This is a genomic window from Parabacteroides sp. AF48-14 (assembly GCF_003477465.1).
In the GTDB taxonomy this organism is placed as follows: domain Bacteria; phylum Bacteroidota; class Bacteroidia; order Bacteroidales; family Tannerellaceae; genus Parabacteroides; species Parabacteroides acidifaciens.
Map to the genome: position 1 here is coordinate 1 of NZ_QUDI01000004.1, position 115,343 is coordinate 115,343.

Annotated in this window: 74 protein-coding genes and 4 pseudogenes (1 of these 78 running past the window's edge); 12 read left to right on the top strand and 66 right to left on the bottom strand. The window is 44.7% G+C overall.

Features of this window, described 5'->3' with window-relative positions; all coding sequences use genetic code 11:
* The first annotated feature begins 92 nt into the window (after window positions 1–92).
* Both DW083_RS02895 and DW083_RS02900 read left to right on the top strand, forming a co-directional pair.
* Window positions 93–1,106, top strand: coding sequence for a hypothetical protein (locus DW083_RS02895; RefSeq protein WP_122331366.1), 1,014 nt, complete (start codon window positions 93–95; stop codon window positions 1,104–1,106).
* Window positions 1,091–1,540 (top strand): YqaA family protein, encoded by a 450-nt coding sequence (locus DW083_RS02900; RefSeq protein ID WP_115498555.1) that lies wholly within the window; start codon window positions 1,091–1,093, stop codon window positions 1,538–1,540. Before DW083_RS02895 ends, DW083_RS02900 begins: the two co-directional genes overlap by 16 nt.
* Here DW083_RS02900 and DW083_RS02905 read toward each other — a convergent pair whose 3' ends face one another.
* From DW083_RS02905 to DW083_RS02935, 7 genes are all read right to left on the bottom strand, one after another.
* Entirely contained in the window at window positions 1,541–2,257 is a 717-nt protein-coding gene (locus DW083_RS02905; RefSeq protein ID WP_122331424.1) for a DUF5036 family protein, read from the bottom strand.
* A gap of 115 nt (window positions 2,258–2,372) precedes the next feature.
* On the bottom strand, window positions 2,373–3,626 hold the full coding sequence (locus DW083_RS02910) for a S28 family serine protease (RefSeq protein WP_233551734.1): 1,254 nt from the start codon (window positions 3,624–3,626) through the stop codon (window positions 2,373–2,375).
* Between the two features lie 364 nt (window positions 3,627–3,990).
* Entirely contained in the window at window positions 3,991–4,293 is a 303-nt protein-coding gene (locus tag DW083_RS02915; protein ID WP_255419772.1) for a GIY-YIG nuclease family protein, read from the bottom strand.
* A gap of 76 nt (window positions 4,294–4,369) precedes the next feature.
* A complete protein-coding gene (locus tag DW083_RS02920) occupies window positions 4,370–4,981 on the bottom strand; it encodes a polysaccharide deacetylase family protein (protein ID WP_122331369.1) in 612 nt (203 codons plus the stop codon).
* A gap of 2 nt (window positions 4,982–4,983) precedes the next feature.
* Window positions 4,984–8,223, bottom strand: a complete 3,240-nt coding sequence (locus tag DW083_RS02925) for a DUF2723 domain-containing protein (protein WP_122331370.1) — start codon at window positions 8,221–8,223, stop codon at window positions 4,984–4,986.
* A 325-nt stretch (window positions 8,224–8,548) separates the two neighbouring features.
* On the bottom strand, window positions 8,549–9,460 hold the full coding sequence (locus DW083_RS02930) for an Rpn family recombination-promoting nuclease/putative transposase (RefSeq protein WP_122331371.1): 912 nt from the start codon (window positions 9,458–9,460) through the stop codon (window positions 8,549–8,551).
* An 88-nt stretch (window positions 9,461–9,548) separates the two neighbouring features.
* Window positions 9,549–9,950 (bottom strand): hypothetical protein, encoded by a 402-nt coding sequence (locus tag DW083_RS02935; RefSeq protein ID WP_122331372.1) that lies wholly within the window; start codon window positions 9,948–9,950, stop codon window positions 9,549–9,551.
* A gap of 1,788 nt (window positions 9,951–11,738) precedes the next feature.
* On the opposite strand from DW083_RS02935, the gene DW083_RS23475 reads away from it, so the two are divergent.
* The gene (locus DW083_RS23475; protein ID WP_147382080.1) at window positions 11,739–14,897 is read left to right on the top strand and encodes a DUF6383 domain-containing protein; all 3,159 of its coding nucleotides are present in this window, start codon (window positions 11,739–11,741) and stop codon (window positions 14,895–14,897) included.
* Between the two features lie 349 nt (window positions 14,898–15,246).
* Here the strand turns inward: DW083_RS23475 and DW083_RS22460 are convergent, their stop codons facing one another.
* From DW083_RS22460 to DW083_RS02990, 8 genes are all read right to left on the bottom strand, one after another.
* The gene (locus DW083_RS22460; RefSeq protein ID WP_233551716.1) at window positions 15,247–20,214 is read right to left on the bottom strand and encodes a family 78 glycoside hydrolase catalytic domain; all 4,968 of its coding nucleotides are present in this window, start codon (window positions 20,212–20,214) and stop codon (window positions 15,247–15,249) included.
* A 323-nt stretch (window positions 20,215–20,537) separates the two neighbouring features.
* Window positions 20,538–21,830 (bottom strand): tyrosine--tRNA ligase, encoded by a 1,293-nt coding sequence (tyrS, locus tag DW083_RS02960; RefSeq protein ID WP_122331374.1) that lies wholly within the window; start codon window positions 21,828–21,830, stop codon window positions 20,538–20,540.
* Window positions 21,831–21,927: 97 nt separating this feature from the next.
* Complete coding sequence (locus DW083_RS02965) at window positions 21,928–22,641, bottom strand: TatD family hydrolase (RefSeq protein WP_122331375.1); 714 nt, start codon at window positions 22,639–22,641, stop codon at window positions 21,928–21,930.
* Between the two features lie 3 nt (window positions 22,642–22,644).
* Window positions 22,645–22,866 (bottom strand): membrane protein insertion efficiency factor YidD, encoded by a 222-nt coding sequence (yidD, locus tag DW083_RS02970; RefSeq protein ID WP_208642453.1) that lies wholly within the window; start codon window positions 22,864–22,866, stop codon window positions 22,645–22,647.
* Window positions 22,866–23,252: a ribonuclease P protein component gene (rnpA, locus tag DW083_RS02975; protein ID WP_122331376.1), complete on the bottom strand. Its 387-nt coding sequence runs from the start codon at window positions 23,250–23,252 to the stop codon at window positions 22,866–22,868. Before rnpA ends, yidD begins: the two co-directional genes overlap by 1 nt.
* Entirely contained in the window at window positions 23,242–24,009 is a 768-nt protein-coding gene (locus DW083_RS02980) for a uroporphyrinogen-III synthase (RefSeq protein ID WP_187574917.1), read from the bottom strand. Before DW083_RS02980 ends, rnpA begins: the two co-directional genes overlap by 11 nt.
* Window positions 24,006–24,734 carry a DUF4271 domain-containing protein gene (locus DW083_RS02985; RefSeq protein WP_115498541.1) on the bottom strand — a complete coding sequence of 243 codons (729 nt, stop codon included), beginning with the start codon at window positions 24,732–24,734 and terminating at the stop codon, window positions 24,006–24,008. The genes DW083_RS02980 and DW083_RS02985 overlap by 4 nt, the downstream gene beginning before the upstream one ends.
* Window positions 24,735–24,887: 153 nt before the next feature.
* A complete protein-coding gene (locus DW083_RS02990; RefSeq protein WP_122331377.1) occupies window positions 24,888–26,324 on the bottom strand; it encodes a Gfo/Idh/MocA family oxidoreductase in 1,437 nt (478 codons plus the stop codon).
* Window positions 26,325–26,521: 197 nt separating this feature from the next.
* On the opposite strand from DW083_RS02990, the pseudogene DW083_RS02995 reads away from it, so the two are divergent.
* Window positions 26,522–29,337: pseudogene (locus DW083_RS02995) on the top strand (M16 family metallopeptidase).
* A 742-nt stretch (window positions 29,338–30,079) separates the two neighbouring features.
* Here DW083_RS02995 and DW083_RS03005 read toward each other — a convergent pair.
* The 17 genes from DW083_RS03005 to DW083_RS03085 all read right to left on the bottom strand — a co-directional run bounded on the left by DW083_RS03005 (window position 30,080) and on the right by DW083_RS03085 (window position 55,802).
* Window positions 30,080–30,976, bottom strand: coding sequence for a YitT family protein (locus DW083_RS03005; protein WP_115498537.1), 897 nt, complete (start codon window positions 30,974–30,976; stop codon window positions 30,080–30,082).
* A gap of 63 nt (window positions 30,977–31,039) precedes the next feature.
* Window positions 31,040–32,170, bottom strand: a complete 1,131-nt coding sequence (locus tag DW083_RS03010) for a glycoside hydrolase family 43 protein (RefSeq protein WP_115498588.1) — start codon at window positions 32,168–32,170, stop codon at window positions 31,040–31,042.
* Between the two features lie 10 nt (window positions 32,171–32,180).
* Window positions 32,181–33,065, bottom strand: a complete 885-nt coding sequence (locus tag DW083_RS03015) for a hydroxypyruvate isomerase family protein (RefSeq protein ID WP_115498536.1) — start codon at window positions 33,063–33,065, stop codon at window positions 32,181–32,183.
* Window positions 33,066–33,092: 27 nt separating this feature from the next.
* Window positions 33,093–34,868 carry a hypothetical protein gene (locus DW083_RS03020; RefSeq protein ID WP_122331426.1) on the bottom strand — a complete coding sequence of 592 codons (1,776 nt, stop codon included), beginning with the start codon at window positions 34,866–34,868 and terminating at the stop codon, window positions 33,093–33,095.
* Between the two features lie 12 nt (window positions 34,869–34,880).
* Window positions 34,881–35,693: an alpha/beta hydrolase gene (locus DW083_RS03025; RefSeq protein ID WP_122331378.1), complete on the bottom strand. Its 813-nt coding sequence runs from the start codon at window positions 35,691–35,693 to the stop codon at window positions 34,881–34,883.
* A gap of 179 nt (window positions 35,694–35,872) precedes the next feature.
* Entirely contained in the window at window positions 35,873–37,141 is a 1,269-nt protein-coding gene (locus DW083_RS03030; protein ID WP_233551718.1) for a polysaccharide pyruvyl transferase family protein, read from the bottom strand.
* 7 nt (window positions 37,142–37,148) lie between these two features.
* The gene (locus tag DW083_RS03035) at window positions 37,149–38,972 is read right to left on the bottom strand and encodes an FAD-dependent oxidoreductase (protein ID WP_122331379.1); all 1,824 of its coding nucleotides are present in this window, start codon (window positions 38,970–38,972) and stop codon (window positions 37,149–37,151) included.
* 70 nt (window positions 38,973–39,042) lie between these two features.
* On the bottom strand, window positions 39,043–40,728 hold the full coding sequence (locus tag DW083_RS03040) for a RagB/SusD family nutrient uptake outer membrane protein (protein ID WP_115498533.1): 1,686 nt from the start codon (window positions 40,726–40,728) through the stop codon (window positions 39,043–39,045).
* Between the two features lie 18 nt (window positions 40,729–40,746).
* Window positions 40,747–44,001, bottom strand: a complete 3,255-nt coding sequence (locus tag DW083_RS03045; RefSeq protein WP_122331380.1) for a TonB-dependent receptor — start codon at window positions 43,999–44,001, stop codon at window positions 40,747–40,749.
* A 183-nt stretch (window positions 44,002–44,184) separates the two neighbouring features.
* Entirely contained in the window at window positions 44,185–45,234 is a 1,050-nt protein-coding gene (locus DW083_RS03050; RefSeq protein ID WP_122331381.1) for a FecR family protein, read from the bottom strand.
* A 57-nt stretch (window positions 45,235–45,291) separates the two neighbouring features.
* Window positions 45,292–45,843: an RNA polymerase sigma-70 factor gene (locus DW083_RS03055; protein WP_122331382.1), complete on the bottom strand. Its 552-nt coding sequence runs from the start codon at window positions 45,841–45,843 to the stop codon at window positions 45,292–45,294.
* 311 nt (window positions 45,844–46,154) lie between these two features.
* Window positions 46,155–47,174, bottom strand: a complete 1,020-nt coding sequence (locus DW083_RS03060; RefSeq protein WP_233551719.1) for an MBL fold metallo-hydrolase — start codon at window positions 47,172–47,174, stop codon at window positions 46,155–46,157.
* Between the two features lie 134 nt (window positions 47,175–47,308).
* Window positions 47,309–48,442 (bottom strand): metallophosphoesterase, encoded by a 1,134-nt coding sequence (locus DW083_RS03065; protein WP_122331383.1) that lies wholly within the window; start codon window positions 48,440–48,442, stop codon window positions 47,309–47,311.
* A 100-nt stretch (window positions 48,443–48,542) separates the two neighbouring features.
* Window positions 48,543–50,435, bottom strand: a complete 1,893-nt coding sequence (locus DW083_RS03070) for a RagB/SusD family nutrient uptake outer membrane protein (protein ID WP_122331384.1) — start codon at window positions 50,433–50,435, stop codon at window positions 48,543–48,545.
* A gap of 31 nt (window positions 50,436–50,466) precedes the next feature.
* A complete protein-coding gene (locus tag DW083_RS03075) occupies window positions 50,467–53,883 on the bottom strand; it encodes a TonB-dependent receptor (protein WP_122331429.1) in 3,417 nt (1,138 codons plus the stop codon).
* A 285-nt stretch (window positions 53,884–54,168) separates the two neighbouring features.
* Window positions 54,169–55,032: a FecR family protein gene (locus DW083_RS03080; protein WP_233551720.1), complete on the bottom strand. Its 864-nt coding sequence runs from the start codon at window positions 55,030–55,032 to the stop codon at window positions 54,169–54,171.
* Window positions 55,033–55,217: 185 nt separating this feature from the next.
* A complete protein-coding gene (locus DW083_RS03085; RefSeq protein ID WP_122331430.1) occupies window positions 55,218–55,802 on the bottom strand; it encodes an RNA polymerase sigma-70 factor in 585 nt (194 codons plus the stop codon).
* Window positions 55,803–56,615: 813 nt separating this feature from the next.
* Between DW083_RS03085 and DW083_RS03090 the strand changes: the two genes are divergently transcribed.
* Window positions 56,616–57,203 (top strand): DUF417 family protein, encoded by a 588-nt coding sequence (locus DW083_RS03090; protein WP_122331386.1) that lies wholly within the window; start codon window positions 56,616–56,618, stop codon window positions 57,201–57,203.
* Window positions 57,204–57,258: 55 nt separating this feature from the next.
* Here the strand turns inward: DW083_RS03090 and DW083_RS03095 are convergent, their stop codons facing one another.
* From DW083_RS03095 to DW083_RS03185, 22 genes and pseudogenes are all read right to left on the bottom strand, one after another.
* Complete coding sequence (locus tag DW083_RS03095) at window positions 57,259–60,873, bottom strand: cell envelope integrity protein TolA (RefSeq protein WP_122331387.1); 3,615 nt, start codon at window positions 60,871–60,873, stop codon at window positions 57,259–57,261.
* 41 nt (window positions 60,874–60,914) lie between these two features.
* The gene (locus DW083_RS03100) at window positions 60,915–61,718 is read right to left on the bottom strand and encodes a metal ABC transporter permease (protein ID WP_115498863.1); all 804 of its coding nucleotides are present in this window, start codon (window positions 61,716–61,718) and stop codon (window positions 60,915–60,917) included.
* 88 nt (window positions 61,719–61,806) lie between these two features.
* Window positions 61,807–62,229, bottom strand: coding sequence for a phospholipase (locus DW083_RS03105; RefSeq protein ID WP_122331388.1), 423 nt, complete (start codon window positions 62,227–62,229; stop codon window positions 61,807–61,809).
* Between the two features lie 30 nt (window positions 62,230–62,259).
* A complete protein-coding gene (locus tag DW083_RS03110) occupies window positions 62,260–63,495 on the bottom strand; it encodes a 3-phosphoshikimate 1-carboxyvinyltransferase (protein ID WP_122331389.1) in 1,236 nt (411 codons plus the stop codon).
* Window positions 63,496–63,609: 114 nt separating this feature from the next.
* Entirely contained in the window at window positions 63,610–65,217 is a 1,608-nt protein-coding gene (locus DW083_RS03115) for a RagB/SusD family nutrient uptake outer membrane protein (RefSeq protein WP_122331390.1), read from the bottom strand.
* Between the two features lie 18 nt (window positions 65,218–65,235).
* On the bottom strand, window positions 65,236–66,387 hold the full coding sequence (locus DW083_RS23300; RefSeq protein WP_255419773.1) for a TonB-dependent receptor domain-containing protein: 1,152 nt from the start codon (window positions 66,385–66,387) through the stop codon (window positions 65,236–65,238).
* Window positions 66,384–67,193 (bottom strand): TonB-dependent receptor, encoded by an 810-nt coding sequence (locus DW083_RS23305; RefSeq protein WP_255419774.1) that lies wholly within the window; start codon window positions 67,191–67,193, stop codon window positions 66,384–66,386. The genes DW083_RS23300 and DW083_RS23305 overlap by 4 nt, the downstream gene beginning before the upstream one ends.
* Window positions 67,193–68,476 (bottom strand): SusC/RagA family TonB-linked outer membrane protein, encoded by a 1,284-nt coding sequence (locus DW083_RS22470; protein WP_233551721.1) that lies wholly within the window; start codon window positions 68,474–68,476, stop codon window positions 67,193–67,195. Before DW083_RS22470 ends, DW083_RS23305 begins: the two co-directional genes overlap by 1 nt.
* A gap of 198 nt (window positions 68,477–68,674) precedes the next feature.
* A complete protein-coding gene (locus tag DW083_RS03125) occupies window positions 68,675–69,658 on the bottom strand; it encodes a FecR family protein (protein ID WP_122331391.1) in 984 nt (327 codons plus the stop codon).
* A 63-nt stretch (window positions 69,659–69,721) separates the two neighbouring features.
* Entirely contained in the window at window positions 69,722–70,261 is a 540-nt protein-coding gene (locus DW083_RS03130; protein ID WP_122331392.1) for an RNA polymerase sigma factor, read from the bottom strand.
* A gap of 211 nt (window positions 70,262–70,472) precedes the next feature.
* A pseudogene (locus DW083_RS03135) lies at window positions 70,473–72,067 on the bottom strand (sulfatase).
* A gap of 23 nt (window positions 72,068–72,090) precedes the next feature.
* Complete coding sequence (locus DW083_RS23310; RefSeq protein WP_370038629.1) at window positions 72,091–73,056, bottom strand: sulfatase/phosphatase domain-containing protein; 966 nt, start codon at window positions 73,054–73,056, stop codon at window positions 72,091–72,093.
* Window positions 73,057–73,135: 79 nt separating this feature from the next.
* A complete protein-coding gene (locus DW083_RS23315; protein ID WP_255419776.1) occupies window positions 73,136–73,624 on the bottom strand; it encodes a sulfatase-like hydrolase/transferase in 489 nt (162 codons plus the stop codon).
* 34 nt (window positions 73,625–73,658) lie between these two features.
* Window positions 73,659–75,143 (bottom strand): RagB/SusD family nutrient uptake outer membrane protein, encoded by a 1,485-nt coding sequence (locus DW083_RS03145; RefSeq protein ID WP_122331431.1) that lies wholly within the window; start codon window positions 75,141–75,143, stop codon window positions 73,659–73,661.
* Window positions 75,144–75,161: 18 nt separating this feature from the next.
* Window positions 75,162–78,509, bottom strand: coding sequence for a TonB-dependent receptor (locus tag DW083_RS03150; protein WP_233551722.1), 3,348 nt, complete (start codon window positions 78,507–78,509; stop codon window positions 75,162–75,164).
* Between the two features lie 165 nt (window positions 78,510–78,674).
* Window positions 78,675–79,670 (bottom strand): FecR family protein, encoded by a 996-nt coding sequence (locus DW083_RS03155; protein ID WP_122331394.1) that lies wholly within the window; start codon window positions 79,668–79,670, stop codon window positions 78,675–78,677.
* Between the two features lie 333 nt (window positions 79,671–80,003).
* Window positions 80,004–80,558: an RNA polymerase sigma-70 factor gene (locus DW083_RS03160; protein WP_122331432.1), complete on the bottom strand. Its 555-nt coding sequence runs from the start codon at window positions 80,556–80,558 to the stop codon at window positions 80,004–80,006.
* Between the two features lie 182 nt (window positions 80,559–80,740).
* Window positions 80,741–81,715, bottom strand: a complete 975-nt coding sequence (locus DW083_RS03165) for a family 43 glycosylhydrolase (RefSeq protein WP_115499329.1) — start codon at window positions 81,713–81,715, stop codon at window positions 80,741–80,743.
* Window positions 81,716–81,737: 22 nt separating this feature from the next.
* The gene (locus DW083_RS03170; protein WP_370038645.1) at window positions 81,738–83,252 is read right to left on the bottom strand and encodes a RagB/SusD family nutrient uptake outer membrane protein; all 1,515 of its coding nucleotides are present in this window, start codon (window positions 83,250–83,252) and stop codon (window positions 81,738–81,740) included.
* Between the two features lie 238 nt (window positions 83,253–83,490).
* On the bottom strand, window positions 83,491–86,712 hold the full coding sequence (locus tag DW083_RS03175) for a TonB-dependent receptor (protein ID WP_122331395.1): 3,222 nt from the start codon (window positions 86,710–86,712) through the stop codon (window positions 83,491–83,493).
* Window positions 86,713–86,760: 48 nt separating this feature from the next.
* Window positions 86,761–87,759 (bottom strand): FecR family protein, encoded by a 999-nt coding sequence (locus DW083_RS03180; protein WP_122331396.1) that lies wholly within the window; start codon window positions 87,757–87,759, stop codon window positions 86,761–86,763.
* A 135-nt stretch (window positions 87,760–87,894) separates the two neighbouring features.
* Complete coding sequence (locus DW083_RS03185; protein ID WP_115499325.1) at window positions 87,895–88,509, bottom strand: RNA polymerase sigma-70 factor; 615 nt, start codon at window positions 88,507–88,509, stop codon at window positions 87,895–87,897.
* Window positions 88,510–88,648: 139 nt separating this feature from the next.
* Here DW083_RS03185 and DW083_RS03190 point away from each other — a divergent pair, with 139 nt between their 5' ends.
* Entirely contained in the window at window positions 88,649–89,443 is a 795-nt protein-coding gene (locus tag DW083_RS03190; protein ID WP_122331397.1) for a phosphatidylinositol-specific phospholipase C/glycerophosphodiester phosphodiesterase family protein, read from the top strand.
* Between the two features lie 213 nt (window positions 89,444–89,656).
* Here the strand turns inward: DW083_RS03190 and DW083_RS03195 are convergent, their stop codons facing one another.
* From DW083_RS03195 to DW083_RS03250, 12 genes and pseudogenes are all read right to left on the bottom strand, one after another.
* Window positions 89,657–90,133: a hypothetical protein gene (locus tag DW083_RS03195; protein WP_122331398.1), complete on the bottom strand. Its 477-nt coding sequence runs from the start codon at window positions 90,131–90,133 to the stop codon at window positions 89,657–89,659.
* Between the two features lie 29 nt (window positions 90,134–90,162).
* Window positions 90,163–91,635, bottom strand: a complete 1,473-nt coding sequence (locus tag DW083_RS03200; RefSeq protein WP_233551723.1) for a RagB/SusD family nutrient uptake outer membrane protein — start codon at window positions 91,633–91,635, stop codon at window positions 90,163–90,165.
* A complete protein-coding gene (locus tag DW083_RS22485) occupies window positions 91,629–92,117 on the bottom strand; it encodes a RagB/SusD family nutrient uptake outer membrane protein (protein WP_233551724.1) in 489 nt (162 codons plus the stop codon). Before DW083_RS22485 ends, DW083_RS03200 begins: the two co-directional genes overlap by 7 nt.
* Before the next feature lie 12 nt (window positions 92,118–92,129).
* Window positions 92,130–95,489 carry a TonB-dependent receptor gene (locus DW083_RS03205; protein WP_122331399.1) on the bottom strand — a complete coding sequence of 1,120 codons (3,360 nt, stop codon included), beginning with the start codon at window positions 95,487–95,489 and terminating at the stop codon, window positions 92,130–92,132.
* Window positions 95,490–95,715: 226 nt separating this feature from the next.
* Window positions 95,716–96,675, bottom strand: a complete 960-nt coding sequence (locus DW083_RS03210) for a FecR family protein (protein ID WP_233551725.1) — start codon at window positions 96,673–96,675, stop codon at window positions 95,716–95,718.
* A 56-nt stretch (window positions 96,676–96,731) separates the two neighbouring features.
* Complete coding sequence (locus DW083_RS03215) at window positions 96,732–97,289, bottom strand: RNA polymerase sigma-70 factor (RefSeq protein ID WP_115499318.1); 558 nt, start codon at window positions 97,287–97,289, stop codon at window positions 96,732–96,734.
* 352 nt (window positions 97,290–97,641) lie between these two features.
* Entirely contained in the window at window positions 97,642–99,237 is a 1,596-nt protein-coding gene (locus tag DW083_RS03220; protein WP_122331433.1) for a glycoside hydrolase family 31 protein, read from the bottom strand.
* A gap of 10 nt (window positions 99,238–99,247) precedes the next feature.
* Window positions 99,248–101,401 carry an alpha-N-acetylglucosaminidase gene (locus DW083_RS03225; RefSeq protein WP_122331400.1) on the bottom strand — a complete coding sequence of 718 codons (2,154 nt, stop codon included), beginning with the start codon at window positions 101,399–101,401 and terminating at the stop codon, window positions 99,248–99,250.
* Window positions 101,402–101,464: 63 nt separating this feature from the next.
* Window positions 101,465–102,376, bottom strand: coding sequence for a glutaminase (locus DW083_RS03230; RefSeq protein WP_122331401.1), 912 nt, complete (start codon window positions 102,374–102,376; stop codon window positions 101,465–101,467).
* A 308-nt stretch (window positions 102,377–102,684) separates the two neighbouring features.
* Window positions 102,685–104,178 carry a RagB/SusD family nutrient uptake outer membrane protein gene (locus DW083_RS03240; RefSeq protein ID WP_122331402.1) on the bottom strand — a complete coding sequence of 498 codons (1,494 nt, stop codon included), beginning with the start codon at window positions 104,176–104,178 and terminating at the stop codon, window positions 102,685–102,687.
* 23 nt (window positions 104,179–104,201) lie between these two features.
* Window positions 104,202–107,692, bottom strand: a pseudogene (locus DW083_RS03245) (TonB-dependent receptor).
* Window positions 107,693–107,862: 170 nt separating this feature from the next.
* The gene (locus tag DW083_RS03250; RefSeq protein ID WP_122331403.1) at window positions 107,863–108,843 is read right to left on the bottom strand and encodes a FecR family protein; all 981 of its coding nucleotides are present in this window, start codon (window positions 108,841–108,843) and stop codon (window positions 107,863–107,865) included.
* 383 nt (window positions 108,844–109,226) lie between these two features.
* Here DW083_RS03250 and DW083_RS03260 point away from each other — a divergent pair, with 383 nt between their 5' ends.
* The 6 genes and pseudogenes from DW083_RS03260 to DW083_RS03285 all read left to right on the top strand — a co-directional run.
* Window positions 109,227–109,844 carry an SIS domain-containing protein gene (locus DW083_RS03260; protein ID WP_115499306.1) on the top strand — a complete coding sequence of 206 codons (618 nt, stop codon included), beginning with the start codon at window positions 109,227–109,229 and terminating at the stop codon, window positions 109,842–109,844.
* A 4-nt stretch (window positions 109,845–109,848) separates the two neighbouring features.
* On the top strand, window positions 109,849–110,778 hold the full coding sequence (locus tag DW083_RS03265) for a carbohydrate kinase (RefSeq protein WP_115499305.1): 930 nt from the start codon (window positions 109,849–109,851) through the stop codon (window positions 110,776–110,778).
* A 68-nt stretch (window positions 110,779–110,846) separates the two neighbouring features.
* A complete protein-coding gene (locus DW083_RS03270; protein ID WP_115499334.1) occupies window positions 110,847–111,911 on the top strand; it encodes a tyrosine-protein phosphatase in 1,065 nt (354 codons plus the stop codon).
* A gap of 125 nt (window positions 111,912–112,036) precedes the next feature.
* Window positions 112,037–113,808 (top strand): annotated as a pseudogene (locus tag DW083_RS03275) (DEAD/DEAH box helicase).
* A gap of 374 nt (window positions 113,809–114,182) precedes the next feature.
* Complete coding sequence (locus DW083_RS03280; RefSeq protein WP_122331405.1) at window positions 114,183–114,716, top strand: hypothetical protein; 534 nt, start codon at window positions 114,183–114,185, stop codon at window positions 114,714–114,716.
* A 57-nt stretch (window positions 114,717–114,773) separates the two neighbouring features.
* A protein-coding gene (locus DW083_RS03285; protein ID WP_122331406.1) for a M28 family metallopeptidase crosses the window boundary here: on the top strand, window positions 114,774–115,343 show its 5' portion. Its footprint extends 345 nt past the window's final position; only the first 570 of its 915 coding nucleotides appear in the window; the start codon lies at window positions 114,774–114,776; the stop codon falls past the right edge of the window.

Sequence of the window (115,343 nt, forward strand, 5' to 3'; positions counted from 1 at the left end):
AGACAACGTCGCTATTTGGGCGGTTCGCGAACCGCCCCTACGAGGCCTCCGCGAGTCTCCGCTAAATCATCATCTATCTAATTTCAACTAACATGAGAGTAGCATACAATAAATTTACCCGCCGGTTTGATTTTTCCGCGCCGCAGACCTTTATTCCGGTTCTGCTGGCGTGTATGGTCTGCTGGGTGGTGAGTTATCTGTATTCCGTAGGCTATCCCGTCTATGGCGAGGTTTCGGCTACTCCTCTTTGGTACGCTATCTGCCAGGCATTGCCCGGCAAAGAATTTACCTATATCATCGGGATGGTACTGATGGCAGGAGGTGCTTTCCTGTTGCATCGCGCCAATTATGTCTTGGTATTGATCAGGGAAAAGACGATGTTGCCGTTCCTGTTTTATATCTTATTCATCAGTACGAACCCGGATTTCTTCCCGCTGAAATCTACGTCGGTCGGCGTTTTCTGCCTGATTCTGGCGATTTACCAGCTATTCACCTCCTACCACGATCCGGAAGCGAGGGAAAAAGCCTACAGTGCTGCCCTGTTGATCGGTATCGGAAGCCTGCTCTGGATTCACCTGCTCTGGTTCCTGCCCCTGTTTTGGCTCGGGATGTACAACTTCCGTTCGCTGACGCCACGTACATTTATGGCATCTCTGCTCGGTGTCGCCACCGTGTATTGGTTCCTGCTGGGCTGGTGCGTATGGCAACGGGATTTTACGCCGTTCACCATTCCTTTCCATACGCTTTTCAAGATGCACCTGTTGGCTACGGACGGCATTGTGCTGGTTGACTGGATCAGTATCATTGCAATCGCTTTCCTGACAATTGTCGCGTCTCTGAATATTGTCATGCACGATACGGAGGACTCACTGCGTTCACGCCAGTTTCTTGCGTTTCTGATTGCGATGTCGGTATGGGCTTTCAGCCTTTATTTCCTCTATGAGCAAGTCTCGGAAGAATTTCTGGAAACGGCTTGTGTACCTGCTTCCATCCTGATTGCCCACTTCTTTACGGTAACGCGAAGGCGGATTGTTTTCTGGTCGTTTTATGCAACTGTGGTATTACTGATTGCCACCTTATTCATTCGTTTATGGAATTTCTTATAGAATACGGATATATCGGCGTGTTTATCGCCTCATTCCTGGCCGCTACCATCCTGCCATTCAGCAGCGAGGTGGTTCTGACCGGCGTACTACTGGCAGGTTCGGCCTATTGGCCTTGTATGATTGCCGCGACATTAGGTAACTTCCTGGGAGGCATGAGTTGTTATTGGTTAGGTATGTTAGGGAAAGTCGAATGGATAGAGAAATATCTGAAGCTGGATGCCGTGAAACTCCAAAAGGTCCAGGACTGGATAAAAGGGAAAGGCTCTTGGATGGGCTTCTTTGTTTTCCTTCCCGGCATCGGTGATTTCATCGCCGTAGCGCTCGGTTTCCTCCGTGCCAATATCTGGATCGTCGCGATCTCGATGTTCCTCGGAAAGGCGATCCGATATTGGGTTTGGATGGAATTTGTTTACAAGGTACAGGGAATGTTCTGATTATTCCACTCTGACATATACTTTCGTATATACCTCGTTATGCCGGGCATAGATGACGTAGTTGCCCCTGAGATTATCGCCCCACGAGACCCACAGGCTCATCTTCAAAATACCGCCATTGGTCGAAATCTGGAAGATCTCTTCCAGACTGCTGTCGTAGTAAAACTCTGTGTTCTTGGGAAACTCATAGACGATTTCCTCTCCATAACCGTTGCGTACCGTCCCGATCATGCTGTCGTAGGCAGGCAAACCGTCCGCCTCGGGATTGATCAAGGCAAACCGCACGACAGCGCCTATTCTTTTTTCCTCTTTCATGATCTCCGAATCGACATAGAACTGATAGTAGTCTCCGGCCAGCGCTAACGCGAACTTCCCCGACGGGAACTGCATTACAGCTTCTTCCACGAAAGCCTGGTAGAGATGGCCCGGCGCTACGGCGACCTGAGAGACCAACCCGTCGCCGACCTTGGGAGGAACGACTTTTCCCAATCCTTTCGACGTACCGATTTCGGCAATCAGACATCTGTTTGTCTGGAAATTGTTTGCAGCATTGATGTAAATGTCTGAATTTCCCAAACGGGTCGTGCCGTTCTCCGCATCGAGCATGTTCAAAGTGGTCGCGTTATTGATTTCCAGTGTGGAATCGTCATCCGAACAAGAGAAAGCCGGAAGCAGGAACGCCACTAACAAGAACTGAAATAATAGATTCTTTTTCATCATTTTCTTTTTTTAATTAAAATCCGTTTTACAAGTGAGAAAAATAGGTTCACAAATGTATCCATATTATTCCGAAATCAAGCGGTTTCTAAGCAAAAAAGAATAAAGATATCTGTTATTCCGCCAACCACTTATTGATCTGTGTCAATATTTTTTCTTTCATCTCTTCCGGCATGTTGCTGATGCGGGAACGGTGGCTGCCTCCGGGCTGGATGTAGATTTGCTCGTTCACCTTGCCTTTGAAGGTGGGGACACGGGTCGCGCTCCAAGGGTCCACTTCACCGTAGATGAATATCATTTTCGGATCATTGTTTTTCAGGAAATCGTAGACTTTATGATAGAGCTCCGGACGGTATTCTACGCGGTCGACCAATTCACGGGGTAGCATGATACGGTTCAGGTAACCACGACTGCTGTCGATGGTCAGGTATTTCCGGAACGGCTTTGTGTCGTAGCCATAATAGCCCAATTCGCGGGCTGCCTGGACGAAAAAGGAGATGTTCGGCTGGTCCTCGGCAAAATAATCGGGGCCGCTGATGTCTGCTAAGTGGTAAAACAATGTTTTTGTGTCAGAAGAAAGGGGCGGAATAACGTTGGTCGGCGTTCCCCACTGCCAGAGGGCAAACGGGTATTCGAGCACACAATAGTCCAGCACTTCGGCCATCGGAATGCGAAACTCCAGCTTTTTATCGCGACAGAAAGTCTCCAACATCGGGACGATTTCGGCTTTACGCTTCAGGATTTCGGCTTGGAACGCTTCGATCTTCCGGCGGTCTTTCTTCGTACCGACTTTACGCAGGAACGGTTCGTGACGGCCGTCTTCAACACCCCGGTTCAAGGGAGCGACATAAGGGACGGAGAAATCGACATCGTCAGGGAAATAGGCGCGATACAGGCAAGTGGTCTGCCCACCTTTGCTGATGCCGGTGCTGACCCACTTGCTGGTGTAGAGCTGGCGGAAGGTCCGATTGACGTTATGGAGATCATAAGCTGAGTTCTCGGCTGTCAGGTAATCCCAGTTACAGGGTTCCGGGGTGGATTCCAGAAAATAACGGTATTCCACAAAGACCATATTGGCGTCGAGCAGCTTCGACAGCTCTTCCTGGTAGCGGGGATTGAGGGCGTAAGCAGCGCCATAGCCTTCGGTCACCAATATCGTGGGACGGTCGAAACCTACATGGGCGACGATCACGCGCTGGGTGAATGTCCCGGCAGCAGGGTTCTTATGATCGACCGGTTGGGTAATGCGGACGACATATTTCTCGGCGTAATAGTCCGATTCCAGTTTTTCGATGCCGCTGATACCTTTCAGGCCAGCCAGTTTTTCCTGTAATTCCTGTGCACTGCCGGCAAAGGCGATGCACAACATCAATAGGAATGTAATGCTTTTCAATAGACGTTTCATGGTATTTAATCTTTTAAAGTTATTTGTTACAATTATATCGAACTTACCTCAAGAACTGCACTCATAGCGTCTGTGTCCTGGAGAGTGTATCCAAATAAGTCCTAACGCTTTAGCGTGTCATTGCGGGCTTGACCCGCAATCTCATACTGGATTGATTACAATGATTAGTATGAGATGGCGGGTCAAGCCCGCCAGGACAGAGACACTATAAATGAAACTTTTGACATATCTTCATGACACGCTAAAGCGTTAGAACTTACTTTTGATATATCCACAATGACATGCTAAAGCGTTGATGATTACTCTTGACATACCACTATATACCAATTCATATATCCCAATCCAAAGATAAATCTTTCCATTCAGGATTCATACTTATTACAAGAACGTTTTTCCATTCTCTTTTCCAATTCTTCAATTGTTTCTCTCGAGCAATAGCTTCTTCTATTTTATTAAACTCTTCAAAATAAACAAGCTTTGAGCATTTATATTTACTGGTAAAGCCAGAGATTAATCCACTTCTGTGTTCTTGCATCCGACGTTCCAAATTATTGGTTACACCCGTATAGAGAACATTTCCGTGTACATTGGTGAGCATATATACCCAATACTGATGTATGTTTTTAACCATTATGTTAGTATGAGGTGGCGGGTCAAGCCCGCCATGACACAAGAGCAATCTTATTATCTGTATTTATGAGGATGTCCTATTCAAACAACTTGAACTCATATCCCTGCTCCTGCAACCACTCGATGGCGCGGGGCATGGCTTCGCGCATGTTGCTTTCGGCTTTCAGCGAATCGTGGAAGACGATGACGGAGCCGTTGCGCGTGTAGTTTTTGACGACGTTGAAGACTCCGTTCGGCGTCATGTGCGGACTGTAGTCGCGTGTCACGACGTCCCACATGATAATCCGGTAGTGCTTCCTGAGAAAGACCACCTGCGGAAAGCGCATATGGCCGTGGGGCGGACGGAAAAGGTTACTCTTGATGTACTCGGCAGCCTTCTCGACATTCGCCAGATAATTCTTTGTCCAGAACCGTATCCCCTGGATATGGTTGAACGTGTGGTTACCGACACGGTGTCCCCGGTCGAGCACCATCTGGTAGGTCTCCGGATACTTCCGGACGTTGTCTCCTACGCAGAAAAAGGTGGCTTTCACGCCATATTTATCGAGTATATCCAATACCCAAGGGGTAATCTCGGGGATAGGGCCATCGTCGAAGGTGAGATATACACACTTCTTCTTAGCCGGAATCCTCCAGATTACCCCTGGAAACAGGACCCTGTAGAACCAGGGCGGTTGTTCTATAAACATATCTATTCTTTGCGCACCGACTCGTAAGCCATACGGTAGTTGTCAAACTCTTCCTGGTATTTCTTACCGAATTCGGGGTTATAATGTTTGCTAATTAACAATACCTGATTAAGTGTATACAGACTGTAATACAGCTCTGATTCTATCGAAGCCATCTGCGCCGGACTCAAGCGATAGAACCAGTTGAGGTTGCGCATCGCATTATCGGCAATGGCAGTAAAGACTTCTTCTGCCTTCTCCTTCTGCCCCAACACATAATACAACTCTCCGGTTGAAATGGCCGAATAATCCAACGGGACATTTTCCGGCGGCAATACCTGCATGGACTTGTCCAGTACGGCCAGTGCCTTGTCGTTCTTGCCTTCTCTCACCAACGCTTCCGCCAGTTTGTTGAACAACATCGTACGGTAGCTTTTACACATACGCATGACGTTCTCGTCGATGTAAACGCCCGGTTTGTCTACGCCGCCCCATTTGAATTTGTTCATCACGTTGTCATACATCTTGTCGGTATTGACCGCTTTGTTGGCTTCCTTCGGAACGATCTGATAAGCCAGACCGGTCTGTTCGAAATAGCCGTCCAATTTGATGAACTGGTCGGAATTAACCGTGATGGCATAATAGATCGGACGTTCGAAGTTATTGGTCTGCAACATATCGAGGATCGTCAGTTCCTGTTTGCCCAAGGCGTTCTTGCCTCTCAGGTCGATCATCATCTGGCTGACCATTCCATCCGTATTACCACCCAACACTTTGGCTCCGGCAACCGAATCGACCTTATAATAAAGTCTGTCGGCCGGGATATAATCCAGTTCCTGGTTGATGCCCGGAATCTTCTTGAATTTCGGATCATCGCTACGGACAAAGTTCAACGCCACATTCAGGTCGATCGAGTCTTTTGTCAGCGGGAATACATAGGCTGCATCGCGCGTTCCCTGGATATACTGGTCGCGTGTCCAGGTGATCGGCAGCGGAGCGGACTCGTAAGCCTGTTTCTTCATCTGGTCGATATACCAGTCTGTTTGCAGGTAGCTGGTGTTACATACACGGACGTCGGTACGGACTCCTTCGACCTCCTGGGCATACCACAGCGGGAAGGTATCGTTATCGCCATTCGTAAAGATCACGGCGTTCGGCTCGCATGATTCCAGATAGTTTGACCCGAAATCACGGCAGACATAACGGCCTGAACGGTCGTGGTCGTCCCAAGTCTGACTGGCCATCTGGACAGGCACGAACAGACAGAGCACAGTCGCCACCGAGCCAGCAATTACCGGATTCAGCTTGCCGTAGCGTTCCAGCCCTTTTGCTAAGGCCGCGACACCAAACCCGATCCAGATACAGAAGGCATAGAACGAACCGGCATACGCATAGTCTCGTTCACGCGGCTGGTAGGGCGTCTGGTTCAGATAGAGCACAATGGCCAGACCTGTCATAAAGAACAGGAAGAATGTAACCCAGAAACTCTGGATACCCTTCTGTCCGGAATAAGCCTGGAACAACAGGCCCAGAATACCCAACAGCAGAGGCAGCATATAATAGACGTTATGTCCTTTGTTATTGATAATATCGTACGGCATATCCTCCTGCGGGCCGACCAATACCTCGTCGATAAACGGAATACCGGTGATCCAGTTACCGTTCAGCACTTCCCCATTTCCCTGGATGTCGTTCTGACGGCCGGAGAAGTTCCACATGAAGTAGCGCCAGTACATAAAATTCAGCTGGTAGGAGAAGAAGTAACGCAAGTTTTCCGCAAACGTCGGTTTCATCACGCTCTTGATCTCGCCGCAATAGTTATACTTCACCGGCTGGCCTTTCACCTGCGCCCATTCCTTATAGGCCTCGATATGGCGCGCATCGGTACTGAACATACGCGGGAAGAGCATATTCAGCTCGTCTACATATTTATAATCCTGATCGCGACGGGAAACGTAGTAACGGTCTTTCTCGTTCTTGTCTTTCTTGACTACACGGCTCCAGGTCGGTTCGCCTTCCGTCGTAACGGGGACGCAATTGCCTCCCTGGTTCTCACGTTGTACTTCGGAAACATATGTCTGTCCGTAGATAAGCGGTGTCTTACCGTATTGTTCACGTGCCAGATAAGTACGCAGCGTGAAGATGTCGCTCGGTGCGTTCTGGTTCATCGGCGTGTCGGCTGTCGCACGGATCAGTGTCAGTGCATACGAAGAATAACCGACAACGACTACCATCAGGCAAACCAGGATCGTATTCAACGTCTTGATATCAACCTTTTTGCTCCAGAACAGATAAAGGCTCAAGGCTGCCGTCAGAATAACAGCCAGCACATACCCGCTACCGATAAACGGAATACCGATCAGTACGATCGACAGGATAAAGGCAATCTTCATCCGTGTCGGATGAACCTCATCGCGCATCGTTTCCCAGATAGACCAGATCAAGACGCCGGCCACTATAATCACATAAGCGAATACTCCGGAATTATAAGGCATACCTAATACGTTGACGAACAACAGTTCGAAATAACCGCAAACCTCGACCAGTCCCTGCACCACCCCATACATCATCAGGGCAACGATAGCAAAGGAAACCAGCAGGGCGACAAGCGTCCCCTTCATGGTCGGATTCGGGAATTTCTTATAGTAATATACCAACACGATAGCCGGGATACACAGCAAGTTCAGCAAGTGGACGCCGATACTCAACCCCATCAGGTAAGCGATCAACACGATCCAGCGGTCTGCATGCGGTTTGTCGGCTACGGCCTCCCACTTCAAAATCAGCCAGAAAACGACTGCCGTGAAGAGGGACGAGTAGGCATAAACCTCTCCTTCCACAGCACTGAACCAGAAGGTATCGCTGAAAGTATAAGCCAATGCACCGACCAGACCGCTACCCATGATAGTGATCATCTGTCCCAAAGAGGCTTCTTCGCCGTCTTTCACCATGATCTTGCGGGCAAGATGGGTGATACTCCAGAAAAGGAACAGGATAGTCAGCCCGCTAAACAAAGCAGACATCGAATTTACCATCTTTGCAACTGTGGCAGAGTCGGATGCGAGTTGTGTAAACAGATTGGCCGTCAACATAAAGAACGGCGCTCCGGGCGGATGCCCTACTTCCAGCTTGTAGGCTGAAGAAATGAACTCACCACAATCCCAGAAGCTGGCAGTGGGTTCGATAGTCATCAAATAGACGGTTGAAGCGATTGCAAAAACAATCCAGCCCAACACGTTGTTGATCAATTTATACTTTCCCATACTTTGTATAAAGTGTAATAATTAATTGTCTTAATTCTGTATCCTCACACGGACAGTCGGCCGCAAAGGTAAGCATTTACGTTTAATACCAACGCCCTGATACGCTATAAATTGTGTGGAAGAGATTAGAAATATATTAAAGAATTGCCTGAATAACAGAATAAAATCTGAAGATTTGCCGACATTTGGATGACAGGATACTGACATGGCTGTCATAATTCGAATCCATATTGTGTTATTGTAATCATATTTAAGATATAAGAAAATCAGCCGGGTTATCAAACAAGCAGCAACCCGGCTGATTCAATTGGTTAGCATTGATAAATCACAATCCGTTAATTTCCTCTACCGACAAACCGGTACATTGCGCAATCGTTTCAATATTGATCCCCTGTTTTTTTAAATTGGTAGCAATAAAACGTTGTTCTTCGATTTTGCCTTCTGCTAAACCTTCCGCTTTGCCTTTTTCTATTCCTTTCTCCATCCCATCTTCAAAACTCGTGTCGAGTGCTGCAGAAAGGTCGCGCTCGACGGAGAGGCTCAATTCATATTCCAGGCGTTGGTCGGGGGTCATGCGCTCTACCTCCACAATGCTTTTAAGCTTGCGGAATATCTGATTGTTCAGTTCTTGGGGTAATCGTTCCATGATCTCGATGTTATTTAAAACGTATAACCACTTCTTATAAAGCGTGTCGCACTCATGCAAAGGTAATACAAATTTTGGCATTTCAAGATAGATTTCATTCAGTGTTTCGCTGAAAGGAATTTTCAGCTCCCGGTCCATGCGTACAATGTCCCAGCGGTATTTCTCCGGACGGGACGGATCCATGATATAATTCAAGACACAGACAACGTAGACTTTATTGATCTGATAGTTCCACCGCTTGCGGATATTTTCGTCCGGTTCTTTTTCTAACTTTTCCTTTACAATCATAGACTGTTGCTGAATGGCGAACGAAGCATAATACAACACCCTGTCGGAAAAATACTTCTGACGGCTTTTCTGCATCTCGCAAATGAAGACTTCCCCTTTTTCGTTTTCGCAGAAGATATCGAAAACGGCGCGTCGCTGATCCTGTTTCAAACCGAGCATCTCAACATTCCGGAATGTGATGTCGACAATCACTTCCTGTTGGATGACTTCATTTAAAAAGCTGATAATAAGATCTTTGCTTACTTCACTGCCGAAAATTTTCTTCCAGCCAAAATCCGAGAAGGGATTGATAAATTTGTCCATAATTAATTGTTTTAGTTATTACTATTAACACTTCTTTGGCAAAGGTAGACAAATATTGCATATAGAGTGAATAAAAATGAAATTATTTTTATTGGTGTTTCCATGCCCATCCATTCGAAATTCCATGCCCATGCAATCCGATTTGCTTCAAATCTGTCAAGTTTTGAATCTTCTGCAAACCTGACAAATTACAATAACCCCCTGTTTCGACTGTTTTTCTATTTCGTCCGAAATCTTGATCGATTTTGGATTGACTTTTTTCACGATTTAATCCCCCTTTTCTGACAATAGAAAAAAAGAGGTGCGCAGTCCGTTCCCAAAAGTGTGCAATCTGATTACCGAAAACCGGAAACGCCGTCAAAGTGATAAACCTTAACTCCCGGAGAATCGAATATTTGAAAATAAAACGGACGGCGTTCCAAATATCGCAAGGAAATTCAGGTGCTTTTTTGCCCTGAAAACGGTCCTCTTTCCAATTACGACCGTTCAAATCGCCATTACGACCGTGCTAATCTTCGCGAGGTGCCGAGTGCACTACACATTAGCACGGTCGTAATGGCAAAGAGGACGGTCGTAATTGTTGAAAATGCTCGAAAAAGGCGAAAAAGGCCCTTTTTGAGGTCAAAAAAGCGGATTAACATTTGTTTTGTTTCGGATGTCTCTTGGACTTGAAAAATCTGTTTTATACAATAAGCCCCCCTGCCGCAGGCTCTCTTTTGCCGTTGATTTCAATCAACGGGTTGATAAGTTCCCGGCTTTGCCGGATTCCTCTGTGGGTTTCAACCCCTTTCAAATATCTACAAGCAATCTCTATTAAAGGGGCTGAAGCCCACAGAGGAAGAAGCTCTGCCTCTAAGCTCTAAAACCGTTCGTTGAAACGAAACGGCAAAAGAGAGCCTGCGGCAGGGGGCTTATTGTATAAAACGCATTTTTTGAGCTCGAAAGGCACCCTAATTCAAACAAATGCCAATCCACTTTTCAGCCGTCAAAAAGGAGCTTTTTCCTATGATCCGGCATCTTATCGCTGCGAAGAGGGACTTTATCGCTCTGACCCGGAACTTTGTTGCCCCGAAGTCAGACTTCATATAGCACGAAGTCAACCTTCAGAGCGACGAAGCGTTACTTTAAGGCTATTTTCTGCGCACCTTACGGCAACATACCCCCCCAAATTTCCTTGGGATATTTGGAACGCCTCCGTCTTCGTCCGCAAATATTCGATTCTCCGGGAGTTAAGGTTTATCACTTTGCCGGCGTTTCCGTCTTTCGGCAATCAAATTGTACGCTTTTCGGTATGGGCTCGGCACCTCATTTCGTTTGTTGTCATCCGAGCAGGTTAAAACAGTGAAAAGAGTCAATCCAAAATCGATCATGATTTCGGACGAAATAGAAAAACAGTCGAAACAGGGGGTTATTGTATATTTCCCAATTTACAAAAGGTCCAAAACGTAAGAAATAATGAACCATCCCGTTCCCGCGCTCCGACGCGGGATCGCAAAGGAACTGCCGTATTTTGGACCGATAAATCATCATTTTTATTCCCAAAACCTGGGGATTATGTTGCATAAACGGTATTGTTTTGTCCTGTAACCCATCTGTTTTGGAAAATTATGGGCGTTTTCCCTTGTTGATTCGGAAAACCTATTTACCTTTGCAACGATTCCGTAGTGGGCAGCGGCCTACGGAGCGCGGGATCAATTACATATTGTAAGCATTTTACGAAGATTATTCCAATTCGAAAATCTAGCAAATTATTAAGTCAAGTGGGATAATAGACAGTAAATGCTTGCGCTGACTACGTATAACTTCACCTGCCATTTTTATGGGAGGATTGTTTTATATCGTATAAGGCGCGAGCTGTTGTTCTATTATTACTTGACGGGCTTTGCTAGAGCCTTCGAATTGATAATAGATAACACGCTCGCGTTTTTTTATGCCCGTTCATAATCATTCGCGGGGGTGTTCTCACCCCCTTCGTGAAATTAGTTGTTGGATTTTTAAACACTATTTTATTAACAATTAATTATTAATGATTATGAACAAGAGATTTTCTACTCTTTTGGCTGCCACCCTGGTGGCCGGTGGGTTCTCCTTCAATGCAATGGCATCAGTGACCGCCGGTCCTGGTTCTATTAAAACAGGTGAATACACATTGTTGAAATTTGACAATAGTAGTGACAAGGTTCTGTCTGTAGATCCGGCTACTCGCAAATTGGAGGTTATTGATTATTCAACTTTAATCTCTAGTAATAAGCTTGCCGCAGGTACTTCTTTAAAAAAGTTGAATAATGCACTGTGGAAAGTAACAGTTAATTCTTCAACGAGTGTAACTGGGCAAAGTGTAACTTATTCTTTTACAAACAAAGCGGGACAAGCTTTAACTGTTGATTTGCTGACTGATGCTGTTGGTCATGTAACCAATGGAACTGCCGCTATTTCAAAATCTACAACTGGGAATACGACTTGGGCATGGACTGATGCTAACGGTTTGTATGCCGTAAAAAGTTTTGGAACAGAAAAAGGTGACTCCGTATTTTATTTCACAAAAGATTTAAAATTGAAGTCTGCTGTCTATGATGTTACATCACCTTCTATTCCGACTGATGGAGCTTTAGTTGGTGTAGAAGACATGAGTCAGTATACTATTGAGCTGACTGCTGCCAGCTTTAATGATCTGATGAGTACTTATGAAGGTAAGTTGTTTTTCAATAACGGAAAGGATGTTTCTGCCAGTGAAACAAATGCATTGAAAAACCAAAAATGGCAGGCATTACCTTTTGGTACTTCTACTTATACAGCAGGAGCTAATGCGATCGCAGCTGTAAATGCAGGAAGTGAAACAGCTTTCTTCTTGTGGAATGGAAAAGAAGTATTGGCTGGTAATAACGACTTGACTGCAAAAGACCAGAAAAAGAAGTTCTTCCTGGTTGTTGATAATAACTGTTATAATACAGAAGAGACCTTGAATAAGTTGGTAATTGATACACTGGGTTGGGAGCCGATCTTTGACGCAAGTAACAATTTAACGGCTATTACTGCTGATAATTTGAAAACTCGTTCTACTGTTGCTAAGCGTAGTCCGCTTGCTGCTGGTTTCAAAGGGGTTTACCATATAGCAAAAGACTCCTTAGTTCTGACCGCTTTGGCTCGTCCTGCTTCAATTCCTGTGACTACTACTTTAGGCGCAATAAATACAAATAGTGGTTATGGTACAGGTTCAACAGCAATGGACAACTTAGAAAAGGCTGTTGTTAGTTTTATTGGCGGATTCGCAAGTAATCCTCCTGCAGATAAAGCAACATTTGCAGAATCCAATTTTGAATCAGATGGAAGTGCTTATACTTATCTGGCTTCAGGCGGAACAACTCCTGTTTCAGGTAAAGCATTAGTAGATAAAGCTAACGAATATATTGCAACTCTTACAGGAGATGCAAACAAGGCAGCAAAAGCAACTGCCCAAAATTATCTTGCTGCTATCAAGGGGTTGGCTATTGTAAAGGCTTCAACTGGAGGCAATGCTCTTCCTACTGTTACTACGGACAAATTTGTAAATGGAAAGAACTTTGCAGACGGTGTAACGGCTATGGATGTCACTCAGTATGAATCTGCTGCTAACAAAGGTGGTCAATTGTCAATTAAGAAATTGAGTTCCACTTATGTTTTGACTCCTGCTCCTGTTTCAACAGCAGAAGCTACTTTGGCTTCTGATTTCATCGCTCCGTTGATCCAGCCGTTTGCTACTGCCCCTGCTGATGGTGGCAATGCTGTAATCACTGAGGGTCTCTATTATATCAAAGATATGATGAAAGCCGATGATAACAAATATTATGGTACTTTCTATGATCTGAGTGTGGTGAATGCTGCAAAACGTGTTCAGAAAGAGCAAGCCTTTAATCCGTATGCACAGTTTATTGTAGAGAAAACAGCAGGAACAACAAAGGGTAACTATGTTATCTCTAATCGTGCTGGCGCAACAGATAATGAAAGTGTTGATAACTGGTATGGTGTAACTAATGTAGTCGACAAAGATAATAATATCTATACAATCAATGGTGACACTATCCAATTAGTAGCCGCTGACGACGTAGACGAAGACAACGCTTATATCGGCTTCAAATATATCACAGCTAACGATGCAAAGAACAACAAGTTCACCATCACTTCTGCTGCTGAAATGCTTGCAGGACAGACGATCGTAATGGTAAAAGACTCCAGCTTGAAGATTGCTGAAGGCGAAATGCTGTTTACTTTGACTCCGAGTGCAGAAACTGAATATGGTGCAAACGAAGACTTGATAAATGTATCTTACACGATCTACAATGATGCCGACTCAACTTACTTAGTAAAGAAAGACGGTAACTATCGCTTCATCCACGAATCCAACATTGCTCCTGCAGCTATCACTAAGTTCTATATGATCGCTGTCGATACTGATTCTACTTATGTTTTGGCTGACGGTTTAGACGCTGCTACTAAAATGGTTATCAGTACTCAGTACAAGACTATCTCTGCTATGGACTTGGACGAACGTAACGACATGTTCATCGTTAAACCGCAGTCTGCTCCTGCTTCTTACAAATCTCTGCCGAAACACGTACGCATCCAGGCCATCAACGGTGACTATGCTGCCGTTAATGCTAAGAACCAGGGTATTGCTGTCCGTGAAGGTGATTTGAAGGCTGATGCTTATGACAACTTAGACTTTATCTTCTGGTTGGATACAGCTCATTATGAAAATGCAGCTCCTTACACTTACTACATCACGAAGGGTGTAAAAGAAACAGAAGAAGTGGCTGCAAGCAGACTGTATATGTGGAACTCTGTAGACTCTGCTGATGTAAAGGATGCAAACAAAGAACTTCCGTATGTCTATGGTGCAGGTGCAAACCGCGTAATGTTCCGCACTGCTTCTATCATGGCTCAGGATACATTGTTAGTTCCGACTATGGATGCTGTAGCTAAGATCGACACTGTTGCTGCTGGTGATGGTACATCTAAGGACGGTTTGAAACATGCAGTTAAGGCTGGTGTTAAGAACTTCCAGTTCAGCTTCGAATTTGCAAGCAAAGATGCAGATAACGAATACAACATCGTATGCCAGAATAACAACGGTAAGAACTATGTTCACAACATCAACGGTGTATTGGCAATGGGTCCGAAAGAAGACGCAGTTGTCGTAAACGTTCTTGACGTAACTCCGGAAGACGAAGCTGCAACAGGTAACGAAACGATCAACGCTGAAGGCGTAACAGTTATCGCTGCTAACGGCGGTGTTCAGATCATCGGTGCACAGGGCAAGAAGGTTGTTATCACGAACATCTTAGGCCAGACAGTTGCTAACACAGTTCTTTCTTCTGACAACGCAACAATCGCTGCACCTCAGGGCGTAGTCGTAGTTGCTATCGAAGGCGAAGATGCTGTAAAGGCTATCGTAAAATAAGAATGAATTTATAATCAAATAATTCTAAATAGATTGCGCGGGGTTGTGCGGGATGCGCGTAGAGACGGACGGCCGTCCGTCTCTACATTACGGATGAATATCCGTTTATCCCAATCAACACCAATTACCCTGTGACAGGCGAACAAGCGGTCAAGTTTAATATTAATAATACTAAAGTAATTGAATTAAAAGTTCAATGTAGCCGGTAGCCCTGTGAAGGACGAAAGCATACAAAAGATTAGTCCCGGAAGATGGTAACACTTCCGGGACTTTGTCGTTTTATAGGGTTGCCGCTTCTTTGTCCCTGTGTTTGGCGCGCTGTATGTCACAGTAAGGAAAACCGAACCGGTCATTGAGTCTTCACTTCATTCTTACCACCGGCAAGTTTTATCTCCTGTCCGCCCCAGACGAATGTCCCGGTCAGGGAGGCCGGCAAAGTGACCGTACCGGAAAGTCCTTTTCCGCTCTTCTTCAAACTGACTTCGATGATGCCTGCCGGATGAGGGATTTTTCCTTCGATTTGCTTCAACGATCCCAAATGAGGGGCGACACGCACCGAGCGGAATCCCGGTTCGGCCGGCTCCACACCACAGACGGTAGCCAGGAAATCATAGACAGGGCTTGCGCTCCAGGCATGACAGTCCGAACGGGTCGGTTCCGGGTTTTCCGCAAACGTAGTCAATCCGATTGCCAGCATATCCTGCCAGGGTTTCAACATTTCCGTGTAGTGGTCTGCCAATCCGACCTTTTTCAGAGCACGGAACAGGTAAAAGCGATAATAGAAAGTCGCCTGTATCAAAGAAGGGTCCGTATTCAGCTTATTGAACAGCGCTTGTTGCTTCTCCTGCGGGACGGCATCCGAAAGTATGCCCATGATATTGGCGTGCTGGCTGTAACTTGCTTCATCCGGATCATCCGCAAGCATCTGTTTTCCTTCATTCCAACATTTATCCCAAGTATGACGGCATAAGGATTGATAGACTTTTTCGTAAGAACGGGCCAAATCGGTTTCGCCAAATTCTTTCAGCAACTCGATCGCATCCTTCAAGGTATAAGCCAGTTGAAGGGAAAGAATGGAAGAACCACCTGTCATAGCAGCTTTATGAGTCCCGCCAAGCGGTTGGTCATTGTTCCAGGGCCACTGTTTCGGCCAGTCGATGAAGTTCCAGTGAGGCACCGGTCCCAGGATACCCGTCTCCGGATCGATCTTGCTTGTAAACCATTCTAACACGCTCTTGACACCCGGCATACAGTTTTTCACAAAAGCAGGATCATCCCTGTACATCCAGTAATCGTGCACCATATTAATCCAATAGAGCGAGAAAGGCGGGATGTATTGCGGCACCCGGCTCGGATAGCGGCTGGTCGTAATCCCCTCATACGAACGGGAATAGTCGAACATCTTGATTGCCTTCCGCATCAACCGGTCGTCACCATCCACATAGAGGGAAATCAATGCCTGGATGCGCGTATCACCCACATATTGCAGTTGTTCGTAATACGGACAGTCGTAATAGGTCTCGTTCGCACACAACCGGGCTGTACGCCAACCGACCTCCCATATCTTTTGCAAATCCGGCTGGTCACTACTGAAGCTGCCATTCTCCTTGAACGGATAGGCGGTGTACATTCCATAAAGATCCAATAACGTAAGTGGTTCCCCTTTCGTCTCGATTTCGACTTGCAGGTAACGGTAGGTACGGAACCACAACGGACGGAACACCCGGTCGCGTCCTCCATCGGGATAGAATTTATCCGTAAATCCGCCTACCTCGCGCCCTTCTATATCGTTGCGGTTTCCTTTCTGCCCGTCCTTATACAAAGCTTCGCTATACCGCATCCGTATCTCGCTGCCCTTGCCTCCCGACACTTTCAGTTCCGGATAAGCATTCGTCAGATAGGACTGGTCGATCAGCAGCGTGACTTTCCGGTTGGCCGGAACCGTCATCGGGGCGTTTCCCTTTAGAAATGCAGAAGAAACAGTCAATCCTTCCGAACGCCGGATTGTCTGCATCCGCACCAAGGAGTCTTCCATCAGAGGGATATCGCGCCGGCACAACACCCAGTCATACCCGGTCCCGACCCCGTAAGGCTGCCCGCGTCCCAACGACACAACCTCTTTCCATGCACTGTCATCATAGTCCGCCGTTTCCCAATTCCAAGGATATAAAGAGGCATCCACAATATCGGCGCAACCCACATCCTGCCGGTTCTCAACAGAAGGGGCATAGGCCGGATTCTGATAGACTTTCCAGCCCCGACCGGTATTGACAACCGCTTCACGGGCTGTATTTCCCTGCACAATCAGACCGGTCTTCAACGTCATCTGCGCTCCCGGCGTATAACGTCCAGCATTCCAGACAATCGCGGCAAGCGTATTTTTTCCTTCTTTCAACAGAGAAGAGATATCTACCGTTTCAAAATACCAGTGGTTCAAATCTCCACGCGCCGGTCCATAGCAGACAGGCGTCCCGTTCACAAAAAGCCGGTAACGGTTGTCCGCCGAGACATTTATCACAAAGGATTCCGGTTTACTATCCAGCTGGAAGCTCTTCCGGAAATGATAAACCCCATAATCATAAAGAGAAACCTGTGGACAGGATATCCAGTTAGCATCCCATTTACGGGCCAGAAGAGAGGCATCGGGAGCCACTTCCCGCACACCATTATTATCCACTGCATAGCCAAAAGCCGTAAACCGATGGACTCCCGCTCCGACATCCGGATATTTCTTTCCATCGGGAAGGATAACTGTTGCAGTTGCATTCACCGGCACTTCGACCGTCAATTCAAATTTCCCCTCCTGGATCCGCCAGTCGGAACAGACCTGTCCATAAAGGGATTGATATGTGCCCCGGCAATAAGTAAGATCGCCTGCAGGTTGGGGAGCTATAATAATATGCTTCATCCCCGGCTTCGTTTCATCATAACGGATGCCGGCAAGCGTATTATAGAACCAGGCTACTACGCTTCCGAACATAGGATGGCAACGGGAGGCTTTTCCTTCCCACCGTTCCCACAGGCAAGAGTAACGGTCGTCCATCACATAACCGAATCCCGGTATATCCCGCTGGTTCATCAACCGGAACGCGATATCGCTACGCCCGTTATCTGTCAGGACCTGCAACAATAAAGGAGTCGCCATAATTCCCGTATCGAAGTGATTCCCGATACTTTCCAGATGGGCAAGCAAGGCGTTGAACACAGCCTCCTTCTTCTCTTCCGGGACCATCCCGAAAGCCAGCGGAAAGACATCTGCCCCCTGTCTGCCTTCCCAATAATGATTGGTCACGGGATTGAAAAAGACGGCATTAAAATCTTGTTTAATCTTCGTACACAGCCGGTCAAAATCTTGTTTGTCTTCTCCTTTTCCTAAAGCTGCCGCCACATTCGACATCAAGGATGCCGAATGATAATAGTAAGCCGTATTAACCAGGGCTTCCGGAAGTTCCATCTTTTTCCCCGGCGCACACCAATCCCCCAAGCACCAGCCGTCCGGCTCTTCCCGGACGACGATTCCCCGCTCATCCGTTCGTGTGCCGAGATAAGATACCCATTGTTTCATTCCTCTATAATGCCGGCTTAGCAAAGCAGTGTCACCGTAATAGCAATAATAAGCCCAAGGCATAATCACATAGGCCGAGCCCCATGCCGGACCACCGCCACCGCCTCCAAACGGAGCGGTATGCGGGACATAGCCACTCTTTCTGTTCCGGGCATCTTCCATATCGTCAAACCATTTCCGATAGAATTGAGTCATATCGAACGAAAGAAGGGAACTTTCCACGACCACTTGTGCATCTCCGGTATAAGCCAGACGTTCCCGGTGCGGGCAATCACTGCTGATACTGCCATGAAAGTTATTCGTCTGCGTCCGCAGATAGACTTCGTTTATCTTGTTGAACAGCTCATTCGAGCAACTGAAACTACCGGCAGGCTTCGCATCCGTATGTACAACCTTCGCAATCAGACTGTTTTCATCTATCTTGACCCGGCGGGATGTAACTTCGATATAGCGGAAAGTATGCCAGGTAAAACGCGGTTCCCATTGTTCTTTCCGGTTCCCCCGCAAGGTATAGGAGTCCACTTGTCCAAAATCATCATTCTCTTCTCCTACAAAACGGAGCTTGACCTGATCGCCGGCATTCCCCTCCACATTAATCTGCGCCCAACCGGAAACCATTTCCGGAAAGACAAACCAATAAGTGGAATCGGTTTTCTGTTTCCAACGCACCGGTTTCAACGTCCTGACAACTCTGTCATAAGGGGCAAGCTGGGCATGTAAACGATCTGTCGGCGCTCTCATTATAAGAACATTCTTCCAGGAAGAATCATCATATCCGTTCCGGTTCCAGCCATCGAGTTCCAGGCGGGCATCATACACTTCGCCGGTAAATATGGCATCATGCAATAAAGGGCCGGCAGTTGTTTTCCAGCTACCATCCGAGCCAATCATTTCCGTCGAGCCATCGGCATATTCTATTTCCAACTGGCATAATAAACGAGGCGTATCGTACCACATACAGCCTTCCACCGTCCGGTCACGCTGGTTATACCACCCGTTTCCCAACAGGACACCGACCGTATTGTCTTCTTTCTGCAACAAAGAAGTAACATCGAATGTATTATAAAGAACCCGCTGTGCAGACTGGTCGTCAAAGAAATAAAGCATCTTCTTTAGCGGACGGCGATCATAGTTGGTAACGGCGGGAGCCAATACCTGATCTCCCACTTTTGTTCCATTGAGATACATCTCATAGAACCCCAATCCACAGATATAGACTTTTGCCTGTTTGACCGGCTTGCTGATTCGGAATCCTTTACGGATATAGGGGGCGGGATAAGTCAAAGTCGAATCAGGGTAGCGGTCTTCCTGACTTCCGATCCAACGAGCTTTCCAGTCGGAAGGTTTCAACAGCCCCATCGTCCATTTCCCCGTACCGCTCCACGAAGATGGTTTCTCTTTCTCATCCCAAACCATTACTTTCCAGTAAAGCGTCTGCCTCGATTCAAGAGGTTTACCCTTATACTCGATCTGATTGGAAGATGAAGAAATCACTTTCCCGGAATCCCAGAAGTCGGCTTGCTTATCCGTAAGTAGCGATGGGGAACTTGCCACCAGGATACGATAGGCTGTCTGGTTTTTTGTCTGTTCCGACGACTGCAACTGCCAGCCCAGCAAAGGCTTTTCATTCTCTACCGCAATCGGCTCTTCCAGATATTCACACCGAAGATTACAGACGGACATTCTTTCCTGCCCGGAAACAGAAGCGGCAAATCCTAAAAGGAAAGAGAGTAGCAGACAAAAATACTTCATAACATTAAGATTAACGGAGTGTTCACGATATCAATCGTACAAATATATCGATATCTATCCATCTGTTACTTACAAATTTGGGAATTAAATATGCAGAAATGATACAGGAAAGGCATTCCTGTTGCCAGAAAAGAAAAAAGGTTCGAACTTCCGTTCCAAACCTTTTTCTTTCTGTGTGTTGTCTCACGAGGATTCGAACCTCGACAGACAGAACCAAAAACTGTAGTGCTACCATTACACCATGAGACAATCCGGCGCTTTATTTAAAGCGATGCAAAGGTAAGAATAAAATCTTACCTTGCAAGCGTTTTCGCACGAAAATCTTACTTTGCAATCAGCAAATAGTAGTTCTTCTTACCTCTCTGAACCAATAAATATTTCTCATCCAGCAGAGAAGAGCAGTCGATCACCATATCCTGGTCTGCCAACTTTTCCTTATTTACACTGACGCCACCGCTCTGAACCAGCTTGCGCATTTCACCCTTAGAAGGGAAAATAGCAGCTTTTTCGGTGAACAGGTCGATCGCTTTCACGCCGGCGCTCAGTTCGTCGCGTGAAACCTCAAACTGGGGAACACCGTTGAACACATCCAACAAGGTCTGTTCGTCCAAATGTTTCAAAGCTTCCGAAGTAGAGTTTCCGAACAGGATATTGGAAGCCTCAACCGCAGCATCGTAATCTTCCTGGGAATGAACCATGACAGTCACTTCCTTTGCCAGACGTTTCTGCAACGGACGGAGATGCGGAGCTTCTTCCTGCTCTTTGATCAGGGCCTCGATTTCATCCTTAGGCAGATCGGTAAATATTTTGATGTATTTGGCAGCATCAGCATCGCTTACGTTCAGCCAGAACTGATAGAATTTGTAAGGAGAGGTATAACGACGGTCCAGCCATACGTTTCCGGACTCGGTCTTACCGAACTTGCCACCGTCGGCTTTCGTAATCAACGGGCAGGTCAGGGCAAACGCTTCACCGCCTAACTTACGACGGATCAACTCCGTACCGGTCGTGATGTTACCCCACTGGTCTGTTCCTCCCATCTGCAGGCGGCAGCCTTCGTGTTCGAACAGGTACATATAGTCGTATCCCTGCAACAGCTGGTAAGAGAACTCCGTGAACGACATGCCGACAGACGATTCGCGGCTCAGACGTTTTTTAACGGATTCCTTAGCCATCATATAGTTAACGGTAATATGCTTACCGATATCACGGATAAAGTTCAGGAAAGAATAATCCTTCATCCAGTCGTAGTTGTTTACCAACTTCGCAGCATTAGGCGCGTCCGAATCGAAATCCAGAAACTTAGCCAACTGCTTCTTAATGCTATCCTGGTTATGACGAAGCGTCGCTTCATCGAGCAGGTTACGTTCAGCCGACTTCATTGAAGGGTCGCCGATCATACCGGTAGCTCCACCGACCAGGGCAATCGGACGGTGTCCTGCACGCTGGAGATGTTTCAGCATCATAACCGACACCAGGTGACCGATATGCAATGAATCAGCCGTCGGGTCGATACCTACATAAGCAGAAGTCATCTCTTTTTGCAACTGTTCTTCTGTTCCGGGCATCATATCAGCAATCATGCCCCTCCATGTTAATTCTTCAACAAAATTCATCGTTTTAGATTATAGTATTAATTGAATGGCGGCAAAGGTACGACTTTATAATTGAAAATGGAGAATTGAAAATTGAAAATTAGGGAATAACAGTGATTTATGATAAATGCAGGACGTTATGAACGTTCTCCGCGACTTGCGCGGCAAACCGCTCCAGCGGAAGATCCAGGGAGGCTGAGAGGTGATCGTAGACGGTGCGGATATCGGTTTCGCGGTCGTCGGTTTCGGCAAATAAACGGTCCGGCCAGGCTATGCGCACGGCTGCCGGATTGAAGTGCTCGCCAAAAGAAAGGTAAAAACCTTGACGGATCAGTTGCCCGGCCAATATGGCATTGCCACGAAAGCCGTGGATGACCCAGGGCATACGGGGTTTGAGTTCTTTCTTCAGGGCGATCAGTTCGTCCCAGGCTTTGACGCAGTGTATGATTAAAAAGACGCCGAGACTTTCGGCCAAAGCTGCCGACGCTTTAAAGACTTCCTGCTGACGTTCCAACGGCGCTTCCGCCAGCTTGTCCAAACCCGCTTCGCCGATTGCGACGACACCCGGAAGCATGGCCTGCTGTTCAAGTCCGGCAAGCTGTTCCTCTACATTATATATATACCAGGGATGAATGCCGATGGAATGGAGTTCCCCCTTTCCCGCGCTTGACGCGGGATCGCTCAAACAACCGGCTGTATCCTCTTTTCCGAATGACGATATGGCCTGTCGCGAATGCGATCCCGCGTCGAGCGCGGGAACGAGGCAGTTGACAATCGCGACATCTTCCGGATGAACGGGCTGGCTATGCGTATGTATATCGTAATAAACCATTCTTTATGGAACAGGATCATAACCGCTACCGCCCCAGGGATGACAGCGAAGAATACGTTTGACTGCCAGATACAGTCCTTTTATGGGACCATGTTTCTTGAGAGCTTGCACGGCATATTCGGAACAAGTAGGTGTGTACCTGCACGATGCCGGCGTCATGGGAGAGATACAATATTTATAGAAATAGACCGGCAACAACAGAAGAGTGGTAAAGAAACGCTTCATTATTCTTTGTTGCGAAGTACATTCAATGCTTTCGTCATCGCTTTCTCTATATCGGCAAAAGGATGAATCTCCTTATCCAGATACAGGAATGCCACCAGCATACGCTTGTTTTTTTCTGTCAGCGGATCGATCAGTTCATATTTACGCACCCGGTAGGCCTCGCGCACCTGACGCTTGATCAGGTTTCGCTTGACGGCGCGTCTGAATTTCTTTTTGGGGACACTTATCATGATGGAGACGGGAACCAACGCCTCCTCTTCCACCGGTAAATAAACAACCCGCAGTGGAAACGCTACAAACGATTGCCCTTTTTCAAACAACAGGTCAATGTAACGTTTCCACGACAGGCGCTCTTCTTTTGAAAGGGTGTACCTTCTATTTACCATTCTTTTTGTTACTACCCATCTCTTTTTTCAGATACAATTCCAGGGCAGCCGTCATCGACGGAGCTTCGGTAGTCGGTGCTTCCACATCCAGACGCAAACCGGCGTCTTTCACCGCTTTGGCTGTCGTCGGGCCGAAACATCCGATCTTTATATCTTCTTGCTTGAAGTTCGGGAAGTTTTTCAACAAAGAGGATATTCCGGAAGGACTGAAAAATACCAGCATATCATAGTCAAACTTCTCATCCTTCGAGAAGTCATTGCTTACGGTGCGGTACATAACAGCTTTCGTGTAGTTAATCTTCTTTGCTTCCAACATAGTCAACAAATCATCTTTATGCACGTCTGAAACGGGCACAAGATACTTTTCTTTTGCATGCTTGCCGATAACAGTAACCAGATCATCCAGCTTGCCGCTCTGTCCAAAAAAGATCTTACGCTTTCTATACACAATATACTTCTGCAAATATACTGCGATAGCTTCCGTCATACAGAAATACTTCATCGTTTCAGGAATAGTAACGCGCAATTCTTCACACAAGTGGAAGAAATGGTCGATTGCCGTACGAGCCGTAAAAACAACAGCCGTATGATCCAGAATAGAAATTTTCTGCTGTCTGAACTCCTTAGACGTAAGGGGTTCTACTTTGATGAAAGGACGGAAGTCGATCTCTACTCCATACTTCTCTGCGATGTCGAAATACGGGGACTTCTCGGATGCAGGCTTCGGTTGTGATACCAGCAACTTTTTGATGTTCAATGCCATAGAGTACTTGTCTCGATAAAGTTATACAAATAAACCATACCTTCGTACAAAAATACCAGAGGTAAAATTTCTTGGGTGCAAAGGTACAAACTAATATATAATAAACCAGTGCTTTTCTTGTGAAATATCCGTATTGTCTTATAAATTATTACAAAACGACACAAAATATAAAGAATACAAAACATAACTACAGGTATTGTCACGTGAGTCCCGACAAACACTAACCACAGCACCGGGACGTACAGAGAGACGCCCCAAATCCCCATTATGGCATTATAACTTGTTTTCCATAGCCGGTATTTATTCGGATCGGCAAACACGCTGCCCAACAAAAAGTAACAACTTTGCTTGAACTGATAGAACAGGAACAGCACGCAAAAGATCGTGCAGAATGTCCACAAGACTTCCCTCCATTCCACATAACTGACAATCCCGTATATCCGTCCGATGGCAATCAGGGCAATACTGCAAAGAAATAAAACCTGGAACGTCATAAAGTTGCGGAAAAAGAAATCGCTTTTCCCGGCTACGCCATCAAACAGGTTCTGCCTTTCCTTCACCAGGAAAGCGTCTTTCAACATCTTCACAAACAGTTGGAAATTCAGCCGGAACACAAAGGCAAAAACAATAAACAGGAATAAGAGCAGCGAGAAGATCACATCGTCCACCAACTGCCCGTCCCATAACCGAATGCCCACGTATCCTTCAAATATACTCATGTTCCCTATGCGTATTACGGGTGCAAAGATAGAGTTTTCAAACGAGAATCGGCAGGGATTTCCGATAAACAAAAAGAAAGGCAAGCTTACCCGACAAGCTTGCCTTCTCAAAAATAATCAACCGTTACTAATAACGATCTTAGAAACTATCTTTTAGATATTATAGTATTCTTCCCAACCCTGGCGCGGCATTTCGCCTACCAGCATCTGGTTCATAACAGGATCGTTCACGATCTGTTTCAGGTCGCGGTCGAATACGATCTTACGGTTCATGCGCTGTGCCAATACACCCAAGCAGAATACCTGGCTCAACGGACCGGCGATATGGAACGGAGAACGGGTCTGTTCCTTACCCTGGCAAGCCAACAGGAAGTTTGCGTAGTGGTTGGACGGACTCTTCTGATATTCAGGCAATGTCGGATTCATATCCTTAGCTACCTTATCAGGAATTACAGACAATGTGCTGCCGTGAGAACCACCCTTGAATGTTAATGTCTTTGTATAGATTTCCTTACCCGGGTTCAGTTTAGTCAGCTGCAGTTTACCACCGGCAACAGTCGGGATATTCGGGTCTACATCCGAAGAACCATAGTTTTCAGGAACAGGAGGAATATTGTCCAAACCGTCATACCAGGTAACATCTACGCTCGGCATATCTTTTCTTTCCGGGAAACGGAAGAGGATACGGGAAGACATCGGATAGAAGAACGGATTGTGATCTTTCAGATACAGCGGGTTAATTTCTGTCGGCAAGCCGAGATCCAGGAATTGATGAGCCGTATCGAGGATGTGAGCTCCCCAGTCACCCAGCGCACCCATACCGAAGTCATACCAGCAACGCCACTGTCCCAAATGATAATCGTGGTTATATTCGTGGAACGGACGAACACCTAACCAAGTATTCCAATCCAATGTTTCGGGAACCGGTTCGCCCATCGGCATATGCTTGATGTTCGGGTTCCAGTTATGCCAGCGGCGCGGAGAGTTCATGTGAGCCGTGATAGCTGTTACGTCTTTGATCAAACCGGCTTCTTTCCATGCTTTAAACTGGAAGTAGTTAGCTTCGGAGTGTCCTTGGTTACCCATCTGGGTTACGACACCGAATTTCTTTTCGGCCTTCATCATCAGTTCGATTTCCTGGAAGGTGCGGGCCATCGGTTTTTCTACATACACGTGTTTTCCATGAGCCATAGCCTCGATTGTGATCGGGAAATGGGCGTGGTCAGGCACACCGACTGTCACAGCGTCGATCTTATCAGCCATCTTGTCGAACATCTGGCGGAAATCCTGGAAGCGCGGAACCTTCGGGAACATGGAAATAAGTTTCTGGGTATGAGGTGCACCCATATCCACATCGCAAAGGGCTACGACTTCGCAAAGACCGGTTTTATACAGTTCTTGTGCGATCTCGCCTCCACGATTACCGATACCGATAAAAGCAATTCTTACTTTTTCGTTAGCGCTAACGAAAGGAACACCCGGCATTCCATTGGCTTTCGACGGAATCCAGAAAGAAGGAATTGCTGTAGCAGCAGAAAGAGCAAATGCCCGTTTCAGAAACGAGCGGCGTGAAATGTCATCTGATTTCATGGTAAATATATTAGATAAATTATTAATGTTTGCGTGCACATTAAAACAACAACCTCACAAAAATAGATATTTTTTTCTTACAGAAAAGCATTCTTCCCAGTTTTTTCCTAAATAAAGGCAAACGTTTTTAGTATTATGTCTGTTGTAATAAAAAACTGTTACATTTGTCGCCTCTTGACAATAAGAAAATAAGTGATATGAAGATCAGACAGATTCTCTCCATCGGATGTCTCCTTTGGATACTCGCCGCCTTCCAACTGGCAGCCCAGCAACCGCAGCTCCAGCCGTTGCCCGTAGACCCGAAAGTCAGATACGGGAAGTTAGATAACGGACTAACCTATTATATCCGCCACAATGCGCAGCCGAAAGACCGCGCGGATTTCTTTATCGCCCAGAACGTAGGCTCCATCCTCGAAGATGAAAACCAGCGCGGACTGGCACACTTCCTCGAGCATATGGCGTTCGACGGGACCCTGAATTTTCCCGGTCACGGCATGGACGAGTTCACCGAGAGCGTCGGGATGCGCGGAGGCGAGAACTTCAACGCTTACACAAGCTTCGACGAAACAGTCTATATGATCATGAACGCTCCGGTCACACGTGAGAGCGTCGTCGACTCCTGTCTCCTGATCCTGCACGACTGGTCGGGCTTCATCACGCTTGCAGACACGGCCATAGAGAAGGAACGCGGCGTGATCCGGGAGGAATGGCGCACGCGGCAGGACGCACAGGCGCGTATCTGGGAACAGCAGCTTCCGAAGATGTTCCCAGACAATAAATACGCACACCGGATGCCGATCGGAACAATCGACGTCATCAATAACTTCAAACCGGACGAGCTCCGGGCTTACTATAAGAAATGGTATCGTCCGGACTTGCAGGGAATCATCATTGTGGGCGATATAGACGTTGACCAGGTAGAGGCCGCAGTAAAGCGCATCTTTGCCGATATCCCTGCTCCGGTCAACCCCGCCAAGCGCGAATACACGGAGGTGGCGGACAACGACAAACCGCTTGTCTCCATCGCTAAAGATAAGGAGGCTTCCAATATCATCCTCTCCATTTTCTACAAGCATGACAAGATGCCGCGCGAACTGTATGCGACAGCCGCCGGACTGATGAAAGATTACATGGAAAATGTGATCGAAACAATGATAAACGAACGCTTTGCCGAGATGATGCAAAAGGCGAATCCTCCTTTTGTCGCTGCACAGGCTTCGGATGGCGACTTCATGATCGCCAAGACAAAAGGTGCCTTCACGGTTGCCGCCTTAGTAGAAGAAGGCGGCCTGAAAAGAGCGCTCGACGCACTCGTGACAGAGACAGAACGGGTGAAACGTTACGGCTTCACGGCCTCCGAATACGATCGCGCCCGTATCAATGTGCTGAAACAATACGAATCGCTGTTCAACGACCGCGACAAACAGAAGAACCGTTCCTTCACCAACGAATATGTCCGCCATTTTACCGACGGAGGTTATATTCCGGGCATCGAAACGGAATACCAGCTGATCAGCGGAATCGCTCCGCAAATACCGGTTGAACAGGTTAACCAGTACGTAAAGGATCTGATCGGTGATAAAAATATTGTAATCGGCCTGACCGGTCCGGACAAGGAAGGCATGAAATACCCGACCGAAGCGCAACTGCTCGAGGACTTCATGCAGGCGCAGCAGTTGCCTGTCGAACCTTACGAAGAGACGGTTTCCAACGAACCGTTGATTCCCGGACTGCCCGCACCCGGACAGATCAAAGAGACAAAAACAGACCCGCTGTTCGGCGCAACAGTCCTTACACTCGGCAACGGCATCAAAGTCGTACTGAAACATACGGAGTTCAAGAAAGACGAAATCCTGATGACGGCAACCAGTCCCGGCGGCAGCACCTTGTTCGGAGCAAAGGACATCGATAACCTGAAGGTATTCAACGACGTGATCACGCTCGGCGGAGTCGGCAACTTCTCGGCAACCGACCTGAACAAGGTCCTGGCGGGAAAGAAAGTCTCCTGCTCCCCTTCCATCGGCCTGAATACGGAAAACGTAAACGGTTATGCCGCCCCGTCCGACCTGAAGACGCTGTTCGAACTGGTTTACCTCAACTTCACGGCGCCGCGCATGGACGAAGAGGCTTACACCTCTTTTGAAGGCCGTATGATCGCACAGTTGAAGAACCTGCAATTGAACCCGATGGTCGCATTCAGCGACACGCTGACAGAGGCCATTTACAAGAATAATCCGCGTGCAGCCCGCATCACGGCTGACGACTTCCGCAACATCAGTTACCCGCGCATTATGGAGATGTATAAGGAACGGTTTGCAGACGCTTCCGACTTCGTCTTTACGTTTGTCGGCAACATTGATATGGACAGTATCCGTCCCTACATCGAACAATACCTGGCAACGCTGCCCGCCAAAGGACGCGTCGAGAAAGGCAATCCCGCCGAAGTCCCGGCCATCCGCAAAGGCGAGTACACGAATATCTTCAAGCGTCAGTTAGAGACACCGAAAGCATCGATTGTCAACTTCTGGTCCGGGCAGATGGATTACAACCTGGAAAACATCCAGACGGCTACTATGCTGAAACAAATCCTCGATCTCGTATATATGGAAAAGGTACGCGAAGACGAAGGCGGCACCTACGGAGTACAGACTTCCGCACAGATATCTTCCTTCCCGGAAGGACAAACCTTCCTGCAGGCCTACTTCGATACGGACCCGGCCAAACGGGAAAAGATGAACGAGATCGTCCGCACCGAGCTGACAAACATCACCGAGTCCGGTCCGCGTGAAGAAGATTTCAAGAAGAGCCAGGACAATATCCTGAAACGGCATGCGAGAACCTGCAAGAAAACGTCTATTGGCTGACGACATTAGACAATTACTATTTCCGCGGATTCAACGGCGAAACGCAATATGTCGAAACACTGCAAGGCATCACCCCCGCCAAGATTCAGGCATTTGCCAAGAAGTTGATCGGACAGGGCAACCGGATCGAGGTGGTCATGGAACCGTAACACAACGGGGATGTGTCAAAAGTAAGTTTTAACGTTTTAGCGTGTCATTGCGGGCTTGACCCGCAACCTCATACTAAACTGATTTACAGTAATTAGGATGAGATGGCGGGTCAAGCCCGCCAGGACACAGACGCTATAAATAGGAATTTTAACACATCCCCTACAATCGTCCAAAAGATACCGTTTCCCATCTTCTGCTATCATCTTGCTTCAAATCCGCCCCCTCCGCTAACACGCCTTCTTACCCAAGCGCCCCTTCCAGCCTCCCCCGGCAGGCAATTTCCATTACATGCAGACCCATTTCCGATTACATGCCGATCCATTTGCCAACGGATGCCCACCCATTTGCCAAAAGACAGGCATCTTTTTCCACAAACATAAGCACTTTTTCCCCCGAAGGTACCTTCTTTTATACCCGAAAGCCACTGCTTTTATGCTAAGAAGTCACTATTTTCGGAGAAATAAGTGACTGTAACCGTGTTGTTTTCTCTGGAAGGCTTCTCCCGGCAGTCCTTTCCAGATTATCATTTTGCCGGATATCAGAACAGATAATGACCACGCCTTCCAACCGCATGCCTATGAAAACCGTTCCCCGAAGCAAAAAGATATCCGTTCTCCCATCCCGGTAGCAGAATGTCAAACCTTAAGTCCGCGAGAATCGATTATACAAAAAAATCCGGCAGATTCCCTGCTACACGCAAAGGAAACCCTGCCGGATTTGACTTTTTGACAATCTGTCAATTTATGATTTACTCTTTACTTTCAAATGGTCGAAGCCTTCGCCATACACACCGATAACGGCACTCTGGGAAATAAAGGCCCGCGGGTCGATATCATTGATGATCTGAAAGATCGTATTGGACTGGCTCTTTTTTGCCAACACGAACATCATCTTTACCGATTTCCCTGTGTAAAGTCCTGTCCCGTCGATCACAGTCACGCCACGGTGCAAGGCATTAATCTCCCTTCCGATCTCTTCATATTTATTGGAAATGATAAAGAACTGGACTGACTGGCGGGAGCTGTTGACCACCTGGTCGATCATGTAGCCGGTGACAAACAGCGTCACATACCCGTAAACCACCTTCTCCAGATCGTGCAACACAAAATAACTGGATGCAATAATAATCATATCGCAGAACATAATCATACGTCCCAGGCTGACATCCCGGTATTTGTTGACGATCGCCGCAATGATATCCGTCCCGCCCGTGCTGCCGTTCGACGCGAAAGCGACACCGATACCGCCACCACAAAAGATAGCGCCCAGAATACAGGCCATAAAGGGCTGGTTCTGCAACAGTTGGAGTCCGGCAGTCAATTGTTGTATCACGGAAAGGAAAAACGTCAGAACAAAAACCGCAAACACTGTCTTCACACTGAACTTCCATCCTAAGATCTTCAACGAAAGCAACAGTAAAAAGCCGTTAATGGCAAAGTAAGTGTACTGTACGGGCAAACCTGTCCCCCAGTAAATAATAGAGGCGATACCCGGAACAGCTCCCGATGGCAAATCGTTCGGCAACAGGAAAACGGTCCATCCTATACCGTACAAAATCATACCTAAGGCAATGCCCAGGTAATCCTTTAATTCTCTAACCGAAAAAGGGTTAGACTTAATTGACAATGTTGGTTTCATTCTTGTTTGTTTTATGCGGCTGCAAAAGTAGTGAAAGTTTGAATGCAGCCGCACAAAACATATCTAATATTTCCAGCTATCCTTCCATTCGATAACAGGCTGATCGCCTTCGAAGCGGATAGGGAGCCAGATGTAGCGGCCGTCTATGGCGTTTTGGGGTGTCCAGCGGTCGCCCATATAGATGAATTGTCCGGGTTTTCCGGGAACAGGCAACACATATGTGCTCTGTGAATGGAAAGAGGTTTCCGAATCGGCTCCCACAAAGGGATTGGCCAGCTCTTCCCAAGGCCCCCAGATAGAGGAAGCGACAGCAGAACGTCCCGGATTCGGCGCCCAACCGGTGCAGCCGGACATGATCAGGTAATACTTGCCGTCTTTCTTGAACATGGCAGGCGCTTCCATAAAGCGACCGACAAAGAAGCGGGCGTAGTTGCCGGAACAAGCGGTGTAATCGTCCGTCAGTTCGGAAATATGCAACGTGCTGTTATCCTCCGAAGCATAGATATGATAAGCCTTCCCGTCATCGTCTACAAACAGGTTCATATCGCGTGCCATCTGTCCGTTCTCGAAGTCGCGGCCTAACAGGTTCAGCGTATCGGGATGCGCAGGCAGGTCGCCGCCACCGAAACCGTTCTTTGCCTCTTCGGGCACCTTGCCTTTATGGATCTCCAGCACATTCTTCGGCCAGAAGCCGGCATTCGGACGGTCGGCGGAAAGCAGCGTGTAAGGTCCTGTGACCTTGTCGCTCACGGCAACACCGCTCTTGGCTCCCGCATAGCCCGCACCTTTCGGTTCGAGATGGAACCACATCACATATTTGCCTGTCTTCTTATTAAAGATCACCTTCGGACGTTCCAGGATACAGCCTTTTACAATCGGGCTGGATTCATCTTCCGAGACAGACAAGGCGATTCCCTCGTCTTTCCAGTTATACAGGTCTTTGGAAGAATAGCAGTGCACACCGACTAAAGCGCGGTTGCCCGCTTCACCTTCCGTCTTATGTTCGCCAAACCAATAATAGGTGTCGCCCTGCTGCAACATTCCGCCTCCGTGGGCATTGATATGCACGCCGTTATTGTCCGGCCAGATTTCTCCGGGCTTAAAAGCGTTCTCCACCGAAGCGGTATCCGTCTTTCCTTTACACCCGCACAAGGCGAAGATCAGCAATAGGGGATAAATAGCAACTCTCTTCATATTCATTCGTTTATACATCGCAAATACGAATACATTTTTCAAGTGAAGCGATCTTGTCTTCCTGCTTCGGGACAAACTCCTGTCCGACGAAACCCTTGTAGCCGGTTTCCACAACCGCCTTCATGATGGCGGGATAGTAAAGTTCCTGCGTTTCGTCGATCTCCGCACGTCCGGGATTGCCTCCGGTATGAATGTGGGAGAAGTATTCGTGGTATTTGCGGATGTTCTCGATGATGTTCCCTTCCATTATCTGCATATGGTAAATATCATACAGCAGCTTGAAGTTGGGAGAGCCGACACGGCGGCACAGCTCGACACCCCAAATCGTATGATCGCACTGGTAATCCTTATGTCCTACGCTATTGAGAAGCTCCATCGTCAACACGACATTGTGCTTCTCTGCCAACGGCATCAGGCGCTTCAACCCTTGCGCACAGTTTTCCCATCCTTGCAGGTCGGTCAGGCCGTTGCGGCGTCCGGAGAAACAGATCAGGTTGGTCAATCCAGCCTCGGCCACCATCGGAATCACTTTCTCGTAGCTGGCAACCAGTTCGTCATGCAACTTCGGATCGTTGAAACCGCGGTCGATGCCTAAGCCAGCACCCTGGCACATGGCAACAGTCAAACCATGCTTCTGCACCACAGGCCAGTCCTGCGGGTCGAGCAGTTCGATCGATTCGATCCCTATATTCTTACATATCTCACAAAATTCATCCAGAGGATAACTGCCGAAGCACCATTTACTCACGGAATGGCGGATATTGCCTTTCAGCGGTTCGGGTTTCTCCACTTTCTTCTTCTTCGCGGGAGCGGCTGCTTCCATACCGGATACGGCCATTGCTGCACTGCCTGCCAATACTGTCTTGATGGCGGTTCTTCTTGAAATGTTTTTCATACTATTCTTGTTCTTTCGTTAATTCAATTATTTAATCAGCTCCCATTTGCCCTGCAAATAAGCTTTGTCGATCATGCCAGCCAAAGCCTTGTCGTTTGTCCGTTCGGCCAAATCCTTCAGGTCATTATACAGATAGAACTGCAACCAGAAGCCGTAATGATAGCGTTCGCGGGTAGACTTCGGCTGTAACATCAGGGCATACCATTTCGTGTTCAACTTCTTGGCTTTCGCTACTTCAATCGCTTTTTCAGCATTCTTCCACATCGCGTCGGAGACTTGGGACTGGAGATCAAGGAAGTCTTTATACTTCATGTCAGCGGTATTGATGATCGGACAACGGTCGTCCAATCCCAGCTCCTTCATGGAAATGCGCTGTTCGAAGACCTTGTCACCATCCAGATCGAACTCCATCAGGTCGAAGAAGCCGTTATTGTCCGTATCCGTATATTTCACGGTCGGGAACACTGTCGGCTCGGTCTCGATACGTTTCGGACCGTAACCGTCATAGATTCCACCCATTCCCTGGTAGAACTTGGCGTTCTGGTCTATGCGCCAGCAGCCCCATTCGGCTCCGTAAAGATGAATCTTTCCGTCTATCGGGCTGACGTACAACTGGCCGTGGCCGGAGTTATCCAAATCCCATTCGCCCCGGTCACCTGCCGGGTCCGACTGGCCGTTATTATCGATACCGCCTTGTCCTTTACCGACCTTGAAGGGATCGAGCGGCTGATAAAGTTCGACACGTTCCCAGCGGTTGCAGTCGTCATCCTCGTCATACGTGAACCAGGCTTCATCCCATTTTCCTTTCTTGAATGTAAGATCCCAGGCGGCATCATGATCCGGATACAGCAGTTCCGGCAACTGACGCCAGCGGGCATCCATAAAGAAAGTATCGGCTTCGGGAAGTCCGCGCAGATTCTTGTTGATATGTTTCTGGTCTTTGTAGCTGAAACCGGGACCGGTGAAGCGGATCGTCATATCCAGGTCGAACTCATTGCCCGGACCATTATCATTATCCATATCTATCGAGATGGAGGCCCAGTCGATACTTCCGGCAAGAACGGAATTTGCCTGCCCGTTTTCCTTCACAATCTTAGGCGTATCACAGAAACGGATTGCCATTTCCGTCAGCCCGTCGTTGTCGGGATCATAAAACAGAAAAGGATTCTCCCAGTTCATACGGACATCGTTTACGCGTTCGGTCGAGCTGTGTATCTTCATGAAAGCGCTCTTCCCGTGATAATCTTCGTAGAAGTCGCTGATTCCGTTATGTATCCAGCAGCGGAGCGTAAAGGTATTCCAGTCGACGTAGTTGAACACGTCGTCTTTGTCCGTGTCGATCACCCACATATAATGGCCGTTACCGGTCTTCATCCGGTCTGCCTCGGGGATGTTATCGACAACGACCTGCATAGCCGGATTGCCGTCCTCATCTTCGCCTACCCAGTCGATAATCAAGTCGCCGTAACCGCCGTAAATGCCATCCCTGTTGCGGTCGATCATCAGGCAGTCGTTATCGGTATCGCCTTCCAAGTCGCCGTATTGCATATCATCGTCATCATCGATCCATTGCACGGGAATACCGTTAGCCGTCACCGTACGCAGGATATCCGGATCGCCGTCTCCGTCCAAGTCGATATAAGTCGGCTTATATCCGGCCGGGGCAGGCGGCAGGCGATACGGGATCAACAAGGTATTTGCATTCCAATAGTCCTTCTTCACGGGTTTATCCGTCTGCGCAGAAACGCCTTGTGCACTCAGCAGCAACGAACCGGCTGCCAGTAATAATGTAATCGGTTTCATCATGTATGTGGATTAATCGGTGATTTGTATATGTTTAAGCCATTTCTGTATCAGGTCTTTCACTTCCTGGTAATATGTAAAGTTATGCCGGAAGCCCCATCCGTGCCCTCCGTCGGGAAACATATAGAGAGAAGCGGGAATATGATGTTCGTTCAGAGCCGTATAATAGAGAATCGAGTTCAACGGCGGAACGCTCTTATCGTCATCACTCAGCAGAAGCAATGTTTTCGGCGTCTTGTCATCCACCTGTTTCTGGAGTGAGTAGCGGTCGATCAACTCCTGGTTGCCGATATCATTTCCCAGCAGGTTCTTCTTGGAACCGCCGTGCGTATTCATTTTATCAAAGCTGATCACCGGATAATAGAGGATCGCAAAGTCCGGCCGGTTGGCATCCGCAGCCAATGTGCTGAGAGATGCGGCCAAATGTCCGCCGGCAGACGAACCTATAACGCCAACTTTATGGGTATCAATATTCCATTTGGCTGCATTTCCCCGAATAAGGGACATCGCCTTCTCTGCATCACTCAACGGAATCGTATGCACGCCTTTCGGCATCCGGTATTTCAGAACAACTCCCACAAAACCGTTCGAAGCATACCACTTCGCCATATCGTGCCCTTCATGGTCCATCGCCAGCCCTGAATATCCGCCACCCGGGCAAATCAATACCGCTGGCGCCGCCTTCCCGCTCTTCGCCGGATGATAAACAAAGATTTCCGCCTCACTGGCTTCCGGCTTATCCGGCCAGAGCTTAAATTGTTCTACCTGCTGCGCCCAAACCACCGGAGCAAAAAAAGACAGGAGCAGTAAAAGAAAGTGTTTCATAAGGTATTATTTCTTAATCATTAACCGAGTTATTAAAAACAGGTGCTAATGTAACGAAAAAAACTAAATACACCTATTATCTGGGATAAAAAGAAATAAGACCATACTATGGTTAAACAGAAGACTTACATATTTGTCAGCAAAAGCTTACGCCTTTGCTTTCAAACATGTAAGTCTTTTCATAAGAATTGAGAAACAATTTTTATTCCCACATCAAATGATTCGGAGGCCTTATCCATACCCTGTCTCCGATATGCCTGCGCATTATCATAGTTAGAATAAACATTCATAAGACAATCTGCAATCTGTTCACCTGTCGTATCATTAATCTCAAACACCCATTCATCAAAACCCAAATCATAATACATCTGCCCTTTTATCGTATCTTCCGGCTGGCGAAGATAAAAAGCAGGTGTCCCATTTCGCAGAGAGATAATAGGTGAATGACATTCAAAGCTGAGAACACAAAAAGCTTTGCTATAGAGAGACGCCGCCTCATCAGGCAACCAATATCCCCGCTTGACGACATTTTTTTTGACATCATCCGGTAGAGGATCAATCAAAAGCTCATCCATTATATCGACTTGATAAGTCATTTCCGGACAAATAAGAACTTTATTTCCTGTTTTCCTTACCCAGCGAATGATTGCTTCCCGGGCTTTGGCATGGTCGACTTCCTTCCACTTATTGTTCAATGCCGTTGTCTCCTCTATTTGTCTCTCCGTATAACTCTCGCGCCGAATCAACCAATAAGGCGTCTTTCGCAAACGGGGAATCACACAAATAAATTTACGGTCTTCCAAGTCGTTAGCAATTAAAAAAGCACGAGCACTTTCTTCATCATAAATATTCAGAGCGAAGGTTGCATCAGGTACGAAGCGGATTTCAGGCTTCGTGATCCCTGCTTCCTTCAGTTTCCCGATTGAAGCTGTCTCACGGGTGAAAACAAACGAAGCATCTTCCAACAGATTTTTCAGAGAAGGTGAGATATCCTGGATAGTTGTTCCGTAAATTCCGAAAGGTTTATCCGTGATTTTACGCCAAGCCTCTAAACAGTTAGCCGCAACAACCGACGGCCCTGAACCGTGAATAAAGACATCCGCACGATCAATGGCCTCCAATAGTCTGCCGTCTGTAATCGTAAAATCTTTATCCGGATTACCATAAAGAATATCTATCTTAGGAAAATTCTTTTTGAGCAAAGCCTCTACTTTTTCGTTCTTGCTCCGTTTCCACAAGGTAATAGTTGCTTCAGGCAGATATGTTTGCAGAATATGCAGCAAACCTGGCGTATGGGCAATATCCCCAATATTCACATCCTGCCAGCCAGAAACGACTAATAGATATGGATTTTTCTTCTGTTCCTTCACCTTATTCAAACAGGATGGCAGAAATATTGCAGCCGAGAAAATGCCTGCTTGCTTTAAGAAAGCTCGTCTGTTCATCATAGTTTTCCTATTTTAATGAGTCTAATAATTCTTTCAAATGTTTAATATATACTTCACGCGGCTGGCAATTATATTTCTTGCAAAGAATAGCTGCGGCAGCAACCACTTCCCCCATCATCCCGGTTGTATTTTGTACACGGGTAGAAGACAATGCAATATGCGAGACACTGATGTTCCGCCCTGCCATAAACAAGTTATCGACATTAACAGAATAGAGGCAACGGTAAGGAATACGATAAGGAGGTGGAACCTGGTCATCACGCAAATAACGGCGGGGAGTTCCCAGATCATTAAAATAATGTTTCATTGTTGAAATAAATTCTTCTCCCGGGAAAAAGAATGTATTTTTAGGAGTCGGGAAATGTTGGTCTATCGAATAGGTTCCTATTACAACAGCGTCATCATACCTTACATACTCCTTCTCTATATCTTGTTGTACAAAGAATACATCTCCTACCAGACGACGTGATTCCCGTTTTCCGGCAATGTAAGTCATCATGTCCAGTTCCCGGTTTGCATATTCTTTCTTAAACTTACTGTCGTTTTTCAGGAAAGCCCAGTTTCCATAGATAGCGCGGAACAGATAATCCCGGATATATTCTGCATCATTTACTTGGTCATAGCGGAAACCGCTTTCCCACCAATTACTACCGGAAATAACCTTTTCACAAGATTCATCATTAAACTGTATCGCCCATTCGCATCTCGGAAATGATACTTCAGCCGGCATCACTTTGCTTTTCCATGAAATTGTCGCACCCAACACGATATTATCCGGCCTGTCCGGAGCTAATGTTTCTCTTGTTTCCTGCCTCATCTCGCGCCCCACACGATATTCGGCACCCGCCAGATAACCTAAGTTGCCATCTCCGGAGCAATCGACAAACAATGGGGAAAAGAACTCTATCTCTTTTCCATTCTCAATATGTTTAGCGGTCACAGACTTTATCTGCTTGCCTTCCTTGGAAGCTGCAAACACATGCATATTCGGGAAATAGGACAGCGTTTTCTCCGCTTGTATCATTTCAATAACCTGATCTTCCTTACTATATACATTCCGTATTTCTCTGATTACATTTCCTAAAGCAGTATACGGTTTTACATTCATCTCCCCACTGGCAACCACCCTTATCTCGGTACTGTTGTTTCCTCCCGGAACAGGACGGTTATTAATCAACGCTACTTTCAAACCTTCCCGTGCCCCTTTGATAGCAGCACTCAACCCTGCTGTACCGGCTCCAACTACAACGAGATCATAATGGCCTCCATCTTCCGGTTTAACCGGGATATTCAACAGTTGTTTTCTGAACGCCGACAAATCGTCTTTCCGGTTGGGGATAACGGAATTTTTGTTCTTTGTAAAAAGGATCGCATCACATCGTCCCTCAAATCCGGTCAAGTCTTTTAATGTAACAATATTGCTCTTTTCTTTTATCTCGACACTTCCGGCATATTCCCAATCCCATTGTGTTCCCATTCCCAATTCATTATTAAGAGCCACTCCGTTTACAGCAATTTTAAATTTACCCGGAGCCTCTTTCGTCTTCCACGGGGAACACCAATTCCATGTACGGGCATATACATGCCAAGTTCCTTTTCTCGGAATCATCACCTCCGTCGAAGCATCTTGTACCGGCTTTCCTATACCGTGAGCCAACAGGAAAGGAGATCCCATCTGATCCATGAACTGCTGGTCCAATACCCATCCACCTTTTTCATTAAAACTCTCTGCTTCAACCAGTACAAAGTCCTTTTTCTGCGCAAGAAGCGAAAAAGAAATAAAAGCCTGGCACATAAGCATCATATAAACAAGTCGAAATACTTTTTGCATACCTATTATTATTAATCGTGTTACAAACTATGAGGAAGCAGGAAAACTCCCGCTCCCTCACTTGTATTATTTACTCGGCAGCTCCGGGGTAACCGGGATTTTGTAATAATTTTGCACCCGTATTCGCATCAATTGCTGTTTGAGGAATTGGCCATAATTCATGGTAAGGTTCCATATTGTCCTTAACCCTGAAATTATATTTCATCGTTCTTTCATATAATTTATTCAGTCGAACCAAAGTCTTTCTACGCGGTTCTTCAACAACTAATTCGCGCATACGTTCATCCAGAATATAATCTAACGATATTTGACCAGGCTGAACGGGTTTAGCTTGTGCTCTTCCTCTGACAACATTAATATCATTTGCAGCATTTGCCAAATCTCCTTTATGGAAATAGGCTTCCGCCCTTAACAAATAAGTTTCAGAAAGACGCATTATGTACCGATCATTAGGTGTCCTTCCAGCCATAGCCCCCCAAGGCATTTCCCCTTCTATCTTACGGAAGTAAGGATAACACACTCTAAATGTATCAACCGATTTATCCGTTATTGTTCCATCAGACAAAGTAATATACATTTTGCCATCATCCTTCTTTGTCAGAACTAATTTTTCCCCATTATACTTAGAATCAGGATTATTCATATAAAAATCTTTCTTAAAGTTATACGGAGAGTAACGCATATCGTTCGGATCATCCCATATCTCATAATTAGCATGATTTAAAGGGCGAATAATCCCCTGCATACGTCCTACTGTGTCACAAACCAGAATCTTTTTACCATCAGGATAAGTTACATCTTCTATTTTAGGTCCCCAAAGACGAAGTTGTGCATTGTTAGCTTCTTCGGCTCCCGGAGTCAAATATTCGAACTGTACGACCCATATCCCCTCTTTATTGCCTGAGGCTCTATTTTGTTGGTTAGTCCAAAACAAGTCAGAGTAATAATCTCCCGGACGGCTTGTATCACCAAAACGGGATTTCACGAGTGCGTATTCTCCACAACTACCATCAATAACAGCAGTCGCAGCGGCTATCGATTTATCATAAAATGACTGATCTCCTGTTTCTTGCCCTAAACTAATGTATACTTCTGATAACAGATGGTTTGCCGCAGCTCGAAAAATACGTCCATCTTGTGAAGCATCAGATGTAACAATCGGTAAATATTGGGCTGCAAATTCCAAGTCCTTCTGGATAAACTCAAGAACTTCTTTCCGTGAAGCACGTGTATAATCAAAACGAGGACTCAGTTCTTCTTTATCGACAATAGGCACACCTCCAAAAAGATTCACTAAAATATTATATGTATAAGCCCGAAAAAACTTAGCCTCTGCTACAATTGCATTTTTTTCGTCTTCTGTCCAAGAGACATTTGGATTCTCTGCCCTGGTAACAACAAGATTAGCATCTTTCAACATTTTCTGATAAGCCCAGTTCCAATAGAACTTGGGGGTTGCATGCTCTGGTAGAATCAGACTGTAATCATTAAAGAAACGACCATCTGTAACACCGCTGCATGCCACATCTGTCCCGGTATTCATGACATCTTCATTATTCGACTGAAAAAGTCCGCTACGAGCAAAATTATGTAAGGAGTAAATTACTGTCTCAAACCCCTTTTTAGAAGTCAATAAGTTTTCCGGACTGAATTTATCCATCGGCTTCTCTTCCAAGTAGCTATCGCTACATGACACCTGTGTTCCCAACAATAAAATAAGCGTAGAGAACAAAACTATGTATCTTGATTTTTTCATCTTTACTACGTTTTTTAATTATAAACTGATCTGAAGTCCCAAAACCCATGATTTTATCAATGGACCATTCTTGGAAGCTCTCCCTCCGGAAGCATGTTCCGGATCCCATCCATGCCAACCAGTCCAAGTTGCAAGATTTTTTCCACTAACATAAACTTTTACATTATTCAATGTTAACTTTTGAATTAGTGATTTTGGAAGACTGTACGCCAAAGAAACATCCTGCAATCTCAAATAAGTCAACTTTTCATAAAATCCATAACTACGCGGATTGGAGTAACCAACACTGGGGCGATCATTTAAAGGATTTTCCGGAGTCCAATAAGGTAAATCCAACTGATTACAACGATTATAATATTCTGTTCCCGGATTTATCCAATTATTTGCAGCATATCCACCACATCTCAAATCCAATAAAAAGGATAACGTAAAATCTCTATATCTGAACATGTTATTCATACTCATTGTAAATTTTGGACGGTTATTATGCAAAACCATACGATCTTCCGGACCAATCGAACCATTGCCACTAATATCCTTAAACTTTATATCGCCTGGTTTTGCAGATTTGTCAATAGAGAAATCATCCCCTTCCTGCCATATTCCATCAAAAACATAATTATAGTTTGATCCCATAGAATATCCGATAAAACGACTTTTCCCTATATCGTCATCTTCTTTTCCATCACCATCCAAATCTTCCCCTGAAAGATGAAGAATCTTATTCGCGTTAGCTGAAAAATTCAATGAGGTACTCCATGAAAAATCTTTCGTACTAATGTTTTCGGAATTTAGAGTCAGTTCAATTCCTCGGTTTTGAGTTTCTCCAATATTAGTCAAATACTTATCATAGCCCGTCATGCTTGGTATACTAACTTCCAACAAAAGATCAGTCGTTTTTGTACTATATAAATCGATATTACCGCTCAAACGACTATTAAACAAAGTAAAATCCAAGCCTAAATTATAAGACTGTGAGGTTTCCCATCCTAACAAAGGATTTGCCATAGAAGTAGGATAAAGTCCGACTGAAGTGTTTCCTCCATCACCAAATACATATCGGGCCAAATCCATCGTACTTAATGATTCGTAACTGCTAATTCCACGATTACCATTCTTACCCCATGATAAACGTAATTTCAAAAAATCTAACCAGGAAATATTTTTCATGAACTGTTCCTGAGAAAGAGCCCAACCTAAACCAATAGAAGGGAATGTTCCATATTTACGATCACTACCAAAAGCAGAATAGCCATCCCGTCTAACAGTCAGGTTTACCATATACTTATCAGCAAAACGATAACCGACACGTGCCATACTTGATACGGCGGCAGATTTCCCCGCTGTCGTACTTACCGTATGATTTTCACCAATGCCTAATCCATTAAATCCCAAAGCATCATTAAATATATTATTACTGCTTAATGTTGATTTATTTGCACTACTATATTCGTAACCATACATCAACGTTACATCCACATTATGCTTTTCTGCAAACGTATTATTATATTTGACGATATTTTCAAAAATAAGATCATGGGTAAACTGATGCTCTTTCGAGCCGCTTCCTAACCAAGACGAACCGTCACGATTATACGCTGGTGTATAGTTGTTTACATCCTTAAATCGCAAGTTGTTAGATAAGTTCATCTGATAACTCAAACCCTTCAATGGAAGTTTAATTATCATATAGTTATTATTAAACACTCCATACGAAATCTCCTTATTATCTTTCATCTCCACATTCCACAGTGGATTCTGAACCATACCATCACCATAGGGTAAGCGACGTAATGTCCCGTCGTCATCATATCGAATAGACGAATATGGACTTAATCTTGCAGCATCTCCCCAGTTGGCCTCAGCTCCTGAATAGTCTTTTGTCGCAAAACTGGAATTTGTTCCAATTTCAAGCCAATCTGTAACATGAAGATCAAAATTGGCTCTCACTGATAATCTTTTAAATTGGTCCCCGACTAAAGGTGATTTCTGAGATGTAAAAGAACCAGAAAGATAATAGGTCATTTTTTCTCCCTTTCCAGAAATGCTCAATTCATGTTCAGTCATCGGAGCATCCTGCTTAATCACATCCCAAGGATTAATAGTTCGGCCGGCTGCTATATTTTCTTCTTCAATCGTTTGAAAAGGCAACTCTTGGTTCATATAGACCTCGGCATCTTTACGCAATTGCTGATATTGTTCACCACTCATAAGCTTCGGCATATTGGCAAAATCAGAAAAACCGACATAACCATTATAATTCAGCTGAGGTTTCGATGTTTTACCTCTTTTAGTCGTGATCATAATAACGCCATTAGCACCACGAGAGCCATAAATAGCTGTAGAACTGGCATCCTTAAGAACATCAATCGTTTCAATATCATTCGTATTAATATCCGATAAACGTCCTCCTGAAAATGGAACACCATCCAATACTATCAGCGGATCATTACTTGCAGTTATAGAGGTCGTCCCTCTAACCTGTATCGTTCCATCTGCTCCTGCCATACCTGTATCAATAACCCGAACCCCAGCAACACTTCCCCGCAGAGCTTGTACCGGGTTAACATTAGGAATAGTTGATTTTTCGGTAACATCTACACGCGTTAATGCTCCTGTTACATCCTTTTTACGGGCAGAACCATAACCAATTACTACAACTTCATCCAACGTCTTCGTATCCTCTTTCAACTTTATGCTATACGAGTTCTTTTGTGTTATCGGAATATTTTGAGTATTATAACCGATATAAGAAACAATCAACACGGCTCTATCTGCAATGTCTAAAGTAAAACGTCCATCAGCATCTGTAATTGTTCCGTTTGTCGTTCCTTTTTCTACAACATTAGCCCCTGCAATCGGCTCTCCATTTTCATCCGTGACCACTCCTGTGATCTTTCTTGAAGCTTGAGAGTTGACCATTGCTTTTGTTATAATAATATGTTTCCCCGTAATTTTGTAAGTCAGATTATTATTCTTCGTGATTTCATTAAGTATTTCCGATACGAGTTTATTCTTTGCATTCAGGTTGATACGTTGGTCATTATCAATCTCTTCACTTTTATAGAAAAACATAAATTCGGACTGTTTCTCTATCTGTGAGACGACATCGTAAAATGTTCCATTTTCTACTGAAACTGAAATACGATGCTCCTGGGCATAAGTTGTCGCGGAGATTTGGAGTATTCCTACTAATATGAGCATTAGCGTGATTTTCATAATACGTGTTATTTTTAGTGACAGTAAAGCACTATCATCTCGTTCTTTTTTCATACATTTGGATGTTTTTATTATTAAATTGTCTCATTCGCAGAGTTTTCCAGACAAGAGCGAAGGAGAACGGTTAACTAATTAAAAATGATTTTTGAATCGGGAAATGTTGCAACCATTTTCCGATTCTACTTTTAAATGACCGGGAATTTATGCATAGGCAGTTAGATTTAATAGTTATACAAATTATTTACTTGTTATGAATATGTCCTTTTTCACCCGCTTAAAAGTGAACTGTTTTTCATAATCGATGATTCGAAGTACATCCAGAATATCCTGATCCAGTGAAAATGTACCTGTATATTTTATCTGTTCCAGACGCTTATCGTCCAGATAGATCTTTACATTATAATAATTCTCGAGACGTTTAACAATGGAAGACAACGACGCATCCTTAAATTTATACTCTCCGTTAATCCACGCATTTGACAGGGATGCATTTACGTCTTGTAGTGAAACAGAACCCATTTTATTATCCGATAGCGCTTTCTGATCAGGCTTCAAATACATACGACTCATAGATTCTCCCTTTTCATTGAATGCTTCCAACAAAATCTGCCCACTCAAAAGTGTTATTTCACTATATAATTCATTACTATACGCTTGTACATTAAATGTCGTACCCAACACTGTTATGTCCTGCTTATTCAGCTTAACGACAAATGGCTTTTCTTCATTTTTAGTTACTTCGAAATAGGCTTCCCCATCCAGATAAACCTGGCGGTTTTTCCCGTTAAAACTGGCCGGATATTTTAGAGTTGTTGCTGCGTTCAGCACAACTTTCGTTCCGTCAGACAAAATCACCGTATTGGCACGCCCACCTTTTTGAACATGTATTTCATTATATACGATACTTTCTTCCGCCAAATAAGGAGATTTTGCATTTCCATAAAACGCATGGACTCCCCAGCCTAATCCGACAGCCAATGCCGCAACTGCAACATATTTTACCAGCGAAAGCCATAAACCATATGTCTGTGATTTTGCAAGAGAAGACACCGTTTCATAGCGTTTTTCCATACGGGCATGCATTTTCTGCCAACTTGCCTCATTCACATCTTCTCTCGAAAAGAAAGGACGACGGCTGGAATCTGATATACATTTCAGATCAAAGAAATAAGATTTGTGTTCCGCATCTTCCTCCAGCCAGGATTCCAGGTAACGGAGTTCTTCCTCATTTATATCCTGCTGCAGAAAACGGATTATCAATTCTTCTATGTTATATTTCTCAGACATTCCAATGCTTGTTTATATTATACACGATTAACTTTCCGGATATACTTACGCTAAGTCTCAGAATTTTAAAAGAAAGATCAAAAAACCTGCTAAAATACCCCGTAAAATCTTTAGTGCCTTATAAAGCTGCGCTTCCACCGTCCGGGTAGATATGTTGAGCAACACGGCTATTTCTGCAGTCTTTCGCTCTTCCAAATAAGACATGGTAAAGATTTCACGGCATTTTCCAGGTAACTTGTCCATCTCATTGTAGATAAGCTCCAAACGTTCATCTTCCGCAAAAAGAGATTGCGGATCATCATTATAATAAATCTCTTCTACTTTCAATTTAGTTGTGACGGTACTAATATAATCTCCTTTCACCTCTTGGTGCTTCAGGTAATCCAGACAGGCATGCTGGACCGAACGATATAGATAAGTCCTTATCCCTTCTTTTAAAAACAAGAAAGTCCTCTTCTGCCAAATTTTAAGAAATACATCCTGCACCAAGTCTTCGGCAGTAGTGGCATCCACATATTTCCCGGCATAAAAGATCAGTATCGGAGCATTCGATTTATATAGCTCCTTAAACTGATTCAACTCTCGATCTTCCTCTTTCGGTCTATCCATAACGTATGCTAACAAAGAAACGTTTCTACAAGTATAGACGATTTATCTGGGAAAACTACTTACGGAAAGGTTATATTTTTATTTAGAGGGGGCTTTTTAACGATTGAAAGGAGAAGATTTACCTTGTGTTGAGTAGAGCGTCCCTCTCAATTGACCTATTGTTACATTGGTCAATTGGCACCTCATTGCCCCCCTATTGTAATTAAAGGTTTATTTAATATAGAATTATTTAGTAATAGAATAGATGTCACTTTTTCTTGGACGCAACAAGCATTTTTCTGCGTATTTAGTTTTAATTGGAAATTAGGCTATCACTTATACCAATAGACTTCTCCCCACGTCATTAAGCAACTGGAAGTTCTAACATCTTCTAATTTAATAAATGAAGTCCAATAAGATTCGCGATGATCAATCGTATGTCCCAATTCATTTTCATGTCCTGTAATCACGAGTTTTGGATTGAACCCTTCAATCGTATCGGACAAACGGTTCGCCCAACAATTAATCAATAAAATATCCAATGCAGGAATTTTTGTTTTCACATCAAATAACCACTCCAAATCATCTTCACTATATTGATCACCCGTCTGTGCGAAAGTAAAACCTTCAGGAGTCGTCACCACATGAATATTGTTAATCAGTTCACTTTGATGCCCCGGCAATATTTTTACATCCAGCTTGCCCCCTCTTGTTTTGAATGTTTTATCAATAATCTGCTCCGAACGAATATGAGTTACCGATTTATTTCCAACCAAACTATTGTCCGGAGCAACCACCTGTTTTCCCATATCTGTAAACATTTTTACGACAACCGGGTCTATATGGTCCGGATGATTATGAGAAAGGAACATAATATCGCACTGTTCAACAATAGCTTGCATCGTTTTATCTGAAATCAAAGAAGGAGATTCCTTCATAGCTCCCCCACGATACAAGTCAAAAGCAACAGTAACACTTTTTGTCTTTACGATAAATCCGTCATTATAGAGTTTATACACTTTCATACCCTCTACCAATGGTTTCTGCATATCTTCCAAAAGCACGCCCAAACGAGATTCCATGAATCGGGAGAGCGTTCCGCTACCATCCAAACGCGTATCATGAAATACACCATCCAGTAATTGTAATGCAGCTTTACGAGCTAATGTCGGATTACCAGAGGAAGGAGGGTTATCTTTTAAGAGAGCATCTACCAGATGAAAAGTTTTTTCAGTTTGATTAATCAGATACACTTCTTGCTTTCCCCAAAAAGGCACCGTTTTTTCCTGCGCTTGTAACAACATATACAATGGCAAAACAAACAATAATAATAAAAATACACTCTTTCTCATTTGGATAATTATTTAATTTTCGCTCGTGAAATTTTACTGATTATAATAGGGTAAGGGAAATTGGCATACGCCAAAATATTACCCTACTCTCGCGTCACATTCAATAAAACTATATTTGGATGAATACGCATTTATCACCTCAACTCGAAATGTTTACTAATCTCCTTTGAATTACCAGCGTAGAAATCGATAGTTACATGCAGGTCAGAAACATTCATTTTATAAGAACCTGCCGAAGTCGAACGGATATAGGTTTTCAAACCGGATTTATATTCATTCAACAGCTCAATGTCGTCCTCATATTTGGATCCGTCCTCTTTTCTCTTGGATTTAGCCATTTCGTGAATATTACCGTAATCCCGCGGCTGATCCGACGTACAAGAATAGGTCCCTAACTCCGGTTTAGACCAGACGCTATTAACCGTCATTTGTGTAATGCGGCCACCATCCCCATACCAATCTGTCAATTCAGTTGTATGGATGTGTCCACAGATACACAAGGCGTTCCGTTGGGCAAATATTTTACGAAAATGTCTACGTGCAGCAGTCTCTTCAACCGACTTACCTCCGTGGAAGAACCATCGGCAACTTCCTCCGTCATAGGGTAAAATCGGACCGTGAGTCAATATGAATGTATGTCGGGCTCCTTCACACTCTTTTAGCATCTGATCAATGAGTGTATCATCCGGGTCATTGAAATCCAGTACAATATAAGCATCACTGCCGATCGTGAAGAAAAAGTTCGTATGAATAATGGACTTTCCTAATTCCTCAGACATCCGTTTCGGCATATAGGTATGATAAGCCTCTTTTGCGTTCGTTCCGCGGATATCATGGTTACCCGTCACAGTCACAAAGGGCAAACCATGAAGTTCTGACTTGAAGCGGTTCATCACGTCTTCTAACATTTTTTTGTGGACCTCCGGATTACCGCAATCTCCTTGAATCAAGTCGCCCAATTGAAATACCATTTTGGTGTCAGTACCAATCAGTTGGGCAGCCCGTTTAAGTAACAAAGGACAACGCTCTCGCCACATCTCTCCATTACGGGCAAATTCAGCACGTTGTACTCGGTTCAACCATTCTACCGGTTCATTATAGTCTGCATGATACACACTGGCCGGTTCCGTATCAAAGTGTGTATCACCTAACAATACGATTGAATATTTTTTCTCCAGGTTCGATTCAGATAAATAGGACAATCGGCTTCCGAATACTAAACCTGCAAGCGATGTTGCACTGGTTGTTAGAAATGCTCTTCGTTTCATGATATAGATATTTATATGATGTAAATATAATATAGTTTAAGATAAGAGGTATAAACCTTTCATTTTATACCTCTTATTTTCATTATTCACATTTTACAGACTAATCCTGCCAGCCCGGATTCTGCGTAAGATTTGAATTCATCTCTCTTTCCTTTGCAGGGATCGGCCAAATCTTTATTTGTTCACCAACGCTAAGATGCTTGTAAGTAGTCTCACCCCAAATCTGCATCAAACCATTCGTATTAAGTTCTCCTACCTGTCCGGAAGAATGATCTTTAAACTTCCTGTCGTACCATGTACCCCAGCGAAGCTCATTAAAGAACATAGAGTCTTCACCTCCAAGTTCAACATAAAACTCTTTACGAATACGTTGCCGCATATCCTCTTGTCCACTCACAACAGTCGCAGGATAAGCCTGATCATTAAGAAGAACATGCCCAACGCGCTGTCTTACTTTATTTACAAAAGCAACAGCCTCACTCGTCCTGCCTAACTCATTCAAGCATTCAGCCCGCCTAAGAAGAATTTCAGCATAACGACAGAGTATAATATCTTCGGAATAGACCCAACGAGTCGTACATTCATCATTCTCTGTTACATATTTCCTCCAAAGATAATAAAACTTAGAATTTGTATCTGTACGGATGTCATAAGGTTCTCCAGCATCCAGAATGTACGGCCAACGGAGCGTCCAGGTATGATTTCCTACACCTGCCTGATTCCCGTCGTAAGTCGAGTAAGGAGTTATAATCGACTGCATCAGACGCGGATCACGATCTTCATATGCCTGACGTATTCTTGCCTCATTTCCTTGATCCAAATATTTGCTCATATCGGCACCATAAGAAACCATATTATTATAAAGAGCCTGATAATTAGAGGTCGCTTCTGTTGTACCCCATTCTCCTTTACCGGATTGAAGTCCGTCACGCAGAAAGAAAGCAACTCTTGCCAAGGGAGTCATCGAATGCCATCCGGGACAATATTTTTCCCAATCAAATTCAGATCCGTCCGCACACTCGTACATTTCCACAAAAGCTGGATTCGGGAGATAATTGTTCCAAGCAGAACCACCCGTACAACGATTACCATAATTGATTCCTCTCGGATTCCCCATACCACTTGTTTCAACACATTGTATTGAAAAAATCATCTCATCGCATTGCTCGTTAGCCGGTTTAAAGAGCTGAAAGAAATCTCTGTTTCCTTTTACGCCATTACTCGGACTGTAAAGTGAATATCCAAGCCCTTCAATTGCTTCAAAGTCTACAAGGGCTTTAGCATAATCTCCCATAAACTGATAAGCATAACCTCTGAAAGCATAAGCAGCACCTTTTGTTATACGTCCATAACTACTATTACCTTGAGTATATTTACCAGGAAGATTAGGCTCATTAATACAATCCGTAAGATCTGAAAGAACTTGCTCCCATACCTCAGCTTCCGATGAACGCGCTTTGGTTGCTTCCGAACTCTCTACATTTTCCGTATAGATGGGAACACCTCTCCACAGGACATTCAAATGATAATATGCCCAAGCACGCAGAAATTTACATTCGGCTTTCAGTCGCGCTTTCTCGCTGTCCTCCATTTCCGGGACATTATCAATGTTGTTAATAACATCATTAGCCCTATATACAATCGTATAATAATACTTATAATGATTACCGACATTTCCATTCGAAGGTGTACAAGAACCGGAAATCACAAAACAATTATTTTTCCAGTTCATATCAATATCCATTACGGACGACCAGGCATCAAAGGGAATGCCGATAGAAGGGCTATCGTAATTTTTAGAGAATTTTTCATACAGTTCATTATATACACCCATCACAGCTGCACGGGCCAAAATAGGGCTGGTCCACACATTAGAACTTGAGAAACTATAACTTGGAGATGTATCAAGAAGATCGCCGGCACATCCTCCTAAACCGAATAACATACCCGATAAAGTTCCGATGATAGCTATTTTTCTGAATAATTTTTTCATATTTTCAATATATTAGCTGTTTCCAAAATAATTAAAATGTTAAATTTATACCGAAGGCATACTGACGCATAGTAGAATATCCCATGCTAACACGCATTTCAGGATCCATACCAGAGAAACCGGTAATCGCAAAGAGATTTTCCCCGGAAGCATAGACACGAAGCCTTTCAACATAGAACTTTTTAGAAATACTTTTAGGCATTGTATATCCTAAAGTCAAATTTCTAAGTTTAATGAAATTTCCTTTCTCCAAATGAAGAGAAGAACTTGCTGAGCTCTGAGCCCCCGACACATTAACCAAACGAGGTTGTTTTGAAGACAGATTGGTTCTCGGATCCGATGGATTTTCAGGATCATAGAAATAATGATCATCCGCTACCGCATCTGGAATTGCATAGCCATAAGTTGTTTCACTTGAATTCCTTGCCCTACCATAGTAGTAAATACTAAATCCGGCAGATCCTCCCCAAGTCATAGAAAGATCGAAATCTTTCCAGTTTGCGCTGGCCTGGATACCAAAATTATATTTTGGAGTGGTTGAAGTCCCCTGAAATTCAGAATCATATGAATTACCATAAACTCCATCTCCATTCGCATCTGCATAAATATACTCGCCATACCAAAGTGCATTTTTAGCAATATTATTATAAGGTTGGAAAGTATAACCTGCCGCTTGCATGGCCTGAAGCCATTGCATATCGTTGTCCGTACGGATCATACCATCTTTAGGACCACCATTTATATTGACCGTACCGTCCGCATTGAAATATGAACCGTTACCATTATAAACATTAGGAAGATAAAATTCATTAATCTGATGTCCTTCGATAACTCTTGTAGTACTACCGGTAGAAACATCTCCTATATTGGTAGAATATTCCGTATGTTCCTCATTCCATCCTTTTTCCAATTTACCTTTATATTTGCTGACAAAGTTTTTATTAAAAGAAAACTGACCTTTAATGCTATAGCTGAAATCCTTGCCGATATTATCTCTCCATCCAAGCTCTAATTCAACACCCCTGTTCGTAACTTCCGCAATATTCGCTTTCGGAGCAGTCGCATTCCCCATCACCATATACATATCAGGAGTATATAAAATTCCGGTAGTCAACTTATTATAAACATCTATATTACCGTTCAATTTATTATCAAAGAAACCAAAATCAAGCCCCACATTGGTAACGGCTGTCTCTTCCCAAGTAAGAGCGGCATTGGCAATAGAAGTGATGGCAATACCACTTGTCAAAGCTTGACCGGTAGAATAATTTGCTGCCGAATATACAGACTGCCAATCATAATTGCCGATTGCATTGTTGCCCAGCTTACCCCAAGAAGCACGAAGTTTCAAGTTTGTCAACCACTGTACTGGTTTAAGCCACGACTCTTCATTCATACGCCAGCCGGCCGAGAAAGAAGGGAAAGCTCCCCAGCGATAATCAGGAGAAAACCTCGAAGAGCCATCATAGCGTAAGTTAAACTCAAGCAAATATCTGCTTTTATAAGCATAATTCGCACGTCCGAACACCGAGCGGGCAGCATATTCAGTCCCATAACCAGCCGTCGAGTAAGGTGTTGTAGCGGCATCAAGATCATTTACAGCGGCATCTGTAAGTCCCAACTTACTGACATTCGTCTCTCTATAACCATACGTTTCTTCCTCATAGCCAATCATAGCCGACACATCATGGACGCCAAAAGACTGGTTATAATTAAGTAAATGATTCAACTTCGTGCGATTCGTTCTTGTATAATACATACGAGTATAAAGAGTTGAGGGGTCATCAGCTCCTGTTGAATAAGCCCCCTTAGAAAAACTGAACTTTCCAACGGAAGCGTCCGAGACTTTTCTCTCACGGCGAAGATCTTGATAGTAGAAATCAAAGTTATATGTAAAATATTTCAGAAACTTGACTTGAGCATACCACTCCGTATAAAGTTGTGAATATTTGTCAAACCCATTCAATACATTATCCCAAAGCCCGTTATGCGACTGCGGATCCTCTTCGGGTCCTTCCGGCGCACCATATTTTCCATCATAATACGGATATATACAAGGAACCATCTTCTCCGTGTTCATGGAATTGATATGACTGCTCCCATTATAACTGGTAACACTGACTTCTTGATCGGTAACATTTCCCGATGTACGAGTTCCAACCCGCAGCCAGTCGGTAATGTCAGAATACAAGTTCACACGCCCCATATAGCGATTATATCCCGTATTCTTCATGATACCCGGATTATCTATATAGGAAAAGCTCATTGAATAACCTGTTTTCTTCTCCTTGCCGTTGAGTGAAATCGTATGTTTCTGCATCCATTGCTTCGTATAAATCTCATCCCACCAGTCTGTATTGGGATAAGCGACATAATTCGGATAACCCGAAGCAGAAATTCCGTTAGGATCAGCTTTAGCTGCTTCCCAAAGATCAATAGAACTCTGAGAAAACATATCGGAGTTTCCCAAGTTATTAGATGATTCATTCATCAATTTCATATACTGGACATAATCCGAAATTGTATGAACAATTTTGAAAGGTTCATTATATGAGACTGTGCCATCATACGTCACACTAATTTTACCCTCCGTACCGTTTTTGGTCGTGATAAGGATAACACCGTTAGCACCGCGATTTCCATATATGGCGCAAGAAGCCGCATCTTTAAGGATGGAAACATTGGCTATATCAGAAGGATTGACCATACTGATGCTTTGTTCCATTCCATCAACAAGAATAAGAGGGCTGGAAGAATTCAATGTCCCGACGCCGCGAATATTATAAGAAAAACTCTCTGCATTAGGTTGCCCGGAACTTTGCATGATCTGAAGGCCAGGTGAGGCACCGCTAAGCGCTTGAGAGGCATCGGTAACGGGCCTTGATGACATTTCTTCAAAATTGACAGTGGAGACCGAGCCAGTCAGGTTTACTTTCTTCTGAGTACTATAACCAACGACAACTACCTCTTCCAATGCTTGCGTATCCTCTGATAATGTAATATCGACAACGGAACGATCTTTAACTTGAATTTCGATTCTATTATATCCTATATAAGAAGCTACCAACACAGAATTTCCAGAAACGGATAAAGTGTAATTTCCATCGACATCGGTAATAGTCCCATTAGTAGGATTTCCTTTTTCAATGATATTGGCACCGGGGATCGGTTCTCCGTTTTTATCCGTTACTACGCCTTTTATATTTATCTTTGCTTGTAAAGTAGCTTGCCTTTCGTTTCCTTTATATAAGGCAATATGCTTGTCGTTTATCACATAATGGATATTCTCTTTTGCAAATAGTTCATCCAACATTTCGGGAACTGTCTTATCTTTAAAGTTAACAGTAACCTTACGAGTTACTTTTACCTGTTCTAAATTATAAGTGAAATAGAAACCACTTTTTTGTTCAATAGTAGCGAGGACCTCTTGTACTGTCGTATTTTCCATATTCAATGACAATTTCACCGACTGTGAATAGCTCAAATTAGCAAAAGACTGTAAGGTTCCCAATAGTATGAATAATATAACACATCTCATAATATTTAGACTTTTTCGAAGCCATGACGATTTATATACACCGCATGGCGTATTTTTCATAATATAATGCATACATTTGTAAATGATTAGTTAGTAATAAATTTAGGTTCACTAAAGCGTTACTCGCTTAATCCCGGCTGAAGATATTGCCGTATCTTCAGCCTTCGTTTTTATAAATCCTTTCCCATAGGCTTTTTATTTTAATGGTTTGAAAATCCGTATTTGTTCCCCTTCAAATGAATAATCCAATCTCCGGGTTTCTTTCAGTAAATGTAAAACTTGTTCAATCGTAGCTGTATCCTTAAAGCGGCAAGTAAAAACCTCAGAACTTAAAGAATGATCTGTTATAATTATTTTCACATCAAATTTCCGTTCCAAATCACGGACAATATTATCAAGTCGGCATTGGATGAAAGCGCCTTCTCCGTTCATCCACAACTTAACCGTATTCGTATTGATATTCTTTTCCAATGTCAAACCGGAACTTTCCGAATATGAAATCTGTTCGTTTGGTTTGAGAGTCAATTTATTTTTACAGTCGTTTGTTTCCACTTCAACTTTTCCCTCTGCTAATGTGACAACGGACTTTTCGTTCAAGTAAGCTTTTACATTAAATTTCGTACCCAATACCTTTATTGCCAGCAAAGGTGAATGCACGACAAAAGGAAGATGTTCCTTATGGGCCACTTCGAAAAAAGCCTCCCCTTCAAGCCGGACATTCCTTTCCTTGTCAGAAAATTGTGTCGGGTAAATAAGTTTACTTTGGGAATTCAACCAGATCCTTGTTCCATCGGAAAGCATTAGAGATGCTCTTTGTCCTTTGGGTACTTCAACCGTATTCTCGCCTACAGTTGCCGGTTGAACCATTTTATAAAGATTCAATCCTAATAATCCGATGATGAGGACAGCTGCCACATATTTTAATATTGAATATAGGTAAAAATGCTGTTCAGCATTTTTACTCTTTCCCTGGGAAAGAGTAAAACGATTATATGCCTCCTCTATCTCCCTTTTATCTGAAAATCGTAGCTCATCTTTCAAACTCCAGACACGTTCCATCTCAAACAGCCAATCTGCATTCGCTTTATTGGAAGCAATCCACCGGTCGACTAACCGGAGGTCTTCCGGAGTACAAGTGTGAGTGAGGAATCGTATGAGTAATTGTTCGTCCATCTTTTTATTGTGTTTATACAAAGAAGACAACTAAGACGAAACAAACTACGTAGTCAAATATGAGGAAAAATTCAATTTATGTTACAAAGCATGAAAATAAGCATAAAAAGTCCTTTCAGGTCTTCCCGGAGAAAAACAAGCGCCTGCCTGATATGCCCTTCAACTGTTCGCGAAGATATTCCCATAATTTCGGCTATTTCTTTATGACTGATATCATGGAAGTAGGCCAATCGGAAAGCCTGTGCACATTTAGGAGGTAATTTATTAACGGAAAGCTCTATTATCTCACGCAAATCTTGATTTATAACAGACTTAAGGACTTCATTGGCATCGCTGGCTTCACCTAAAAAAGCAATACGCGCCTCTGCAATACGAACACGCGATTCATATTCGTCGACTACCATTTGATGTTTAATATGATTCAGACAACTATTTTGTAACCATTTAAAGAGAAAAGATTGAATATTATCCGGTTGTATCATCTTTTTCTGCTCCCAATAAGAAGCGAAAACCTCTTGCACCAAATCTTTAGCCACTTGCTCATCTACAAAACGACAAGCAAGTGCCATCAATTTAGGATAGAAACATTCAAAGAAAGTTTTAAAAGCAACATGATCCCCTTTCCTTATTCTTTCAATGTCAATTTTCGCTTCCATATTATCGTCTCCTTTCAATCTGTGGTAAAAAAGCGCGGAGCCCATTGACTATTACGTTTTTCTTTATATTTCCAGACAAAGATAATTTTATTTTCGATAAAAGGCTTATTCGTTAGCAATTAATTTTTATTAGAAACACAGCAGTACTAATTAACACTTCAACCATTGATAATTTGCGGGGAAGCCGTACATTTGCACTGTGGTTTTTTCATAATAGTATTAGATTTAAGGTTAACAAAGTTGGTTAGGGGTTGTCGTGAGACAGCCTTTAATTGTTTATAGGGGTTTCGTTCCCCCAGTATATTCTCTCACCCGATAGTCATTGGGAATAAACACAAGGATGAGGCAGGTTATACAGATCAGTTTAAACTTGGCAAATAATGAATCAATAACGAATAAACATCGGTCCTCTATTGCATGTTACGGTTGTATTCTTTGCATGTCACAACTGTCTTCCTTCTATGTTACAGTTGGATTTCTTTTGTTTCACGGCTGTAACATGAATAGCGGGTAGGTATGGAAGGAGCACACATCCCGCATCGTTCATTCTATCTGCCGGGTTATTCATTCTTGTACGGCACTATAACCCCATGAAGTGCTGCAATACCATTTCGCAGGCAATCTTGACGAGTCAGGACCTTCACGCTTGGCAAATAATGAATTTATTTATCCCCAATGATTATCGGGTGAGCCCCAATATATACCGTAGATTAGGGAAAATTGATAACTTATACAGCATAATTGCCATTTGCTACAAGACAAAAGAGGGCGTACTTTGCATTATAAAAGATAACACATAAAAACAGCAAAGACATGATGACTAAATTAAGTAACTTATTCTACACATTTCTGAACATGGCGGCTTCTACTCAGAAGCTGGGTATTAACCTGATCCGCGTTGCGATCCTGATCATTTTCGTCTGGATCGGAGGATTGAAGTTCTATAACTATGAGGCGGAAGGCATCGTTCCGTTTGTAGCCAACAGCCCGTTCATGAGTTTCTTCTATACGAAAAGCGCTCCCGAATATAAGGAATATAAGCTGAAAGAAGGAGAGTTCAACGAGACAAAACATCAGTGGCATGTGGAAAACAATACATACGGATTCTCGCACGGATTGGGCATCCTGATTATGGCGATCGGCATTCTTACGTTCCTGGGTATTTTCTCTCCTAAAATCGGTTTGGTCGGCGCAGGACTGGCAATCATTATGACAATCGGGACGCTTTCCTTCCTCGTCACAACGCCCGAAGTATGGGTTCCGGACCTCGGAAGCGGAGAACATGGCTTCCCTCTTTTGACAGGGGCCGGCAGATTGGTGATAAAGGACACGGCGATTATTGCCGGGGCAATCGTGTTACTTTCAGACTGTGCACAGAGAATACTGAAACAGAAAAGATAATAAAGAAGAAAGGGAGTGTGTCAAAAGTCAGACACATTCCCTTTTTCATTATGCCTTATCTTCTTTTCGCCTTTGCCGCCGCCTCCTTCGCCTTTTGGGCTTCGCGGCGGGCTTTTTCTTTGGCTTTCAGCTTTTCCTGGTATTCGCGTTCTTTCTGCTTGCGCTCTTTTTCCTTCTGCTTGAGGCGCTCTTTGTATTCGCGTTCCTTCTGCTTGCGGAGTTCTTCGCGGGCTTTCAGCTTCGCTTTACGTTCGGCTTCAGTTTGTTTCAACTTGGCTTTACGATCACGTTCGAGTTGTTTTTCCCGGTCGGCTTTCGCTTTCAACAAGGCTTCTTCTTCGGCTTTCTGCTTCTTCAGAAGCTCTTCATTCTCTTTCGCTTTCTTTTCCTGCAACTCTTTTTCGGCCTTTTGTTGGGCTTCAAAGGCTTTGCGGGCTTCTTCCTTGCGGGCGGCTTCTTCGGCGGCTTCACGCTTGCGGAGTTCTTCGATCTCTTTCAGGGTGAGTTCCTTCGGTTGCTCAACAGGGGCAACAACGGCTGGAACGGTATCGGCCTGTACCGGGGCCACAGTGTCTTTAACAATCTCCTCTTCCTGACGGACAATCGTAGTATCAGCAACAGACGGACGCTCAACCGGAACCGTGTCTTTTACGACTTGTTGTTTTACCGGCGGCTCGGCAGCTTGCTGTTGTTGCTGTTCCTTCGGACGGACGGTTTTCTTAACCGGCTGTTCTTCCTTAGGCTGTACGACAGGCGTTTCTTCCGGGATGTTTTCCTCTGCCTCTTCGATCTCTACGGCTTCTGCTTCAGCTTTTTCAGCCTCGGCTTTTGCATCTTCTTCCTTGATTTGCTCGGCAGTCATGCGTGCTTTCCAACGGGCGGCCAATTCAGGTGCAGCCTCGCCGAAGTTTTCCTGGAAGAAGTCGACGTATTCCTCGAGCGTCTTACCACGCATCAGTGTTTCGTAATTATCATCGGAAATCGGGAGGATGGCAACATTCTTATCCAAAGCCGTCGCATACCCGTCTTTTCCGTAGATCATCTTATAGTAATGGAGAATCTCATCGAGGTTGAAGAAACCATGAATGGTCAGCATAGTCATCGGACCTGCCTCCTCAAAACTCAAGTCGAACTCTTTCACCATAAAGTTGGCGAAGTTATAAGCGGCAACGGCAAAGAGCAACTGGTTACGGTCGAGCGTTCCGGTCGGATACATCAACAGCATCCGGTAAGAGGTGTTCGGTTCAGCCGTAAAGGTACGAGCCGAGTCGGCAGCCGAAAGCGTACCATCGTCACCGACACCAAAACGCAGGTTCCAGGTCATTCCCCTGACACCGCCTTGAACCATCATACGCCCGCGAAGGACACCTTTCAGCATCTCACCAGCCAATTCCGTCACATCGGCGGACGGATATTTCTCTACCAATGCTTTCAGGGCATTCTTAAACCCTTCGGCATCTCCCGCCTGCACATAGGTCAAAGCATCGAGGAACATGAACTTGGGCAGCAGGTCCGCCAACGGATACTTGGCGCTGACTTCGCGGAAGTTACGGCGCACAGTCACAGTATCTTCCGCCAAGTAGCTGCTATAAGTAGCCTGGTAAATAGAATCCTGCATCACATCCATCATGCGGATATTGTATTCGTAATTGGGATCGGCAATCGCAATCGCATAATCCGATTCGGGGAACATATTGATCAGCTTGTTCTTATACTCGGTAGCCAAAGTCGTATTACCCGAACGAAGCGCCATCAGATAGACCTGATAATAGCTCTCCAAAAGATGGTTGTGTTTCGGGAAACGGCGTTCCAGTTCCTCAAAGGCTTCGGTGGCCAACGGGATATCTTCGAGCTTGTCCTTATAGATCATCGCCATATTATAGAGACCGTCTTCTATAATGATATTGGAAGCTTCCACATCTTCAGGTGTCATCGGAAGTTGCTGGATATAGTATTCGCGCGTCTTCGGATCATCGGCGGCAACCGGTTCCAAGCCGGCTTCCAACGAATCGGCAGCTATCGGCAAGCCGTCAGGACCTAAAGCGACAGAGTCTATTGCCGCTTCTTCGCCGTTTGCCATCTCTTCATTGAAGGTGGACATTTCCTTTTTACGCCGGCGCCAGTTATCTTCCAGCGTTCGCCGTCCCCATTTACGCTGGAAAGCGGTTTTTCCCTGCGCAACAGCCTGCGGGTTGTAGAAATAAAAGCCGGAACCTCCGGATGCGGTCGGTAAGGTGATGCCACCTGTTTCCGTTCCCGGACGGTCGATGCCTGTTCCTTTTGCCTCTTGTTCAGCGAGGTAAGCTTCCTTCTCGGCAAGAGCTTTCGCCTCTTCTTCCTCTTTCTTTACCTGTTCGATGATCTTGTCGATCACGGCAAGGCGTTCCGCTTCGGGCATCTTGGCAAGCGTCTGCAAACTGTCCTGCAAATGGACGGCTTCCACATGGACGACCAGTTCGTCCAGGATAGCGGAGAGTTTGGACACACGTTCATAGTCCTTATATTCTTTCTGGATGCCGGACAGAGCGCCGCTGAAGTTCGGCTGCGCCTTGACATAGTCGCGTTTCTGGAAATAGAGGTCTCCCAGTTTGATCTGGCAGATCGCTTTGTCCAAGCCGTTCTGGGTACTTTTCTCCACACCTAACTCGTAGTTTTTGATAGCGTTGACCGTATCTTCCCGGCTCAGATAGACATTTCCCAAAGCATAATAAACCTGGTCGAGCAGGTCTTTATTCTTGTCGCTCTTCGCCATCCGCTGCAACATCTTAACTACTTTCTGGAAGTTTCCGCCGGTAAACACTTCGGTCTGACGGATGCGGGCGGCAAATTCGAGTTCATACGGAGGATTGGCTTTTATCACCTGCCCGAACATCTGGTAAGCGAGTCCGTTTTGCTCCTGGTCGGCATATATCTGTCCCAACAGGTACTTCATGCGAGTCCGTTGGCGACGGTTCTTCTCCGCCTTGATAGCCGTCTTGAAGTAAGGGACGGCTTCTTCATATTGTTTGTTCTTCACTAAGTAGTCGGCATAGACCGTCGCATATTGGTTCAGATTCTTCCGGGGAATACCGTTCGTATTGAGTTTGCCTAAGATATCTTCGGCCTCGTAGAACCAATCCATCTCCGAATAGCAGCGTGCCTGCCAGAGACGTGCTTCGGCCACGACTTCCTCGTCATGCGCATAATGGCGGGCGATATAAGAGAACGTTGCGGATGCTTGCAGAAAGTCAGCGTTGTAGAACTGGGCCTGCCCCATCATCAGCCAGCACTTTTTCAGGAAAGGGTTATATTCCTCCTGTTCCTGCCAGGCGCGTTGTTTGGGGTCGTTGCGCCATCCCGGTTTCTTGGGCGGCTTTGTCTTGATGGAGTGGAGCTTGATGGCTTTATTACTTTTCTCGATTGCGCGGTCGAAAGGGCCTCCGGCGGTTTGCTTGTCTTTGGGCTGTGCACTGATCGGATACATCAGGATCATATCGGAATAGCTCTCTTTGTAACCATTCTGCATGGAAAGCAAGGCTTCATCGAAAGAGGTCTTACCATTGAAATAGATATTGTAGCGGGAGTTAAAGGCATGGTAAAAGCGGTTCGCCTTGGTATTCTTTTTCGTACTGCAAGACCAAAACAAAGAGACAACTATTAATGCCAATATATAGTAGAAACCTTTCTTCATTGTATTCGTTTGTGATATAAATGAGGATTTATATCATTCATTTAACGCTTGGAGACGGCTTTTATTGCTTTCACTATCAAAAAGAAAAGGACGAGGACGAGAATGATAAACGCACCGGAAGGAACATTCAGGAAATAGGACAAGACCAACCCTGCCACACAGCCTAAAAAGCCGATGGCAATACTGCCGAACATGATCTTTTTGAAGTCTGACGTAAAGAGGTTTACCGTGATCTGCGGCAACGTCAGCAGGCTCATCAACAACATGATACCGACCAAACGGATCGAAAGGACAATCGTCACGGCAATGAAGAACATCATCACATACTCGATCCACTTGACAGGCAGCCCTTGCGTAACGGCAAAATCCCTGTCGAACGCCACGTAGACAATCTCACGCAGGAAAAGGCTGAAAAGAACGACCAGCAACAGTGCCAATGCCGCAATCCAAACGATATCGCCCGTCGAAATCGTCAGTATATTCCCAAAAAGGTAAGCAGACAGGTTCGGCGCATAGCCGGGAGTCAGGAAGATAAAGATCACTCCCAACGCCATGCCCAACGACCAGACACCGGCAATGGCGGAATCTTCCCTCACATTCTGCGTCTTGCTGACCCACTCCACACCGAACGCGGAAAGCACCGAAAAAAGCATCGCCATCAGAATCGGATTCGTCCCTAAATAGAAACCTAATCCCAATCCCCCGAAAGAGGCATGCGTAATACCACCGCTGATAAAGACCAGGCGGCGGGACACAATATACGTTCCCACAATGCCGCAGGCGATCGCAGTAAGCAGGCTGCCCAGAAGGGCATGTTGAAAAAAGCTATATTGCAGTAAATCCATTCTTTTTCTTATTACATCCTTTTTTTATTCCATGGGCATGAAAATTTAGTTCCATGCCCATGAAACTAAAATTCCACAGGCATGGAACTTAATGCACACGCCGTTCGCCGACAATCAGAAACGCCTCGTCTTTCAGGGCATCCGGCAAACTGATCGCACGAAGTTGCAGGCTGCGCAGCCAACCGGCCACCTCCACATCCTGCAAGGTATAAAGCACGTCGCGAAACTCGTTCACGGCATCTTCGTCATACGCATCGGAATCAACGCCCTGGAATCGGTCCAGTTCTTCATCATCGTAATATTCGATTTTCTTGCTGACGGCAGCCAGCAGACTGTCGCGTTCGCAGGTTTCATGCTGCCCGCAACACTCGTCCGTGACAAGCTCCTGCGCTTCGGGAATTTCCGAAATCTCGCCGCGTTCCAACATCTTCTGCAACTTCCGGTTCCGGAAATAGCCGGCGATGGCGGCAATGACACCCAATACGATAATACCTATGACAATATACCACATATCCTTGTCCTTTTTTCTATATTCACTTTTTCATCTATTTGCGTCGGAGCTGACAACAAATCCGGCCATCTTCAAATCCTCCCAGAAATGAGGATAACTCTTGCTCACCACCTCCGGATCGGCAATCTCGATCCCTTCCGGACGCACAAGGGCGGCAGGCGCAAATGCCATTGCCATGCGATGATCCTCGTAGGTCGCAATGACCGGATGCGCTTCCGGCTCACAACGTTCGCCGTTCCATTCCAGGATACTGTTATTGCTGTCCGTCAGCAGATAACCCAACTTGCGAAGCTCTGTTTTCAGCGCCTCGATGCGGTCTGTCTCCTTTATCTTCAGACTTTGCAAACCCGTAAAACGGAAAGGGGTATTCAATAACACACAGGTGACAACAAAGGTTTGAGCCAGGTCCGGCTCATTCACGAAGTTATAGTTCAGCTTCTTCACACTGTTGCCGTTGTGTTTCAGGACTATGCCGCGATCAGTAAAAGTGGTGCCGACACCGAGTTGCGCAAACAGCTTCGCTCCGGCAGCGTCTCCCTGCAGGCTATTCTTAAACAATCCTAACAATTCGATCTCCGCATTCCGCGATAATGCCATCATGGAATACCAATAGGAAGCGGCACTCCAATCGGATTCGACCGTAAAAGGAACCGGGTTATATTCCTGCGGGCGTACTTTGATCGTCTGCCCGTCCCATTCCGCCTTCACCCCGTATTGCGCCATCAGTTGCAAAGTCAGGTTAATATAAGGTTTCGAAATAATATTCCCCTCCAGATGCAATGTCAAACCGTTTTCCATCAAAGGAGCGATCATCAGCAAGGCCGAAATATACTGTGAACTGACTCCGCCGGCAAGCGAAATCTCGCCTCCGTGCAACGCACTTCCGAAAATACGGAGCGGAGGATAGCCTTCTTTCTCCATATATTCTATCCGCGCCCCAAGCGAATTAAGCGCATCCACCAATATCTTGATCGGCCGGTTCTTCATCCGCTCCGTCCCCGTAATCGTCCATTCGCCCACCACCTTAGACAAAAAAGCCGTCAGGAACCGCATTGCAGTCCCCGCGGCTTTTATATCAAAGTCACGATCATTCGAGTCGAGCGCCTTCACCATCACCTCCGTATCATCGCAATCCGACAGATTCTGAATCTCATACGGACTATAACTCAGCGCATTCAATATCAACGCACGGTTACAGATACTTTTAGAGGCGGGAAGCTTGACGGAAGCTTTCAGCAGGGAAGGAGCTGTTATCTTGTACTTCATTTGACTATCACATTAATGGAGCACAAAAATACTGATTTTATCGGAATAAACAGCCCCGTCCCTTCATAAGCAACTATAAAATGCGCCGATACCCGTTTGTGTCGAATAAATATTTTACCATTGCGGATTTTGCGGATACACATTCGTGCATCTATCGATCTGGCTTTGCGGGATAGGACGTAATTCATGGAACGGCTTCATATTGCCGTGCGCCTTCGTATTGTACAAGTCCGTTCTCTCGATCAGTTTGCCCAACCGTTTCAGGTCATACCAACGTTTTCCCTCTCCACAAAGTTCACGGGCGCGTTCATCCAAGATAAAATCTATGGACAGGTCAGAAGCTGAAATCTCCATCTCTTTTTCTTTCCCTTCTATCGCACAATTCCTACGCAATGTATTAATGTATTTTACAGCATCATCCATATTTCCATCTCTGTAATACGCTTCCCCTGCCAAAAGATAAGCTTCGGCAACCCTGAAACAGATCCAGTCCCTTGTTCCTCTCGCTTCATTGACAGTAGGACGCTTAGGATCCTCAAACTTTTTCAATTGCAAAAAGATACGATTATTTACCGTCTGATAGTTTACGCCCAAGCTTTCACTGGACTCCGGATTATACACCATATAATTCTTGGAATCAATCAGGTCCTTTCCCCATGCTTTCTTAGGTAAATAAAATGCTGTATCTCCAATCGCAAGCTTATCTGTTGCCATAACCGCGTACCATGTATCACGCCAATAAGCCTCATAACGGGAGTCTATCGACGCGTCATAGAGTTCCGACATAAACTGAGTCGGTTTGAAGCGGGCGTAAGGACGTCCATATTCTATCACACGGGTCATTCCCGGAATATTTGCATCATATTTAGGTATAAAATACAAATGGGTTTGGTTTCCGTCTTCCCTTAAAGATTCATCCTCGGAAAACTGTAAGCTCCAGATAATTTCGTTGTTCATATCATATTCCCGATCGAAAACCATCGCTCTTTTGGCTTGCAGTGTATATTGAGATTCATTGATAACACTCGTTGCCAACCGGGCAGCCTCTTCAAATTGAGGTTTACCGCTTCTTTCATCGGAAAGCAAAACATACGAGAGGAAGAATTTGGCTCCATAGACGTCTATCCGGCCGTAATCGGTCTGTTTTACAGGCAAATTCTCAACGGCATACCGTAAATCCGAATAAATGACTTCATCAAAAATCTGGTTTACAGGAGTCCGGTTTGCTTCCGTTTGAACCCCGATAGTCGGTTCAAGTGATAAGTGGACATCACCAAACTGCATCACCAAATGATAATACATATATGCCCTTAAAAAGCGGGCTTCCGCCTCACGCTCTTTTTTCTCCGAATCAGACATATTGGGCACCTGATCGATAAAATAGGTCACATTGTTACAGGCATTAATGCCAATATAGCAATCCTCCCATACGTTGGTGATCTGTCCGGCTGTAAGTGAAATATTATAAGTATCAAAATTCACATCTCCGTCAATTCCGGCTTCAAAAATATCCGTTCCCTGCTCTGTCAGCTGCAATAAATTAGTCGTCGATGCAGTAAAAGAACGTAATCTGGCATAACATGCATTTATTAATGTTTCTATACCTGTTTTCGTATTGTAATATCCATCAGGTGGCAGCACTGTTTTAGGATCTTCATCTAAAATGTTACAACCGGAGAAAAGAATTGAAAAAACAAGGCATGTCAATATAATCTTTTTCATTTCTATTGATTTTTAGGTTTAAAAATTAAGATTGATCCCTAATTGATAGGAAGTAACAGCCGGATACGATCTTTTATCCGTTCCGACTTGAGGGTCCTGCCCGTCAAACGGTGTAAAAACAAACGGGTTATTGATGTTTATATAAACCTTTGCATTTTCCATCTTGAATCTCTGAATGAAACTCTGAGGTAAAGTATATCCTAATGAAATATTGGATATACGAACAAAAGACACATCCTTAACAAAGTAGTCGCTATTCCCCAATTCAGTGTATGTACCCTTAATTGCAGGAGCCGGATGACTGTTAGATTGATTCTCAGGTGTCCAGTAGTTGGCACTGAAACCTCTATATCTTACCGGATCATCATTACTTTGTTTATGAGTCTCCGAAAGAGCTTTAACTCCCTGTCGAGTATATAAACTCACATAGAAATCAAAGCCTTTATAAGCCAATGACGTATTTAAACTTCCGATCCACGATGGGTCTCTACCGATAATATATCTATCGTCATTCAGATTAATATTCGGTTCCTCCCCTTCTTTATTATAAATATCCCGATATTTAGGATATCCGGGCTTCGCACCATAACGTGCTGCTTCAGAAGCCTCATTTTCTTGCCAAACTCCGATGAAATCCAACAGATAATAAGCCCGTATAGGACTACCTATAAAGTAGTTAGACCCGACATCGTCTTTCTTGTCTCCATACAGGTCCAAGATTTCATTCTTATTCTTCAGGAACGTAATTCCCATATTCCATCTAAAATCGGAATTTCTGATAATATCCCCATTCAAGACAATTTCAACCCCCTTATTTCTTGTACTTCCGATATTCTGAAAGATCTCGGAGAAGCCTGATGTTACAGGAAGTTTCCGCTTAAGGATCAAGTCTTTCGTTGTTCTATGGTATAAGTCTATAGCTCCTGTCAAACGGGAATTAAACAAACCGAAATCCAATCCTAAGTTATATTCCTCCGTTTTCTCCCATTTCAAATCAGGATTCGGAATGCCGGTAGGAATGGTTCCGATAGCAGCGCTTTCATTCCACGAATAATAGGTCTTGGACAATTTACCTAATGTCTCATAAGGGTCTACATTTGTGTTGCCTGTATTACCCCACGAAAGACGTAATTTCAGATTATCCAGGAATTTCGCTTTTGCACCGCTCAAGAAAGATTCTTCAGAAAGTCTCCAGGCAACAGACATAGAAGGGAAACCTGCCCATTTATTTTATCGGAAAGCCTTGAAGAGCCGTCATAACGATAAGTAAGAGTGAAAAGATAACGTTCCAGTAATGTATAATTGATACGTCCCATAAAAGACATAATCCCCCACTCTGACAATTTCGTATTTTTATCAAGAATTGTAGATGCAGATTCCAGATTATAATACAACCCGTCATAATACATATCAGTTCCTTTCAAATAGACTGATTTTTCCTGAAACTGCTCGACGTTAAATGCCGCCATAGCACCGATTCTATGATTACTATTGATTTCTTTATTATAAGACAATATATTATCTATAACTGAAGACAGTCTTGTTCTGCTATCAAAACTTGCAGCATGTGCCCCTCCACTCCTTTCGCGAGTCTCACTGCCTTGATAAATACCTTTATTCGTATCCGTAAAATCCACACCAACAGAGAATTTATATGATAATCCATCCCAAATATTCCAATCCAAAGCAGCAGAGCCTATAACTCCATATTCTTCAGTGGTATTTTGATTGTTTTGAATCTCACACAACGGATTGGTAACCAACGATTCATTTGGCGTCGGATATAATTTCAAATCTCCTTTCTCATCTCTTACCGGAGCCAACGGAGATAGCTGATAAATATGGTATATATAATCAGGAAGAGCATCATTCTTGGAATAAGAGCCTAAAATTGCAGTTGTCAATTTTAATCGCTCTGAAAATTTAAAAGTATTATTGAAATTAACATTGAATCTCTTATATCCGGCATTATCCACTAATGAGCCTGATCGAGATATCCCAAAGAAAGCATTGTTGCAGTCTTTTTACTGGCTGCACTAACCGTCAAATTATGATTAGTTGCAAAAGCGGTTCCTCCCCATACTTCATCAAACCAATCCGTGAATGTTCTGTTTTTCCACGAGTTTAGTTCCACATCATCAAACATCGCAGCGTCCGAATTATCTTGTCCGGCATTCGCCAATGCTCTCCGTTTATAATCGACAAATTCATCTGCAGACATAAAATTCGGCTTTCCTGCAGCTTTATCAAATCCAACCCAACCACTATAACTTGCCTTGATTGAAGATTCTCCCGCCTCGGCTCGTTTTGTTGTGACAATAACAACACCATTTGAACCTCTGGCGCCATAAATAGCAGAAGCAGAAGCATCTTTTAAAATATCTATCGACTGCACATCATTCGGATTCAGATTCACACTCGAACTCTGCATGGGAATTCCATCAACAACCCAAAGCGGATCATTGGAACCGGTAATAGAGTTTATACCACGAATTTCAATTGTCGGATTACTACCCGGTTTCCATACTCCCCCAATATCAACGGGGATTTTACCTTGCAATGCAGAACCCAGGTTCGGACTATTGGTCTTCGTTATCTCTTCTGCCCGGACTTGTGTAATAGCTCCTGTCAAATCCTTTTTCTTGGCAGTACCATAACCGATAACCACCACTTCTTCCAATGCCTCTGTATCTTCAGACAATTCGACAATAAGAGAAGACTGGCTTCCAACAAGTACTTCCTTGGGAGTATATCCGATATAAGAAATCAACAAAACAGCTTTATCCGGCACATCCAGAGAAAAACGTCCTTCCACATCTGTTATCGTTCCGTTGGTAGTTCCTTTCTGTACCACATTTGCTCCGATAACAGGTTCACCGGTATTGTCTTTTACGACACCTGTGATATGCCGATTTCCTTGTTGCATCTTAGCCAAAGAACTACTATCCATCTTTTTATCAGCAGGGTTTATCAATATCAGATTGTTTTCCGTAATTTCATACTGAACCCCTTCTTGCTCAAAAAGACGTTTTAAAACTGTTTCTACGGTTTGTCCTTTTGCCTGGATAGAAACTTTCTTATCCAGATTAATCTTTCCACTCTCATAGATAAACCGGAAATCAGATTGATTTTCGATCAAATAAAGGACTTCCTTTATCGACTGGTTCCGTACATCCAATGACAACTTTGTGTTTTGTGAATAAACGGTTGCAGAGATATTAAGCGAGAAAACAATCAGGAATAATGTCGTTAATCTCATAATAGATAATATCTTTTTAAGGGCCGGAGATGAATCCAGCTCTAACATATTAAATAAATTCATATATTTGCAAATTGATTGTTAGTTAACTATTAGTGTTACAAGCACTAATTTTTATGATCAAACTTATAACGGGAGATGTTCCAGCATTTCCCGTTTTTGTGTATTCACATGGTGTGTTTTACTTCATAGGCAATACTATTTAGAGGTTATACTTATATGTTTTCCTTTCACATGATAGCTTATATGGCTCAGGCGGGATAAGGCTTCCATTACATCCGTCACGGTTTCTTCCTGTATAACACCGTTGTAGCGGATATCTTCGCCCAGGCCGGATTGCAGCGTAATTTCCACATCATACCATCTTTCCAGATACTTGCAGACAATCGACAACGGCATATCTTCCATATACAGTTTATTGTCCAACCAACCATACGAATGGGACAATATGCCTCCTACCTGCTTGATCTTATTGGTATTCTTATCGAAGACGGCTATTTCGCCCGGCTTCATGATCAGCGTTTCTTTTCCGCTCTCCAGTTCAATACAACCTTCGACCAGGGAAGCCTGGACAACCGAATCATCGGTATAAGCCTGCAGGTTGAAGGATGTTCCCCAAACTCTCACATTCAAACCGCCGGCCGTCTTTATCACAAAAGGCTCTTTGCTCTTAGACACATCGAAAAAGCCTTCCCCTTGAAAGGCGACCTCCCGTATTTTCTTTTTCGGGTCATAAGAATAAGCGACTTCCGATCCTGAATTCAGCTTGACGAGCGACCCGTCCGGCAAAACAATCTCCGAACGATTCCCATAATCGGCAGTCATACGTACCAACACATCCGATTTTTTTTGGAAAACGCCCATAAAAGAAAGGGTAAGAACGATTAATAACGAAGCGGCAGCACCGGAAACCGCATAGGATATATTCCGCAAATATTGCCGGGAACTCTTCTTTTGTCCGTTTATCGCATCCACCTTTTCCCAGGCAAGACCGGAATCATAGGTCCCGGATTCCGTATAAAGATGGGATTCTTCCCAAATCTTCTTATACAGATCGAAATCCTTCCTGTTTGATTCATCCTCCGCCAACCATTCCGCCAACACCGGATCGACGCGCTTTCCCGCATCCTCCTCCAACAGATAATCGACAATATAATCTTTGATATGTTTTTGTTCTTCCATTAATCCCGCTTTTATTATATGACACGACAAATAAAAAAAGGTCCTATCGAGGACTCAAAAAATTTATATTCCTTTCAATTCCAGGCAACGTTTCAGCTTCTGGAGTGACGACCAAATCTGATTTTTGATTGTTTTTACAGAGATTTCGAGTTTTTCCGATATTTCTTTCTGCTTCATTCCTTTTATGCGGTGAAGCAACAGTACTTCCCTGCAACGGTCCGGCAGATGGTCTATACAGCCATAAAGAGCGATCCTGAATTCTTCGGATTCGACCCTGTTGTCTTCATAAGAAAATTGATCCTGGCTCTCCGACAAATTATTAAAATGCACCTTTGAACGGAGATGGTTTAAGGCCAAATGTTTAGCAGCCCTATATAAATACCCGCTGACATTTTCTCTAATTTCAATCCGTTCCCGGTTCTTCCATAAAGTAAGAAATAAATCCTGCACAACATCTTCCGCATCGTTCTTGTCCATAAGAAGGCTATAGACATATTGGCAAAGGCAAGCATAATAACGTTCGAACAGTTTATTATAACTAACGTAATCACTCTTCCCAATCGCTTTTATCAGCTTTTCATCTGTGGTAAATGTATTAGACATATTCCTCCGGTTTTTATCTCCTCAGCCCCCAAATATACGATAAATTTCGGATTGCGATCGAATCGGCTTCAAGAATAGGCTTTTTATACAAACTGATTGGCATATCTCTCTATTCCGGAAGGGAACTTATTGTAATCTATTTAACATGAAGATGTGCCATCCTTGTTCCCACACCTTTGGCACATCCTCATGTTTAGAAGGAGTAAGCTCCTTAATATTCATCTACTTTCTGATCCACTCTGAACTGATCCAGCTGTTTCTGCAAACGAGCGGTAACGTCGGCATAATCCGGGTTGCCGTACAGATTGTTCAGTTCGTTCGGGTCGTTCTGCAAGTCATACAGTTCATCACAGTTGATCGCCTCGTTGACCTCATTCTTATCGCCGTAGAAATGGATCAATTTATAGCGGCTGTCCCGCACGCCATCATGACGGCGTACCATGTGGATAGCCGGATAATCATAGTAATGATAATACAGGTATTGGCGCCAGTCCTGCGGAGTCTCGCCGCCGAACAAAGGGGCCAAAGAGGTTCCTACCATATAATCCGGTTTCTCGATTCCCGCTATATCCAGGTAAGTCGGGGCATAGTCTATGTTCTGGACCAGGGCCGTGCATTCGCTTCCCGCTTTGATCTTGGCAGGATAACGGATGATGAGCGGCGTACGGAAAGATTCTTCGTACATAAAACGCTTGTCGAACCAGCCATGTTCGCCCATGTAGAAGCCTTGGTCGGAGGTATAAACAATCACGGTATTATCCATCAGCCCTTCCTTTTCCAGATAGGCGATCAAACGGCCTACCTCATCGTCGATAGCTTGATGCAACGTATATAATCCTTGATATAACGTTGGTACTTCCATTTCACCAAATCTTCGCCTTTCAGGTTCTGGTTGATGAACTTTTCGTTACGGGGTTTATAGGAGGCGATCCAGGCTTCCCGCTGCTCGGGAGTCATACGGTCCAAGGAGCCGTCCCAGCCTTTCAGGTTCCACTCGTTTTGGCAAGCTTCACTGTGTCTCAGCTCATCGACCTTCAAATCGTAGACTAAAGTCATATTTTTGTCGATACGCATTTCCTGCGTACGGGCGGCGTCGCAACGGGTGGCATAATCATCATTGAACGTATCGGGGTATGGAAATTCCACATCCTCATACAAATCCATATACTTCGTATCCGGCATCCAGTTACGGTGCGGGGCCTTATGGTGGACTAACAGACAGAAAGGCTTATTCTTATCTCTTTCCTCGAGAAACTCGATAGCATGATCGGTGGTCAGGGTCGTGGCATACCCTTCTTCCTTTATATACTTGCCGTTTGACTCTTTGCTCTTGAACTCCGGATTATAATAATCCCCCTGGTCCCACAACACATGGTAATAATCGAACCCTTTCGGCTCGCATTGCATATGCCATTTACCGACAACGCCGGTCTGATAGCCGTGTTGCTGCAATATCTCGGAGAAGAAAGTCTTCGTCGTGTCGATACCTTTTCCCAACTGCCGTTGCCCGTTCTGATGGCTGTAGAGTCCGGTCATCAAGCAAGCCCGGCTGGGTGTAGAAAGTGAGTTTTCCACGAAAGCCTGGCGGAACAACATACCTTCTGCGGCCAAACGATCCAGGTTAGGCGTAGGTGCCAACTTGCCCAAGGCATGTCCATAGGCGCTGATCGTTTGATACGAATGATCGTCCGTCATGATATGGACGATGTTGAGCGGCTTCTCCGCCGCCTCCTTTTGCCCCGTTCCGCAGGCGGAAAGCAAAAGGGCGGGAGCTAATAAAGCTCCGTAGTTGATTGTATTTTTCATCTCCATGTGAATTTATTAGATGCTTACCAATAATATTTCTTCGCGATTTCAGTCATCACCGGATACTTACTGTCCTCATCGTCATATTGGCGTTTTAATTCCAGAAGTTTAGTTTTCAGTTCCTTTATTAAAGCCTTATTTGCCGGGTCATTATAGATGTTTTTCATTTCCATGGGATCGTTCCCCAGATCGAACAGTTCCCATTCCGGTGTGATCGAGACATTCTTGGTGCCGGTCATGCCTAAAGACTCTCCATAATAGAATACCAACTTATAACGATCTGTACGGATACCGTAATTTGCGGTGACATTATGGTCGTTATCCGCGTTCATCCAATAACGATAATACATGGCTTGCCGCCAGTTGCCCGGAGTCTTGCCCTCCAAATTCGACCGGAAGCTTTCCCCTTGCATTTGCCCGGGTTTGCTCACCCCCGCATAATCGAGAAACAGAGGGGCGAAATCGATATTTAACGTAATGTCCTTGTTCTCCGTTCCCGGTTTAATCTCCTTGGGATAGCGGATCACGAACGGCATACGCAGGCATTCTTCATACATCAGCCGTTTGTCGAACCAGCCGTGTTCTCCCAGGAAAAATCCCTGGTCGCCCGTATAGATGATAACCGTATTATCCGTCAAGCCATTATCGTCGAGGTATTTCAGGATGCGCCCGACGTTCTCGTCGATACCGGCGATGCAACGCAGGTAATCCTTGATGTATATTTGATAAGCCCAATGGCGGAACTCATCCCGGCTCAGATTGGTCGGAAGGTCGGTCTTCACGTCGGACGGGCGGAAATTTTCCATGCTCATCCGAAGCAATTGCGCGTATTGCCCTTTGCCTTCATAGGTATCTAAGAGATTTTCCGGTTCCGGTATCGTCACATCTTTCAGTAAATCCTTAAACCGTTCCGCCGGAGTCCACGGGCGATGCGGCGCCTTAAAATGGCACATCAGGAAGAATGGTTTATTTTTATCCCTTCCTTCCATATATTTGATCGCCTGACTGCCGATCACATCCGTAGAGTGGCCCTTGTAGACTTCTCCTGCCCGTGGATCCGCCTTCGGATCATCCCCCCCATTTTCCTTTTTCGATAAGCATCGGATCGATATAACGCCCTTGTCCCGGCAAGACATTATAATAATCGAATCCGGTAGGCTCTGCATGCAAATGCCATTTGCCGATAATAGCGGTCTGGTAACCGGCCTGCTGCAAACATTTCGCCACGTTCGGATGGTCCGGGTCCAGAGGGTCTTCCAACGTATATACCCCGTTCTTTTGGCTATACTGTCCGGTGATAATAGCGCCACGGCTGGGTGTACTGATCGAATTCGTAACGAAACAGTTCTGCAGGATTGCACCTTCATGTCCGATCCTGTCAATATTAGGGGTTGGCAAGATATCCGATAGGATTCCACCATAGGCACTTACCGCTTGCGAGGCGTGATCGTCGGACATGATATAAATGATGTTGGGGCGATCCCGGTCTGCGGCAATCATAGTTTGTGTGGCGAAAACGCCACACAAACATACTGTTGTCAGATTATTCCTTTTCATACGCTATATTTATTAGTCACCTGTTCAACTAATATCAATTCCATCCGGGGTTTTGAGTCAGCTCCGGATTCAAGTCCATCTCATGTTGGGGGATAGGCATGAGGATCATGTGATCTTTTACGTTACTCGCAATGTCTGTCTTGTTACTTTCCGCGATGGAGGCTTCATAAGCGCTATGTTCCTTCATACGTTCTACGAACTTGCCCATCCGTACCAGGTCGAACCAGCGATGTCCTTCCAACGGAAATTCCAGCCATCTTTCTTTCAGTATGGCATCCCGGAACGCATCTTTTGATAATCCGGCATAGTTACCGGAAGTATCCCCGTAGGCCCGCTCGCGAACCCTGTTCAAAACCTCGTGGGCTTTCGCCGATTCCCCCAGTTCATTCAAGGCTTCGGCATACATTAACAAGGCATCGGCATAGCGGATGATATGCATATTTATCTCGCATTGATTCTCCGCTTTCAGGCCTTCCTGCCAATATTTTCCGAACAGAGGGATCGAGGATTCCATCTCATGCCCGTTATTGGGATTCGTAAAATGTGTACGGAAATTAACCGGCCAGCGCAGATCATTCTTGTCATAAGCATTATACAACTCCATCGTCGGGATATCCGCCTCATTTGAACCGGCAACACCTATCGGTTCCGGGATAGAGTATTTAGGCCCCGCCAATCCCATTTCCTGGTTGAACACCAGCGGTTGCGGCTTAAACTCCACATACAGGACGGCTTCTTTTCCTGTTTCAGTAGCAGGATTCCAGTTATCCGCATAATTCTGATGCAGGCCATATCCATAAGTTCCTTCATTCTCGATCACTTCGGCCAGTGTGCTTTTCGCATTCGCATAATCCCCTTTAGTCAAGTAGACTTTACCTAACAATATTTTAGCTGCTCCTTTCGTGACACGTCCCAGATCGGTAGAGCTATAATCAGAGGAAACCGGCAATGCCTGAGATGCATCCGTCAGGTCCGCAATTATTTGTCCATAGACCTGTTCTTTATCTATCCGGGGGCCCATTGCATCATCTATATTGTCCAATTTCAAGACAAGAGGAACATCCCCGTAGAAGCGGACCAGGTTGAAATAAAATAAAGCCCTCAAACATTTCGCTTCACCGATCAGGCGGGCTTTCAAAGTCTCGTCCATCGTCACTCCCGGGATATTATTGATAGCGACATTCGCCCTCATCACTCCCGAGTAATTGTTTTTCCACATATCCCGGACAAACGTATTTTCCGAATTATGACGCAGGAACTCCAGGTCTTGCAAAAAAGCATTCGGCATTCCCAATCCGTTCTTCATGGCATCCGTCGGTAAGTCGCACATCAAGTACATCTGACGCTTGTATATCTCATAGAATTCCTGATAAATAGCGTCGACTCCTGATTGCGCATCCTTTTGATTCGTATAAAAGTTATTCGTAACCAGGCGATCTGTCGGATTCTCATCGAGGAAAGAACAACCGCTCAACAAACTGGCTGCTATCAAATAGCTATATAGAAATATTCTTTTCATGATCATATTAGATTTCATTTATTTAATATCAAGTTTTAAACCAACCATAAATGTCCGGGCTTGCGGATAACCTCCGTAATCCTCACCGGCTTCCAGTGTGGAGGCCCCCTTATAGCTCACTTCAGGGTCATAGCCGCGATACTTTGTCCAAGTCAATAAATTTTGTCCGGTCACATACACCCGCAAACCTTGTATATGCTTCAGTTTCAACTTGGAAAAATCATAGGATAAGGAGAGCGTTTTCAATTTCAGATAAGAGCCGTCTTCCACAAAGCGGTCGCTAACCAATATATTACGGTTCGTAGAGGCTTTCGGATAAACATTACTCGGATGTTCCGGAGTCCACCGGTTCACCAAGTCTGCGTAGGCATTCGTACCTCCTGTCGGTGTTTCCAGCTCCATCGCGTTGTAGTTGTATATTTTGTTTCCTACAGAATACTGTAAGAAAACATTCAGTTCGAAACCTTTATAATAGAACGTATTCGTCATACCCCCGAAGAATTTAGGATTTGCATCTCCCAAGATTTCCCGGTCGTTGGTTGCATCCACCTTACCGTCTCCGTTCAGGTCTTTGTAACGTCTTAGCCCTACGCCGATCGGGGAAGCGGAAGAGGTTTGCTTTTTGCATTCTTCTTCATTCTGGAAGATACCGTCAAAGCGGTAGCCATAGAAGATACCGATCGGTTTACCCACGATAAGTCGACGAATGGCTCCGGTCTTCAAGTGCCCGTCCCCTTCGCTCATCTCTTTGTAATCTTCTCCGCCTAATTCCAGGACCTTGTTCCGGTTGAGTGAGACATTGAATGCCGTTGTCCAGGAAAAATCCCGTCCTGTGATATTATCACTCTCGATAGACAATTCCCAACCGTGATTCTCGACGCTACCGATATTCTTCAGCATGGTCTGATAACCGGAAGTATAAGGTATGGCAACATCATATAGCAAATCTGTTGTCTTCTTCTTATAATAGTCTGTCGTAATACGTAAGCGGTTATTCCATAATCCAATATCAAGTCCCACGTCGAATTGTCCTGTCCGTTCCCATTTCAAATCCGGATTGGGTATTCGATTGGGAGAAAAGCCTGTTACTTGCGAATCCCCGATCACATAGCTGTAAGAATCCAGTGTCGCCAATGATTGATAAACACCGATCTCGGTATTTCCCGTAAAACCATAACTGGCTCTTAACTTCAAATTAGGGATCAGGTCTTTTACCGATTCCATAAAAGACTCCTCGGAAATACGCCAGGCAGCTGATGCGGAGGGGAAGAAACCATATTTATTGTTCGATCCGAAGCGGGAAGAACCGTCGATACGCGCATTGACCGAGAACAGATAACGATGATCGTAGGAATAGTTTACACGGGCCAGATATGACATCAGATTCCATTGGGTAGCGTTGGATTCCGGCTTGTTATAGATGGAACCTGCTCCCAGGTTATTATACAGCATAATGTCGTTCACGAAATTTGAGGAAGAGGCCAAAGCGTACTCCGTATTATTCTGCTGCATGGTAAATCCACCCAATACACTGAAATCATGCTTTTCCGCAAACGTCTTATTCCAGGTCACCGTATTTTCATTCAGCCAGTTGATGCTCTTGTTAATGCCGACATCAGCGGAGGCGATACCCCGGGCCTGATAAATGGAAACCGGCGTATATCGGTTCGTTTTATGATACATCACATCCGCACCCGCTACGATCTTTACTTTCAGATCGGGAATGATTTCCCACTGGGCATATATATCCCCCAATAAACGCGACGTTGCATTATTGAATTTCCGTTCTTTGGCTGTCCCGACAGGGTTTGGGATTAAAAGACCCGGCACATTTATCTGGGTATAAGTTCCCGCCAGCTCGTCTTCATATATAGGAAGCGCCGGATTCATTCTTAACGCACCGGAAACAGTTCCATCCTCTCCACCGGTATCCGTAGCTACTGCATTATTAATCGTGTGAGTTCCCGTAGCATGCGTACCGACCGTGAAATTACTAAAAATATTACGGTCGAAATTCAAGCGGATGGAATAACGCTTAAAGTCCGAATCTAAGATAATACCTTTTTGGTTGGTATAGTTCCCGGAAATGGAGTATTGCGTTTTCTCGTCACCTCCGGAGAAATTCAGTTGGTAGGTTTGGGTAAGGCCTGTCCGGTAAATCTCATCCTGCCAGTCCGTGCCATCCCCGACCTTGGCGATCTCCGCTAAATCGGTCGCACTATAATAGGGGTCCAAACCGTCGTTGGTATAAGCCTCATTGACTAACTTCACGTAATCCTGGGCTTTCATCACGTCTATTTTCTTAGAGACATTGGACCATCCGAAAGAAGTCTCGAAAGAAATCACATCACGTCCCTTCTTACCGCTTTTCGTCGTGATCAATACGACACCATTTGCAGCACGCGCCCCGTAGATTGCCGTTGCGGCAGCATCTTTCAAGATTTCGATAGACTCGATATCCGATGGGTTTACGGTCGACAGGCCGCTCATCTGCGTCTTGCCACCGGTGTTACCGAAACCGCTACCGCTATAAACCGGGAAACCGTCGATAACATAGAGAGGCTCGTTTCCTCCCTGCAGAGAACTGCTACCACGTACCCGGATAGAGGCCACGGCTCCCGGCATACCGGATGTTTGGATTACTTGCACACCGGAAGCACGGCCGACAAGGCCCTGGTCGATGGAAGTCATCGGCGTCTGCTGCAATTCCGCCGTTTTGACGGAAGACACGGAACCGGTCAAATCGCTCTTCTTAACAGATCCGTAGCCGATGACAATCACTTCATCGAGCCCCTGCGAATCTTCCGCTAATTTGATAGCAAAGGAGTTTTTGTTGCCAACCGGGATTTCCTGTGTGAGGTATCCGATATAAGAAACCTGAAGTACGGAAGAAGCGGAAACACTGAGGCTGAAGTTCCCGTCCATATCGGTTATAATACCGTTTGTCGTTCCTTTTTCCACGATATTCGCACCAACCACAGGTTCACCTTTTTCGTCCTTCACGACACCTGTTACTTTTTTTACTTGGGATGGGGCGGATGCTTTTTTTGAAATAATAATATGCCCGTTACTGAATGACACAGAACAATTCGTCCCTTTAAGAAGTTGTTCCAACACATTTTTCACGCTGTTTTCCTTCGGTAATTGTTTAATGACTTGAGAGTCATTCACCTCTTGTGTATTGTAGTCTACAAACAATTTTGTCTGTTGCTCTATTTGTTTAAAAGCAGACTTTAAGGTTAAACTATTTCCGGACAACCGAACTTGCTGATTTTGAGCAAACACAAACGAGCTGTTGATAAACAATGCTCCCATTATAAAAATACGGAAAAGAGTTTTTCCCGCTTTTATATGTATTAGATTCATAAAGTTTATATCTTTGTATGTTTGAAATTTATTTATTATTTATTTTTCAACGCTTTACGTTGAGTTCAAAAAAGTTATTATTTGATTTCAAACGCCGGAAAGAGGGATTTTCGCACTTTCGTTCTTTCCGGTTTTCTTTTGTTCATGGTTTTTTCCTCCTTTATTTTAGTTTATAAATACTACATTCTCTTTTATTTTATAATGAATACCTACTAATTGATGCAGGACGTTCAAGACATCCTCCAATGTTTCATGCGGGGCAAACTTAACGTTATAAGACTCACCGGCATACTTCTGTGAATTATAATGAATCGTCACATTAAACCTCCGTTCCAAAGAGGACATCAGAAGACTGAAGGGTACGTTTTCATAAATCAGATAACCGCTACGTTTCAATCTATAAAGCGAAGCATCGACTGGCTGGACCGTCACAGTATGCGCCGTATGTGAATAAATCAACTGTTCATTCGGCTTTAATATCTCAGACTGATGCTCGTCTGATCTCACGTCGACCTTGATGCTCCCTTTTTCCAGAATAGCACTCGTGCATGAATCACCCGGATAGGAAACAACCGTAAAAAGAGTTCCCAATGCTTGTACTGCCAGATAGGTCGTCTTTACGATAAAAGGTTTTTCCTTATCTTTCTGCACCGCAAACGAAGCCTCGCCTGTCAGGTAAACCGTACGTGTTTCCGCATCAGTAAAATCTTTCGGGTAAACAAGCAATGAGCCGGCATTCACCCAAACACGGGAACTATCCGGAAGAATCACCTGCCGGCTTTTGCCATAGGGAACAAACAACTCTGCCATCTCCACATGCCGGGCGGGTTTCAGGCGGTCAGTAGCAAAGAAAGTCGCTGCTCCGGTCAACAACATTAACGCTATCACTGCCGCATATTTCAATTTCCGCTGAAACGACAAAACAGTTTGTTGAAAAACCGTCTCCGGCTGCAGGCATCTCAACAAGCCATCCCAATCCTCCAGGGTTTCCTCCGTCACGTCAGTCACCGATTCTTCCCAACAGTTTTGCAACGCGGCTGTCTTTTCCTTCATTCCGTCTTCAGCCCGCAACCAGCGGCCAAACAGAATGCGCCCGGAACGGGAAAAACGCTTCCCGAAATAGAGTTGTATAAGTCGTTTTATATTGTTGTTTTCTTCCATAAAATCCCTGTGCTTTATAATGGAGTCGGCTTGCTAAGGAAATACACACAACCTAATATGCACTTTTTTTCAATTTCTTGTAAAACAGTCAGCAGATTACCTGTAAAATGGTATTGTAGTGCTTCATGGGGTTATTGTGCCGTAAAGGAAGGAACCACCCGGCAGATAGAATGAACGATGCGGAATGTGCGCCCCTTCCAAACCGACCCGCTATTCATGTCACAGCCGTGAAACAGAAGAAATCCAACTGTAACATAGAAGGTAGACAGTTGTGACATAAAAGGAATACAGCCGTAACATGCAATAGAGGATCGATGTTTATCCGTTATTTATTCAAATATTCATGACAAAGAATAGATAAAGGACTTTGCGAAGAATGGCAAGGGCGGCGGTCAGGTGGTTTTCCACTGTCCGTTTACTGATATCGAGGCGCATAGCGATTTCGTCATTAGACAAACCTTCCTCACGGCTCATCCGGTAGATTTTGCTTCGCTGGGGAGACATTCGATCGACCGTACGGTTGATGATCGATTGCAGTTCGCGAACGAACAAGGCTTCTTCCTCTGATTCGGCCGGAGAGGCTTCCTGCAGGTATTCATTCGTATATTTTTCCGATACAATGAGACGGTCGAAGTAGTCGTACACGGTAAAACGCGCCATCTGGAAAAGGTAGGAGGAGAAAGAACGGACATTTTTAAGTTTTTCGCGGTCTTTCCATAAAGAGCAAAACAAGTCCTGCGCCATATCGCGGCTGGCTTCCTTGTCGTGCGTCAAGCCGATAAGAAAATTCACCAACCTCGGCTGGTATCGGAAAAATAACCGCTCAAATGCAGCTACGTTTCCGGCTGCAATCTTCTTCAAGTCGTTTTGCTCTTCCGGTAATTTCATAATAAATGCGAAGTAGCGAAAAATATCAGAATAATCAAAACAAAAGGCCGAAAGCTTATCTGTCGCTGTTCCGGTTTTACTACGGGATCGTGAGAAAAACAAGTGTATAAAACAGATAAAGCCTATTATTCCTATGCTTCGAGAATTAGGAATAATAGGCCGAAAATACAATCTTTATTTACTTACTTCAGATAGGGTTTCCCATCTTTCCAGAAAACCTCTTCCTGTGTGATATACCAAGTTTTTCCATTATCGTTATTTCCCTGATAAAACAGATATGTCCGCCCATCCAGATCGGTAAATAAATGTGGATGTCCGGATTCACTGGAGTTCCATTCACCCGGTTTGCCATTCCGCAGAAAAGGTTCTTTCGAAAGGCGCTTCCAAACAATACCGTCTTCGCTTTCCGCAACACCTATTTGTTGGGGAGCGTTATTATAAGCTCCGGCATAGAACATAAACAGTTTGCCATCTTTTTTTGCAATCGAAGCACCTTCGATACACTTGCCTTCCCACGGATATACCGGATACAGAATGGAGGAGTCTGCCGCCTGTGTCCAGTCTTCCCGGTTGAAACCGGTGTTAGCCGGTGCGACAGCGACACCCTGCATCTGGATGTCATAATCTTTATCGCGGGTTGCGAAGTAAAGAAAGTAACGGCCTTTAAATTCACACACTTCCGCGTCTATGGCACGCCCGCAGGTCCAGTCTCCGGAAGGATGAAAGATCGGATTCGTCGGATTTCTTTTAAAATGTACGCCATCATCCGAAACTGCGTGGCAAATGGCATCATTCTTTCCATTTCCATACGTCTGGTAAAACAGATGCACCTGTCCATCCTTCACCAATGCACCGGGAGCACATAGTCCTTTTTTCTCATAATCGGCACCGGGAGCAGGCGTTATCTCACCAGCCTTTGTCCAGTTAACCAGATCTTTGCTCTCCGCAATCCCAATATTCCAGCCGGAAGCCTCATCTCCCTTTTTAGGAGGAATGGAATGATACATCAAATACCGTCCTTTAAAGTTTACCACATGCGGATCTTTCGAGTAGGGAACCCCGACTCGGGAAGTATCGCCGTACATCATGCGAGGATGTTGAGCCTGCCCCCAAAGGGGCAGACAAAGTGCTAACAAAAATAATAAACGTCCAATCATTTATTTCGTTTTTAATGAATAATCAATTACCATAACCCGGATTCTGTGTAAACTCTTCCGGATTTGATACATTTGTGAGCTGATCACGAGGTATAGGCCGCAAAACATGATATTCTTTGAATTTTCCGGCTGTAGCCGGGCTCATCTCCGGGTTATTCATTCGTTCATATAACTTTCCTGTACGTTTCAAGTCATACCAACGATGCATTTCCCCCATCAACTCACGAGCCCGCTCATCCAAGATAAAGTCAATTGTTACATCAGCCGGTTTTATTTCCATCTCTGCCTCATGCCCCGGAATAGCCGCACGATGGCGTATTACGTTAATATAGCCAGCTGCTTTCTGAGAGTTCCCAGACAAAAATGCCGCCTCCGCCGCCAATAAATAAGTATCCGCCAGACGGAAAACAAACACATCACGAGAACCGGGGGTCCAGTTAACCTCCGGGCGTAAAGGATCCAAATGCTTTACCAGATAGGCATACATCTTATAATTGGTAAAGCGTGTATTCGACGGCCATTCCGCATCTGGATTGTCTACAGACTGAACATCCTTTTGAGGATCGATCTGTTCACGCATATATTCCGGCTGGAATACAAGCACAGGCCATACCTCTTTGATCTGTTCTTTTGTCCAGGGACGTTTAGGATCAATCATTGCCAATTCTCCTTTTGTCCAAACTTTTTCTTCCATCTTTTTCGTGAATGGGCTAAAGATACTTTCTTTTACCGAATTTTCGGTTACATTCCAACGTGATATAAAGCAATCCTCCCAACGCTTGTCAATTGTTTCATCAAATAAATTCAATGCATAATCGGTCGAGCGTTCACGGCTCCAGGGCCTGCCATATTCAATAACACGTTTCACTGCCGGATGCTCTTCCGAATATGCGGAGCAGAAATACATATGTGCGGTATTTCCATCCCCATTTAATTCTGCATTTTGCGTATATAAAACAGGGAAAATAACTTCTGAATTACGTTTATTATTAATATCCCACAATTCAGCATGGGACTTCACCAATGCATATTTTCCCGAATTGATTACCTGTTCTACATAATCCAATGCTTTTTTCAAATCATCATCACTCCGTTTTACTGTAAGTAAGACTCTTGACAAATGATGCATTGCTGCATATTTGGTAATATGTCCGTATTCAGACACGGGATATGACTCAGGCAAATTGTCAATGGCAAATTCCAAATCCGAAATAATCTGTTTCCAAACTTCATCCGCATTTGTCTTATGTGCTGCCGTTTCAACAGATTCAGTGGGCTTCAACGGCATAGGAATATCATTAAACTGTTGAACCAGGTGATAATAATAATGCGCTCTGATAAACAGGGCTTCTGCCTGATAACGAATCCTTAAACTCTTATCCAAGCCGGGAATCTCATTATTCTCAAGAGCATCTAAAACAGAGTTGCACTGGTTGATAGACTTATAGCCATTATACCATAGGCTCCTAACATTACCATTTGTTGCATCTATCGTCCAGTTTCTCCATTGGTCACCACCATTATAAGCGTTCCAGATATCCGAGGACCTTCACATAAATAGATCAAATATTCATTGATATACACATTCCTCAATGTAGAATACAATCCGTTCACACCATTTGTAACTCCCTCTTTGGTTGTGTAAAAATTACCGACTGTTACCTTGTTATATGCTGTCTCGTCCAAAAAATCACAAGCAGACAAAGCCAATAAAGATAACGAACCAATTAAAATCTTATTTAGTATTTTCATATTCTATATTCCTCATTAGATGATTAAAAAGTTGCATTCACACCAAAAACAAATGATGTCAGCGGGCGATGGTCCGTATAAGCATTACAGTTTTCCGGGTCAAGCCCAACATAATCACTCTTTGTCCATGTATAAGGATTCTCAACCATGAAATACATCCTGAATTTCTCACTGTAGAATTTCCGGGAGATATCCTTAGGCAGTGTATATCCTAAATTGATATTCTTTAAACGGATGAATGACAAATCCCGATAGGCATAATCACTGGAAGTCAATAAATCCTGCGGATTTGTAATGGCAGGCTTCGGACATTCATTTGCGGGATTATCCGGAGTCCAGAAATCAACATTCAAGTGATTATAACGGGTAGAGCCCGCCTCATCAGTCAAGATACCTAAAACCTGTCCGTATTTCTGACGCGTATAAAAATAGATATTCAAATCGAAATTCTTGTAGTAAAAGCCTGTAGATAAACCGGCTGTCCATTTCGGTATTTTATTATATGTAAATAAATCATCCTGATCATAGCTTCCATTATTATTTACATCTTCCACCTTGGGAGCTCCGGGTTCACGTCCATATCTTGCCGCCTCTTCTTCCTCGCCATACTGCCAAACTCCTGCATATTTATACAGGCGTTCCACATAAAGAGGTTCTCCGATAAACCATTTATTCCCCGGACTGTCTTCTTTTCCATTAAACAGTTCAACTATTTCATTCTTATTATAGCCGAAAGTAAGATCAACAGTCCATCTGAAATCTTTAGTCACGACAGGAACAGTGTTCAAGGCTATTTCTATACCGGAATTACGCGTTTTACCAACATTCTGCCAGGTAAATTCATAGCCAGTGTTGACCGGTAAATTACGTTTCATCAACAAATCGCTTGTATTCCGGATATATCCGTCAATCGAACCGCTAATCCGATTATTCAGGAATCCGAAATCTATACCGACATTATATTCTTCCGTACGTTCCCATCCTAATTGATTATTAGCCAATTCGGTAGGAAGATAGCCCATTGCCGATTGTTCCGTCGTTCCGAAATAATACACATATTTACCTAATGCACCCTGAGTTGCATATTCGGATATTGCCGTATTGCCGGAATTACCCCAGCTTAAGCGCAGCTTTAGGTTCGAAAGCCAATCGACCTCTTTAAGGAAAGCTTCATCATTCATACGCCAAGCCAATGCAGCAGAGGGGAAAAAGTCCCATTTATTACCTTTTGCCAAACGCGAAGAGCCATCATAACGGCCGGTCAAGGTCAACAGATAACGATCCTTAAACGTATAATTAATTCTTCCCATAAATGAAAGAAGCGCCCATTTTTTGATAGAAGAAAGACGCGTATAGACATCCGGTGCTTCATTTACATTATACCAAGAGCCAAAATACGGCATATCTTGTCCGGTCAGGCCCACCAACTCATTTCTGGATGTCTGCATATCGTGTACCAATGAGACATCAAACGCATGTTTATCCAGCACTTTCTTATAATTCAGTACATTGGTGAAAGTAATCTGTTGCTCATTCGTCTTTTTAAATTCAGCAGAAGATGAAGCTAATTGCCGGGATTGCGAAGTTGAGCTCTTATAAACTCCATTCTCAATAGAGGATAAACCATACGTCAAACTCGTGCGAAATTTCAATCCTTTGATTATCTCCCAGTCCGCATACAGGTTTAAAAGGACACGACTACGTTTTTCTTTATTATCCACATTGTTCTTATCAGTATCGAACATGGGATTTGAGTGTAATACAGTCTGATACCAACCGCTATTATAAAAACGCAAATCTCCGTTCTCATCATAAACCTGCGTCAATGGATCGAGTACGGTACCGTATTTCCATACACTGTTGTCCCCGTTATTGCGCGTCGTTAATGCCAACAATGAAGAATATCCGACCGTCAAATTCTTAGCCAATTCCATGTCACCATTGATACGGGCCGAGAAACGTTCATATCCCATATTGTCAATAATACTCTGATCTTTATTATAACCTAATACCAACATATTACGGTTACGCCCATTTGACTGGTTAATGCTAACATTATGATCCGTCTTATATCCCGTACCGCTAAACATCAAGTCCTGCCAGTCTACGAACTGCCCTGTATTCAATGCATTCAACTGAATATCGTCAAATATTTCCTTATCGGTCTTCCCGTAATTTGCCACTCTTTTCCAGTCCGCATACTTTTCACCACTCATCATATCGTAATTCTTGAATGATTTGGATACACCGACATAACCATCATAGCTAACAGACAATTTAGCATCTTTACGTGCACGTTTAGTTGTAATGATAACAACACCGTTTGCTCCACGCGAACCGTAGATGGCAGTAGAAGAAGCATCTTTTAAAACGTCGATGGATTCAATCTCTGCCGGATTAATTTCATCTATTTTTCCGCCGAACGGCGCATCATCTACTACGATTAACGGATCATTACCCGCATTGATCGAATTATATCCACGAATCACAATCGTAGAAGACGATCCCGGAGAATTTCCCATCGTAATATCCGCCCCTGCAATCTTACCCTGCAAAGCCTGCATCGGGTCCTTCATTACAGCCTGGTTCTGAATCGATGAAGATGATATTTGCGAGACAGACCCTGTTAAGTCACGTTTTTTGACAGAACCGTAACCAACCACAACCACCTCATCCAACGCCTGCGTGTCTTCTTTTAGCTGCACATTCAAGGATGTTTGGTTTTTACCTATTGCGACGTCTTGATTCAGGTAACCGATATACGTCACACTCAACTTTGCACCTGCGGATACCGACAAGGAAAAGCCGCCGTCCATATCCGTAATCGTGCCGTTAGTCGTTCCTTTTTCCACTACATTCGCGCCGGCAATAGGATCGCCGTTTTCGTCTTTCACGATACCTTTTACGATGATCTGTTTTTGCTGGGAAACGGAGGGTTCTGCATTTCCTTTCCTGGATATAACGATCATCTTATCCTGAATGGAATAGGTCAATCCGTTGTCCAATATGGCAGACAGCACTTCTTCCAACGACGCGTCGTTAAAATTGTGCGTGATCTGTTTTCGCTCATTTACTTCGTCTGTCTTATAAATGATGGAGTACTGTAGTTCTTTCTCTACTTCTGCCAATACAGCTTTTAAAGGAACATTCTTAAACTGCCGGGTGATCCGCTGTGCATTCATGGAGGTAGCTCCAGAAAGCATCAAGGCAAGGATCAAAGCCCTTCCTACATGTTTTCTATACATAAACCAATAAATTAAAGAATTAGATTTAATAATATATTAACAATTGCGCTATTGTTTCTTGATATAAATATCCCTGCCCCGCCGTTCGTAGCGGATCGGAATGATCTCAGAAAGAGCCTGGAAAACATCTCCGACAGTTTCTTCATTCCTAAGCGAGACACGGAAAGCGACCTCTTTCTCCAAGTTGTCATCCAGATGAATCCGAACATCGTACTTACGGGATAAGCGGATTGCCAGTTCGTTGAGTGTGATTTTATCATATTCAACTCTTCCCTCCGTCCACGACTTATATTGGGACGCCTGCACTTTCTGACGGGAAAAACTACCGTTCTGCTTATCGAGACTCAGTAATTCACCCGGTGCAACGGGTATATGTTTACCTTGATATAAGATATCGATCGCACCTTCCAGTAGAGCCGTCTTTGCCAGCATATCTTCAGGATAAGACGACACATTAAATTTGGTTCCTTTCACCAATACGCTATAATGATCGGTATTCACCGTAAAAGGCGTGCCATCCGACTGCTTCGTCACCTCAAAATAGGCTTCGCCGGTTAAAAAGACTTCACGATTTCTCGTATTGAAATTACCGGCATAACGTAAAGAAGAACCGGCATTCAGCCATACGACTGTGCCGTCTGCCAGAATCAGCTTGCTTTTCTCGCCATAGGCAGTTTCCATTGCAAAGAGATTGCCGGCGGTGTCTGCGGCCCGGTACTGGTAGAGACCGTACGTTCCTCCCAACAATAGGAGAAAAGCAATTGCAGCGACTGCGATAAATCGCTGCAATTGCTTGTGTTTAGTCCTAAACACACTGCTTAATGACTGACGTACCCGCATCCGGCGTTGTAGCTGTCTCCATTCATTGGAAACTTCCGGGATAAGTTTACTGGAAAGCATCCATTCTTCTTCCCATCTGCGAAAAACATTCTTATTTTCAGGAACGGCATTTACAAACCGGAAAAGAATTTCTTCTTCGGAAGGAGAAATACGTCCTTCAAAATAACGTATTGCCAACTGATGATTATCGATCTCCTGTTCTTTCATTACTTTTGCTTTCTATATGATGTAACAACTCAATTAAATTCTACCCAACCTATGAGGTTTGAATTTTGCAAAAAAAATTCCATACCAAGATAAATGTCTAATTATCCTGATATGAAAACGATGACTTCACCCGCATTAATCAGCAAGAAGCCAGGCCAATATCGCAATATATATATCCAATGGATATTTTTCCTTGAAATGTACGGAAAAGCGGGCTAAAGCTTTGGCTATATGTTTTTCGACTGCCGTAGTCGATATCTGGAGAGCATCCGCAATCTCCCGGTTTTTCATTTTCCTGAAGCGGCTCATCTCGAAAACTTCGCGGCAACGCGACGGCAGGTCATTCATTACGATCTTGACCTGTTCTTGCAGTTCTTTATACAGAAGGGTATGTTCAGGGCCCAGATTAAAATCCCAATAATAAAGTTCTTCCTGCCCGGCTACCGCATCCAAATGTTCCAGGCTATGTTGCTCGACCAGCCGCAGATGTTTCAAATAATTGAGACAGGCATTCCGCACCATTGCAAAAAGAAGGGACGAGACGGAGACTGCTTCTATCAGATCGCGTTTCTCCCAGAACTTCAGAAAACTTTCCTGGATAATATCCCGGACAGCTTCGTCGTCATTCACAAAACGAGCGGCATATCCCCGCAATCGAGGATAATAACTGTTGAACAGGAACTCGAATGCTTCGCCGTTTCCGTCTTTTATCTCCTGCAATAATATTTTCTCGTCTGTGAAGTTCTTCATATCAGAAATTCTGCTTATTCCATGAGCGATACCTTATCTCCCTGTTCATGGTTTATTCGATTGATCAAGGCAAATGTAAACAATATTCTTAGAAAACAAATAAAACTGTTTATCTTTACCCGCATAAATAATCAGCCATATGAAACATAGAATTTTTTTGCTATTCATCAGCCTGCTCACTTGTTCATTGCAAGCCCAGACAGTCCATTACAATGCATTCTCCCACAATGATTACGAACGTACTCATCCGCTATTCGATGCTCTTTCGTTTAACTTCAACTGTGTGGAAGCGGACTTGTGGCTCATAGACGGGGAGTTGTATGTATCGCACGACACGATCGCCCCCAATCCGGATATCACATTCGATAAACTATATCTGCTGCCTTTGGTTGAACGGATCAAAAAGAACAATGGGAAAGTGTATCCCGGCAGCGACCGTCCGTTCTATCTGATGGTGGACTGCAAGACAGACGGCGAAGCGATGTATCCTGTCCTGAAAAAGAAACTGGAAACATACGAATCCCTGTTCTGCCATGAGAAAGACGGAAAATTGCAGGAGGCGGCTATCCTGTTCTACCTGTCGGGCAGAAGCCCGCGTAAAGCAATTGCCGCCGAAACCAACCGTTTCATCTTCCTCGACGGCACGATCGACGATCTGGGAAAAGGGATTCCGGCTGCACTAATGCCTGTTATCAGCGATAACTATTCAAAGTATATCAATTGGAAAGGCGACGGAGAAATACCGGCCGACAAACTCGAAAAAATGCGCGAATACATCCGCCAGACCCATGCAGAAGGAAAGCTCTTCCGCTGGTGGGGAGCGCCGGACAAACCTCTGTTCAAAAAACTCTTCATACAGGAAGGCGTAGACCTGATCGGAGCGGATGACCTGAAAGCGCTGGATGAGATACTTCAGCAAACGCCAAAGCAATAACTATTCCGGACATAAGGGAGAACTAATTCATTTCTCCTTATAAACGGAACAGCGTGTCGGCACTTTCTCGCAATTTACATATAGGAAACTTTCAGCCACACTTGATGAATCATAAGAAGAGAAATCTTATCAATCAGAATTTATACTACAAGAAAGAGGGTATACCTTCGCATAGGCATACCCTCTTAACTTGCAGCAAACTAACCTAATAATTTATTTCGTAAACTTAGAAACGGATATAGTCCATTCTTTCTGTGCACCATTAGCAGCTGTTACAATATATTTATTCGGTTTGGACCAATCTCCAGGAATTCCGAGTACCGGAGATTCGCCAACAGGTGACAATCGGGCTGCAGTGGAGATAGAAACCATTACACCGATATTATTAACTGTGCATTTTTCTCTTTCTGCGGCAGGAAACGAACCTCCGGCAGCAGGGACAGAAACATCAAAACTGATCGTACCAGCCTGATCGTCTATTACAATATTCGACTTGCCCAATTCCACTTTTACCACATTCTTTTCGCCACTTGCAGGATTTACATCGTCACTTATATAACGATATTCCACTCTGTATATGCCGGTTATATCATTTTCTTCAAATTCCGGCAGATCATTCATTCCGCCAGTCAGACAAGAAGTAAAAGCAGAAAGAATAAACAGGAATAATAAATAGCTATATTTCTTCATCTTCTTTATATTTTAATTGTTAATTCGATTTACCAACCTGGGTTCTGTTCATCTATTATGCCACTTGCAGAACGCTTATCGATCTGCGATTGCGGTATCGGGAGCAGATATCTTTTCGTCGAGAAGTTTCTATTCCACGCCCTGTTTCTTACGATCTGGGCAACAAAATATTGTTTCCGGTCTTTTGTTATCTGGATTTTATGTACAGGGACATTCAATGCCTGGATAATTCCGCCCGGAGCTGTTCCTTCATTTGCATATCCGCCATACTGTCCCCAGCGCAGATAACTGAAATATAAGTCTCCACCTTCATATGCCATTTCCACACGACGTTCACGAATATAATCTTTCCATGCAGTTTCTTCATTTGAAGCGACAGAAGCAGGCAGGCCGCCGTGTACCGTACGTGTCATATTCAAATCAGCAACAGCTTTGCTGATTTCCCCTTTAAGCAAATAAGCTTCAGCCCGATTCATATACATCTCACCCAGACGCGCAAGGACAAAATGGTAGTCCGTATTGTTGCTGGCATAAAAACGAGGAGAGACATCAAACACTCCTTTCTTCCAGTAATATCCAGAAGCAGTCGTATACCAGGAGTCGGCCTGATCCTTACGAATACCAGCCCAAAGATTTCCCTGGCAACATAAGGTTACCGTTTCGCCAGATAACCAGGTGCATGAATCATAGACAATCGTTCCGTAGAAACGTTTGTCTCTATTCTCATACATAATCTCATTAATACGTGAAGCATCTTTCACCTGGCCATAACGGACAATCTTTTGCCCTTTATCCGTTGCTCCCATATCATCCGCATCCGGCACCTGACGTCCAGTCGCTTCAATCGAAACAAAATCACCCTGGTTTAAAGAGGCGGGATTCTTGTCCTCCACACTATTTTTATACTGGGATGTTTCATACCAGACTTTTGCTTCACCGTCTGCCTTATCTATTACCAAGTACTGATCGACAAGATCTTGTGTCGGGAAATAAGAAGCCCATCCTTCAAACGAGCGTCCGTTCGCATCTTTAAGAGCCGGTCCTGCATTTGAATTCGTAATTTCGTCGTTATTCACATTCGGAACACAATTTATCATTTCAGGGAAACGACTGCAAACCGTATTCATGGCAAGACGGTAATAACCTAAAATTATTTCATTATTATTTCCACCTCCATTCTGAAACATACTTCCATAATTGTCTGTCAGCGTATATTTACCGGAGTTAATCACAGCTGTTGCCGATTCAATGCTCTTGTCAATATATTTAGAATCTTTCGTATATGCATAAGCCTGCAAGGCAATGCGGCTGCGGAAGGCATGAGCGACATACTTATTCACACTTCCGGAAAGAGATTCCTCCGGCAAGTCTTCTATAGCAGCTTCAATATCCGCCATTACCAATTCATAGCTTTCGGCAATCGAACCGGTCAATGGCGTCTTGAAAGCTTCTTGGTCATCATATTCAAGAACTTTCATAATCGGGACAAAACGCCCTACCATTGTGCCTGTTTGAAAAAGACCAGGCCGCGCAAGAATTTACCTTCCGCGATCAGTTCAGCCTTCTGAGATTCTGTAAAATCACTATCTTCCGCTTTTTTTATAATCAGGTTGCACATACGCAAACTCTTAAAGAAACCGAAACCGGCATTCTCTTCATCATTCCCATTATTTTTAGATAGTTTATACTGACCATAAATATCATAGGAGCGATCTATGCCTTCTTCTGTCGGGAAAGCATCCAAGCTGGTCAAGTCACTATGTATTTCATTCGGAGTATATCCTTCCAACCGGGCACTTTCTGATGCGTATAACCGGATTGTATAATTATACGTATCATAAACGAAAGCATCAGCCGTCTCCTTACTTGACCATACTAAACTTTCATCATACGACTCTTTCGGTTCTGTATCCATTACATCACAGGATGTCAAAAACAATCCTCCCGCAAAACATAACAAACCATATTTGATATATCTGTTCATAATCTATTATTTTTAAAAGCCAACATTAATATTAATCGCAAATACCCGTTCATTCGGATAATCGTAATGATTAGAAGATCCGTTTTCAGGGTCAATTCCAAATTTGGTAGCTTCAGAAATTGTGAAAATATTCTGACCGCTCAATGCAACATTCAATCTATGCAGCCAATCAAGCTTTTTCAATACAGTCTTCTTGAAATCATATCCGATCCGGATATCCTTCATACGAAGATATGCTCCATTAATCAACCAGAAATTACTTACTGCTGTATTGTTGTTTCCATTAATACCTTGTGAATAGACCAAACGAGGATACCGTGCATCCGTGTTGGAAGATGTCCAGTAATCTGTCTGGAAATCGTACATCGGAGTAGTAAGCTGGGCACTTGCCATTCTCAAAGCATCCCCTAAGTACATATCAAAGCGGGAAGCTCCCTGAAACAAAGTACTAAAAGAAATGCCTTTATATGATAAATTGATATTAATACCATAGTTAGCACGCGGAAAACTATTTTTCCCCAAACGGATACGGTCTGCATCATCAATTACACCGTCGCCGTTAAAATCAAAATATTTGATATCTCCAGCCGTCAGATCATGAGAGCCGACACGCTGTACACTGTTATAAACGTCATTTGCATTCGTGTAATATCCCAGGTTTTGCAGAAAATTGCTATTGCTATCATCCTTATAAAAACCCTTTTGCTGTGTCGTACGCTTGTATGGATTCTTTTTGTTTTCCAATGATTCGGTCGGATCACTAACCCACAGTTCATCGAACTTCGTCAAATTCAAGGATACATCATAGTGGAAATCACCGATATTATCACGCCATCCCAACTGGAATTCAAAACCGGCACGACGCTGTTCGCCATCTGTTGAAACCTTAGGCAGCATAGTCCCTAACGGATCTGTGTACCCAACAGTTAATGCATCAGGGGCATAAAGGAATCCTTTCGTTGCATAATAGAAATAATCGACAGATCCGTAAAAACGGTTATTCAAAGAACTGAAATCGAGTCCTAAATCAAACTGGTTGGTAGTAAACCAGGAAAGTGCGGGAGAAGGCAAACCTCCTTCATAAAATGTCTGTACATAATTCCCGTTAATCACATATCCTTGTCCGTTTAGCCCGTAAGAAGGAAGATAAGCAAAACGAGAAATATGATAGACATTATTTTCATCTCCCCAGTTATCCAAGCCGACCTGTCCGTAAGAAGCACGTAATTTCAGCATGTTGAACACATTGGTTTCCCGCAATGTTTCCATAAACGCTTCATCCGCAATAGACCATCCCAACGAGCCGGAATAGAAAGTACCCCAACGATTATCTTTCGGAAAATTATCAGAGCCGTCATAACGGATGCTGGCCTCGGCAAAATAACGGTTATCATAATTATATTTAGCCTGTCCTACCCAACCGGCACGGCCACTTTCCCATTCACTGCCGGAATTTTCCATCGTAGAAGTCGGTCCCGGATTAATTTGGTCAATCGGAAAATCGTAGTTTTTACGAACCAATGCCTGCTTATGTCCGAAGCTGCTCGTGTATTCGTATCCACCCAATACGTTGATTGTATGTTTCTTGAATGTGCGATTATATTCGGCGAAATACTGCAATGTCCAAGCATTCCCGGTTTCCGATATCTGCTCCAATTGAGGTTTAGAGGCATAAGTAGGTTCTTCAGACTCCCAGGCATATTGAGGAGCATCCTTTCTCCAATTCTTATTTTCCTTTATATAATAACGATAATTTCCTTTAGCCCTCAATTTAAGCCCCTCTACCCAAGGCAAATCCCATTCCAAAGCAAGGAGCCCGTTGATTACATTTTCCTTAGCATCCTTATAGCCTGCATCATTGGATGTTTCTGCTATCGGGTTATCAGTATTATTATAAGTCAAACCATACTTATTTAATCCGATTTCAAGTGGAGATTTATTTTGTATATGCGAAAATACACCTCCATATCCATCCGATGTAGAAGTAAAAGGATGAGATTGATTCTGCAAATATCCATCTAACTGCGCAGTTGTTTTTAATCCGATCGATTTAACTTTCGACGTTTGTGACAACTGGAAATTAGTACGTTTCATATAATGCGAATCGCTTTTATACAAAGACTGTTGATTTATGTATCCAATCGAGGCGTAATAATTATTGATATCCGTTCCCCCGCTTAACGTAACATTATGTTTCTGTTGGGGCGCAAAATTTTTCAGCGTTAAATCCTGCCAATCCGTATTCGGATGCCCATAAGGATCCGATCCGTCGGCGAACATCCGAAGATCTTCTTCACTATAAGGAACTTCCGTCCCGTCATTCATCGCAGCGATATTACGATTATACGCAAAATCATGTGCATTCAGCTTTTCAGGCCATACATTCGGCTGAGACCAACTTTGATTAAAGGAATAATCCACTCTCGGCTTACCCTCTTTTCCCTTTTTCGTTGTAACCTGCAAGATACCATTGGATGCACGTGAACCATAAACAGCTGTTGCGGATGCATCTTTCAGGACAGACATATTCTCTATATTCTCAGGAGCCAAAGCAACAAAATCATCATAATCACGAATTACGCCATCTATAACGACCAAAGGAGTACTACCTCCACGAATACTGACGGTACTCTTTTTATTAATACCGCCACCTGTTCCCTGCACGATCAAACCCGGAGCACGTCCGGCAAGTCCCTGCGTAATATTCGTTACGGGCAATGCCTCCATTTCCGATGCATTGACAGTAGATACGGATGCAATCAATGAACGTTTCGTCGACGTACCATAACCAATCACGACGACCTCGTCCAGTTTATGTGTATCTTCATTCAAAGTAACATTCATTGTTCCGGGAGTCACTTTTTTAGAAAGTGTCTCATATCCGATAAATGAAAACTGGATAATGGCATCGGAAGAGACTTCCAAAGTAAACTTTCCATCCATATCCGTAATAATCCCGTTCATCGTCCCTTTCTCGATGACATTCGCTCCCGCAATCGGGCCGAAACTATCGCTTACCGTACCGGATATCGTTATTTTCTTCTGTTGATTTCCTTCTTGCTTGATGTCTGCGGGCATTTTACGAGTAGACAAAACAATATAAGATCCTTTCAGCGAATAGAACAAATCCAGTTGTTTGGACAAATTATCCAAAATACTTTTGATTGGCTTATTAACCATATCCATAGATATCTTCTGATTTACATTAACATCCGAATCATAGATAAAAAGATACTCTGTTTGCTTTTCAATAGTATTCAAATAGTCTTTTACTGAAAGATTATCACCTTGTAAGGTGATCTTTTGCGATATCGCATTTTCTGCATGCAAGCAGAAAATAACCGCAAACAAGAAGATATAGGTTACTCTCATAATCCTAAATAAATGTTTACATCGTGATTTTGCTGCGAAACAAAGTCCCGACAAAGGTATTTTATTCATAACTTTGTAAAATTAATGATTAATATTAGTTTCAAGACTGGTGTTAATTCAAGGCGATGAATGGACTGGATTCATCGCCTTTTTCCCATTATTCATTTTTTTGTTTATTCAATACTCACTCCATAGGCGTTAGATTTTTAAATTTAAAGTTAAACATTCATTTTATATAGATAACCATATTATCATCACTCCTTACAAAGGTAAAATCTGCACTTCGCTGTAAAACCTGAAGAATAAAATCTATACCGTCTGCAACTCTACATTTCCCACTACATTTATAATTATTCAGTTTCTTATTTTGAATGATAATTGGTATATCATAAACCGTTTCAAACCGCTTCATCAAATCCGCAAACTTTATATCTTCAAAGCAGATCAACCCCTCTTTCCAACGATAATTATCCAGGTTACGTATTGAATCGATAACCATTTCATTATTCTTCCATTCTGCCTTCTGCATCGGAGAAAGCAAGATTTTAGGACCCGGCTTTATTTTATTCGTCAATTCGATAGAACCTTCCAGTAATGCGGCAGAAAATTCACAATCCAACTCATCGACCTGGACGTTGAACTTCGTCCCTAAAACCTTGATATCGCATTTTTCCGTCTGCACGACAAAAGGATGTTTAGCATCTTTAGAAACATCGAAATAGGCTTCCCCCTTCAGCGAAACGTTACGAGCTTCCTGCGTAAAAGAAACCGGATAAGTCATCTCGCTGCAAGCATTCAGCCAGACATTCGTACCATCGGACAGTGTGATATTCGCACGCTGACCCGGAGGAACGACAATCTTATTCAGGGCTGCCACAGGCACCGGCTTCATTACCGTATTATATATATAAAGGGAAGAAACGATCAGTATGGCTATTGCAGCGGCAACCTTCAATGACTCTCTGATGGCAACCGGCAGAGCGAAATGGCTAACAGGCTGTTTCATCTTGCAGTTTTTTACATTACGCAGCAACAAGACATCAAAATATTTCCGTTCCCTTATCAACACTTCCCGGTTTTTATCGGAGGCATCCACCCAGTTGCATACAGCCTCTTCCTCTTCAAAAGAAGCTGTTCCTTCAAAAAAAACGTTGTAAAACTTTTCTGTCCATATATCTATAAGCACTTCAACAAAGATACCCCCTAAATAAACAGATTGTTTTCCCGGAAAACGGTTTTCTTTTACAGAAACAAGATTATTGTCATATAATCTTTCAGCTTCACCTTCAGTATCTTCAAGGCTTTGGATATATGAAATTCGACACTTTTGACCGACAGGGAGAAATGGGCGGCAATTTCCGGATAAGTCTTATTCTCATAGCGGCTCATGATAAAGATTTGCCGGGTTTTATCGGACATCATCGCCAAAGCCTCGTCCACCAGGCGTTGGGCCTCGTCACTGAAAATTTCCTGCGGGTCGCAGGCTTCGAGGGTGACAATACGCAGGTTAGTCACGCGTTGCTGATGCTCCCGAAGACGTTGCTCCACATCTTCACGGACACGAAGGTGGCGGAGATAATTCAGACATTTATGTTTGATCGTTTCCAAGATATAGGCCGGAATATTCGAGTCGGAAGCAAGCGTATGGCGGTTTTCCCAATAGTACATAATTCCCTCGACAGCAATATCCTCAGCTGCCGCATCATCTTGAATATACGTGTTGGCGAAACGCACAAACAATCCATGATAATCAGCAAACAACTTATTAAAAGCTTTTATATCCGAGGTTGTTGTCTCCATGGCTTTTCTTTTGATCGATAAAGATATGACAATTTTTTGTAATTAAACATATTGCCCAAAAATCCATCATCAATTGCACCGCTCCAATCAAAGCCGCAGCCCCGAATGTAACATTTTGTTATTTTTCATCTAAGATGGCTTCCATCTGATTACAAACGGTGACATTCTGCACAAGAAGGGTTCCATCTGATTACAAAAAGATTTTTTCAGGATCAGAAGGGTTCCATCTATCTGTAATTTTTTCATTTTATAGCAAGAAGGGCTCCGTCTAAGTACAAATTTTTCATTTTGTCCTTAGACGGAACCCTTCCGGTCGCAAATTTTTCATTTTGTAGTAAGAAGGCTACCCTTCCTACTTTATTTTCTCAAACCAGGGTAAACGTTCCAGCGGTGCCGTTACTTCGATTGTTTTCGGTCCCTTGAACTTTTTGCCTGTATCGTCCAGCCATACGCCTTTTGGCAACATGACTGTGCGGGTATGTTCTTTCGTCAAGACGGGAGCAACCAGATATTTGTCGCCCAACATAAACTGGTCCTTGCAATCGATGAAACCCTGATGCGGGAATACATATTCCATATGGCGGATGATCGGCTCACCGGTTTCGGCGGCATGATGGGCCAGTTCGAGGATATAGGTCCCCATCTTTTCGTGCAGATGCGCATAGTCGCGACAGATAGCCAAATGTTTCTCGTCGAGAATGCGCCAGGGGGCTACCGAGAATTGCATCATCGGCATCAACGCATGCACCTGGCAGGAACGGACGATCAGTTCCTGATCGAGCTTCGTCTGGTCCACACCTAAGAAAGAGCCGAACTGTCCTCCGCCGATCATATCCGGGCAAGCATACGCATAGCCCAGCAATCCGGCGGCAATCATATCCGGGACAAGGAGACCGACAGCCTTCCAGGAATAGTCTTTATCACCTAAGCGTTGTACCAATGCCTCACCGCCCATCTTCCATCCGGCACGATATTCATTGAACGGGAAGTCCAAACCGATCTTCGCCCAATATTGGCACATATCTACCGAAGTGGCCGACTTATCGTAAAACTCCAGCTCCGGATCATTATAGTGCCCGATGTCACCGGCATCGAACTTGAATCCGTCCACACCGTATTTTTCCTGCATACCGCGCAACTGTTGTTTCAAATGTTCGGCCGCAGCCGGATTGCTCAGGTCATAGCAAGCACTGTATCCGTTCCACCAAGGAATGATCGCTGCGGCATTCGTCCCTTTCTTCTTGATCAGATACCCCTTTTGCTGAAGTTCGCGAAACTCGGGACTGTCCGGGCTGACAAACGGGCAAATCCAGAACATGATCTTGAAACCCTGACGGTGCAAACGGTCGATCATCCCTTTCGGATCGGGAAACCGTTCGGGCTTGAAGTCGAAATTACCGTAGTATTTCTGCCAGTTATCATCCACCATAAAGACGCCTACCGGGAATTTGTTCTCCAACACGTTATCCGCATATTTCAGGATATCTTCCTGGTTCTGGTTGTACATCAGCTCGATCCAGGTATTATACTGCGGCATGGAGAAGAACAGCGGGTCCGGCAGCTGTCCCGAAGGCGGGAAATATTTAGTAGAGGCCGCCATATAAGCATCCCGTAATGTCCGCCCCGCCAGGACCGGCTCCATTTTCTCATAATCGGAATAGAGACGCAGCTCCCCATTCTCCACCTTAAAAGAAAAAGGCTTGTCGCTCCAGATATACCGTCCTTCGGAAGAAAGCAGCAACGGCACATTCTGGTTATTCAGGTTCTCGGCAGAGAGGTCGAACAGGCGCAAGTCCCCTTCAAAAGGCATCTTCGAGCCTAAGGCAACCATGCCGCCCCACCACTTTTCTCCGGCAAGAGAAGATATTTTCGATTCATACTTGCTTCCGGCAAAGCAGGGCAATGCCAAAAGAGCCAGTAAAAGAAGATAAATTGTTTTTTGATTCATGATATAATGATTAGTCAAATATTTCTGCAAATATACGTTTTACCGTCGGAATACAATCGCCTTCCGGTTCGCTCGGATAGGCATTTGTCGCTTTTGTCCAAGGTTCTTCGATTGCATAAAAATCGATTTCGGCAGGATTCTTGCCTTCCAACCGCTGCATCTGATAGTCGAACCAGGTTTTCCAGCGCATATAATAAAAGTCTTTCAAGATACCGTTCCATTCCCGGTGGGCATAGTCGCGCAAGCCTCCGTCGTCGGCAGCATTGCGGTTCCCCCAGGTAGTTATCTGTACACGGGCATTCCATTCATACAGGTCCTTTTCTCCGGCAGTATTTCCAAGACTGCGGGCACGGCCGATCCAGGTTCCGACCTTAAACTCGGAACGTGTTCCCAACAGTTCATCCTGTAGAAGGATCAGCCGCAGGAAGCGGTCGGCAGCTTCTTTATACAGCACTTTGTCACCGGCGGCATAGGCCGCTTCCGCCACCTTTTCCGTCAGGCGTCCCCGCTCGGCGATCGCCTGGCGGACAATATCGACCAGATCATATTCGAAATTATTATTTCCTTTGAACTGATCGGCAACGGATACCATCAGGGCAGCCGCGCGGATCACATCGTTCGGATCATAATAATCCTTCATTTCCGACCAACTCGAAACCTCATACGGGTGTTCGGTTGGACGGGCACAAAATACGGATTCATGCGTTCCCTGCTGCGTATTTGCATCCGGACAGTTATAAATGGAATTGCTCAACAAGATCCAGGCCTCCTGCACGGTCGGATTACTTTTCCCATAACGGGCTGCCGTGTACTCCTTCAACCACTGGTCCTTGTCGAAATGCTGCGGCCGCCAAGGCAGTTCGGTCAACAGTTCGAACATAACCGGGTTGTTCTCGCTTCCTTCCATCGTCATGCCGACACCTTTCAAAGTCTTGCCGAACGGACTTTCCTTTGCTTTGTAGAACTCGTCGATCACATGTTTCATCTTCCCGTGCAATCCGACGTTTCCGCCGTAGTTCAGCAACATACAGTAAATCCAATCGTGCTGCCCGAAACCGTCTTTCCGGTACCAGGTCGATTCGGGATCGCCCCACTGGGGACGGCTTTCAGCAAACAAATCCAACGCGATCAAATCACCGGCTTCCAGATTCCCGATCATTTTCGGGCGAGGGTTCGCCTGCCATGCCTGGGCCACCCAGACAGCTTTCGGATTATTCTTCTTCATCGCCTGCATTATTGCTTTTCCGGCGGCGTCCAGATCCACACCGGCTACACTTCCGCCTTCATGGAACGGGTCCATGCTATAATAGTTCGCTTTGCCGTACAGTTTGTTCATCTCCTTATAATATAAGGAAGCAATCTCCTGGAAACGCGGATCTGTCGGTTGCAGGAATGCTGGACGGCGATATCCGTTCCACAGCCCCGGGTCCGAAACATTCAATCCTAATTTTTCCTTTGCATTGTGGGGAACCATGCCGGAATAGCCCGGCAAGACAGGCTCGATGCCATATTCGCGCATCCGTCCGATGATACGTTTCTGAAGGGCTATCTGCTGCTTATACCAGCTGTCGGGATTCGGTCCGCCCCAACCTTCGAGGTTGTTCATTAGCCACCAGGCCTGAAAACCCGGACCGGCCACGAACTCGTTGATCTCCTCTTTCGTATAGCCCAGCTTGCTCAGCACATTCTGCCAGACACCGTCTGTCCCGACCATTGCCAACGGCAGGTTGATACCGTGCAAGGCCATCCAGTCGATTTCTTTCTCCCACCGTTCCCAATCCCAGAACGCCATCGTATAGGAAAAGGTACAATAGTTAAAATCATACCGGTACTTCATATCCGTTTCACGACGTTCCTTCTGTTTCACAGCAGGCAGTACTTCTGGCAGTTTTGCCTGCATACCGTTCCAGGAAAGATGGACTCCGGCATAATATTTCAGATACCAGTTCAACCCGGAAGCGATACTCACATAGTTATTCCCCCGGATCACCACCTTGTTGCCTTTCTGGTCAAGTTCAAAAAAATCAACAGGCGATTTCACCTGTTCAATCACAAATTTACGCGACGCACCTCTATCAATGCGTTCCAACAGCCCTTCGATAGGAGAAGCGGCTTTCACGGCAAGCGCAATCAGCAACATGCCGAGGATATGAATAATTCTCATTCGAATATGTTTAGACAATCAATTATTATTACTACTTACAAGCCATTATTCCACTTTTGTTTATCAGAAAATCGAATCCTCCGTCTCCGTAGTCAACAATTCCAGCGCCTTGATTCCCATCACCGAGTTCCCTTTCTGATTCAACCGGGGACTCCATACTGCGACCGAATAACGCTGCGGATAAATAGCGGCAATGCCTCCGCCCACACCGCTCTTACCCGGCAATCCGACCAGATAGGAAAACTCACCCGCTTCGTCATAAAAGCCACATGTTTGCATAATGGCATTCATGCGTTTGACTTGTGAAGAGGTCAGCTTAACTTCCCCATACTCGAAAGGAGAATAATGTGCGAAAGCTAAAAACGCATTGGACAAATCATGACAACTCATCTCTATGGAGCACTGTAAGAAATAGAAATGAAGTACTTCTTCTATCTCCCCCTCTATATTGTGATGGTATTTCAGCAGATTGGCAATCGCTGCATTCAAATAACTTTTCTCCCGTTCAGACCGGGCCACTTCCTCATTGTAGGAAATAGAGTCATTCCCACACAGGTTCCGGACAAAACGAAGGAAATCTTCTTTCGGATGCTTCAAATGCTTCAGTAAGACATCGGCCAATACGATAGCGCCGGCATTAATAAACGGGTTACGGGGAATCCCCTTCTCCACTTCCAATTGGACTAACGAATTGAAGGCTGTGCCGGAAGGCTCTTTTCCTACCCTCCGCCACAGTTCTTCCCCTTCGAAACTAAGGCACATGGCCAATAAAAACACTTTCGATATACTCTGGATAGAGAAGCGGGTCGTCGCATTTCCTTGCATAAAGACCTCTCCCTGTACTGTATTAATACACATACCGAATTGATCCGGATCGACGTTTGCCAATGCCGGGATGTAATCTGCCTGCTTGCCAACCTGTGCATAAGGCTGTATCTTCAGATAGATATTCTCAAGAATTTGTTGGTAATCCATGTCTTAGTCTGATCTTGTTTTAGTCTGATATTATTAATGTAGCCTCCCGTCCTTTCAGCAAAACATCCGGCAGGCCGGTATGTACAACAATTCACGTGTCACATGTCCGTCAATGTCGCGCAAGGTAGCTTTTCCTTCGGACACCTGCAAGCGTTCCGGCTCAATGGATGTGATTTGCAATCCTTTTTCCGGTATAGCCCGGTAACCTCCAGGTTACTCATGATTTTACTTGTTAGCAGAGAGAAAAAAGGCCGCAAATGAAGCGGCCCTTTCCTTAAAATTAAATATAGACACCAAAGAGAATCGGATTAATAACCCGGATTCTGGATTACCTGTCCCTTACTTTCATTGATAACAGACTGAGGAAGCGGCATCAGCGTCATATAATCCTGTGCAGTCACAGAGTTTTTATATTTGCGTGCATACTCGATATATTTTCCGTGGCGGATCAAGTCTGTACGGCGTGCACCTTCAAACCACAGTTCATGGCCACGTTCTTCCAATACCTTATCCAGGAAATCCTGAACATCCTTGACATCCGAAAGCGTGTAAGCAGTAAGACCGGCACGTGTGCGAACCATATTCAGCAAATCGAGAGCTTCCTGGTTAACGGCATTATTCTTGCGGACGATCGCTTCAGACAAGAGTGTTACAACATCTGCATAACGGTAAACGATCCAGTCGATCTGGCTTTCTTCACCCGTAGCAGCAGGATCTTCACCATACTTAACCGGCATTGCACCTGTCTGCAGTACAGTTCCAGGATTGGCTTCATTATAAAGAACACCATCCGTACCTACAAATTCACCGACCAAGACTTCCAGACGTTTATCACTTTTATCAAATGTATGATAGAAGTCCCATAATACACGGTAACCGCCCCATTTCTGGATACTTTCATTTCTTGTCGGATATTGGCTTGACAATACGTGTGCCAGCCAAAGTTGTTGATTTACACTACTGCTACATACGGCAGCCCAAATTGTTTCCGGATTTCCTTCGTTTTCAAGCGTAAAGATATCTTTATAGTTTGCCATCAAAGAATAGCCATATTCAGGTTTCATCAGCTCACGACCGCATTCTTCAGCTTTTGCCCATTCTTTTTCATGCATATACAACTTCATCAAAACCGTATAAGCCAGACCTTTTGTGAAACGGCCATAATTGCTGTCCGTCACCTTGTAAGTAGCCGGCAGTACAGCGATCGCAGCCTTCAGATCGTTTTCGATAAAGGTTACCATTTCAGCCTGGGAAACACGCGGGATAATCTGTTCACCCAGCGGATCGTTTAACTGTTCCAATGTCGGGATCTGGATCGGTCCGTAAAAATCATACAACATATAGGCTAACCAACCACGTCCGCAATAAAGCTCTGCATTCAAGCGATTTTTGGTTTCTTCCTTCATCTCTATTCCGGAGATACGGTCGAGCGCCAACGTCATCTTACCGATGAAATTGATATGGTTCTTATAGATTTTCGTCGGACAATCGGATGTCGAGCTGAAATTCACGTCCAGCAAATCAGGCCAGCACACATCATTCCACTGGCAATAACCGATATCCGTCGTCATATCTCCAATCACATGGATACCGCCGTTGGCAGCCGTAAACATTCCATCGTACCAGTTCGAACGGAACGGAGCATAAGCCGCAGCCGTTACCAATGCATTCGCATCATCTTCATTAACCGGGAAGATACCCGGGTTAATCACATCATACATTTCCGATTCCAGATTCGTACAGGACGGCAGAAACGCAGTACTTGCTAACGATACAGATAATATATATAATAACTTTTTCATCTTATTCTTTATTTAGACGTTAATTAAAATGTTATATCCAACCCAATACTGAAACTTCTCACGTTCGGGTAAGCCCATACAGAGTTATCTGTTTCCAGATCGAGACCGTTATACGGAGTGATCATGAACGGATTGTTGATATCTGCATAAACACGTACATTAGAAAGCAGACTCTTATTCATCGGGATTGTATATCCTAACGTAATGTTACGACAACGGATGAACCAGCTCTTTTCCAGATAGTAGTCACCGATCTTACCGGTACTTGTGCTACCTGCCGGAACCGGGCTCTTATCCTGGAAATATCCCGGACGGCTTGCAGAAGTATTGTCATGAGACCATACGTCTTTCGCAGAAACCGGCATATTGTAACCACGATACATATTGACAATACCGGTCATACCGTCGGCACCTGTCAACCACAAATCTTTATAAGAACCGACATTCCAAAGACCAAACTGTCCGTAGAAATAAACATTCAGGTCGAAGTTCTTCCAACGCAATGTATTGTTGAAACCCATCAGATAGCCAGGGTCTTTACTTCCGTAAATTTCCATATCGGCTTCATCGATCTTACCGTCAGGCTTACCGCTCTTCAATGGAATACCGTTCTTATCAACCTTCATTGTTCCGTCTTCATTGTAAACGTAACCGTTCAAGTCTTTAATCTTTACCTGTCCGGGAACAGAACCCGGCATCCAATCAACCGTTTCACCTTCCTGGATCAGTCCATCCGCTCTATAACCGAAATAATAACGGATCGGAGCATTATACTGGGAATAAGCAGCCGGTTTCCAGCTATCGTCACGGGTTTTCCACTTATCGCGATAGAATGAGAATGTCAGGTCGGAACTCCAGCTAAAGTCTCTTGTTTCAATGTTTTTCGAATTGATTGTCAACTCAAAACCCTGACTCTGTGTCTCGCCGATATTTGCCGAGATTTTGCTCACTTCATTGTAAGACAACAACGTACGTTCGCTCAACAGGTCGGAAACGACTCTGTGGAAATATTCAGCCGTCACATTCAGGCGATTGTTCAAGAAGCCATATCCAAACCAAGGTTCCATTCTGTTGTTGTTTCCCACTTCAAATCCGGGTTACCCATCTGGCTCAGATAAACACCTACAGATTCAGTACCGCCAAATTCATTGTTATATCCTGTTTTATAATAGGAGATCGCCTTATTTCCGATATTGGAGTTACCGGTCTGTCCGTAGCTCAGACGCAGTTTACCACTGGAAAGAACATTTGTCAACGGCTGCATAAATTCTTCTTCCGTGAATCTCCAACCTACTGCAACTGAAGGGAAGTAACCCCAACGGTTGTTCTTGGCGAAGTTTGAAGCACCGTCGGCACGCAGTGTAGCTGTCAACAGATAACGGTCTTTGAATGAATAGTTCACACGACCGAAGAATGATGCCATCTCGTCTTTAGAAGCAGAAGAACCGACACTTGGTTTCGGATAAGCACCTGCTCCCAGGTTATTGAACAGGAATCCATCGATCAGGAACTGGCTGTTACCGGCAGACAAAGATTCATCCGTAAAACGCTGGAAAGAATAACCAACCAAAGCATTCAGGTTATGATCGCCGAAACGTTTCGTATAGTTAGCCGTCAATTCCATCAGATAATCCGATTTGTCATATTGGGCAATATCTGCCTGACCATCTTTCTTTGCACCGTAAAGAGTCGTTTTCGGCAGATAAACCTTATGTTTCTGATAATTACGGTCAATACCCAAATTAGCCTTCAAAGTTAAATCCTGGATCGGCTTTATTTCAATAAATGAAGTAGCCAATAATCTTTCTTTTATTGTCTTATCCGTGATTTCAAGCAAAGAAACCGGGTTAGGCAAGAAAGCAGCTTCACTGTTCAATACATATTCGCCATCCGCATCTTTAATCGCCAAAATCGGATTAAACTGGGCTGCGGCAACCATGATACTGGCATTTTCATTCTGGCCGGAACCCAGAGGAACGTTATCCATCTGGTTTCTGGACAATGTCATGTTCACACCCACCTTCACATATTTACTAACCTGCTGTTCCAAATTCACACGGCCTGTAAAACGTTCCATTCCATTGTTCTTGACAACACCTTCCTGCTTGAAGAAGTTACCGGATACCAGATACTTGGTCATTTCCGTACCACCATTGATCGAGACGTTGTGCTGAGTCTGGAAACCTGTGCGGGTAATTTCGTCGAACCAGTTCGTGTTATTGGCCGGATTGGCAATCTGGGCATCCGTATAGCGGGGAGTATAAGGAGAAGAAGCCTGTGCTTCGCTCTTGCCGCCATAAATACCGATACCGTTATCTTTCATCCATTGTTCTTTCTGATAACGATTGGACTGGATCATAAAATCGGATGCGTTCAGCATGTCATAATCAGTAGCAAGCGTCTGTACGGTTGCTGTTCCCGAATAAGTGACTTTCGGCGCTCCTGTCTTACCCTTCTTGGTAGTCACAATGATCACACCGTTACCGGCACGTGAACCGTAGATCGCAGTAGAACTTGCATCTTTCAGCACTTCGATCGATTCGATATCGTTCGGGTTGATCGAAGCCAGAATATTATCAGTCGTTCCGCTGGAATATTTACCGGTTTTCAACTTATCTTCATTCGGAGAACTGACAGGGAAACCGTCAATAATGATCAACGGATCATTGCTTGCATTAACAGATGCAGCGCCACGGATACGGAAGTTAGAACCGCCACCAGGCTGTGCACTGACTGTATTCACCTGCAAACCGGCAGCTTTACCGGCCAAGGCGTGGCTAATCGTAGAAACCGTTCCGACGGGAGCATCATCCATTTTAACGGAAGCAACAGCACCGGTCAAGTCTTTTTTCTTCATCGTACCATAGCCGACCACAACTACTTCTTCCAAGGCCTGCGTGTCTTCCTTCAGAAGAATGCTTATCGTGGTTTTACCTTTTACAGGAATATCCTGTTGAAGATAACCGATAAAAGAAATCTGTAAAATCGCATTTTCCGGTACTTCGATAGAGAAGTTTCCGTCCATGTCGGTAGTCGTGCCGTTAGTCGTTCCCTTCTGGATCACATTCGCTCCGGCCACCGGTCCGAATGCATCGTTTACGGTTCCCGTAACTTTACGTGTCTGGTTGACTATGGCAACAGAAGAAACTGACTTGGTTTCATCATCCGAAGTAAGCACGATATGACGATCCTTAATTGTGTACTTCAGTCCTGTCTTAGCTGCAATAGCATCCAAGACTTCCTGAATATTCGCATTTTTCTTGTTAATAGAGATCTTTTCATTCTTATTGATCTCTTCCAGGTTATAGAAAAACAAAAACTCGGATTGTTTCTCTATTTGCTTTAATACACTCTCCAAAGTCGCATTTTTGGCAGAGACATTTACAGTTGCAGTTTGTGCATAGGTCGATGCGACGACCGATGAAAGACAAACCAACAACATAACAAGTGTTAATTTCATGATTTTTATAGTTCTTTTCAGATTAACAGAAACAACTATACGTTGATTATTCATACTTTTGATTGTTAAAAGATTAAACATCATCCCACGGCAATGGGAGTTTAATTGATTCACGCATTTTTTACTTAGAAGAGAAGATCCGGCAAGATTTTCTCTTCTTTTTTATTAGACTTAACTGGTATTCATTTCATTTTATCCTCTCTAAGATTAGCATTGTTTTATATCTATATTTCTGAAATAGTTACTTGATGGTCGTTGATCTTATACCGGATGGGGATCGACAAATGGATAATCTCCAAAATATCCTTAATGCTTTGCCCGCGATAAAACGTCCCGGTAAAAGTACGGCGGTTCAAGGCTTCCGATTTGACGGTAAACTGCACACCATACACATGGCTCAGCCGATATAAAATGGCTTCAAGGCTCTGTTCGGGGAAATAATAATAGCCGGTAGTCCATGAGACAAACTGATTGGCGTCAACCTGTTGCAGGAGGGCGGATTGTGTATTCCTATTATATATAAATTGCTCGTTTGGCTTCAGTATTGTCGGCAATGAAAGGTTCGAAGTCGTCAACAACACAGAACCGTCCAGCAAGGTAGTAGTCAGAAGCGAGTCGCTCGAATAAGCGGATACGTTAAACTTTGTCCCGAGCGCTTCGATAGACTGTTCTTTCGTTTCGACTATAAAAGGCTTGTCTTTCTCTTTGGCGACTTCAAAATAGGCCTCTCCTTCCAGATGGACGATACGTTTGGACTTTCCATAATGGGAATCATAAGCAAAAGAAGTCCTGGAGCCAAGACTGACACGGGTTCCGTCGGGTAGCACCACGACATCCGCTTCAAGCCCGTCTCCTCCGACATAACGGGTGATATATGTCTCGCTTTCTTTCTGGGAAAATATAAAAATAGAGGAAGTCACCGCTGTTGCAATCATTGCAACAGCCGCATAAGTACTTATGCGCAGCCAGAAGGATTGTTTTTTATGCTGGCGTGACGTTCTCTTTTCAAGAAGTCGAAGCCAGCTATCTTGTATTTCAGATTTTTCACGGGATGGCGTACAGGCTTCATAAAGCGCTTTCGTTTCGAAAAACAGCTTTTTGTTGTCTGCACTTTCGTTCACCCAGACATAGAAATTGTCTAAGTCCCGACCGTGCAGCCGTCCTTGCAGATATCCGATGATTAATTCTGAATGTTCGTTTTCCATTTTCACTTATTTATTAGACGCAGATACAAAGTCGACACATGGTTAACTTGCTTCTTACATTTATACAACGAACGGGAAAAGAAAAGTACTCACAAGAAAAACCACTTTTTTTTAAAATTTTAGCCTCAACGACTGAAACAAAAGTCTCAACGGTCGAAACTAAAGTTTCAGCCGAGGAAACTAAAATTTCAGCCGATGAAACTAAAGTTCCACAGGCATGAAACTAAAGTTTCAATAGCACGAAACTTCTGAAACTTTAGTTTCAAACTTTCGAGCGGTTGAAACTTAGTATAAAAAATAAGAGGGGGACTGTGTACATATGATTAAAATAGATACTTTTGTACTTTCATATTACATATATAATAGTAACGATTTTAAAAGCTATGATAAACGAAGCAATCTCGTCCATCCTGCAGCAAGAAGCTGAAGCAGTACGCAACATTCCGATAACAGACGGCTATGAAGAGGCTGTGACGCTCATCGTGAAACACGTGCACGAACTCGGTGGCAACCTGATCACCAGTGGAATGGGTAAAGCAGGGCAAATCGCCATGAATATCGCCACCACTTTTTGTTCAACCGGTACGCCCGCCTACTTCCTGCATCCCAGCGAAGCGCAGCATGGCGACCTCGGCATCGTCCGTAAGAACGATGTCATGTTGCTTATCTCCAACTCCGGCAAGACGCGCGAGCTGCTCGAGCTGGTGGAACTGACACGCGGCCTTGTCCCCGAAATGCAGTTCATCGTTATCACCGGCAACCCCGACAGCCCGTTAGCAGCCGAAGCGACCATCTGTTTGCCGACCGGCGCCCCGAAAGAAGTTTGTCCGCTGGGACTGACTCCCACCACCTCGACAACCGTCATGACCGTGATCGGCGACCTGCTGGTAGTGGGAACCATGAAACGGATTAACTTCAGCTACGCCGACTATGCCAAACGGCATCACGGAGGCTACTTAGGTTCCAAAAGCCGCGAACAGTGCAAAACCGTAAACAAATAACAACATGAGAAAGGTAATCGGCATCGGAGAAACCATCCTGGATATCATCTTCAAGAACAACCGGCCCCATGCGGCTGTGCCCGGCGGCTCGACCTTCAACGGCCTGATATCTTTAGGACGCCTCGAAGTTCCCGTCTCCTTCATCAGCGAATTGGGGAACGACCGCGTCGGCGACTTTATCCGCGATTTCATGGTGGAGAACAACCTCTCCACCGAGTTCGTAGACCGTTTCCCCGACGGGAAAAGCCCTGTCTCGCTCGCTTTCCTGGATGACGACAACAATGCCAGCTACACTTTCTACAAAGACTACCCGAAGCAACGCCTCGACGTGCCTCTGCCGGAGATTAACGAAGACGACATCTTCGTCTACGGCTCCTACTATTCGCTGAACCCCGTCCTGCGCAAACGGATGGTGGAATTTCTCGACTATGCGCGCGAGCGCAAAGCGATCCTCTACTACGATCCGAATTTCCGCAAGGCGCATGCCGACGAAGCGATACGCCTCAGACCGACGCTGCTCGAGAACTTCGAGTATGCCGATATCGTGCGCGGGTCCGACGAGGACTTTCTCAACATCTTCGGGCAGGCAGACACGGAAAAGGTCTATACCGACCATATCCGCTTCTACTGCGACCGCTTCATCACTACGCACGGAGCCGACGGCGTCAACCTCTACTGCGGTGACTGCCGCCAGCACTACGATTCGCCCTCCATCCGCCCTGTCAGCACGATCGGAGCCGGAGACAACTTCAATGCAGGCATCATCTATGGTCTGTTAAAATATAATGTCCGCTACCGCGACCTCGCCAACCTCCCGAAAGAGACGTGGGCCAATATCATCCGATGCGGGATAGACCTGGCGACGGAAGTCTGCCAAAGTTATGACAATTACATTTCTAAAGAATTTGCTACCTCCTACCTCCGGCAGTCTTAAATATCATTAACCCGGGGTAGAAAGAAACTTGTTTTTCATTATCTTTGTAAGGTATGAGTAGTAGTAATATGATATTAGAACGATTTCTTTTCCTGTTTACCAGTGTGACCTTATTGGCAGGATGCAGCTCCGGCAGGGCACCTGAGATACACGCGCTCTGTCTGCGTGACGACATCGGTAACTACATTATTAAATGGGAAACCGATCCTCACACCGACGGGGCGATGAAACTGTATGTTTCCGACACTCCCGACTCTTTCGATATGTCCAATCCGTGCGGCTATGCCAACATCAACGACGGAAGGCTGACATATATCACCAACGACAACATCACCCGCAAATACTTCCTCCTGTCGTTCAACGACAAATATTACCGGACCGTCGGCGCCCGTTCCGTCCAGATGGACAGCGTGCAGAACCTGCGCGATATCGGCGGCTACTTCGATGAACACGGCAAGCGGAAGACACAGTGGGGCAAGGTATTCCGTTCCGGCGAGCTCAAATCGCTGAGCCGCAACGACACGACCCGGCTGCAAAACCTGGGGATCAGGACTGTCATCGACCTCCGGGGAGAAGACGAGATAGCTCTCGCCCCCGAGAAATATGCCGGAGCAAACATCATCTCCATTCCTATTCCCGTAAGGGACAAAGAGCTTGTCCGCCACCGCCTGGAAGAAGGACGGATGCGCAAGGGAGACGGACTTGTCTTCATGCAGGACACTTACCTGCGCTACGTGACGGAAGACAGCGAACAGTTCGGCAAAGCCCTGAAAGTATTTCTCGATAAAGACAACTATCCGATCCTGGTGAACTGTTCATTGGGGAAAGACCGTGTCGGTTTCCTGACCGCGATGCTCCTGTCCGCCCTCGACGTGCCGGAAGAAACGATTATGAAGGATTATATGGTTTCCAACAGCAATATAAACATCGGACAGCTTGCCTGCATGGCACGCGATCTCAATACGGATGCCCAGGAAACGATTACAGTCCTGCTCAACGCAAACGAGACATGGCTCGACCTGGCTTTCAATAAGATTAAAAAAGAGTATGGCTCGACCGATAAATATCTGTCGCAAGGGCTGCATCTTTCGGAAAAAGAGCGTAATACACTAAAAGATATTATCCTATACTGAAAAGTATCCGAATTATTTGCGTACCTTTGTGCCCACTCTGAATTTATTATATATACATATATCACATTTTGAAAACATTTGAAGAATTAGGAGTTGCCGCACCAATACTGAAGGCAATTCAAGAAATGGGCTATGAATCGCCCATGCCGGTACAGGAGGAAGTGATTCCATTCTTACTGGGAGACGACAACGACGTAATTGCATTAGCGCAGACAGGTACAGGTAAAACAGCCGCATTCGGCCTTCCTATCCTGCAAAAAATCGATGTAGCGACATATCAGCCCCAAGCACTTGTACTTTGTCCCACCCGTGAACTCTGTCTGCAGATTGCCGACGACTTGAACGACTATTCCAAGTATATCGACAACCTGAAAGTCCTTCCCGTCTACGGAGGTTCGAGTATCGAGAGCCAGATCAAGACGTTGAAACGCGGCGTGCACGTAGTAGTCGCCACTCCGGGACGCCTCCTGGACCTGATGAACCGCAAGACGGTCGACCTTCGCCTGGTGAAGAACGTCATCATGGACGAAGCCGACGAGATGCTCAACATGGGCTTTACCGACAGCATCAACGCGATCCTCGCCGAGGTTCCGGAAAACCGTAATATGTTGCTCTTCTCAGCCACCATGCCGAAGGAGATCGCCAACATCACGAAGAAATACATGAAGAACCCGAGGAAATCGTGATCGGGAACAAGAACGAAGGGAACAAGAATATTCGCGATATCTATTATATGGTACAGGCACGCGACAAATACCTCGCCCTGAAACGTATCGCCGACTTTTACCCGAATATCTACGGTATCGTCTTCTGCCGAACCCGCAAGGAAACACAGGAGATTGCCGACAAACTGATACAGGACGGCTACAACGCCGACTCGCTGCACGGCGAATTGAGCCAGGCGCAGCGCGACTATGTGATGCAGAAGTTCCGCGTCAAGAATATCCAGTTGCTGGTCGCCACCGACGTAGCAGCCCGAGGCTTGGACGTAGACGACCTGACACACGTCATCAACTACGGTCTGCCCGATGAAGTGGAATCCTATACGCACCGCCGCGGCCGTACCGGTCGTGCCGGAAAGACAGGTATCTCCATCTCCATCTGCCACGTCAAGGAGAAAGGCAAGATCCGCGAGATCGAACGTATCATCAACAAGAAATTTGAAAAAGGCGAAATGCCTACCGGACACGCGATCTGCGAAAAGCAGCTGTTCAACCTCGTAGACCAGATAGAAAAGGTGAAGGTGAACGAAGAAGAAATCGCATCCCTGATGCCCCAGATCTTCCGTAAGCTGGAATGGCTGGACAAGGAAGACATCATCAAGCGTGTCGTCTCTCTCGAGTTCAACCGCATGATCGACTATTACAAGGATGCCGATGAAATCCAGCAGGTAGACGAACGCGCCGCCCGCAGCGACAGAGGCGAACGTGGCGAACGCCGTTCCTTTGCCGCCGAAGAAGGCTATTCACGCTTCTTCCTCAACTTCGGTAAGGCAGACGGCCTCTATCCGAACCAGCTGATCGAACTGGTCAACAAATGCGTCACCGGAAAAGTGCGCATCGGCAAGATCGACCTGCGCGAAAACTTCTCGTTCTTCGAAGTGGACGAACACGAAGCACAACGCGTCATGGACAGCATGAACGGATTCGAAATCGACGGACGCCGTATCTCCGTCGAACCCGCACAGGGCAAAAAGGGAGAAGGCGAAGGTCGTGGCGGTAAACGCAGCTATGGCCGTAGCGAAGGCGGTTACAAAGGCAGACGTGACGGAGGCAAAGAAGGCGGACGCCGCTACGAACGATCAGACCGCACCTTCCGCAAGGACGAACGCGACAGCGATCGCCCTTGGAAACGGACACCGGCAGCACGCGATGCCCGCAAGAAAAAACGTTTCTAAAAATAGCAACTGTTCTTTCATTGCAAATAGGAAGCAAAACACTTATTTTACCAAGCAAAAAGAAAGAATATATCTCGCACAGCAAAGACTTTTGATGCAAATACGATAATATTTACATCAAAAGTCTTTACTTGTTTAACCGAAAACATCTTACAATAAGACACGAATTAGCCTATATTTTATTACATTTTAATACGAATTGAATGAAATCTAAAACAAATAGTAACAACTATTCATTTTACACCACACAAATTCATCTTTCCTTACTCTATATAAATACCTATTCATATATTTGCATCGTGTAGGTATTGAGAAGGTTTTAGGTTGCATTTTATCAGGCAATTAGATTTATAGTTATCAAAAACGTTTCAGTTATGAATAAAGTTATACTTTCTATTACAGCTCTACTTCTTCTGAATATGCCTGTAAAGGCTCAGAATGCGGAAACAATCAATCCTGAAATAAAGGCTCTGTATACTACCACAGAAACAGACCTCCGCGACTGGATGTCCTACTTAGTCTCTCCCGAATGCCGGGGAAGGCTGACCGGTGATCCCGGTTTCTTCCGGGCAGTAAACTACACTGCAAATCTGTTCAAAGAATGGGGATTGGAACCGGGAGGAGACAACGGAACCTATTTCCAGAACTTTCCCCATCCCTATACAGAAGTAAAAGAAGGGGGATATTTCAACCTGTATATACCGGTAAACAAAAACTGGATAGCCAAAGACTATCCTTACCCCGACCACTACATGGTTGGAGGTACATCCGACTCCGGTGAGTTGAAAAAGCTCGACCTCGTTTATATCGGTTATGGAATCACCGCTCCCGAGTTGAATTACGACGATTATAAAGGCATTGACGTAAAAGGCAAGATCGTAGTCTGCGAGCGCGACGTCCCTTACTAGGGGAAAGACCCGAAATTGCAGAAAAGCTGGACTCCCTACCAATATCATAACCGGAAAATGACAAACGCCGTCGAACACGGCGCCGCAGGCATGTTGTATGTAACCGTGACCGGTAACCCCAATCCCGGATGGAACAAAGGCTTCATCTATGCTTGCATCAGCGACAGTGTTGCCGCCGACATCTTTGCCGGTACGGGGAAAGATCACCTGACAGTAAAAGCGAATATCGACAAGACACTCAAGCCGAATTCGTTCCCGATCAATAAGAAAGCCGATATCAAGGCAGTCACGCAATACCACCCCGACGGAAAAGGCTGTAACGTAATCGGCATACTGAGAGGCAGCGATCCCACGCTCGCCCCGCAGGTGATCGTAGCCGGCGGACACATCGACCACATCGGTATGATGCCCGTCCTGATGCCGGGTGCGCTCGACAATGCATCCGGTACGGTGATCGTAATGGGAGCCGCCAAGGCGCTGGCCCAATCCGGCTACAAGCCCAAACGCACCCTTATGTTTGTGCTCTTCGGCGGTGAAGAAACCGGACTGATCGGCAGCGAATACCTCGCCTCGCACCCGGTCGTGCCGAACGAGAACATCAAGGCGCTCATCAACATCGACTGCTTA

Coding starts and splice junctions, on each gene's coding strand:
- DW083_RS02895 (WP_122331366.1), top strand. CDS start 93: ATGAGAGTAGCATACAATAAATTTACCCGCCGGTTTGATTTTTCCGCG.
- DW083_RS02900 (WP_115498555.1), top strand. CDS start 1,091: ATGGAATTTCTTATAGAATACGGATATATCGGCGTGTTTATCGCCTCA.
- DW083_RS02905 (WP_122331424.1), bottom strand. CDS start 2,257: ATGAAAAAGAATCTATTATTTCAGTTCTTGTTAGTGGCGTTCCTGCTT.
- DW083_RS02910 (WP_233551734.1), bottom strand. CDS start 3,626: ATGTTGTGCATCGCCTTTGCCGGCAGTGCACAGGAATTACAGGAAAAA.
- DW083_RS02915 (WP_255419772.1), bottom strand. CDS start 4,293: ATGGTTAAAAACATACATCAGTATTGGGTATATATGCTCACCAATGTA.
- DW083_RS02920 (WP_122331369.1), bottom strand. CDS start 4,981: ATGTTTATAGAACAACCGCCCTGGTTCTACAGGGTCCTGTTTCCAGGG.
- DW083_RS02925 (WP_122331370.1), bottom strand. CDS start 8,223: ATGGGAAAGTATAAATTGATCAACAACGTGTTGGGCTGGATTGTTTTT.
- DW083_RS02930 (WP_122331371.1), bottom strand. CDS start 9,460: ATGGACAAATTTATCAATCCCTTCTCGGATTTTGGCTGGAAGAAAATT.
- DW083_RS22460 (WP_233551716.1), bottom strand. CDS start 20,214: ATGAAGTATTTTTGTCTGCTACTCTCTTTCCTTTTAGGATTTGCCGCT.
- tyrS (WP_122331374.1), bottom strand. CDS start 21,830: ATGAATTTTGTTGAAGAATTAACATGGAGGGGCATGATTGCTGATATG.
- DW083_RS02965 (WP_122331375.1), bottom strand. CDS start 22,641: ATGGTTTATTACGATATACATACGCATAGCCAGCCCGTTCATCCGGAA.
- yidD (WP_208642453.1), bottom strand. CDS start 22,866: ATGAAGCGTTTCTTTACCACTCTTCTGTTGTTGCCGGTCTATTTCTAT.
- rnpA (WP_122331376.1), bottom strand. CDS start 23,252: ATGGTAAATAGAAGGTACACCCTTTCAAAAGAAGAGCGCCTGTCGTGG.
- DW083_RS02985 (WP_115498541.1), bottom strand. CDS start 24,734: ATGAGTATATTTGAAGGATACGTGGGCATTCGGTTATGGGACGGGCAG.
- DW083_RS02990 (WP_122331377.1), bottom strand. CDS start 26,324: ATGAAATCAGATGACATTTCACGCCGCTCGTTTCTGAAACGGGCATTT.
- DW083_RS03005 (WP_115498537.1), bottom strand. CDS start 30,976: ATGAAACCAACATTGTCAATTAAGTCTAACCCTTTTTCGGTTAGAGAA.
- DW083_RS03010 (WP_115498588.1), bottom strand. CDS start 32,170: ATGAAGAGAGTTGCTATTTATCCCCTATTGCTGATCTTCGCCTTGTGC.
- DW083_RS03015 (WP_115498536.1), bottom strand. CDS start 33,065: ATGAAAAACATTTCAAGAAGAACCGCCATCAAGACAGTATTGGCAGGC.
- DW083_RS03020 (WP_122331426.1), bottom strand. CDS start 34,868: ATGAAACCGATTACATTATTACTGGCAGCCGGTTCGTTGCTGCTGAGT.
- DW083_RS03025 (WP_122331378.1), bottom strand. CDS start 35,693: ATGAAACACTTTCTTTTACTGCTCCTGTCTTTTTTTGCTCCGGTGGTT.
- DW083_RS03030 (WP_233551718.1), bottom strand. CDS start 37,141: ATGATGAACAGACGAGCTTTCTTAAAGCAAGCAGGCATTTTCTCGGCT.
- DW083_RS03035 (WP_122331379.1), bottom strand. CDS start 38,972: ATGCAAAAAGTATTTCGACTTGTTTATATGATGCTTATGTGCCAGGCT.
- DW083_RS03040 (WP_115498533.1), bottom strand. CDS start 40,728: ATGAAAAAATCAAGATACATAGTTTTGTTCTCTACGCTTATTTTATTG.
- DW083_RS03045 (WP_122331380.1), bottom strand. CDS start 44,001: ATGAAAAAAGAACGAGATGATAGTGCTTTACTGTCACTAAAAATAACA.
- DW083_RS03050 (WP_122331381.1), bottom strand. CDS start 45,234: ATGTCTGAGAAATATAACATAGAAGAATTGATAATCCGTTTTCTGCAG.
- DW083_RS03055 (WP_122331382.1), bottom strand. CDS start 45,843: ATGGATAGACCGAAAGAGGAAGATCGAGAGTTGAATCAGTTTAAGGAG.
- DW083_RS03060 (WP_233551719.1), bottom strand. CDS start 47,174: ATGAGAAAGAGTGTATTTTTATTATTATTGTTTGTTTTGCCATTGTAT.
- DW083_RS03065 (WP_122331383.1), bottom strand. CDS start 48,442: ATGAAACGAAGAGCATTTCTAACAACCAGTGCAACATCGCTTGCAGGT.
- DW083_RS03070 (WP_122331384.1), bottom strand. CDS start 50,435: ATGAAAAAATTATTCAGAAAAATAGCTATCATCGGAACTTTATCGGGT.
- DW083_RS03075 (WP_122331429.1), bottom strand. CDS start 53,883: ATGGAAAATACGACAGTACAAGAGGTCCTCGCTACTATTGAACAAAAA.
- DW083_RS03080 (WP_233551720.1), bottom strand. CDS start 55,032: ATGGAACGTGTCTGGAGTTTGAAAGATGAGCTACGATTTTCAGATAAA.
- DW083_RS03085 (WP_122331430.1), bottom strand. CDS start 55,802: ATGGAAGCGAAAATTGACATTGAAAGAATAAGGAAAGGGGATCATGTT.
- DW083_RS03090 (WP_122331386.1), top strand. CDS start 56,616: ATGATGACTAAATTAAGTAACTTATTCTACACATTTCTGAACATGGCG.
- DW083_RS03095 (WP_122331387.1), bottom strand. CDS start 60,873: ATGAAGAAAGGTTTCTACTATATATTGGCATTAATAGTTGTCTCTTTG.
- DW083_RS03100 (WP_115498863.1), bottom strand. CDS start 61,718: ATGGATTTACTGCAATATAGCTTTTTTCAACATGCCCTTCTGGGCAGC.
- DW083_RS03105 (WP_122331388.1), bottom strand. CDS start 62,229: ATGTGGTATATTGTCATAGGTATTATCGTATTGGGTGTCATTGCCGCC.
- DW083_RS03110 (WP_122331389.1), bottom strand. CDS start 63,495: ATGAAGTACAAGATAACAGCTCCTTCCCTGCTGAAAGCTTCCGTCAAG.
- DW083_RS03115 (WP_122331390.1), bottom strand. CDS start 65,217: ATGAAAAAGATTATATTGACATGCCTTGTTTTTTCAATTCTTTTCTCC.
- DW083_RS22470 (WP_233551721.1), bottom strand. CDS start 68,476: ATGAGATTAACGACATTATTCCTGATTGTTTTCTCGCTTAATATCTCT.
- DW083_RS03125 (WP_122331391.1), bottom strand. CDS start 69,658: ATGGAAGAACAAAAACATATCAAAGATTATATTGTCGATTATCTGTTG.
- DW083_RS03130 (WP_122331392.1), bottom strand. CDS start 70,261: ATGTCTAATACATTTACCACAGATGAAAAGCTGATAAAAGCGATTGGG.
- DW083_RS23310 (WP_370038629.1), bottom strand. CDS start 73,056: ATGGAAGGAAGGGATAAAAATAAACCATTCTTCCTGATGTGCCATTTT.
- DW083_RS23315 (WP_255419776.1), bottom strand. CDS start 73,624: ATGAAAAGGAATAATCTGACAACAGTATGTTTGTGTGGCGTTTTCGCC.
- DW083_RS03145 (WP_122331431.1), bottom strand. CDS start 75,143: ATGAAAAGAATATTTCTATATAGCTATTTGATAGCAGCCAGTTTGTTG.
- DW083_RS03150 (WP_233551722.1), bottom strand. CDS start 78,509: ATGAATCTAATACATATAAAAGCGGGAAAAACTCTTTTCCGTATTTTT.
- DW083_RS03155 (WP_122331394.1), bottom strand. CDS start 79,670: ATGGAAGAAAACAACAATATAAAACGACTTATACAACTCTATTTCGGG.
- DW083_RS03160 (WP_122331432.1), bottom strand. CDS start 80,558: ATGAAATTACCGGAAGAGCAAAACGACTTGAAGAAGATTGCAGCCGGA.
- DW083_RS03165 (WP_115499329.1), bottom strand. CDS start 81,715: ATGATTGGACGTTTATTATTTTTGTTAGCACTTTGTCTGCCCCTTTGG.
- DW083_RS03175 (WP_122331395.1), bottom strand. CDS start 86,712: ATGTATAGAAAACATGTAGGAAGGGCTTTGATCCTTGCCTTGATGCTT.
- DW083_RS03180 (WP_122331396.1), bottom strand. CDS start 87,759: ATGAAAGAACAGGAGATCGATAATCATCAGTTGGCAATACGTTATTTT.
- DW083_RS03185 (WP_115499325.1), bottom strand. CDS start 88,509: ATGAAGAACTTCACAGACGAGAAAATATTATTGCAGGAGATAAAAGAC.
- DW083_RS03190 (WP_122331397.1), top strand. CDS start 88,649: ATGAAACATAGAATTTTTTTGCTATTCATCAGCCTGCTCACTTGTTCA.
- DW083_RS03195 (WP_122331398.1), bottom strand. CDS start 90,133: ATGAAGAAATATAGCTATTTATTATTCCTGTTTATTCTTTCTGCTTTT.
- DW083_RS03200 (WP_233551723.1), bottom strand. CDS start 91,635: ATGGTAGGGCGTTTTGTCCCGATTATGAAAGTTCTTGAATATGATGAC.
- DW083_RS22485 (WP_233551724.1), bottom strand. CDS start 92,117: ATGAACAGATATATCAAATATGGTTTGTTATGTTTTGCGGGAGGATTG.
- DW083_RS03205 (WP_122331399.1), bottom strand. CDS start 95,489: ATGAGAGTAACCTATATCTTCTTGTTTGCGGTTATTTTCTGCTTGCAT.
- DW083_RS03215 (WP_115499318.1), bottom strand. CDS start 97,289: ATGGAGACAACAACCTCGGATATAAAAGCTTTTAATAAGTTGTTTGCT.
- DW083_RS03220 (WP_122331433.1), bottom strand. CDS start 99,237: ATGAATCAAAAAACAATTTATCTTCTTTTACTGGCTCTTTTGGCATTG.
- DW083_RS03225 (WP_122331400.1), bottom strand. CDS start 101,401: ATGAGAATTATTCATATCCTCGGCATGTTGCTGATTGCGCTTGCCGTG.
- DW083_RS03230 (WP_122331401.1), bottom strand. CDS start 102,376: ATGGATTACCAACAAATTCTTGAGAATATCTATCTGAAGATACAGCCT.
- DW083_RS03240 (WP_122331402.1), bottom strand. CDS start 104,178: ATGAAAAAGTTATTATATATATTATCTGTATCGTTAGCAAGTACTGCG.
- DW083_RS03250 (WP_122331403.1), bottom strand. CDS start 108,843: ATGGAAAACGAACATTCAGAATTAATCATCGGATATCTGCAAGGACGG.
- DW083_RS03260 (WP_115499306.1), top strand. CDS start 109,227: ATGATAAACGAAGCAATCTCGTCCATCCTGCAGCAAGAAGCTGAAGCA.
- DW083_RS03265 (WP_115499305.1), top strand. CDS start 109,849: ATGAGAAAGGTAATCGGCATCGGAGAAACCATCCTGGATATCATCTTC.
- DW083_RS03270 (WP_115499334.1), top strand. CDS start 110,847: ATGATATTAGAACGATTTCTTTTCCTGTTTACCAGTGTGACCTTATTG.
- DW083_RS03280 (WP_122331405.1), top strand. CDS start 114,183: ATGAATAAAGTTATACTTTCTATTACAGCTCTACTTCTTCTGAATATG.